This is a genomic window from Anaerostipes sp. MSJ-23, from assembly GCF_018918155.1.
Lineage (GTDB): Bacteria > Bacillota > Clostridia > Lachnospirales > Lachnospiraceae > Anaerostipes.
Genome location: NZ_JAHLPY010000002.1, coordinates 230686 through 346028 on the forward strand (window position 1 = coordinate 230686; position 115343 = coordinate 346028).

Annotated in this window: 118 protein-coding genes, 3 tRNA genes and 4 pseudogenes (2 of these 125 only partly in view); 106 read left to right on the forward strand and 19 right to left on the reverse strand. The window is 35.9% G+C overall.

All coding sequences use genetic code 11. The annotated features are described in order from the left end of the window. The 4 genes from KQI71_RS02985 to purB form a co-directional block, all read left to right on the forward strand. Positions 1 to 473, forward strand: partial view of a glycoside hydrolase family 3 protein gene (locus KQI71_RS02985; RefSeq protein ID WP_216433942.1) — the 3' end only. It extends 733 nt beyond the left edge of the window; only the last 473 of its 1206 coding nucleotides appear in the window; its start codon lies off the left edge, out of view; it ends in the stop codon at positions 471 to 473. A 130-nt stretch (positions 474 to 603) separates the two neighbouring features. Next, entirely contained in the window at positions 604 to 1311 is a 708-nt protein-coding gene (purC, locus tag KQI71_RS02990; RefSeq protein ID WP_216433944.1) for a phosphoribosylaminoimidazolesuccinocarboxamide synthase, read from the forward strand. 24 nt (positions 1312 to 1335) lie between these two features. Next, positions 1336 to 2763, forward strand: coding sequence for an amidophosphoribosyltransferase (gene purF, locus KQI71_RS02995; RefSeq protein WP_216433946.1), 1428 nt, complete (start codon positions 1336 to 1338; stop codon positions 2761 to 2763). 11 nt (positions 2764 to 2774) lie between these two features. After that, entirely contained in the window at positions 2775 to 4208 is a 1434-nt protein-coding gene (gene purB / locus KQI71_RS03000; RefSeq protein WP_216433948.1) for an adenylosuccinate lyase, read from the forward strand. 125 nt (positions 4209 to 4333) lie between these two features. On the opposite strand, the gene KQI71_RS03005 is transcribed toward purB, so the two are convergent. After that, positions 4334 to 5359 carry a branched-chain amino acid aminotransferase gene (locus KQI71_RS03005; RefSeq protein ID WP_216433951.1) on the reverse strand — a complete coding sequence of 342 codons (1026 nt, stop codon included), beginning with the start codon at positions 5357 to 5359 and terminating at the stop codon, positions 4334 to 4336. Between the two features lie 197 nt (positions 5360 to 5556). Between KQI71_RS03005 and KQI71_RS03010 the strand changes: the two genes are divergently transcribed. From KQI71_RS03010 to KQI71_RS03025, 4 genes are read left to right on the forward strand one after another with little or no spacing between them, the layout of a single operon-like run. Further along, positions 5557 to 6261: a zinc dependent phospholipase C family protein gene (locus KQI71_RS03010; RefSeq protein WP_216433952.1), complete on the forward strand. Its 705-nt coding sequence runs from the start codon at positions 5557 to 5559 to the stop codon at positions 6259 to 6261. A gap of 43 nt (positions 6262 to 6304) precedes the next feature. Then, positions 6305 to 7180, forward strand: coding sequence for a hypothetical protein (locus KQI71_RS03015; RefSeq protein ID WP_216433954.1), 876 nt, complete (start codon positions 6305 to 6307; stop codon positions 7178 to 7180). Between the two features lie 5 nt (positions 7181 to 7185). Beyond that, entirely contained in the window at positions 7186 to 7443 is a 258-nt protein-coding gene (locus tag KQI71_RS03020) for a transcriptional regulator (protein ID WP_216433956.1), read from the forward strand. Between the two features lies 1 nt (position 7444). After that, a complete protein-coding gene (locus KQI71_RS03025) occupies positions 7445 to 7972 on the forward strand; it encodes a hypothetical protein (protein WP_216433958.1) in 528 nt (175 codons plus the stop codon). A 64-nt stretch (positions 7973 to 8036) separates the two neighbouring features. Here KQI71_RS03025 and galE read toward each other — a convergent pair whose 3' ends face one another. Both galE and KQI71_RS03035 read right to left on the reverse strand, forming a co-directional pair. After that, entirely contained in the window at positions 8037 to 9056 is a 1020-nt protein-coding gene (galE, locus tag KQI71_RS03030; RefSeq protein WP_216433959.1) for a UDP-glucose 4-epimerase GalE, read from the reverse strand. An 88-nt stretch (positions 9057 to 9144) separates the two neighbouring features. Further along, positions 9145 to 10224, reverse strand: a complete 1080-nt coding sequence (locus KQI71_RS03035) for a LacI family DNA-binding transcriptional regulator (RefSeq protein ID WP_216433961.1) — start codon at positions 10222 to 10224, stop codon at positions 9145 to 9147. 341 nt (positions 10225 to 10565) lie between these two features. Here KQI71_RS03035 and fsa point away from each other — a divergent pair, with 341 nt between their 5' ends. From fsa to KQI71_RS03140, 21 genes are all read left to right on the forward strand, one after another. Beyond that, the gene (gene fsa, locus KQI71_RS03040; protein WP_216433963.1) at positions 10566 to 11222 is read left to right on the forward strand and encodes a fructose-6-phosphate aldolase; all 657 of its coding nucleotides are present in this window, start codon (positions 10566 to 10568) and stop codon (positions 11220 to 11222) included. An 18-nt stretch (positions 11223 to 11240) separates the two neighbouring features. Further along, positions 11241 to 12062 (forward strand): transketolase, encoded by an 822-nt coding sequence (locus KQI71_RS03045; protein ID WP_216433965.1) that lies wholly within the window; start codon positions 11241 to 11243, stop codon positions 12060 to 12062. Between the two features lies 1 nt (position 12063). Beyond that, complete coding sequence (locus KQI71_RS03050; protein ID WP_216433967.1) at positions 12064 to 13002, forward strand: transketolase family protein; 939 nt, start codon at positions 12064 to 12066, stop codon at positions 13000 to 13002. 215 nt (positions 13003 to 13217) lie between these two features. Continuing rightward, positions 13218 to 14030, forward strand: coding sequence for a DUF975 family protein (locus KQI71_RS03055; protein WP_216433969.1), 813 nt, complete (start codon positions 13218 to 13220; stop codon positions 14028 to 14030). A gap of 157 nt (positions 14031 to 14187) precedes the next feature. Beyond that, complete coding sequence (gene glmM, locus KQI71_RS03060) at positions 14188 to 15537, forward strand: phosphoglucosamine mutase (protein WP_216433971.1); 1350 nt, start codon at positions 14188 to 14190, stop codon at positions 15535 to 15537. A gap of 3 nt (positions 15538 to 15540) precedes the next feature. Beyond that, entirely contained in the window at positions 15541 to 17772 is a 2232-nt protein-coding gene (priA, locus tag KQI71_RS03065) for a replication restart helicase PriA (RefSeq protein ID WP_216433973.1), read from the forward strand. A gap of 14 nt (positions 17773 to 17786) precedes the next feature. Further along, positions 17787 to 18269: a peptide deformylase gene (gene def / locus KQI71_RS03070; protein WP_216433975.1), complete on the forward strand. Its 483-nt coding sequence runs from the start codon at positions 17787 to 17789 to the stop codon at positions 18267 to 18269. A gap of 1 nt (position 18270) precedes the next feature. Further along, positions 18271 to 19200, forward strand: coding sequence for a methionyl-tRNA formyltransferase (gene fmt / locus KQI71_RS03075; RefSeq protein WP_216433977.1), 930 nt, complete (start codon positions 18271 to 18273; stop codon positions 19198 to 19200). Positions 19201 to 19207: 7 nt separating this feature from the next. Then, complete coding sequence (gene rsmB / locus KQI71_RS03080) at positions 19208 to 20569, forward strand: 16S rRNA (cytosine(967)-C(5))-methyltransferase RsmB (protein ID WP_216433978.1); 1362 nt, start codon at positions 19208 to 19210, stop codon at positions 20567 to 20569. A gap of 1 nt (position 20570) precedes the next feature. After that, positions 20571 to 21602 carry a 23S rRNA (adenine(2503)-C(2))-methyltransferase RlmN gene (gene rlmN / locus KQI71_RS03085; RefSeq protein WP_216433981.1) on the forward strand — a complete coding sequence of 344 codons (1032 nt, stop codon included), beginning with the start codon at positions 20571 to 20573 and terminating at the stop codon, positions 21600 to 21602. A gap of 12 nt (positions 21603 to 21614) precedes the next feature. Then, positions 21615 to 22334 carry a Stp1/IreP family PP2C-type Ser/Thr phosphatase gene (locus KQI71_RS03090; protein WP_216433982.1) on the forward strand — a complete coding sequence of 240 codons (720 nt, stop codon included), beginning with the start codon at positions 21615 to 21617 and terminating at the stop codon, positions 22332 to 22334. A gap of 11 nt (positions 22335 to 22345) precedes the next feature. Then, positions 22346 to 24229, forward strand: a complete 1884-nt coding sequence (pknB, locus tag KQI71_RS03095) for a Stk1 family PASTA domain-containing Ser/Thr kinase (RefSeq protein ID WP_216433984.1) — start codon at positions 22346 to 22348, stop codon at positions 24227 to 24229. Positions 24230 to 24244: 15 nt separating this feature from the next. Then, complete coding sequence (gene rsgA / locus KQI71_RS03100) at positions 24245 to 25120, forward strand: ribosome small subunit-dependent GTPase A (protein WP_216433986.1); 876 nt, start codon at positions 24245 to 24247, stop codon at positions 25118 to 25120. Further along, a complete protein-coding gene (locus KQI71_RS03105) occupies positions 25120 to 25755 on the forward strand; it encodes a thiamine diphosphokinase (protein ID WP_253287901.1) in 636 nt (211 codons plus the stop codon). Before rsgA ends, KQI71_RS03105 begins: the two co-directional genes overlap by 1 nt. Before the next feature lie 22 nt (positions 25756 to 25777). After that, a complete protein-coding gene (locus KQI71_RS03110) occupies positions 25778 to 26284 on the forward strand; it encodes a gamma carbonic anhydrase family protein (protein WP_216433990.1) in 507 nt (168 codons plus the stop codon). A 26-nt stretch (positions 26285 to 26310) separates the two neighbouring features. After that, positions 26311 to 26670, forward strand: a complete 360-nt coding sequence (locus KQI71_RS03115) for a hypothetical protein (protein ID WP_216433992.1) — start codon at positions 26311 to 26313, stop codon at positions 26668 to 26670. Between the two features lie 56 nt (positions 26671 to 26726). Next, positions 26727 to 27020 (forward strand): Asp-tRNA(Asn)/Glu-tRNA(Gln) amidotransferase subunit GatC, encoded by a 294-nt coding sequence (gene gatC / locus KQI71_RS03120; protein WP_216433994.1) that lies wholly within the window; start codon positions 26727 to 26729, stop codon positions 27018 to 27020. Between the two features lie 9 nt (positions 27021 to 27029). Then, entirely contained in the window at positions 27030 to 28508 is a 1479-nt protein-coding gene (gatA, locus tag KQI71_RS03125) for an Asp-tRNA(Asn)/Glu-tRNA(Gln) amidotransferase subunit GatA (protein WP_216433995.1), read from the forward strand. Then, positions 28501 to 29940, forward strand: a complete 1440-nt coding sequence (gene gatB / locus KQI71_RS03130; RefSeq protein ID WP_216433997.1) for an Asp-tRNA(Asn)/Glu-tRNA(Gln) amidotransferase subunit GatB — start codon at positions 28501 to 28503, stop codon at positions 29938 to 29940. Before gatA ends, gatB begins: the two co-directional genes overlap by 8 nt. A gap of 119 nt (positions 29941 to 30059) precedes the next feature. Continuing rightward, positions 30060 to 30857: an HAD family hydrolase gene (locus tag KQI71_RS03135; protein WP_216433999.1), complete on the forward strand. Its 798-nt coding sequence runs from the start codon at positions 30060 to 30062 to the stop codon at positions 30855 to 30857. Position 30858: 1 nt separating this feature from the next. Then, complete coding sequence (locus KQI71_RS03140; protein ID WP_216434001.1) at positions 30859 to 31557, forward strand: HAD family hydrolase; 699 nt, start codon at positions 30859 to 30861, stop codon at positions 31555 to 31557. A gap of 48 nt (positions 31558 to 31605) precedes the next feature. On the opposite strand, the gene KQI71_RS03145 is transcribed toward KQI71_RS03140, so the two are convergent. Further along, complete coding sequence (locus tag KQI71_RS03145; RefSeq protein ID WP_216434003.1) at positions 31606 to 32532, reverse strand: TIGR01212 family radical SAM protein; 927 nt, start codon at positions 32530 to 32532, stop codon at positions 31606 to 31608. Positions 32533 to 32759: 227 nt separating this feature from the next. Between KQI71_RS03145 and KQI71_RS12950 the strand changes: the two are divergent. From KQI71_RS12950 to KQI71_RS03155, 3 genes and pseudogenes are all read left to right on the forward strand, one after another. After that, a pseudogene (locus KQI71_RS12950) lies at positions 32760 to 32939 on the forward strand (galactitol-1-phosphate 5-dehydrogenase); the annotation flags it as partial. 2 nt (positions 32940 to 32941) lie between these two features. Further along, the gene (gene pfkB / locus KQI71_RS03150; RefSeq protein WP_216434005.1) at positions 32942 to 33874 is read left to right on the forward strand and encodes a 1-phosphofructokinase; all 933 of its coding nucleotides are present in this window, start codon (positions 32942 to 32944) and stop codon (positions 33872 to 33874) included. Between the two features lie 11 nt (positions 33875 to 33885). Next, on the forward strand, positions 33886 to 34770 hold the full coding sequence (locus tag KQI71_RS03155; protein ID WP_216434007.1) for an aldose 1-epimerase family protein: 885 nt from the start codon (positions 33886 to 33888) through the stop codon (positions 34768 to 34770). Positions 34771 to 34940: 170 nt separating this feature from the next. Here KQI71_RS03155 and KQI71_RS03160 read toward each other — a convergent pair whose 3' ends face one another. After that, positions 34941 to 35828, reverse strand: a complete 888-nt coding sequence (locus KQI71_RS03160) for an aldose 1-epimerase family protein (protein WP_216434009.1) — start codon at positions 35826 to 35828, stop codon at positions 34941 to 34943. 184 nt (positions 35829 to 36012) lie between these two features. On the opposite strand from KQI71_RS03160, the gene KQI71_RS03165 reads away from it, so the two are divergent. From KQI71_RS03165 to KQI71_RS03210, 10 genes are all read left to right on the forward strand, one after another. Then, positions 36013 to 37608: a peptide chain release factor 3 gene (locus KQI71_RS03165; protein WP_216434011.1), complete on the forward strand. Its 1596-nt coding sequence runs from the start codon at positions 36013 to 36015 to the stop codon at positions 37606 to 37608. Positions 37609 to 37672: 64 nt separating this feature from the next. Next, the gene (locus tag KQI71_RS03170; protein ID WP_216434013.1) at positions 37673 to 38383 is read left to right on the forward strand and encodes a CpsB/CapC family capsule biosynthesis tyrosine phosphatase; all 711 of its coding nucleotides are present in this window, start codon (positions 37673 to 37675) and stop codon (positions 38381 to 38383) included. A 22-nt stretch (positions 38384 to 38405) separates the two neighbouring features. Beyond that, the gene (locus KQI71_RS03175) at positions 38406 to 39122 is read left to right on the forward strand and encodes a YveK family protein (protein WP_216434014.1); all 717 of its coding nucleotides are present in this window, start codon (positions 38406 to 38408) and stop codon (positions 39120 to 39122) included. A gap of 7 nt (positions 39123 to 39129) precedes the next feature. Beyond that, complete coding sequence (locus KQI71_RS03180) at positions 39130 to 39828, forward strand: CpsD/CapB family tyrosine-protein kinase (RefSeq protein ID WP_216434016.1); 699 nt, start codon at positions 39130 to 39132, stop codon at positions 39826 to 39828. Positions 39829 to 40078: 250 nt separating this feature from the next. Continuing rightward, positions 40079 to 40573 (forward strand): translation initiation factor IF-3, encoded by a 495-nt coding sequence (infC, locus tag KQI71_RS03185; RefSeq protein ID WP_216434018.1) that lies wholly within the window; start codon positions 40079 to 40081, stop codon positions 40571 to 40573. A 59-nt stretch (positions 40574 to 40632) separates the two neighbouring features. Next, the gene (gene rpmI / locus KQI71_RS03190; RefSeq protein ID WP_008393260.1) at positions 40633 to 40830 is read left to right on the forward strand and encodes a 50S ribosomal protein L35; all 198 of its coding nucleotides are present in this window, start codon (positions 40633 to 40635) and stop codon (positions 40828 to 40830) included. Between the two features lie 29 nt (positions 40831 to 40859). Beyond that, positions 40860 to 41216 (forward strand): 50S ribosomal protein L20, encoded by a 357-nt coding sequence (rplT, locus tag KQI71_RS03195; protein WP_216434020.1) that lies wholly within the window; start codon positions 40860 to 40862, stop codon positions 41214 to 41216. Positions 41217 to 41316: 100 nt separating this feature from the next. Further along, on the forward strand, positions 41317 to 42159 hold the full coding sequence (locus KQI71_RS03200) for a purine-nucleoside phosphorylase (RefSeq protein ID WP_216434022.1): 843 nt from the start codon (positions 41317 to 41319) through the stop codon (positions 42157 to 42159). A 7-nt stretch (positions 42160 to 42166) separates the two neighbouring features. Then, positions 42167 to 43444, forward strand: coding sequence for an amidohydrolase (locus KQI71_RS03205; RefSeq protein WP_216434023.1), 1278 nt, complete (start codon positions 42167 to 42169; stop codon positions 43442 to 43444). 158 nt (positions 43445 to 43602) lie between these two features. After that, complete coding sequence (locus KQI71_RS03210; RefSeq protein ID WP_216434026.1) at positions 43603 to 44763, forward strand: C40 family peptidase; 1161 nt, start codon at positions 43603 to 43605, stop codon at positions 44761 to 44763. Between the two features lie 128 nt (positions 44764 to 44891). Here the strand turns inward: KQI71_RS03210 and KQI71_RS03215 are convergent, their stop codons facing one another. Beyond that, entirely contained in the window at positions 44892 to 45035 is a 144-nt protein-coding gene (locus KQI71_RS03215; protein WP_216434027.1) for a hypothetical protein, read from the reverse strand. 161 nt (positions 45036 to 45196) lie between these two features. Between KQI71_RS03215 and KQI71_RS03220 the strand changes: the two genes are divergently transcribed. Continuing rightward, positions 45197 to 45553, forward strand: coding sequence for a helix-turn-helix domain-containing protein (locus KQI71_RS03220; protein ID WP_216434029.1), 357 nt, complete (start codon positions 45197 to 45199; stop codon positions 45551 to 45553). A gap of 50 nt (positions 45554 to 45603) precedes the next feature. On the opposite strand, the gene KQI71_RS03225 is transcribed toward KQI71_RS03220, so the two are convergent. Continuing rightward, positions 45604 to 45687 (reverse strand) — tRNA-Leu (locus KQI71_RS03225). A gap of 5 nt (positions 45688 to 45692) precedes the next feature. Next, positions 45693 to 45777: transfer RNA gene (locus tag KQI71_RS03230), tRNA-Leu, on the reverse strand. Between the two features lie 152 nt (positions 45778 to 45929). Here KQI71_RS03230 and KQI71_RS03235 point away from each other — a divergent pair. Together KQI71_RS03235 and KQI71_RS03240 are read left to right on the forward strand one after the other, a co-directional pair. Beyond that, on the forward strand, positions 45930 to 46832 hold the full coding sequence (locus KQI71_RS03235; protein WP_216434031.1) for a deoxyribonuclease IV: 903 nt from the start codon (positions 45930 to 45932) through the stop codon (positions 46830 to 46832). Then, positions 46829 to 47503 (forward strand): MBL fold metallo-hydrolase, encoded by a 675-nt coding sequence (locus tag KQI71_RS03240; RefSeq protein ID WP_216434033.1) that lies wholly within the window; start codon positions 46829 to 46831, stop codon positions 47501 to 47503. The genes KQI71_RS03235 and KQI71_RS03240 overlap by 4 nt, the downstream gene beginning before the upstream one ends. Here the strand turns inward: KQI71_RS03240 and KQI71_RS03245 are convergent. Beyond that, positions 47490 to 47972, reverse strand: coding sequence for a DNA-deoxyinosine glycosylase (locus KQI71_RS03245; protein ID WP_216434034.1), 483 nt, complete (start codon positions 47970 to 47972; stop codon positions 47490 to 47492). The two genes, KQI71_RS03240 and KQI71_RS03245, sit on opposite strands and share 14 nt — an antisense overlap. Before the next feature lie 90 nt (positions 47973 to 48062). Between KQI71_RS03245 and KQI71_RS03250 the strand changes: the two genes are divergently transcribed. From KQI71_RS03250 to recO, 6 genes are all read left to right on the forward strand, one after another. Next, positions 48063 to 48905, forward strand: a complete 843-nt coding sequence (locus KQI71_RS03250) for a sigma-E processing peptidase SpoIIGA (RefSeq protein ID WP_216434036.1) — start codon at positions 48063 to 48065, stop codon at positions 48903 to 48905. Then, positions 48892 to 49620, forward strand: a complete 729-nt coding sequence (gene sigE / locus KQI71_RS03255; RefSeq protein ID WP_216434038.1) for an RNA polymerase sporulation sigma factor SigE — start codon at positions 48892 to 48894, stop codon at positions 49618 to 49620. The genes KQI71_RS03250 and sigE overlap by 14 nt, the downstream gene beginning before the upstream one ends. A 97-nt stretch (positions 49621 to 49717) precedes the next feature. Further along, positions 49718 to 51082, forward strand: a complete 1365-nt coding sequence (locus tag KQI71_RS03260; protein ID WP_216434039.1) for a GH25 family lysozyme — start codon at positions 49718 to 49720, stop codon at positions 51080 to 51082. Between the two features lie 170 nt (positions 51083 to 51252). Then, a complete protein-coding gene (locus tag KQI71_RS03265) occupies positions 51253 to 54153 on the forward strand; it encodes an insulinase family protein (protein WP_216434042.1) in 2901 nt (966 codons plus the stop codon). 15 nt (positions 54154 to 54168) lie between these two features. Continuing rightward, positions 54169 to 55074, forward strand: coding sequence for a GTPase Era (gene era / locus KQI71_RS03270; protein WP_216434044.1), 906 nt, complete (start codon positions 54169 to 54171; stop codon positions 55072 to 55074). 2 nt (positions 55075 to 55076) lie between these two features. Continuing rightward, positions 55077 to 55802 carry a DNA repair protein RecO gene (gene recO / locus KQI71_RS03275; RefSeq protein WP_216434046.1) on the forward strand — a complete coding sequence of 242 codons (726 nt, stop codon included), beginning with the start codon at positions 55077 to 55079 and terminating at the stop codon, positions 55800 to 55802. Positions 55803 to 55881: 79 nt separating this feature from the next. Here the strand turns inward: recO and KQI71_RS03280 are convergent, their stop codons facing one another. Next, positions 55882 to 56214, reverse strand: coding sequence for a helix-turn-helix domain-containing protein (locus KQI71_RS03280; RefSeq protein ID WP_216434048.1), 333 nt, complete (start codon positions 56212 to 56214; stop codon positions 55882 to 55884). A gap of 195 nt (positions 56215 to 56409) precedes the next feature. Here KQI71_RS03280 and KQI71_RS03285 point away from each other — a divergent pair, with 195 nt between their 5' ends. The 15 genes from KQI71_RS03285 (at position 56410) to KQI71_RS03350 (ending at position 70956) form a co-directional block, all read left to right on the forward strand. Further along, the gene (locus tag KQI71_RS03285; protein ID WP_216434050.1) at positions 56410 to 57798 is read left to right on the forward strand and encodes a glycine--tRNA ligase; all 1389 of its coding nucleotides are present in this window, start codon (positions 56410 to 56412) and stop codon (positions 57796 to 57798) included. Positions 57799 to 57860: 62 nt separating this feature from the next. Then, positions 57861 to 58754 (forward strand): Ppx/GppA phosphatase family protein, encoded by an 894-nt coding sequence (locus tag KQI71_RS03290; RefSeq protein ID WP_216434052.1) that lies wholly within the window; start codon positions 57861 to 57863, stop codon positions 58752 to 58754. A 1-nt stretch (position 58755) separates the two neighbouring features. Further along, positions 58756 to 60879: a polyphosphate kinase 1 gene (gene ppk1, locus KQI71_RS03295; protein ID WP_216434054.1), complete on the forward strand. Its 2124-nt coding sequence runs from the start codon at positions 58756 to 58758 to the stop codon at positions 60877 to 60879. 87 nt (positions 60880 to 60966) lie between these two features. Beyond that, positions 60967 to 61413 (forward strand): hypothetical protein, encoded by a 447-nt coding sequence (locus tag KQI71_RS03300; RefSeq protein ID WP_216434056.1) that lies wholly within the window; start codon positions 60967 to 60969, stop codon positions 61411 to 61413. Between the two features lie 269 nt (positions 61414 to 61682). Then, complete coding sequence (locus KQI71_RS12370; protein WP_253287903.1) at positions 61683 to 61820, forward strand: hypothetical protein; 138 nt, start codon at positions 61683 to 61685, stop codon at positions 61818 to 61820. 81 nt (positions 61821 to 61901) lie between these two features. Beyond that, a complete protein-coding gene (locus tag KQI71_RS12375; protein WP_253287904.1) occupies positions 61902 to 62210 on the forward strand; it encodes a 4-vinyl reductase in 309 nt (102 codons plus the stop codon). 11 nt (positions 62211 to 62221) lie between these two features. Continuing rightward, positions 62222 to 62971 (forward strand): sensor domain-containing diguanylate cyclase, encoded by a 750-nt coding sequence (locus KQI71_RS03310; RefSeq protein WP_216434058.1) that lies wholly within the window; start codon positions 62222 to 62224, stop codon positions 62969 to 62971. 392 nt (positions 62972 to 63363) lie between these two features. Beyond that, positions 63364 to 64623: a dihydroorotase gene (locus tag KQI71_RS03315; protein ID WP_216434193.1), complete on the forward strand. Its 1260-nt coding sequence runs from the start codon at positions 63364 to 63366 to the stop codon at positions 64621 to 64623. 237 nt (positions 64624 to 64860) lie between these two features. Then, positions 64861 to 65745, forward strand: a complete 885-nt coding sequence (locus tag KQI71_RS03320; protein WP_216434060.1) for a substrate-binding domain-containing protein — start codon at positions 64861 to 64863, stop codon at positions 65743 to 65745. 28 nt (positions 65746 to 65773) lie between these two features. Next, a complete protein-coding gene (pstC, locus tag KQI71_RS03325) occupies positions 65774 to 66622 on the forward strand; it encodes a phosphate ABC transporter permease subunit PstC (RefSeq protein WP_216434062.1) in 849 nt (282 codons plus the stop codon). 1 nt (position 66623) lies between these two features. Beyond that, a complete protein-coding gene (gene pstA, locus KQI71_RS03330) occupies positions 66624 to 67526 on the forward strand; it encodes a phosphate ABC transporter permease PstA (protein ID WP_216434064.1) in 903 nt (300 codons plus the stop codon). Between the two features lie 8 nt (positions 67527 to 67534). After that, positions 67535 to 68287, forward strand: a complete 753-nt coding sequence (pstB, locus tag KQI71_RS03335) for a phosphate ABC transporter ATP-binding protein PstB (protein WP_216434066.1) — start codon at positions 67535 to 67537, stop codon at positions 68285 to 68287. Positions 68288 to 68291: 4 nt separating this feature from the next. Further along, on the forward strand, positions 68292 to 68945 hold the full coding sequence (gene phoU / locus KQI71_RS03340) for a phosphate signaling complex protein PhoU (protein ID WP_216434068.1): 654 nt from the start codon (positions 68292 to 68294) through the stop codon (positions 68943 to 68945). Continuing rightward, positions 68942 to 69616: a winged helix-turn-helix domain-containing protein gene (locus tag KQI71_RS03345; protein WP_216434070.1), complete on the forward strand. Its 675-nt coding sequence runs from the start codon at positions 68942 to 68944 to the stop codon at positions 69614 to 69616. Before phoU ends, KQI71_RS03345 begins: the two co-directional genes overlap by 4 nt. Next, positions 69613 to 70956: a sensor histidine kinase gene (locus tag KQI71_RS03350; protein ID WP_216434072.1), complete on the forward strand. Its 1344-nt coding sequence runs from the start codon at positions 69613 to 69615 to the stop codon at positions 70954 to 70956. Before KQI71_RS03345 ends, KQI71_RS03350 begins: the two co-directional genes overlap by 4 nt. A gap of 54 nt (positions 70957 to 71010) precedes the next feature. Here the strand turns inward: KQI71_RS03350 and KQI71_RS03355 are convergent, their stop codons facing one another. Then, positions 71011 to 72447 carry an N-acetylglucosaminidase gene (locus KQI71_RS03355; RefSeq protein WP_216434074.1) on the reverse strand — a complete coding sequence of 479 codons (1437 nt, stop codon included), beginning with the start codon at positions 72445 to 72447 and terminating at the stop codon, positions 71011 to 71013. 237 nt (positions 72448 to 72684) lie between these two features. Here KQI71_RS03355 and KQI71_RS03360 point away from each other — a divergent pair, with 237 nt between their 5' ends. The 5 genes from KQI71_RS03360 to KQI71_RS03380 all read left to right on the forward strand — a co-directional run bounded on the left by KQI71_RS03360 (position 72685) and on the right by KQI71_RS03380 (position 76966). After that, a complete protein-coding gene (locus KQI71_RS03360; protein WP_216434077.1) occupies positions 72685 to 73488 on the forward strand; it encodes an amino acid ABC transporter substrate-binding protein in 804 nt (267 codons plus the stop codon). Positions 73489 to 73597: 109 nt separating this feature from the next. After that, positions 73598 to 74254, forward strand: coding sequence for an amino acid ABC transporter permease (locus KQI71_RS03365; RefSeq protein ID WP_216434079.1), 657 nt, complete (start codon positions 73598 to 73600; stop codon positions 74252 to 74254). Positions 74255 to 74265: 11 nt separating this feature from the next. After that, positions 74266 to 75024, forward strand: a complete 759-nt coding sequence (locus KQI71_RS03370; protein ID WP_216434081.1) for an amino acid ABC transporter ATP-binding protein — start codon at positions 74266 to 74268, stop codon at positions 75022 to 75024. A 39-nt stretch (positions 75025 to 75063) separates the two neighbouring features. Further along, positions 75064 to 76434, forward strand: coding sequence for a citrate/2-methylcitrate synthase (locus tag KQI71_RS03375; protein ID WP_216434083.1), 1371 nt, complete (start codon positions 75064 to 75066; stop codon positions 76432 to 76434). A gap of 244 nt (positions 76435 to 76678) precedes the next feature. Beyond that, the gene (locus KQI71_RS03380; protein WP_216434085.1) at positions 76679 to 76966 is read left to right on the forward strand and encodes a hypothetical protein; all 288 of its coding nucleotides are present in this window, start codon (positions 76679 to 76681) and stop codon (positions 76964 to 76966) included. A 30-nt stretch (positions 76967 to 76996) separates the two neighbouring features. Here the strand turns inward: KQI71_RS03380 and KQI71_RS03385 are convergent, their stop codons facing one another. Next, positions 76997 to 77647 (reverse strand): hypothetical protein, encoded by a 651-nt coding sequence (locus KQI71_RS03385; protein WP_216434087.1) that lies wholly within the window; start codon positions 77645 to 77647, stop codon positions 76997 to 76999. A 291-nt stretch (positions 77648 to 77938) separates the two neighbouring features. Here KQI71_RS03385 and KQI71_RS03390 point away from each other — a divergent pair, with 291 nt between their 5' ends. The 10 genes and pseudogenes from KQI71_RS03390 (at position 77939) to KQI71_RS03435 (ending at position 89076) form a co-directional block, all read left to right on the forward strand. Further along, positions 77939 to 78868 (forward strand): alpha/beta hydrolase, encoded by a 930-nt coding sequence (locus KQI71_RS03390; protein ID WP_216434089.1) that lies wholly within the window; start codon positions 77939 to 77941, stop codon positions 78866 to 78868. A gap of 386 nt (positions 78869 to 79254) precedes the next feature. Continuing rightward, a pseudogene (locus KQI71_RS03395) lies at positions 79255 to 79674 on the forward strand (Hsp20/alpha crystallin family protein). 406 nt (positions 79675 to 80080) lie between these two features. Beyond that, a complete protein-coding gene (gene rbsK, locus KQI71_RS03400; protein ID WP_216434091.1) occupies positions 80081 to 80980 on the forward strand; it encodes a ribokinase in 900 nt (299 codons plus the stop codon). Between the two features lie 108 nt (positions 80981 to 81088). Beyond that, the gene (locus KQI71_RS03405; RefSeq protein ID WP_216434093.1) at positions 81089 to 82312 is read left to right on the forward strand and encodes an NRAMP family divalent metal transporter; all 1224 of its coding nucleotides are present in this window, start codon (positions 81089 to 81091) and stop codon (positions 82310 to 82312) included. Between the two features lie 33 nt (positions 82313 to 82345). Next, positions 82346 to 83074, forward strand: coding sequence for a 5-oxoprolinase subunit PxpB (gene pxpB, locus KQI71_RS03410; RefSeq protein WP_216434095.1), 729 nt, complete (start codon positions 82346 to 82348; stop codon positions 83072 to 83074). A 3-nt stretch (positions 83075 to 83077) separates the two neighbouring features. Then, a complete protein-coding gene (locus tag KQI71_RS03415; RefSeq protein ID WP_216434097.1) occupies positions 83078 to 84082 on the forward strand; it encodes a biotin-dependent carboxyltransferase family protein in 1005 nt (334 codons plus the stop codon). Between the two features lie 17 nt (positions 84083 to 84099). Then, positions 84100 to 84531 carry an acetyl-CoA carboxylase biotin carboxyl carrier protein gene (gene accB, locus KQI71_RS03420; RefSeq protein ID WP_216434099.1) on the forward strand — a complete coding sequence of 144 codons (432 nt, stop codon included), beginning with the start codon at positions 84100 to 84102 and terminating at the stop codon, positions 84529 to 84531. A 12-nt stretch (positions 84532 to 84543) separates the two neighbouring features. Further along, the gene (gene accC / locus KQI71_RS03425; protein ID WP_216434101.1) at positions 84544 to 85893 is read left to right on the forward strand and encodes an acetyl-CoA carboxylase biotin carboxylase subunit; all 1350 of its coding nucleotides are present in this window, start codon (positions 84544 to 84546) and stop codon (positions 85891 to 85893) included. 17 nt (positions 85894 to 85910) lie between these two features. Beyond that, complete coding sequence (locus tag KQI71_RS03430) at positions 85911 to 86681, forward strand: LamB/YcsF family protein (protein ID WP_216434103.1); 771 nt, start codon at positions 85911 to 85913, stop codon at positions 86679 to 86681. Between the two features lie 151 nt (positions 86682 to 86832). Next, positions 86833 to 89076 (forward strand): helix-turn-helix transcriptional regulator, encoded by a 2244-nt coding sequence (locus KQI71_RS03435; RefSeq protein ID WP_216434105.1) that lies wholly within the window; start codon positions 86833 to 86835, stop codon positions 89074 to 89076. Positions 89077 to 89238: 162 nt separating this feature from the next. Here KQI71_RS03435 and thrH read toward each other — a convergent pair whose 3' ends face one another. Continuing rightward, the gene (gene thrH / locus KQI71_RS03440) at positions 89239 to 89844 is read right to left on the reverse strand and encodes a bifunctional phosphoserine phosphatase/homoserine phosphotransferase ThrH (protein ID WP_216434107.1); all 606 of its coding nucleotides are present in this window, start codon (positions 89842 to 89844) and stop codon (positions 89239 to 89241) included. An 818-nt stretch (positions 89845 to 90662) separates the two neighbouring features. On the opposite strand from thrH, the gene KQI71_RS03445 reads away from it, so the two are divergent. The 5 genes from KQI71_RS03445 (at position 90663) to KQI71_RS03465 (ending at position 96561) form a co-directional block, all read left to right on the forward strand. Then, positions 90663 to 91121: an Hsp20/alpha crystallin family protein gene (locus KQI71_RS03445; protein ID WP_216434109.1), complete on the forward strand. Its 459-nt coding sequence runs from the start codon at positions 90663 to 90665 to the stop codon at positions 91119 to 91121. Positions 91122 to 91278: 157 nt separating this feature from the next. Beyond that, entirely contained in the window at positions 91279 to 91809 is a 531-nt protein-coding gene (locus KQI71_RS03450; RefSeq protein WP_216434112.1) for a flavodoxin family protein, read from the forward strand. Positions 91810 to 91931: 122 nt separating this feature from the next. Further along, positions 91932 to 94517, forward strand: coding sequence for an ATP-dependent chaperone ClpB (clpB, locus tag KQI71_RS03455; RefSeq protein WP_216434114.1), 2586 nt, complete (start codon positions 91932 to 91934; stop codon positions 94515 to 94517). A gap of 229 nt (positions 94518 to 94746) precedes the next feature. Then, positions 94747 to 95571 carry a MurR/RpiR family transcriptional regulator gene (locus tag KQI71_RS03460; RefSeq protein ID WP_216434116.1) on the forward strand — a complete coding sequence of 275 codons (825 nt, stop codon included), beginning with the start codon at positions 94747 to 94749 and terminating at the stop codon, positions 95569 to 95571. Between the two features lie 141 nt (positions 95572 to 95712). Next, positions 95713 to 96561, forward strand: a complete 849-nt coding sequence (locus KQI71_RS03465) for a Cof-type HAD-IIB family hydrolase (RefSeq protein ID WP_216434118.1) — start codon at positions 95713 to 95715, stop codon at positions 96559 to 96561. Between the two features lie 164 nt (positions 96562 to 96725). Here the strand turns inward: KQI71_RS03465 and KQI71_RS03470 are convergent, their stop codons facing one another. Further along, positions 96726 to 96938, reverse strand: coding sequence for a FeoA family protein (locus tag KQI71_RS03470; RefSeq protein ID WP_216434120.1), 213 nt, complete (start codon positions 96936 to 96938; stop codon positions 96726 to 96728). 105 nt (positions 96939 to 97043) lie between these two features. Further along, positions 97044 to 98603, reverse strand: coding sequence for a ClC family H(+)/Cl(-) exchange transporter (locus KQI71_RS03475; protein ID WP_216434195.1), 1560 nt, complete (start codon positions 98601 to 98603; stop codon positions 97044 to 97046). A gap of 105 nt (positions 98604 to 98708) precedes the next feature. Here KQI71_RS03475 and ung point away from each other — a divergent pair, with 105 nt between their 5' ends. From ung to KQI71_RS03490, 3 genes are read left to right on the forward strand one after another with little or no spacing between them, the layout of a single operon-like run. Then, positions 98709 to 99383 carry a uracil-DNA glycosylase gene (gene ung / locus KQI71_RS03480; protein WP_216434122.1) on the forward strand — a complete coding sequence of 225 codons (675 nt, stop codon included), beginning with the start codon at positions 98709 to 98711 and terminating at the stop codon, positions 99381 to 99383. A gap of 32 nt (positions 99384 to 99415) precedes the next feature. After that, positions 99416 to 100198, forward strand: a complete 783-nt coding sequence (locus KQI71_RS03485; RefSeq protein WP_216434124.1) for a Cof-type HAD-IIB family hydrolase — start codon at positions 99416 to 99418, stop codon at positions 100196 to 100198. A gap of 24 nt (positions 100199 to 100222) precedes the next feature. Continuing rightward, positions 100223 to 101335: a D-alanyl-D-alanine carboxypeptidase family protein gene (locus tag KQI71_RS03490; protein WP_216434126.1), complete on the forward strand. Its 1113-nt coding sequence runs from the start codon at positions 100223 to 100225 to the stop codon at positions 101333 to 101335. A 5-nt stretch (positions 101336 to 101340) separates the two neighbouring features. Here the strand turns inward: KQI71_RS03490 and KQI71_RS03495 are convergent, their stop codons facing one another. Continuing rightward, positions 101341 to 102252, reverse strand: a complete 912-nt coding sequence (locus KQI71_RS03495) for a diacylglycerol/lipid kinase family protein (protein WP_216434127.1) — start codon at positions 102250 to 102252, stop codon at positions 101341 to 101343. A 125-nt stretch (positions 102253 to 102377) separates the two neighbouring features. Continuing rightward, positions 102378 to 102451: transfer RNA gene (locus tag KQI71_RS03500), tRNA-Arg, on the reverse strand. Positions 102452 to 102638: 187 nt separating this feature from the next. Here KQI71_RS03500 and KQI71_RS03505 point away from each other — a divergent pair. The 8 genes from KQI71_RS03505 to rlmD all read left to right on the forward strand — a co-directional run bounded on the left by KQI71_RS03505 (position 102639) and on the right by rlmD (position 108851). Next, positions 102639 to 103196 carry a DJ-1 family glyoxalase III gene (locus KQI71_RS03505; RefSeq protein WP_216434129.1) on the forward strand — a complete coding sequence of 186 codons (558 nt, stop codon included), beginning with the start codon at positions 102639 to 102641 and terminating at the stop codon, positions 103194 to 103196. 3 nt (positions 103197 to 103199) lie between these two features. Continuing rightward, a complete protein-coding gene (locus tag KQI71_RS03510; protein WP_216434131.1) occupies positions 103200 to 103994 on the forward strand; it encodes a DUF1189 family protein in 795 nt (264 codons plus the stop codon). 520 nt (positions 103995 to 104514) lie between these two features. Continuing rightward, entirely contained in the window at positions 104515 to 104676 is a 162-nt protein-coding gene (locus KQI71_RS03515; RefSeq protein WP_216434133.1) for a hypothetical protein, read from the forward strand. Between the two features lie 120 nt (positions 104677 to 104796). Continuing rightward, entirely contained in the window at positions 104797 to 105099 is a 303-nt protein-coding gene (locus KQI71_RS03520; protein WP_216434134.1) for a rhodanese-like domain-containing protein, read from the forward strand. Positions 105100 to 105153: 54 nt separating this feature from the next. Continuing rightward, positions 105154 to 106299 (forward strand): THUMP domain-containing class I SAM-dependent RNA methyltransferase, encoded by a 1146-nt coding sequence (locus tag KQI71_RS03525; protein ID WP_216434136.1) that lies wholly within the window; start codon positions 105154 to 105156, stop codon positions 106297 to 106299. Further along, entirely contained in the window at positions 106296 to 106880 is a 585-nt protein-coding gene (locus KQI71_RS03530; protein ID WP_216434138.1) for an XTP/dITP diphosphatase, read from the forward strand. Before KQI71_RS03525 ends, KQI71_RS03530 begins: the two co-directional genes overlap by 4 nt. A 12-nt stretch (positions 106881 to 106892) precedes the next feature. Beyond that, positions 106893 to 107399, forward strand: a complete 507-nt coding sequence (locus KQI71_RS03535) for a metallophosphoesterase (protein WP_216434140.1) — start codon at positions 106893 to 106895, stop codon at positions 107397 to 107399. A gap of 84 nt (positions 107400 to 107483) precedes the next feature. Further along, on the forward strand, positions 107484 to 108851 hold the full coding sequence (gene rlmD, locus KQI71_RS03540) for a 23S rRNA (uracil(1939)-C(5))-methyltransferase RlmD (RefSeq protein WP_216434142.1): 1368 nt from the start codon (positions 107484 to 107486) through the stop codon (positions 108849 to 108851). A gap of 121 nt (positions 108852 to 108972) precedes the next feature. Here the strand turns inward: rlmD and KQI71_RS03545 are convergent, their stop codons facing one another. Beyond that, the gene (locus tag KQI71_RS03545; protein ID WP_216434144.1) at positions 108973 to 109887 is read right to left on the reverse strand and encodes an IS3 family transposase; all 915 of its coding nucleotides are present in this window, start codon (positions 109885 to 109887) and stop codon (positions 108973 to 108975) included. Next, complete coding sequence (locus tag KQI71_RS03550) at positions 109884 to 110168, reverse strand: transposase (protein ID WP_216434146.1); 285 nt, start codon at positions 110166 to 110168, stop codon at positions 109884 to 109886. The genes KQI71_RS03545 and KQI71_RS03550 overlap by 4 nt, the downstream gene beginning before the upstream one ends. A 93-nt stretch (positions 110169 to 110261) precedes the next feature. Here KQI71_RS03550 and KQI71_RS03555 point away from each other — a divergent pair. From KQI71_RS03555 to KQI71_RS03595, 9 genes and pseudogenes are all read left to right on the forward strand, one after another. Further along, positions 110262 to 110510, forward strand: a pseudogene (locus tag KQI71_RS03555) (arsenate reductase ArsC); the annotation flags it as partial. Positions 110511 to 110652: 142 nt separating this feature from the next. Continuing rightward, positions 110653 to 110877 carry a helix-turn-helix domain-containing protein gene (locus KQI71_RS03560; RefSeq protein ID WP_028256094.1) on the forward strand — a complete coding sequence of 75 codons (225 nt, stop codon included), beginning with the start codon at positions 110653 to 110655 and terminating at the stop codon, positions 110875 to 110877. 12 nt (positions 110878 to 110889) lie between these two features. Further along, positions 110890 to 111432: a hypothetical protein gene (locus KQI71_RS03565; RefSeq protein ID WP_253287905.1), complete on the forward strand. Its 543-nt coding sequence runs from the start codon at positions 110890 to 110892 to the stop codon at positions 111430 to 111432. 171 nt (positions 111433 to 111603) lie between these two features. Beyond that, positions 111604 to 112419: an LEM-3-like GIY-YIG domain-containing protein gene (locus KQI71_RS03570; RefSeq protein WP_216434148.1), complete on the forward strand. Its 816-nt coding sequence runs from the start codon at positions 111604 to 111606 to the stop codon at positions 112417 to 112419. A 65-nt stretch (positions 112420 to 112484) separates the two neighbouring features. Continuing rightward, positions 112485 to 112808, forward strand: a complete 324-nt coding sequence (locus KQI71_RS03575; RefSeq protein WP_004613237.1) for a hypothetical protein — start codon at positions 112485 to 112487, stop codon at positions 112806 to 112808. Between the two features lie 58 nt (positions 112809 to 112866). Next, positions 112867 to 113292, forward strand: a complete 426-nt coding sequence (locus KQI71_RS03580) for an N-acetyltransferase (protein WP_216434150.1) — start codon at positions 112867 to 112869, stop codon at positions 113290 to 113292. 189 nt (positions 113293 to 113481) lie between these two features. Further along, positions 113482 to 113808 (forward strand): annotated as a pseudogene (locus tag KQI71_RS03585) (23S rRNA (uracil-5-)-methyltransferase RumA); the annotation flags it as partial. A gap of 20 nt (positions 113809 to 113828) precedes the next feature. Continuing rightward, positions 113829 to 114518, forward strand: a complete 690-nt coding sequence (locus KQI71_RS03590; protein WP_216434152.1) for a response regulator transcription factor — start codon at positions 113829 to 113831, stop codon at positions 114516 to 114518. Continuing rightward, on the forward strand, positions 114494 to 115343 hold the 5' portion of the coding sequence (locus KQI71_RS03595; RefSeq protein WP_216434154.1) for a sensor histidine kinase. Its footprint extends 416 nt past the window's final position; only the first 850 of its 1266 coding nucleotides appear in the window; the start codon lies at positions 114494 to 114496; its stop codon lies off the right edge, out of view. Before KQI71_RS03590 ends, KQI71_RS03595 begins: the two co-directional genes overlap by 25 nt.

Consider the following 115343-nt stretch of genomic DNA (forward strand, 5'->3'; position numbering starts at 1 on the left):
ATAGAGGGAAAACGGATACAGATCAGACGATTCAACGCCTTCGAAAGAGAGATTTTAAACCTTTTAAATCTGGAATCAGTGCCGATGTGGATGCAGTCATGGTTTCTCACTTAATGTTATGTAATGTAACCGATGAAAAAGAACCCTCAACATTAAGTAATAGAGTGGTCACTGATATTTTAAGAAATGAATTGGAATATGATCATTTGATCATTACAGATGCCATGAATATGAGGGCCATTACAGATGATTATTCTTCGGCAGAAGCAACATTGAAGGCGCTAGAAGCGGGAGTGGATATGATTGTTATGCCTGAAAATCTAAAAAAATCTTATGAAGCTGTATGGAAAGCGGTAAAGAGTGGAAAAGTGAAAGAGTCGAGAATCAATGAATCGGTTGAAAGAGTAATTTATGTGAAATTAAAACGCGGGGAAATACCTCCGGATACAAAACTTTTAAAAGATAATCAGTAAAATGTGTGAAAACTGCTGGGAATATCTTTCTTGCAGTTTTCTTTTTTGTATGTTAGTATCTAAATTGAACTATTTTTAGTTTTATGTCATTTTGGTGCCCATTTTATAATGAAGAAAGAGGAGTTTGATCATGGAAAAAGGTGACTTGCTGTATGAAGGGAAGGCGAAAAAAGTATTTACAACAATAGATCCTGATTTGTTGATCGTTTCTTATAAAGATGATGTAGCTGCATTTGACGGTGAACTGAAAAAAGGAACGATCGTTGGAAAGGGTGCTGTAAATAACCGAATGACCAATTATATATTTAAAATCCTGGAACAGAATGGGATTCCAACACATTATGTACAGGAATTAAGTGATCGGGAAACGGTTGTGAAGCATGTTGAAATCATACCTTTAGAAGTTATCATAAGAAATGCATCAGCAGGAAGCTTTTCAAAGAGATTGAATATAGAGGAAGGCAGGGAACTTTTACAGCCTGCATTGGAGCTATGTTATAAAGACGACGCTCTTGGGGATCCTCTGATTAGTGATTATGATGCGATTGCTCTTGAAAAAGTGACAAGAAAAGAAATTGACCAAATTACAGAATATGCATTTCAAATTAATGAAATCTTAAAAGAGGAGCTTGCCAGAGTAGATATCAAACTTGTCGACTTTAAAATAGAATTTGGACGATATGAGGGAGGAATTATTCTTGCGGATGAAATTTCTCCGGATACATGTCGTCTTTGGGATGCCAGAACAAATAAAAAACTTGATAAAGATCGTTTCCGACATGATTTGGGAAATGTGGAAGCGGCGTATGAAGAAGTCTATGAACGATTAGGATTATAGGAATAAGGAAGGCTTTAAATTACCATGAGCAGAGAAAACTTTGATAAACTAGGAGAAGAATGCGGTGTTTTTGGAATCTATGATTTTGATGGAAATGATGTAGCTTCTACCATATATTATGGATTGTTTGCACTGCAGCACAGAGGCCAGGAAAGCTGCGGGATTGCAGTTTCTGATACAAATGGACCAAAGCGCAACGTCTGTCTGTATAAAGGAATGGGACTGTGCAATGAAGTATTCACACCAGATACGCTATCAGGATTAAAAGGAGACATCGGAGTCGGACATGTCAGATACTCCACAGCTGGAGAAAGTACACAGGAGAATGCCCAACCGCTGGTGTTAAATTATGTAAAAGGTACACTTGGACTTGCACATAATGGTAACCTGATCAATGCGCTTGAATTGAGAGAAGAACTGGAACAGACCGGTGCTATTTTCCAAACAACGATTGACTCAGAAGTCATTGCTTATCACATTGCGAGAGAGCGTGTGAATACAAAAACAGCGGAAGAAGCAGTAGCAAAAGCAATGCGTAAGATCAAGGGAGCATATTCCCTCGTCTTAATGTCACCAAGAAAACTGATCGGAGCGAGAGATCCTTATGGATTTAAACCGCTTTGTATTGGAAAGCGTGATAATGCTTATATTCTGGCCTCAGAAAGTTGTGCATTAGATACGATTGGAGCGGAATTTATCCGTGATGTAGAACCAGGAGAGATTGTAAGTATTACAAAAGACGGTATCAAGTCTAACTGTGATATGTGTTTGCCGAAAGAACAGTCTGCAAGATGTATTTTTGAATATATTTATTTTGCAAGACCCGATAGCGAAATTGATGGAGTCGGAGTTTATCATTCAAGAATTCAGGCAGGAAGATATCTTGCACAAGATTCACCGGTAGAGGCGGACCTTGTTGTTGGTGTTCCAGAATCAGGAAATGCAGCAGCACTTGGATATTCTCTTGAATCGGGAATTCCGTATGGAACGGCATTTGTAAAGAACTCTTATGTAGGACGAACTTTCATTAAACCGGGACAAAGCAGCCGCGAATCAAGTGTACAGATCAAATTGAATGTACTAAAAGAAGCAGTCAAAGGAAAAAGAGTAATTATGATCGATGATTCCATTGTTCGTGGAACGACCAGTGACCGTATTGTATCTATGCTTCGAGATGCCGGAGCAAAAGAAGTTCATGTAAGAATCAGTTCGCCACCATTTTTATGGCCATGTTATTTTGGAACTGATATCCCGGCGAGAGAACAATTGATTGCATACAATCGTTCTATCAATGAAATTTGTGAAGTGATTGGAGCAGATAGCCTTGGATATCTGAGAGAGGAAAGACTTTCTGAGATGGTACAGGGACTTCCGATTTGCAAAGGATGCTTTACAGGGAAATACCCGCTAGAACCACCAACCCGCGATATTCGTGGAAATTATGAAAAATAAGGAGAAATGATATGAATCACGATAGATACCAGAGCCCATTATCTGAACGTTACGCAAGCAAAGAAATGCAGTATATTTTTTCACCAGATAAGAAATTTAAGACGTGGAGAAAATTATGGATTGCATTAGCTGAGACAGAAAAAGAATTAGGGTTAAATATCACACAGGAACAGATCGATGAATTAAAAGCGCATGCAGAAGATATTAATTATGAAGTGGCAAAAGAACGTGAAAAATTGGTACGCCATGATGTTATGTCTCATGTATATGCTTATGGACAGCAGTGTCCAAAAGCAAAAGGAATCATCCATTTAGGAGCAACATCTTGTTATGTAGGTGATAATACAGATATTATTCTTATGACAGAGGCATTAAAACTTGTTCGTACAAAACTGTTAAATGTTATGAATGAATTGTCCAAGTTTGCAATGGAATACAAAGATCTCCCAACATTGGCATTCACACATTTTCAGCCTGCACAGCCTACAACTGTTGGAAAACGTGCATCTTTATGGCTGATGGACCTTGTATATGATTTGGAAGATTTGGATCATGTAATTGCAAATATGCGTCTGCTTGGTTCGAAGGGAACAACAGGAACACAGGCAAGTTTCCTTGAACTGTTTGAAGGAGATCATGAAACAATTAAGAAAATTGATGGAATGATTGCAAAGAAAATGGGATTTGAAAAATGTCAGCCGGTATCTGGACAGACATATTCAAGAAAAATAGATTCTCGAGTTGTTAATGTATTAAGTCAGATTGCACAGTCTGCTCATAAATTCTCAAATGATATTCGTTTATTACAGCATTTAAAAGAAATAGAAGAACCATTTGAAAAGAACCAGATTGGATCTTCTGCGATGGCTTATAAGAGAAATCCAATGAGAAGTGAAAGAATTGCATCCCTTGCAAATTATGTAATGTCAGATGCAATGAACCCAGCATTAGTAGCATCTACACAGTGGTTTGAAAGAACGCTGGATGACTCTGCCAATAAACGACTTTCGATTCCGGAAGGATTCCTTGCAATTGATGGTATTTTGGATCTTTATTTGAATGTTGTTGACGGACTTGTTGTATATCCAAAGGTTATCGAGAGTCGTCTGATGAGTGAACTACCATTTATGGCAACAGAAAATATTATGATGGATGCTGTAAAAGCTGGTGGAGATCGTCAGGAACTTCACGAAAAAATTCGTGTACATTCTATGGCAGCTGGAAAAGTTGTCAAAGAAGAAGGGAAGCCAAATGATCTGTTGAGCAGAATTGCAGCGGATCCAGCTTTTGGAATGAATATGGAACAGTTACAGGCAATTATGAAACCGGAAAACTTTGTTGGACGTGCACCGCAGCAGACAGAAGAATTTGTAAAAGAAGTAGTACAGCCAATTCTTGATGATAACAAAGAAATCCTTGGAATGACAGCAGAAATTAACGTATAAAATGAAAAATAGAATAGAAACGTGTAAAAAAAGATCTCAGAAGAATTTCTTCTGAGATCTTTTTAATTCAGATAAAAAATCCTGCCTGACTTTTGCCAGGCAGGAAAATATAAATGTTCTATCAATTATTTGATAATTTTTAACCATCCTTTTGGAGCTTCAATATGACCCATCTGGATACCTGTTAATGTATCATAAAGTTTCTGGATAACAGGACCCATCTTTTCCATACCACTTGGGAAGCAGATTTCTTTGCCGTGGTCATAGATCTTTCCTACAGGAGAGATAACAGCTGCAGTACCACAAAGTCCACATTCAGCAAAATCTTTTACTTCATCAAAGAATACTTCACGTTCTTCAACTTCAAGTCCAAGATAATCTTTTGCTACAACTAGCAGAGAACGACGTGTGATAGATGGAAGAATACTGCTTGATTTTGGAGTTACGACTTTTCCGTCTTTTGTGACAAAGATAAAGTTTGCTCCACCTGTTTCTTCTACTTTTGTTCTTGTAGCTGGATCAAGATACATATTTTCATCAAATCCCTGACGATGAGCTTCCATAATTGGCAACAGACTCATTGCATAGTTTAATCCGGCTTTGATATGTCCTGTTCCGTGAGGTGCGGCACGATCGTAATCACTAACGCGGATAGTAATAGGTTTGGCACCTTCTTTAAAGTAAGGACCAACTGGTGTTGTAAAGATACGGAACTGATATTCATTTGCAGGTTTTACACCGATAACAGCGTCACTTCCGAACATATATGGACGGATATAAAGAGTAGCACCTGATCCAAAAGGTGGTACAAATGCTTCATTTGCTTTTACAACTTTTTCGATTGCTTCTACGAATTTTTCTTCTGGGAATACTGGCATTTCCAGTCTTCTGCACGAATCTGCCATACGGCTTGCGTTAAGGTCTGGACGGAATACAACGATGTGTCCGTCTTCTGTTGTATATGCTTTCATTCCTTCAAAACATGTCTGGGCGTACTGAAGAACACCTGCACATTCTGTAATTGTAATATTAGGGTCTGTAATCAGAGCACCATCATCCCATGCTCCATCTTTATAATTTGCAACAAAACGATAGTCTGTTGGTATATAACCGAAACCGATATTGGCCCAATCGATATTTTCCTTTTCCATGATATATAACTTCCTCCTACTGTATTTTTAAAATCTTTTAACCAGATTTTTACCCGATTAGAAAACTTATTGCTAATAGTGTACACCTGAATAATTCGAGCGTCAAGATATTAGATGAATGAACCGATAAAAAAACTTGAGTATCTTTTTTTTCAATATTATACTAAGAAAAGAAAAAAAGAGGAGGATTTTTACAGATGCCAGGGTATATTTTGCATTTGACAGCCGCACAAATGTATTTGAAAAGCGGTCAGTCTAGGATGAATCAAAAGCAAAAAAATAATTTTTTAATTGGAAATTTACTGCCGGATACGACAAAGCAAAAAGAACAGTCGCATTTTCGCAATCCAAAATTTTCTGAATATATGGTAGAATATCCGGAGACGGAATGGTTCATTCAGAAATACAAGAAACGATTAAAAAATAGCTGCTATCTTGGATATCTTTTCCATTTATATATAGATCGAAAATTTTTTAAAGAATATCTTCCGCAAATTGTAGAATTTCGAAATCAGAAAGATGAAGTTACAGTAAGAAGAAAAGAAGTATCCTATGTGTATCTTAAAAGGACTGGAGAAAAGATTTTAAAGGAAGATTTTTTTTCAGAGAAGTATTACTATGGAGACTATACAAAAATGAATACATGGTTAGTGAATCATTATCAAATTCCGATGGAGTTATCGATAGATATTCCAGATCCGGGAATCGAGGAAGTTCATTATAAAGATATCGAGAACGTTTTGAGAGAATTACATTGTTATTTAAAAGTTTCAGAAGACGCAGTAAAGCAGGTAAAAGTCTTTGAAATAAAACATCTGCTTGCTTTTTTAAAAAAGGCTGTAAAAGAATTTTCTGTGCCCGTAAACATAGATTGCATAGCTATAGAAAATATTATAAAATAAAAATATTGGCGTTAATGTAGTACACAGAAAAGAGGTGGCTTCGGTGCTGGATCGAAAAAAATTTTTTGAAACTTATAAGGTGCGGGAGGCATTTGATGATTCCGGATTGTCTTGGGATACTTTAGCTGCAATTTATGATGATTATGAAGAAAGAAAACTGGATCTTGAGAAAGCAGCAGATGAATTGCAAGAAATTATCTCAAAAGAGATGAAGTTTAATGTTCATTCGATTCATAATCGATGTAAGGATCCAGAGCATTTGATTGAAAAAATCATCCGGAAAGTTGGTGTTGAAAAGCGACAGAAATATAAAAAGATCAATGAAGATAATTATTTGGAAATTGTGCGTGATCTGATTGGATTTCGAATTCTTACACTTTCAAAGGAAGAGTGGTATCGTGTACATCAATTTCTACTTGGACTTCATAAAAACGATCAATATGAGATTGCGATGGCAGAAATTCCTCGGGCTTATATCCGTTATGGAGACAGAGATATTTTTAATCATACCATTCATAAAGAATATACAAATAAAGGATATCGTTCTCAGCATTATATTTTAAAATATAAGCAGTATTACTGTGAAATTCAAGTACGTACGATCGCAGAAGAAGTATATGGAGAGTTTGATCATTTTGTTAAATATCCATATCGTGAGAATAATCATTTTCTTCATCGTTATACAAGTGTTGTGGCGGAACTGCTGAATTCTGTGGATGAAATTATTTCTACCTGTTTTCAGTTTGGAGAAGAAGGCTGGAGTGATGTGGAAAAGTATTTTAAAAAGGATAGTTACAATAATTGGAGTCGTATCGAAAAAAATGCACAAAATATTTTTGAATCGAAGATTCCAAAAGTCCAGGATGGAGAGATTGATGCAAAAGATTATATGAATCGGATGTTTTTAAGAAAGGGATAAATCTTATGGCTACAATATATAATGATGGATTTATGGAAGAGACAAGTCGTATTGATCGCCTGATTGAAGAAATTCTTTCCGGACAGCATAAGATCGATAAGTTGCCAAAATCATCGGTTGGTTTTTCAGGACCTGCTCAGGCAGAATATTTTTCAAAGGCAAGATTTAATCTGGAATCAGATGTTAATAATCTAATTGTTCATCATGGACAACGTCTGGAAGAGTTGAAATTGTTAAGGAAAATCAAAAAGGCAGGAAAATAAAATGGAACATAATTTGTTTGAAATGGAAAACTACCTGGAGCTTCTGGAGGAAATCGGAGTAGAGAAATTCCGAGAACGTTTTGAAGAATTACAAAAAACAGCAATGGAATTTATAGAAGTTGCTGGTTATTCTGATACCGCCTATTGTAATGAAAGAATTTTAATGCAGGTTATTCTGGATTATTTTATGGATGTTATGAGATTGAAGGAATTTCATAGTATTGAAAGGGTTCGAACAGAGAAACTGTTTGCCTATACGATTGCCTGGATTGTAAGAAGAAAACCAATTCAGTTTCGAGATTATTCTGATCAGGAAAAAGATATTTTTATTAATGAACGTTTTGCATCCTATCTTTTGATTAACGAATGTCTGTTGTGCGGGACGAAACACTTTATAAAAGAAGCATATGCAAAGAAATTGGTAGAATACACAGACATGTTGATGTATTATTTTAAATATCGTGAATGTAATCCGCAAATTCTGGAACTTGTCATAGAGTCATTTAAAATGGGTGGGTTAGTACATTAAAAGGATAAAATTAGAAACAACCGGAAAATTCTTCCCGGTTGTTTTTTGTTTTAAAAAAATGGAATTAATTTTCACCGTATCCGTCTGGATTCATCTGTTGCCATTTCCATGAGTCTGCGCACATTTCTTTAATACCTTTTTCAGCAACCCATCCAAGTTCTTCTTTGGCTTTTGTTGCATCACAGTAACAGGTAGCGATATCTCCAGCTCTTCTTGGCTTAATTTCATATGGGAGTTCTTTTCCGCATGCTTCTTCATAAGCATGAAGGACATCCAGAACGCTGTATCCAATACCTGTTCCAAGATTGTAAATAGAAACTCCGGATCCAGGAGCCAGTTTTTTCAGTGCTTTTACATGTCCTTTTGCAAGATCTACAACGTGGATATAATCACGGACACCAGTTCCATCTGGAGTTGGATAATCATTACCAAAGACACCAAGGCATTTCAATTTTCCAACAGCAACTTGTGCGATATAAGGAACAAGGTTATTTGGAATTCCTTTTGGATCTTCTCCGATTAGTCCGCTTTCATGTGCTCCGATTGGGTTAAAGTAACGTAGTAATACCACATTCCATTCTGGATCGGCTACATGAAGATCTGTAAGGATTTGTTCCAACATTCCTTTTGTTTGTCCATATGGATTTGTAATTTCTCCTTTTGGGCATTCTTCTGTGATTGGAACAAAAGCGGGATCACCATAAACAGTAGCCGAAGAACTAAAGATGATGTTTTTTACACCATGATTTCTCATAACATCACATAGGATTAAAGTCCCAGTAATATTATTATGATAGTATTCCAATGGTTTTTGTACAGATTCGCCAACCGCTTTTAATCCAGCAAAATTGATAACGGCATCGATAGATTCTTTAGAAAAAATATCTTCCAGAGCATCATGATCTAAAATATCTGCTTTATAAAATTTCACAGTTTTTCCTGTGATTTTTTCCACTCTTTTGATGGCTTCTTCGCTGGAATTGTAAAGATTATCAACAACGACAACATCTTTTCCTGCATTTAATAATTCAACGCAAGTATGACTTCCAATATATCCAGCTCCGCCAGCAACTAAAATTGACATAATAAACTCCCTTCTTGTCTTTTCATTATGAATAACATATTTATTGTAGCATAAATTTCCAATTTGTTTTGTTTTTTTTAAAAACTTTTTATACACGTGCTTTTCCAGTGGTTTTTCTTTTTACAATAAAAGGTTCAAATTCAAGCTTTGTTACAAAACTACGAGGTTCATTTTTTGTCTTAGAATCTCGGATCCTTACAATAATATCAACAGCCTCTCGTCCTTTTGCTTCAATGGAATGTTCTACCGTCGTAAGAGAAATTCGATTCATGCCAGCCATAGGGACGTTATCGAATCCACAGACAGAGAAGTCTGAGGGCACTTTATATTTCATCTCATAAAGTGCATCAAGAATGCCAAATGCTACCATATCATTATATCCAACAAAAGCAGTGGAATCTGTTCCTTCTATTAATATCTGTTTTGTAAGATTAAAACCAGAGGAATATTCCAGCATATTTGGAGAAAGAAGATTGTATTCTCCAGGAGAAAGAGAGCGTAAGGTTACACAATTGTCTCCAATTCCATGATCGCGATAGGCTTTTACAAGACCTTCATAGCGTTTGGATCTAGAACGCTCTACGTCACTGATTGGTGTTGAAATATAGGTGATTTTGCGATGACCTAAAGAAATCAAATGTTCTGCGACTAGATAAGCAGGTTTTACACTGCTGATATGAATGGAATCAAAAGAGATATCATCGTTTTTATCACCAATATTAACGATAGGAAGCTGTTTGGACATTTGATTTACTTCTGGCAGAAAAGAGGTTGGGTAGAGATATACAATCCCAGCTACTTCTACCTGATGCTGCAACATATCCAAATAATATTGTTCTGTTCCTGGATTTCTTAAAGTGGGTGCTACAAAAGTTACATAACCATAATCGTGAGCTCGCTCTGTAATTGAGTGGATCAATGTGGTATAGTAGTGATTGGATAAAAAAGGACACATAATCACAATGACTTTTGATAAAGACTCGGAAGGAGTACTCTTTTTTTTCTTTTTCTCATAGCCAAGATCTTTTGCAACTTGCAAAACGCGCTGTCTGGTACTGTCAGAAAAAGATACATCCGCTTTGTTATTTAAAATCATGGAAACAGCAGATTGAGAGACATTAGCATATTTTGCAATATCTTTTGTCGTAATTTTCTTTTTTTGACCCATGATTTTCTCCTAATCAAAATTTTTTTAATTAATTAATAGCAATTAATAAATAATTGAAAAAATTACTAATACTTGTTAAAATATTAGTGAATCTGCTTTTATCATAACATAAAGGGTGGGAAAAATACAGAGAAAATGGATGTTTTAAGAGGTGAAAAAATTGTCAAGAATGATCGCAATTTTTTCAAAAAAAGAAGAGTTATTAATATTTGCAAAAAATATTAATGAAATCCTTGAAACATACGCAAATACGGGCTTTTTCGGAGTTTGACAAGCAGAAAGATCCATGTTTTAATGATACCAGGGCAAAGATGAAACGCATTTTTAGGAGGAATAAGAACATGAGATTTTTTGTAGATACAGCCGATGTAGATCAGATTCGTAAAGCAAATGATATGGGAGTTATCTGTGGGGTAACAACAAACCCATCATTAATTGCAAAATCAGGAAGACAGTTTGAAGATGTTATCAAAGAAATTACTTCTATTGTTGATGGAGCAATCAGTGGAGAAGTAAAAGCTACAACAACAGATGCAGAAGGAATGATTAAAGAAGGTAGAGAAATTGCAAAGATTCATCCAAACATGGTTGTAAAAATTCCTACAACAATTGAAGGATTAAAAGCTACAAAAGTTTTATCTTCAGAAGGAATTAAAACAAACCTGACATTGATCTTTAGTGCAAATCAGGCATTACTTGCAGCAAGAGCAGGAGCAACTTATGTATCGCCATTCCTTGGAAGATTAGATGATATTTCACAGAACGGTTTAGATCTGATTGCAGACATTAAAGAAATTTTTGATATGGCTGGTGATATTGATACACAGATTATTTGTGCAAGTGTCCGTAATCCAATCCACGTACTGGAATGTGCTAAGATGGGTGCCGATATTGCAACAGTACCATATAACGTATTTGAACAGATGATGAAACACCCATTAACTGATCAGGGAATCGCTAAATTCCAGGCAGATTACAAAGCAGTATTCGGAGAATAAGAAAGGGTGGTAAACACAATGACAACCGCAGAATTAAAGAAGACAGCCAATGAAATCCGCAAAGGAATCATTAAGGCAACACATGCAGCGAAATCCGGTCACCCGGGTGGATCCTTATCTGCAGCAGATGTATTTGCTTATTTATATTTTGTTGAGATGAATGTTGATCCTAAAAATCCAAAAGATGAAAATAGAGATCGCTTTGTGTTATCAAAAGGTCATGTTGCCCCTGGATATTATTCAACTCTTGCAGAAAGAGGATATTTCCCAAAAGAGGATCTGTTAACATTAAGACATATTGGATCTTATCTTCAGGGACATCCAGACATGAAGAAGATTCCTGGCGTTGATATGTCCAGCGGATCTTTGGGTCAGGGAATTTCTGCAGCAGTTGGTATGGCCATGGCAGCAAGACTTCAAAACAAAGATTATCGCACCTATACACTTCTTGGAGATGGTGAAATTCAGGAAGGACAGGTATGGGAAGCAGCAATGTTTGCAGGATCTAGAAAATTAGATAATCTTGTTGTTATCGTTGACAATAATGGACTTCAGATTGATGGAAATATTAAAGATGTCTGCTCTCCATATCCGATCGGAGAAAAATTTGCCGCATTTAATTTCAATGTAGTAGAAATTAATGGACATGATTTTGATCAGATCGCGGACGCTTTTAAACAGGCAAAAGAATTTAAAGGAAAACCAACAGCGATCATCATGAAGACGATCAAAGGAAAAGGTGTATCCTTCATGGAAAATCAGGTTTCATGGCATGGTTCTGCACCAAATGATGAACAATGTAAACAGGCGTTGGAAGAATTAGAAAAGGTGGGCGAGTAAGATGGCAGAAGTAAAAAAGATTGCGACAAGAGAAAGCTATGGAAAAGCTTTAGTTGAATTAGGAAAAGAAAACCCTAATGTTGTAGTTTTAGATGCTGACTTAGCCGCTGCAACAAAAACAGGAATGTTTAAAAAGGAATTTCCAGAAAGACATATTGACTGCGGTATTGCCGAGTGTAATATGATGGGAATCGCTGCAGGTTTTGCAGCAGCAGGAATGATTCCATTTGCAAGTAGTTTTGCAATGTTCGCAGCAGGACGTGCTTTTGAACAGGTGAGAAACTCTATTGGATATCCACATTTAAATGTAAAAATTGGAGCAACTCATGGTGGTATTTCTGTTGGAGAAGATGGAGCAACTCATCAATGTTGTGAGGATATCGCATTAATGCGTACAATTCCTGGAATGACAGTCATTGTTCCTTCAGATGATGTAGAGGCAAGAGCTGCTGTAAAAGCAGCAGCAGCCATGGAAGGGCCTGTCTATATGAGATTTGGACGTCTGGCCGTACCTGTAATCAATGATGAAGATTACAAATTTGAAATCGGAAAAGGCTGCGTCTTAAAAGAAGGAACAGATGTTGCAATTATTGCAAATGGACTTTGTGTGGCAGAATCTCTGGAAGCAGCAAAGAAACTGGAAGCAGAGGGTATCAGTGCAAAAGTAATCAATATGGCAACAGTAAAACCACTGGATGAGGAACTGGTTCTTGCAGCAGCAAAAGAAACAGGAAAAGTCGTAACCGTGGAAGAACATTCTGTCATTGGTGGTCTTGGAAGTGCAGTATGTGATGTATTATCAGAAAAACTTCCAACTCCAGTGTTAAAAATTGGAGTAAACGATGTATTTGGACATTCAGGTCCAGCTGTTGAACTGGTGAAAGAATTCGGTTTGGACGGTGACAGTATCGCAGCAAAAGTAAAAGATTTTGTAAAATAATTCAGTGGTGATCCCCATCTGAATTAAAATACAATTTCTTTCATAGAAACCTTTAAGCAAGAGGGTCTAGTTATGTGTTATGACTAGGCCCTCTTTCCTGTTAGAAAAAACAAAAAAGGTGAGACAAATGATAAGGGAAAAGTGTATAATACATATATAACTTAAAAATCAAATGTGTATCAAATGAAAAAAAGTGAAAAGCAAGGGGGATTTTTATGTGGACAAGAGGACAATTAAAAGAGAATGGGAAAAAAGCACTTCACAGAAATTATTGGATTGTTGTTATTGCAACACTGGTTCTTGGAATAATATCTGGAAGTTATGGTGGTGTTGATCATATCACAGGAGAAATTCGGCAGGAAGTTATAGATTCTGGACAAAATTTAGATATAGATTCCATTCTGCCATCTGCGTTTGGAAAAGTTGGTAATTTTTTCTATTCTGTGTTTACCGAAGATCGATCGTTGTATATTGTCGCTATTTTTTGTGTTGTATGGGCATTGATTGTGATTCTTTTCAGTATTTTTATTGGAAATTTATTTGAAATTGGTGGGGCACGGTTTTTTGAGGAAAATAGTGATAAAAAAGCAGAACTTGGATTGATTCTTTACGGTTTTCAAAAAGGATCTTATGTTAGAAAGACCTTCACTTTATTTTTGAGAGATTTATATATTTTTTTATGGGGGTTGTTATTAATTATTCCAGGTATTATAAAGAATTATGAATATTCTATGATTCCTTATATTCTGGCTGAAAATCCCGAAATTTCAAGGCAACGCGCATTTGAGATTAGTAAAAAAATGATGGATGGTCAAAAAATGGATGCTTTTATTTTAGATCTTTCTTTTATTGGATGGGAGATGCTGGGTGCAATTACATTTGGAATTGTAAAAGTATTATATGTTCATCCATATGAGAAGGCAACATGGGTGGAATTATATAAAGTGAATCGTAAGAATATGCTTGAAACCGGGAAGGCTTCTATACAGGAGCTTCCTGGATGGAATGGAACAGATAATATTATATAGAAGAAACACAAATGCCTGCCGGCAATGAAGATATGCTGGCAGGTTTTTCTTCTCTGCTTTGTTGGAAGTAGGGGACTTTATCTTGTGAGGCTTCACAAGTATTCGTATGTATGATAAGATAACATTTAGGAAAAAATGCAAAGTAAGGAGTTATGAAATGGGTAAATATTTCGGAACAGATGGTTTTCGTGGCGAAGCAAATATAAATTTAACAGTAGAACATGCATATAAAGTAGGACGTTATCTTGGATGGTATTTCAATCAGAAAACATCAAGAGCAAAGATTGTGATTGGAAAAGATACGAGAAGAAGCAGTTACATGTTTGAAAATGCACTAGTAGCAGGATTAACAGCATCTGGTGCAGATGCTTATATGTTATATGTAACGACAACTCCAAGTGTGGCTTATGTTGTAAGAACAGAACAGTTTGATTGTGGAATTATGATTTCTGCAAGTCATAATCCATATTATGATAATGGGATTAAGTTAATCAATGCACAGGGTCATAAGATGGAAGCAGAGGTAGAGGCAAAAGTAGAAGCTTATATTGATGGAGAGATTGATGAAATTCCATTTGCGACAAAGAAAGAAATTGGACGTGCGAAAGATTATTCTGCCGGAAGAAATCATTATATTGGATATCTGATTTCTTCTGCAACACGTTCTTTTAAGGGCATGAAAGTCGGATTGGATTGTGCAAACGGAAGTTCTTTTGCTATTGCAGGAAATGTATTTCATGCGTTAGGAGCAGAAACTTATGTAATTAATAATGATCCGGATGGAACGAATATTAATACAAACTGTGGTTCCACACATATTGAAATTCTTCAGGGATATGTGAAGGAAAATCATCTGGATGTTGGTTTCGCATATGATGGTGATGCGGATCGCTGTATCGCAGTTGATGAAAATGGAAAGGTTGTAGATGGTGACCTGATTTTATATGTATGTGGACAGTATATGAAAAAACACGGGGAACTGAACAATAATACAGTTGTTACGACTGTAATGTCGAACCTTGGATTATATAAAGCATTTGATGCTGCAGGTATTTCTTATGAAAAAACAGCAGTTGGAGATAAATATGTAAATGAAAATATGGTGAAAAATGGACATGCGCTTGGTGGAGAACAGTCTGGACATATCATTTTCAGTAAGTTTGCAACAACTGGAGATGGTATCCTAACATCTTTGAAATTGATGGAAGCAATGATCGAACAAAAACAGACATTAGGACAACTGACAGAACCTGTGGAAATTCTTCCTCAAATTATGGAAAATGTTCGTGTGGCAGATAAAAAAGCTGCGCAGGAAGATGCAGATGTACAGGCAGCAGTCAAGGCAGTTGAAAAAGAACTTGGAGATGACGGACGTGTTCTTGTTCGTGAAAGTGGGACAGAACCACTGATTCGTGTCATGGTTGAAGCAAAGACACACGAGATCTGCAGAAGTGAAGTAGATAAGGTTGTGAAAGTGTTAAGAGAGAAGGGGCACGTTATTAAATAGTTTATGAAAAAATTATATGCGGATATTATCATCAATATTTCTCATGAGGCACTGGATCGCGTATTTGGGTACAAAGTGCCTCTTTCCCTGCAAGGAGATATTTGTGTCGGTCAGCAGGTGATCGTACCTTTTGGAAGAGGAAATAGACAACAGAAGGGATTTGTCATCGGTTTATCTGATACGATTGATTATGATGAGAGGAAAGTAAAAGAAATTATCCGGATTGAAAAGAAAAGCGTTACGATGGAATCAAAAATGATTGATCTTGCGTACTGGATTAGGAAAAATTATGGTTCTACGATGATACAGGCATTAAAAACTGTACTTCCAGTGCAGGAAAAAATGCAGCAGAAAGTACATCGTTTTCTTGAATTAAAAATAGATCCTGTCCATGGTCGAGCATTGCTTGATGAATATTTTGGACGTCATTATGTGGCTAAGGCAAGATTACTTGCGGTTCTTCTTGATCAGGAACACAAAAGAATTTCGTGGGAAGAAGCTTCAAAAAAATGGAAGATTTCAAAAAGTACAATTGATCGTATGGTGAAGGAAGATGTGATTCGCGTGATTACACAATATTATTATCGGAATCCAAATTCTGGAGATAACATTATCGTACCAGCGCCTGCTTTAAATAAAGAGCAGCAAGGTTTGATTGATGAATTTCGGCAAGATCTTTTAACGCAGACGTATCGGACGTATTTGCTTTACGGGATTACTGGAAGTGGAAAAACAGAAGTATATTTGTCGGCGATCGAAGAAGTAATAAAAAGAGGAAAGCAAGCAATTGTCTTGATTCCAGAGATCGCATTGACTTATCAGACCGTGCGAAGGTTTACGCAGAGATTTGGAGATCGGGTATCGATTTTAAATTCTCGATTATCTAGGGGAGAAAAATATGATCAATGGCTTCGTGCAAAGCAGGGAGATATTGATGTAATCATTGGACCGAGATCGGCACTGTTTGTACCATTTCCAAATCTTGGATTGATTGTCATTGACGAAGAACATGAAGGAAGTTATAAAAGTGAGCAGATGCCGAAATATCATGCAAGAGAAGTTGCTATTCATAAAGCACAGATGGAGGGTGCGTCGGTAATTTTAGGTTCAGCCACTCCATCAGTAGAAAGTTATCAAAAAGCATTAAATGGAACATATCACTTATGGGAGTTAACAAAAAGAGCGAAACAGGCAGTATTGCCTTCTGTTTATATTGAAGATTTGCGAGAAGAATTGAAAAATGGAAATCGTAGTATGTTTAGCCGAAGATTAAGAACTCTTATGCAAGATCGTATTCAAAAAGGTGAACAGATCATGTTATTTTTAAACAGGAGAGGTTATGCTGGATTTGTATCTTGTCGAAGTTGTGGACATGTGATGGAGTGTCCGCATTGTGATGTATCGATGACTTATCATAAAGATGGAAGTTTGAAATGTCATTATTGTGGATATGAAACACAAATGCCTCAGGTATGTCCAGAGTGCGGAAGCCCTTATATTGGAGCTTTTGGCCTTGGGACACAAAAGGTAGAGGCAGCCATTCATCGGGAATTTCCCGAAGTGAAAGCATTGCGAATGGATATGGATACAACGAGGAAGAAGGATAGTCATCGACAAATTCTCTCGGCATTTTTAAGAGGGGATGCACAAATTCTGGTAGGAACGCAAATGATTGTAAAGGGGCATGATTTTCCTAATGTAACACTTGTTGGAGTTCTTGCTGCAGATCTGTCTTTGCATGCCAATGATTATCGTGCTGGAGAGAGAACCTTTCAACTATTGACTCAGGCGGCAGGAAGAGCAGGAAGGGATAAAAAACCGGGAGAAGTCGTTATTCAGACTTATTCACCGGAACATTATAGTATTGTAACTGCCGCTGCTCAAGATTACAAAGAATTTTATCGGCAGGAAATTGGATACCGGACTTTAATGAAATATCCTCCGGTATGGCAGATGCTTGTTGTATTCTTATATGGAAAGAAAGAAGAAAAGGTAAAAAAGATATCAGAAGAGATGGCAAAGGTTGTCAAAAAGATGGGCGTAATGATGATAGGACCTGCAGAGGCAAGTTTTGCAAAAATTAATGATGAATATCGAAGAGTAATTTATATCAAAGATCCAGAGTATCAAACACTTGTAAAAGTGAAAGATCATTTGGAACAATGGATCATGAAACAGGAAATACAAAAAGAAATATTTATAAATTTTGACTTTAACCCAATGAACAGTTATTGAAAAGGAGAAAAAAGATGGCAATTCGAAAAATTCGTATAATGGGAGATGATGTTCTTAGAAAAACATCAAAAGAAGTAAAAGAAATGACACCACGTTTAAAAACACTGGTAGAGGATATGTTTGATACAATGTATGATGCTATGGGTGTTGGACTTGCAGCGCCTCAGGTTGGAATTTTAAAAAGAATCGTTGTAATTGATACTTATGAAGAAGGTGAGAAATTCGCTTTAATTAATCCAGTCATCACACACAAAGATGGAGAACAAGTTGGAGATGAGGGATGTTTAAGTCTTCCAGGGAAGGTAGCAACTGTAAAACGTCCAGATCACGTCATCTGTGAAGCCTATGATGTGAATATGGAGCCAATTACTATCGAAGGACATGGGCTTTTAGCAAGAGCAATCTGTCACGAATTAGATCACTTGGATGGTGTTTTATATCCAGATGTTGCAGAAGAACCGGTACGTAATGTGACTTATGAAGAAGAAGGAGAATAAAATGAGAGCAATTTTTATGGGAACACCAGAGTTTGCAGTTCCAACACTGCAGGCTTTGATTGATCATCATGAAGTCATTGGTGTGGTAACACAGCCGGATAAGCAAAGAGGACGCGGAAAAAAAGTTCAGTTTCCTCCAGTAAAGGAAAAGGCAGTAGAGTATAATATTCCGGTTTATCAGCCGGTAAGAGCAAAAGAGGAAGCGTTTATTGAGACATTAAGACAATTAAATCCGGATGTGATTGTTGTTGTGGCTTATGGACAAATTCTTCCAGAAAGTATTTTAAATATTCCTAAATATGGATGTATCAATGTTCATGGATCCCTTCTTCCAAAATACCGCGGGGCAGCGCCAATTCAGTGGGCGGTTCTTGACGGTGAGGAAAAAACAGGAATTACGACCATGTTTATGGAAAAAGGATTGGATACAGGAGACATGCTTGATAAAGTGGAAGTTGTTTTAGATCCAAAAGAAACGGCAGGAACACTTCATGATAAGTTAATGGAAGCTGGCGCAGATCTTCTTCTTGAGACTTTAAAGAAATTAGAAGCTGGAACTGCCGTGCGTATAAAACAGGATGATAGTAAAAGTTGTTATGCAAAAATGCTTTCTAAAGAAATGGGAAAAATTGATTTTACAAAATCAGCAAATGAAATTGAACGTCTGATTCGTGGAATGAACCCATGGCCGAGTGCGTATACATCTATGAGTGGAAAAACAATGAAAATCTGGGATGCAGATGTTGTGGAATATCAGGGAAATGAAAAACCTGGAACGATTGTAGATGTAACGAAAGATTCAATTCTTGTGGCAACTGGAGAAAATGCGTTGGCATTAAAGGAAATTCAACTTGCCGGAAAGAAAAGAATGCAAGTACAGGCATTTTTGCTTGGGCGCTCAGTAGAAAAAGGAATAGTATTAGGAGATTAAGTTTTTTATGGATCATCCAAGAGAACTGGCACTGGATGTGCTAATCAAAGTAGATAAAAAAGTAGATAAAAAAGAAGAATTATCCCATATTGCTGTTGGAAATGTACTGGAAAAATATCAACTTGCACCAAAAAGGGATCGGGCTTTCTTTACAAGACTTGTAGAGGGAACTTTAGAACGCGAAATTACGATCGATTATGTAATTGATCAATTTTCAAAGACAAAGGTAAGAAAATGTAAACCACTGATTCGTGCATTACTGCGTATGGGAGTATATCAGATTTTGTATATGGATCAGGTACCAGATTCTGCTGCATGCAATGAATCGGTAAAGCTTGCAAAAAAACGTGGATTTTCAAGGCTCTCTGGATTTGTGAATGGAGTTTTGAGAAATATTTCCAGAAAAAAAGAAGAGATTATATGGCCAAATCGAGCAAAAAATGAAATTTTTTATCTGTCTGTCAAATATTCAATTCCAGAATGGATTCTACGCTTTTTTGCAAAAACTTATAAGATGGATGTGGTTGAAAAAATGGCATCCTCTTTTATTCAAAATAAGGAAACAACTTTATGCTGTTTGAAGTCAAGAGCGAAAAAAGAAGAAATAAGAAAAGAATTAGAAGATGAACAAGTGGTTGTAAGAGATGGACAATTGATGGAAAAGGCCTTGAAGATTTCTAACTATGATTCTCTTTATCGTCTAAAACCATTTCGTGATGGGAAATGTACGGTTCAGGATGAAAGTTCTATGCTTGCAGCTTCTTTGAGCGATGTAAAAAAAGATCAGATAGTTTTGGATCTTTGCAGTGCACCTGGAGGAAAGGCAATTTACATTGCAGATGAACTCTGTGGAAGTGGAAAAGTGATTGCGAGAGATTTGACAGAATATAAAACGGACCTAATGGAAGATAATCTTGAAAGAATAAAACTTACAAATATGGAAGTGCAGATATCGGATGCAAGAATCTTAGATAAACAAATGATAGAAAAAGCAGATGTTGTTATTGCAGATCTTCCTTGCTCTGGACTTGGAATTATGGGAAGAAAAAATGATATTAAATATCATGTGACAGAAGAAAGTTTGAAAGAACTTGCATCCCTTCAGAGAGAAATTTTAAAATGTGCTGTACAATATGTAAAACCAGGTGGAATCTTACTTTATAGCACATGTACGATCAATCCACAGGAAAATGAAAAAAATTATCAGTGGATTATAGAAAACTTTGATTACTCTCCTGTGGATTTGACAAAAGAGTTGCCAAAAAATCTGACCATTGATACAGCAAAAGACGGATATATTCAGCTTCTGCCAGGAATTCATCCATGTGATGGATTCTTTGTTGGGAAATTAAGGAGGAAAAGCAGATAAAATGGATATAAAATCAATGACACTTTCGGAGCTGGAAGAGTATATGGAGTCAATTCATGAACGAAAGTTTCGGGCAAAACAGATTTATGAATGGATGCATAAGCGGCTTGCATTTTCGTTGGATGAAATGAACAATATTCCGAAAAAATTAAAAGAAAGAATTCAGCTTGATTATGATATGTATGGAGTAAAAATGCTGGATTGTTTTGTTTCAAAGATTGATGGAACAAGAAAATATTTGTTTGAACTTCACGATGGAAATGTAATTGAGAGTGTATGGATGCAGTACAAACATGGAAATTCTGTTTGTATTTCTTCCCAAGCCGGATGTCGTATGGGATGCCGTTTCTGTGCTTCCACCCTCGGTGGATTGGATAGAAATCTGGAACCATCCGAAATGTTGAGTCAGATTTATTATATACAAAAAGATACAAAAGAAAGAGTTTCTAATGTAGTTATGATGGGAACAGGAGAGCCAATGGATAACTTTGATAACGTTCTTCGTTTCCTTGAATTGATTACCTCTGAGCAAGGATTAAATATTAGTCAGAGAAATCTTACGATTTCAACTTGTGGAATTGTTCCAAAAATAGAAGAACTTGCAAAAAAACACTTACAGATTACCCTGGCTATTTCTCTTCATGCGCCAAACGATGAGAAGAGAAAAGAACTCATGCCAATTGCAAATCGTTATTCAATGGAAGAATTACTGAGTGCATGCAAATATTATTTTAAAGAGACAAACAGAAGAATGACTTTTGAATACAGCCTTGTAGCAGGGGTAAATGATCAGCCGGAAAATGCGAGAGAACTTTGTCAAAAATTACATGGTTTTCCATGTCATGTGAATCTGATACCGGTCAATCCGATCAAAGAGAGAAATTTTAGGCAGTCTTTGCCGGAATCTATCATGGAATTTAAAAAGATACTTGAAAAAAATCATATACATGTTACCATAAGGAGAGAAATGGGCGCAGATATTAATGCAGCCTGTGGACAACTAAGAAGAAAAAAATTACAGTCTGGAAAGTAAAGGAGTACAAATATGCGATCCGTAGGAGCTTCACATATTGGAAAGGTCAGAACAGAAAATCAGGATGTGATTTTCTTCAGTGATCAGCCAGTAGGCAAATTAAATAACTTGTATATTGTAGCTGATGGTATGGGAGGCCATCAAGCGGGGGGATATGCGTCTTCTTATACAGTAGAACGGTTTGTGGAATTGCTGCGAATATCAGAAAATGAAGATGTGATTGAATCCATGAGACAGGCGATTCTGACAGTAAATCAGGAATTGCTGAATAAATGCAGAGAAGACACGTCTTATGCAGGAATGGGAACAACAATTGTGGCAGCAACTGTTTGTGGAGAACAGGTTGTTGTTATGAATATTGGTGACAGCAGATTGTATTTTGGTGATAAAGAATTACGACAGATTACAGTGGATCATTCTTATGTAGAAGAACTGGTCCAGGCAGGAGCCATTGAAAGAAATCAAAGCAGGCTCCATCCAAGAAAGAATTTAATAACCAGAGCAGTAGGGGCAGTATCTGCAGAGCCGGATTTTTTTGAATTTACGGCAAATGAAGGTTATCTGCTCTTATGTAGTGATGGATTGACGAATATGATAGCAGATGATGAATTGAAAGAACTCCTTTTAGACCACAGCCAGCTGGAGAATAAAGCAAGCCAGCTTATTAATCGTGCAAACGAATATGGAGGAAAAGATAATATCTCACTGGTAATCGTGGAATTAGGGAATTGAGGTGAAAACAATTGTTAGAGATTGGCGAAGTGCTCGGCGGTCGCTATCAGATCCTAAAACATATTGGATCTGGGGGAATGGCGGACGTATATATGGCAAAAGACAGAAAATTAAATAGAAATGTTGCCATTAAAGTGTTAAAAAAAGAATATGTAGATGATGAAAAATTTTTAAAGAAATTTCAGACGGAGGCACAGGCAATTGCAAGCCTGATTCATCCGAATATTGTAAATATATATGATGTAGGTGCAGAATCCGGGGTTAATTATATTATTATGGAACTTGCGGGTGGAATTACATTAAAACAGTACATTCAAAATAAAGGGAGGCTGTCTCCAAAAGAAACGGTGGATATCTCTATTCAGATAGCATCGGCTCTTTCACATGCTCATAAACATCATATTATACACAGGGATATAAAACCACAGAACATATTAATTTCAGAAACTGGAACAATCAAAGTAACAGACTTTGGGATTGCAAAAGCAGCAAATTCTAATACTGTGACATCAACAGCGACAGCAATCGGTTCGGTACATTATATTTCACCAGAACAGGCCAAAGGGCGTTTTTGTGATGAAAAAAGTGATATTTATTCTTTAGGAATTACAATGTATGAAATGGTGACGGGACAAGTTCCATTTGATCATGAAAATGGAGTAACGATTGCATTGATGCATCTTCAAAATGAAATCGTTCCTCCAAGTCAGATTGTGGAAGGAATACCAGATAGTCTAGAAAAAATTATTTTGAAATGTGTAATGAAAAAACCAGAAGAACGATATCAAACAGCCGATGAGTTGATCGGAGATTTGAAATTGGTCTTTCAGGATACATCTGGAGATTATGTTGGAATGACACCTATGGTGGATGACTCTCCAACGATTCTTATCAATCCTCATGATATTCAGCAAAAAATGAAAGAAGAGCCACAATCAAATGTGAAGGATGACAAGGAAAATACAGTGGAAAGTAATGCTTATCTAGATCCGGATGATGAAGAGGAAGAAGAAGGCGGAATGAATTCCAAAATTGAAAAGCTTGTGATCGTGCTGGCAGCCGTTGTCGGAGCGATCATTCTAATTTCAGTCATTGTATTTGTAATCAAAAGTTCCGGATTATTCCGTTCTGGGGATGCAGCATCTAGCAGTACACCAAAGATTACAACGGAGAAACCATCGGATCAAAAAGAAGATACACATGAAGAACGTTATACAGTACCAAACTTTCTTGGTATGTCTTTAGAGAGTGCAAAGGAAGAAATTGGAGATAATTTAAAAGTAGTAACACAATATGAAAAATCAGATAAATATAGAGCGGGATTAATTGCAAGACAGAGTATTAAGAGCGATACAGAAGTTGAAAAAGGAAAAACGATCATTTTGACAGTAAGCAATGGTGCAGAAAAGAAAACAGTATCTGTACCAGGGGTAATCGGAATGAGCAGTTCCTCAGCTGCTTCTACCATTAGAAATCGTGGATTAAAAGTATCAATCAGTAAAAAATATAGCTCTAGTGTAGAGGAAGGAAAAGTTATTTCCCAGTCTCCTGATAGTGGTACACAAGTAGAAAAAGGTACGATTGTGACGATCGTAGTCAGCCGTGGAGAAAAGAAAGAAGAGGAAGATACGAAGGTTACAGTGCCAAGTTTGTCAAATTATACAGAGGCAGAGGCAAGACAACAGCTTCGAAATATGGGATTGACATTAGTTGTTCAGTCAAAAAAATATGATGATAATGTTCAGGAAGGATATGTGATCAGTCAGACCATTTCTTCTGGAACAAAGGTGAGCAAAGGTACTGCAGTTGGAGTTGTCATCAGTCTTGGAAGTAAGCCAAGTACAACAACAACCGAAGAACCAACAACAGCAGAGCCTCAGAGTGAAGAAGAATAGCAGGAGTGTTATGGAATGCAGGGAAAGATTATAAAAGGAATAGCTGGATTTTATTATGTTCAAGTAGGAGAGAAAGTCTATCAGTGTAGGGCAAAAGGAATTTTCAGAAATAAAAAAGTGAAACCTCTGGTTGGTGATAATGTAGAAATTGATATTTTGGATGAAGCGGATCAGGAAGGAAATCTTGTAAAAATTCTTCCAAGATCCAATGAACTAATTCGACCAGCCGTTTCCAACGTGGATCAGGCACTTGTCATTTTTGCAGCTAAAAATCCGAATCCGAATTATAATCTTCTTGACCGTTTTTTAATGATGATGGAAAAACAAGATGTTCCGGTTATTGTATGTTTTAATAAAGTAGATCTGGCAAAAGAAAAAGATCTTAAACTTTTGGAAAAGGTATATGAAAATTGTGGGCATCTCGTAAAATTTATTAGTGTAAAGGAAGAAGAGGGAATTGATGAGATTCGTGGATTGACCCATGGAAAAACAACAGTTCTTGCTGGACCATCTGGTGTTGGAAAATCTTCTCTGATGAATCTATTGCAGCCAGATGCTAAAATGGAAACTGGTGAAGTCAGTGAAAAGATTAAAAGAGGGCGTCATACAACGAGACATTCAGAATTAATCTGTATCGAAGAGGATACATTTGTTCTTGATACGCCAGGATTTAGCTCTCTTTTTATTCATATGTTTGAGGAAGAAGAAATTAAGGATTATTTTCAGGAATTTGCACAGTATGAGGATCAGTGCAGATTTCAGGGATGTAGTCATACACATGAACCAGACTGCGGGGTAAAGAAGGCACTGGAAGAGGGTAAAATCAGCCAGATCCGATACGATAATTATGTAAATATTTATACAGAATTAAAAGAAAAGAGAAAATGGTAATGAAAGTACTGATATTAACAGGCGGAGACTTTGACCCGGTCTTCGCCTCATCCTATATCAAGGAATGGAAGCCAGATAAAATTATTGCGGCTGATAAGGGTCTTGCGCAGGCAGAAAAATTGTCGATTCAACCGGATATAATTCTTGGAGATTTTGACAGTTGCGATAAGAAAGTTATGGATCATTTTTCGACAGAGGAAAAAATGATTTTTCCATGTGAAAAAGACGACACAGATACAGGACTTGCAATGCAGGAAGCTATAAAAATAGATGCAGATAAGATTTTAATGCTTGGAGCAACTGGTACAAGACTAGATCATGTTCTTGGAAATATTGGACAACTTGTATTTGCACATAAAAGGGGAATTCAAGCCCAGATGGTAGATTCACATAATCGAATCACTGTCTTGCCACATCAGTTTTGTATAAAAAAGGAAGAACAGTTTGGAACATATGTTTCTTTGATTCCATTCTATGAGGCAGAAGGTGTAACGCTTCGTGGATTTAAATATCTGTTAAATAATGATACGCTCGTATTTCATAAAACAAGAGCAATTAGTAATGAGTTGCAAGAGACAGAGGGAATTATAGAATACCACTCTGGATTGCTGTTAATGATTGAAAGTAAGGACTGAGTAAAGAAAACAGGAGGTTGAAATGAATTACGGACAAGTAAAAATTGCAGATTCAGCGAAAGTAGCAAAAGAGACCGTTTTACTCGGAAATATTACAATTGGAGAAGAATCTACGGTATTGTTTTTTACAGCTATGCGCTGTGAGGGTGATGAATCGATTGTTATTGGTAAAAAAAGCAATGTTCAGGAAAATTGTACGATTCATGTTGATGAAGGATACAGTGTGAAAATTGGAGATGGTGTTACGATTGGACATAATGCAGTTATTCATGGATGTCAGATTGGAGATCACACGATGATTGGAATGGGATCGATTGTGATGAATGGAGCAAAGATAGGCAAGAATTGTCTGATTGGAGCAGGAAGTCTTATCACTCAGAATGTTGAAATTCCAGATGGAAGTCTTGTGATGGGAAGCCCTGCAAAAATAAAGAGACAGTTAACAGAAAAAGAAATAGCCTATGTTGAAGCAAGTATTGGTGAATATGTGGAAGTAGGAAAAATGTTACAGGAAGATGGTGTTTTATAATCTGCAGATAAGAAAAGGGAGGGTGCATGAAATATACAAAGTGTCCCATTTGTGAAGAAAAATTAAGAAATGGAATCTGCCCGATGTGTGGTTATGATTTCACACGTCTAAAACAGCAAAATCAGATGGAGAAGGATCATTGGGATGTTCTGACGAGAGATCAAAAAACAAAAACGCCTGTTTTTGCTCATGATAAGAAAAAACATTCAGATGAAAATAAAAAGAAGAATAATGCTTATAAGCAAGAAAAGAAAAAAAACCGGAAGATAAGTAAAATTTTTATTTTCATTTTAATTGCGATTATCTATCTTTTGTCTTTTCTTTCAGAGGCTGCACCGGAAATTTTTGAGCATATAAAGCAGATGATAAATCATATTTATATTTGAAAAATCTGAAAATTATGGTAACATTAATTGCATAAGAAATGACAGGAGGAAAATAAATGGCAAATCATATTGATGATGCGACAATCGAGTATGTCGGTATTCTTGCCAAACTGGAACTATCTGGTGAGGAAAAAGAGCAGGCAAAAAAAGATATGGAAAGCATGCTGGATTATGTAGATAAATTAAATGAGTTAGATACCAGTGGAGTAGAACCAATGTCTCACGTATTTCCGGTACACAATGTATTTCGTGAGGATGTTGTAACAAATGGAGATGGAAGCGAAGATACACTGGCAAATGCGCCGGAAGAACAGGATCACGCTTTTGTTGTACCAAAGACAATTATATAGGAGGCAGCGATGAATATTTTAGGATTAACTGCCTTAGAGCTGGGCAGAAAGATAAAAGAGAAAGAAATTTCGGTTGTGGAAGCAACGAAAGCAGCACTTCATCAGATCAAGGCAGTGGATGGAGATATCCATGGTTTTGTATCATATGACGAAGAAAGCGCATTAAAACGTGCACAGGAAGTACAAAAAGGAATAGAAGAAGGAAAATATACAGGACCGCTTGCAGGTGTGCCGATGGCAATCAAAGATAATATTTGCACGAAAGGATATACAACAACCTGTAGTTCGAAAATCCTTGAAAATTTTGTACCAACATATTCCGCACAGGCTATTGAAAACTTGATGGATGCGGGTGTTGTATTTTTAGGAAAAACAAATATGGATGAGTTTGCCATGGGAAGCACAACAGAAACTTCTGCATTTGGTGTTACAAGAAATCCATGGGATACGAATAAAGTACCTGGGGGTTCTTCTGGAGGATCTGCTGCAGCTGTTGCAGCAAATGAATGTTTTATGGCACTTGGATCTGATACAGGTGGTTCAATCCGTCAGCCATCTTCTTATTGTGGTGTAACAGGAATGAAACCAACGTATGGAACGGTATCGCGTTATGGATTGATTGCTTATGGTTCCTCTCTGGATCAGATTGGGCCAATTGCAAAAGATGTTTCTGACTGTGCAGCATTGCTGGAGACAATTGCATCCTATGACGCAAAAGATTCTACTTCTGTAAAATTGGATGCTTATGATTTTACATCTGCCCTCGTTGATGATGTAAAAGGATTAAAGATTGGTATTCCAAGAGATTACTTTGGAGAAGGGTTAGATTCAGAAGTTGGTCAGGCAGTAAAAAATGCAGCAAAGGTACTAGAAGAAAAAGGTGCAATCGTAGAAGAATTTGATCTTGGATTGGTAGAATATGCAATTCCAGCATATTATGTCATTGCTTCTGCAGAAGCAAGTTCCAATCTTTCTCGTTTTGATGGAGTAAAATATGGATATCGTGCAAAAGATTATGAAGGTCTTCATGATATGTACAAAAAGACACGTTCTGAAGGATTTGGGCCGGAAGTAAAACGTCGTATTATGCTTGGGTCTTTTGTATTAAGTTCTGGATATTATGATGCTTATTATCTAAAAGCACTTCGTACAAAAGCACTTATCAAAAAAGAATTTGACAAGGCATTTGAAAAATATGATGTAATTTTAGGACCGGTAGCTCCAACAACAGCACCAAAAATTGGAGATAGTTTAAGTGATCCAATCAAGATGTATCTCGGAGATATTTATACGATTTCTGTGAACCTTGCAGGCCTTCCGGGAATGTCTCTTCCATGTGGAAAGGATAGCAACGGAATGCCAATTGGATTACAGATTATTGGTGACTGTTTCCAGGAAAAGAAAGTTATCCGTGCAGCCTATGCATTTGAACAGACAAGAACCTATGAAGCTCCAGAAATTGCAAAAGGAGGTGCAGAGCATGAGTAAACAGTATGAAACCGTCATTGGACTGGAAGTTCATGTAGAATTGGCAACAAAGACAAAGATTTTCTGTGGATGCAGCACTGCATTTGGAGGAGCTCCGAATACACATACTTGTCCGGTATGTACAGGTATGCCAGGTTCTCTCCCAGTATTAAATAAACAAGTGGTAGAATATGCAACAGCTGTTGGACTTGCGACAAATTGTACGATTACACAGAATTGTAAATTTGATCGAAAGAATTATTTCTATCCGGATAATCCACAGAACTATCAGATTTCCCAGCTATATCTGCCGATTTGTCGGAATGGAAAAGTAGAAATTGATGTAGATGGAGAAAAAAAGGACGTCCGTATTCATGAAATTCATATGGAAGAAGATGCAGGAAAACTTGTTCATGATCCATGGACAGGAGATTCTCTTGTAGATTTTAACCGTTCTGGTGTTCCGTTGATTGAAATTGTGTCAGAGCCGGATATGCGTTCTGCGGATGAGGTAATTGCCTATCTGGAAAAACTTCGATTAATTATTCAGTATCTTGGTGCGTCAGATTGCAAATTGCAGGAAGGTTCTATGAGAGCAGATGTAAACTTATCTGTTCGAGAAGTTGGAGCAGAAGAATTTGGAACACGTACAGAAATGAAAAACTTGAACTCTTTTAAGGCAATCAAACGTGCAATTGAGGGAGAAATGGAACGTCAGATTGATCTAATTGAAGCAGGAGAGAAAGTTGTACAGGAAACTCGTCGTTGGGATGATACAAAAGGTGCTTCTTATGCGATGCGTTCTAAGGAAGATGCACAGGATTATCGTTATTTCCCAGATCCAGATCTTGTACCAGTAGAGATTAGCGATGAGTGGATTGAGGAAATTAGAAGTGCACAGCCAGAATTTCGTGATGAAAAGATGAAACGTTATAAAGAAGAATATGATCTTCCAGATTATGATATTGATATTATTACAGGTTCGAAACATTTGGCAGATCTATTCGAGGCAACGATTGCACTTGGATCTGATCCTAAAGAAGTATCTAACTGGCTGATGGGAGAAACAATGCGTCTTGTCAATGAATCTGAAATGGAAATTGATGATGTCGCATTTTCACCAGAACATCTCGCAAAACTGATCGAGATGATCAAAGGAAATGAAATTAACCGTAAAGTCGGAAAAGAAGTCTTTGAAAAGATTTTTAGTGAAAATGTAGATCCTGTAGCTTATGTAGAAGAACATGGGTTAAAATCTATGAATGATGAAGGCGCTTTAAGAGCTACCATTGAAAAAATCGTAGCAGATAATCCAAAATCTGTAGAAGATTATAAAGCCGGAAAGAAAAAAGCGATTGGATTCCTTGTTGGACAGACAATGAAAGCAACACAGGGAAAAGCAAATCCTGGTATTGTTAACCAGATTTTAAATGAAATTTTAGCTAATATATAAGTTTTTGTAAGGAATCAATCTGTGAAAAAAGCTGATTTTTACAGGTTGGTTCTTTTTTTGTTGAATTTTTGTTCTTTTATCAGTACAATGAAATCAGATTATATTTATGGAGGAAATTTATGAAGCAGTATAAAGGGGTTGTCTTTTTTGATTATGATGGGACAACAGTAGATGAGGTAGATCGGATTGCCACAGCAACACCGAAAACAGTGGAATCCTTGAAGAAGCTGAAAGAGAATGGTTACCTTACGATGTTATGTTCTGGAAGAACCAAGCGTTTCCTTGAAGCGGATATTGATAAATTTGAAGGAAGTATCAATTGTAATGGAAGTTATACAGAAATTGCAGGAGAAGTGATTCGTGATATTTCGATTCCGGATGAACTTTTGTTTCGTGTAATTGATGAATATTTTCCAAGAGATACTATTATTCAGCTGGAGACCCAGGATATTACCTATTATCTGCACAGTGATGAGGAATTTTTTGCTTATCATTGTGAATTATTCAGTCTTCCACAACGGTGGTTTGCCCCATGGAAATATCGGGATAAAAATAATCATATTGCAAAATTAGTGATGAATTATAAGACACCGGATGTCTTTGAAGACTTTAAAAAAGAATTTGCCAATGAATTTGAATGCGCAAAGCATGTTCGCGAAAATTTTATTGATATTACATTAAAAGGAATAACAAAAGGAGATGCGATAAAGGAAGTTCTTGAAAAATTGGGAATTGCAAAAGAAAATAGCTATGCATTTGGAGATGCAGATAATGATGTAGAAATGATGAAAGCTGTTGGGACAGGAATTGCCATGGGACGTCACAGTGATGCAGTAGGAAAAGTAGCTAAAATGGTAACAGGAACAACAAAAGAAGAAGGAATTACAACAGCACTTGAGAAATTAAGGTTAATTTAAAATGAAAAATATTATTTTTGATGTAGATGACACATTATATGATTTGATGGAACCGTTTCAAAAAGCACATGAGGAACTTTTTGCAGATCAGACAGATGCAAATTGTGAAGAACTTTTCAAAGCTTCAAGAACTTATAGCGATGAAGCATTTTATATGGCTATAGAAGGAAAAATCCCAAACGAAGATGAGTTCGCTTATCGGATTATAAAAACTTACAAAGATGTTGGAATAGATGTAAAGCGAGAGCAGGCAAAGACATTTGAAGAACGTTATCGTTATCATCAAAATCATATTCATGTGCCAAAAGAGATTGCAGATATTCTTACGATGTGTCAATCTGATTTTGAGAAAATTGGTGTGCTGACAAATGGAAAAGTCAAAAATCAGGGAAAGAAAATACAAAAGCTTCATCTTTCTAACTGGTTTGATCAGAATACCATGTTTATTTCAGATGAAATTGGGGCGGCAAAACCAGATGTACAGGCATTCTATAAAGTTCAGGAAGCAATGCAACTGAAACCAGAGGAAACATGGTTTATCGGAGATACTTTTGAAGTTGATGTAGTTGGAGCAAAAAATGCCGGATGGCATGTGATTTGGTTTAATCATCGAAAACGGCCAATGCCAGAGGGAAATATTGTACCGGATATAGAAGTACAAACAGCAAAAGAACTGAAAAAGGCATTGCAGGAAATATAAAATAAAAACAGAATTCTAAGACAACAGAATTCTGTTTTTTATTTTTTATTATAAGTTAAAGTATAAATCCCCTTGATGGAGATTTTTTATTTTCATTTGATGGGCAATTTCATTTAGAACTTTTCTTTTGTTCAAGCTCCACATTGGAGCGATTAGTAGATCTTTTGGACCGTCTCCAGTCAGACGATGAATGACGATATCTTTTCTTAGGGTTTCTATACATTGCAAAAGTAGTTCTACATAAGAATCTAAAGTAAAAACAGGAAATGGATGTGCTTCATAATAGTCGGCAAGATCCGTATGTTTTAAAATATGAAGCATAGAAAATTTGACGCCATGGATGGGAAGCATATTTAAGTAACGGACTGAATCAAGCATCATATCTTCTGTTTCACCGGGAAGTCCTAAAATCAAATGAATTACAGTAAAAACCCCAATTTCATGGAGATTAGAAACAGCTTTTTCAAAACAGGATAGAGAATATCCGCGTCGGATAAATTTGGCAGTTGTTTCATGGATTGTTTGAAGCCCAAGTTCTACAAAGACAGGTTTTATTTTATTTAGTCTAGATAGCAGAGAAAGAACTTGAGGAGGAAGACAGTCTGGTCTTGTTCCGATAGCTAAAGCAATGATTCTTGAGTCTAAAATTGCCTCCGTAAAAAGGTGTTCTAATTTTTCCAAAGGACCATAAGTATTTGTAAAAGCTTGAAAGTAGGCAATATATTTTCCGTGTTCTATTTTTTTAGAAACTCTGGAAATGCCTTGTGAAATTTGATCAGTTATGGATAGAGAACGGTCGCAGGCAAAATCTCCAGACCCTCCTTCACTGCAAAAAATACAGCCTCCATTTCCAATGGTTCCATCTCGATTTGGACAAGTAAATCCACCATCCAAGGATACTTTATAAACTTTTTCTCCAAAATAATTTTTTAAAAAGCTATCGAAAGAATAAAAACGTTTTCCATGCCAGTCCATTAGAAAGACCTCCTTAAAGTATTTTTGCTTCATGTATTTTAATATATCTATTGACAAAAGTACAGCGTTATCTTATACATTTTTTATATTAATTAGCATGATTATATGACTGCTTTCTGCAGTTATTGGTATCGTCTTTGGAATTGATCCAGTAAATAAGGCAGTGGGATTAGAAGCAATGGATGCGCTTCATTTTGAGGAGTGAGTAGGTAAATTTCACTGTTTTTTCTCCTTTTCCAGGAAAAGAATGGGTTCTTACAGCTCATTATTTTAAGACTGGACAGTTAAAATTTGAAGACGCGCTAATTTTTAAGAAACAACCATTAAGTAAGATTGATGAAGCATTTGAAATGTATAAAACACCAGGAACTGTAAAAGGAAAAATTTTAATTGACAGTGAGGCGTAAATATGATTACAACGGTAACTTTAAATGTATCAGTGGATAAAGCTTACTATATTAAAGGCAAAGTAGAACCAGGAACAGTTGCGAGAGTACAAAAGTGTATCAATTCTGCTGGTGGGAAGGGACTCAACGTCGCAAGAATTATTGACTTTTGCGGAGAAGATGTTTTTGCGACAGGATTTGCCGGTGGATTTAACGGAGATTATGTCAAAGCTCTATTACAAAACGATGGCATTGAAAATCAGTTTACAAGCATAAAAAATGAGACAAGAAGCTGTATTAATATTTTGGCGGAAGATGAGACTTCTACGGAATTTCTGGAACCAGGAGCACCGGTAAGCAAAGAAGAAGTCGAACAGTTTTTTAAAGATTTTGATCCGATGATTGAAAAAAGTGATGTTCTTACAATTTCAGGAAGCGTTCCAGCAGGAGTTCCAAAAGATGTTTATGCCAGAATGGTAAACAGAATCAAAGAAAAAGGAAAATGTGTGATTCTTGATACGAGTGGAGAAGCTTTAGAGGAAGGAATCAAGGCAGGTCCAACGATGATCAAGCCGAATGATGAAGAATTGGAAGCGATTCTTGGAGTTAAGATTACAGACAGACAGCAGACCGTTGATGCTGCAAAAAAAATGCGAGATCAATATGGAATTGAATATGTAGTAGTTTCTTTAGGTGGAGACGGTGCTTTGGTTGTTTCTGAGGAAGGAATTTTTCATGGAAGACCGCCAAAATTAAAAGCAGTTAATACGGTTGGCTGCGGAGATTCTATGGTAGGAGCATTTGCAGTAGCAATGAAGCGTGAAATGAAAATTGAAGAAGCACTTTCTTATGCCATTGCCGTCTCAGCAGCAAATGCAATCAATCCAGAAACTGGACATATTCGTATGGAAGATGTGAAAGAAATTCTGCCAAAGGTAACGATAGAAAGAGTTTAGAGGAATCTGATATGGAATATACATTAAAAAGTGAAGCATTGACCGTAGTTTTTGAATCTTTTGGAGGAGAACTTCATTCAATAAAAGATAAGGACGGACTAGAATATCTTTGGCAAGGAGATAAACAATACTGGAGCGGGCAGGCACCTGTACTTTTTCCAATCTGCGGAAGTCTGAGAAATGATCAGGCGGAAATCGGACATGGGAAAATAACAAAAATGCCAAGACATGGAATCGTACGAAAAAAGGAATTTCAATTTGTAGAAAAAACAGATGACAGCATTGTATTTCAAATAGAAAGCAATGAGGAACTGAAAGAACAATATCCATATAGCTTCCGCCTGAGAATTCGTTATACACTGGAAGGAAAGACAATTACGACAAAGTACATCGTGGAAAATACATCGGAAGATGAGGAAATGCCGTTCTTTATCGGAGGACACCCAGGATTTTGTTGTCCATTTTATGATGGGGAATCTTACGAAGATTATGAACTTGTATTTGAAAAAAAAGAAACATGTGATGTGCCAACGCCGATATCAGAAACCGGTCTGATTGATATGAAACACCGCACACCATTTTTGAAAGACCAGAATATCTTACAACTTCGCCATAAATTATTTGAAAAAGATATGATCATTCTTGACAAGCTGGTTTCAAGAAAAGTGACATTGCGCGGGAAAAAACATGACAAAGGACTCACTCTTTCTTTTAAAGATTTTCCATATCTGATGTTATGGTCTACGGCAAATAAAGGACCATTTATTGCCTTGGAACCTTGGATAGGATTATCTACATGTAGTGATGAAAGTGATCGTTTTGAAGAAAAGAGAAATTTACAGATGGCCAAACCAGGAGAAAACAAAGAATATCAATTTGATATCTGTGTTTTGTAACCTCTTATAAGCTATATCATACAATTATAAAGATACCTCTGATTTAAAAAATGGAATCAGAGGTATCTTTATGTAAAATATTCATAAGAATAAAATTAAAAAATAACTAGAAAACATCTATATGAAGTACTGTTATATGTCAATCGAGGTGAAAGTGTGCTGCTTCATGGTTATTTTTTAATAATCTGAATCGTAAAGCTTAGACTTTGTTCTTCTTTTGGCTGCAAAGTACGTACTCCCCTTTTATGTTCGAAAACATCGTCTTCATCGCTGCAGGTTGCAGTTCCACTCCATGGTTCGAGTGCAACAAATGGTCCATCATTAGCGCTGGACCATACACCAAGATAATCAAAATCTGGGAATGTTACGCAAATACCTTTTTCTAAAGTCTTATGTTTTAAAGAAACCTTGCGAGATTTTAATTCATCAAAAATCAGAGCATCTTTATAGAAGAGGGAATGTTTTAAAGAAATTGTTTTCTCGTTGTTAAGAACAGGAACACGATTTTCGTTATGAATCAGGCCAGATTCATCAAGCAATGCACAGTTGGCAGTTTCTGGCTGTTCAAATTCTACGATGTAGTCTTCAAAAGATTCATCTTTTGAGATTGGACAGTTAAAGGCAGGATGCCCACCAACACAATACGGCATTGGTATAGAATCGTGGTTGATCACTCTATGTGTAACTTTTACTCCATAATCGATCAGTTCATAGATCATTTGTAATTCAAAATCAAAAGGATACTGTTTTTTTGTGCTTTCATCGGCACGAAGAGAATATACAGCAGATGTATCTGTGGAAGAAAGCAACGTAAATTCGAGCTTTCTTGCGAGCCCATGACGACCAAAAGAGCAAGTTTTATTTCCAGAGATGGTTGCTTTGCCGTTACGGATGGATCCTACGATTGGAAATAAAACCGGAGCCTGTCCACCCCAGAAATTTTGGTTCCCTTGCCATAAATATTCGGTCTGATCAGTGTCTTTGATGGAAGTTAGTTCTGCTCCGAGGGACTTCAAAGCGATGGAAATTGTTTTATTTGTTAATGTAGTAATACTCATATCATTCTTTCCTCCAGATTTAAATATTTGTTAATATTATATCTTTTTTGAGAGAACGCGTCCAGTAAAATGCTATGAAAATGGCTGTTTTTCAAGGAAAATATGATTCGATAGTAGAATTTTTTACCAGGTTATGATATTATGACTAAGTGTATGCATTGAACTAGAAAAGAGGAAAGAAAGAATGGCAAACAATATAGAACAGGAAATTGCCCGAAGAAGAACTTTTGCGATCATTTCGCATCCGGATGCAGGAAAAACGACTTTGACGGAAAAGTTTTTGCTTTATGGAGGAGCAATTAATACGGCTGGATCTGTAAAAGGAAAGGCTAATGCAAAACATGCAGTTTCGGACTGGATGGAAATTGAAAAAGAAAGAGGAATTTCTGTTACTTCTTCTGTATTACAGTTTGAATATGAGGGAAAATGTATCAATATTTTGGATACACCAGGGCATGAAGATTTTTCAGAGGACACATATCGTACCCTGATGGCTGCAGATTGTGCAGTCATGGTCATTGATGCATCGAAAGGTGTAGAACCACAGACAATTAAATTATTTAAAGTTTGTGTTATGCGCCATATACCAATTTTCACATTTATCAATAAGATGGACAGAGAAGCAAAGGATACGTTTGATTTGCTGGATGATATTGAAAAAGTCCTTGGAATCGAAACATGTCCAATCAACTGGCCGATTGGGTGTGGAAAAGAATTTAAAGGTGTTTATGAGAGAGCATCTAGAAATATTCTTCGTTTTGAAGCTGTTTCAACTGGGGGATCAAAAGAAGCAAAAGAAACAATTATATCTGCCGATGATGAAAATGCAAAGGCTTTAATTGGGGAAGACTTCTATGACAATTTAATGGAAGAAATTGAATTGCTTGATGGAGCGGCAGCAGAACTCGATATGGAAAAAGTTCATCAAGGAAAACTGTCTCCAGTATTTTTTGGTTCTGCTTTGACAAACTTTGGCGTAGAACCATTTTTGGAACATTTTCTGAAAATGACCAACCAGCCGCTTCCAAGAATTTCTAAAGGAGAAGAAGTGGATCCGGTTACCAATGGATTTTCAGCGTTTGTTTTTAAGATTCAGGCAAATATGAATAAGAATCATAGAGACCGTATCGCATTTATGAGAATATGTTCTGGAAAATTTGAGGCAAACATGGAAGTGAAACATGTGCAGGATGGTAAAAAGATGCGTCTATCTCAACCTCAGCAAATCATGGCTCAGGAGCGTAAGGTTGTCAGCGAAGCATATGCTGGAGATATTATTGGTGTTTTTGATCCTGGAGTATTTTCAATTGGAGATACGGTATGCCTTCCAAAAGATGATTTTGAATATGAAGGAATTCCAACATTTGCACCGGAACATTTTGCACGAGTGATTCAGTTAGACTCCATGAAGAGAAAGCAATTTGTCAAAGGTGTGGAACAGATTGCACAAGAAGGTGCAATTCAGATCTTCCAGGAACATGAGGCAGGATTTGCAGAAATTATCGTTGGTGTTGTAGGAACACTGCAATTCGATGTCTTAAAATATCGTCTGGAAAATGAATACAACTGTGAAGTACGTCTGGAACCCCTTCCTTATCAGGCAATCCGATGGATTAAGGATCGAAATACAGATATGAATAAACTTCGCGGTGTTGCAGAGGTTAAAAAAGTAAAAGATATGAAAGGTAATCCATTGCTATTATTCAAAAATGAATGGGGAATTCAGTTTGTTTTAGATCGTAACGAGGGACTGGAACTTGAAGAATTCAGCAGAGAATAATAGAATATTTAGAAAAATATATTTACAATTGAAATTTAAAATAGTAAAATGATGGAGGCTGAATATGGGATTGATTGACATTCATACACACATAATTTATGGAGTAGATGACGGAGCAAAAGATATAGAGGAATCCATTGCACTTTTACATGAAGAGAAAAGGCAGGGAGTTGACAAGATTTTGTTGACCCCTCATTATGGGCCAAAGTTTGGTCATCCAGACAAAGAACTTTTGAAAGAACATTTCCACATGTTATGTGAAAAAGTAGAAGGATACAACCTTGGAATTCAATTATATCTTGGAAGTGAGCTTTATTATCAGCAAAATACAGTGAAGGATTTAGATAAGGGAAAAGCGTTAACACTAAATGATACAAAGTATGTACTTGTAGAATTTGGAGTACAAGATCCTTTTTCTGTTATTTTTCAGGCAGTACATGAACTTGGTTATGCAGGATACATACCGGTGATTGCTCATGTAGAACGATACGAAGCCGTTTTCAAGAAGATAAAACGTGCAGAAGAGCTTGTAGATGCAGGGGCCTATTTGCAGGTAAACGCAGAGAGTATTCCGGGTGGAATGTTTCATCCAATGGCATCCTTTGTTAAAAAGTTAATGAAGGAGGGGCTTCTTCATTTTGTAGGAAGTGACTGCCACAACCTTGAAACACGTCGTCCTGATTTGGACCAGGCAGAAAGAATTCTTTTAAAAAGGGGAGCAGAGGAAGTACTCTATGATAACCCCGCAGCTCTGCTCGAAGGGAAGTATATATGATGGATAAAGGAGAAAAGTACGAATGTATGAGTTAGAAAATGACGAAATTGAAATTGACTTGAGAGAGTTATTTTTGGCACTGAAAAAAAGAATCGTTGCAATTTTACTGACAACGGTTATATTTGGGGGAGTATCCGCATTGATTACAACATTTGCAATTACACCAAAATATTCTTCTAGTGCCCAGCTTTATGTTATGTCAAAAAGTGGAATTTCTCAGTTAACTGATCTGACACTTGGAACTCAGTTAACACAGGATTATATGGTTATCGTAAAAACAAGACCAGTTCTTGAACAGGTAATCAAAGATCTTGGGCTGAATTTGGATTATAAAGAATTAGAAAAGAAAATTACAGTTGAGAACCCAACTGATACACGAATTATGGAAATTAAGGTTACCGATTCCGATCCGAAAATGGCACAGGAAATGACACAGGAACTTGCACAAGTAACAGCAAAGACTGTTTCTGAAAAGATGGACATCAAAGCTCCAACAATCATCGAAAAAGCTTATGAAGCGGATAAACCAGATAGTCCAAGTCTTTCAAAAAATACATTGATTGGCGCAGTTCTTGGATTCGTATTGGCAGCAGCAGTTGTTATTGTTCAGTTTATAATGAACGATACAATCCGCAAAGAAGAAGATATCGAAAAATATTTGGATACAAACATGTTGACACAGCTGCCGTTAAAGAAATCAAGCAGACGTTCCAAACGTGGAAAGAAAGGAAAAAGGTAATTAGGAAATGAAGAAAATTACAATGGATTTACCTGCAATGGATGATTATCAAATGACAGAAGGATTCAGCAAGTTAAAAACAAATCTTGCATTCCTTGGGAAAGATATCAAAGTTGTCGAAATGACAAGTAGTATTGCGAATGAAGGAAAATCAACTGTTTCCATGGAACTTGCAAGAAGATTGGTAGAAAATAATAAGAAAATTCTTCTGATTGACTGTGATCTTAGAAGATCTGTCATGGCAGTAACACATCATATGCAGGGAGTTGAAAAGGGATTTAGTCATTATTTAAGTGGACAGGCTACAATGGATGAAGTGATTTATGAAGTAGATCAGGCAGGATTTTATTTTGTACCTGCAGGACCTCTTTCACCAGACCCAACAAGTCTTTTAAACTCAGAAACTTTTAAAGAGTTTATGGAAAAAGTGAGAGAAGATTTTGATTTTGTTATCGTAGATGCACCTCCAGTAGGTCTTGTTATTGATGCAGCAATTATTGGAAAATATTGTGATGGGGCAATTGTGGTTATTCAACAGGGAACTGTAAGACGAAATTTTGTTCAAGGTGTTGTAAAACAGTTAAGACGTGGTAATATCCGTGTACTTGGAGCTGTCTTGAACAAAGTTGACCATAGAGGAAGCGTTTATGGTGATCGTAGATATAGTGAATATTATAATTATGACTATAAAGAGAAAGAAGAATAAAATAGAAATTACCTGGTGTACACTTGACAGAAAAAACTTGATGTGCTAAGATAAGTGAAGTTGCGTGGAGCAACATTACAGCAAAGAAGAGTATCCACTCTCACCTTAGCACAAAAGAGTTTTTTAGAAATGTGTCTTGGGTTAACGTTTAAGAATATGATGTATCGTGATCATGCTTGAATTTACTGTGGATAGTCTTGTAACTATCCACTTTTTTATTATCATGGAGGTGTAGATTATTAGCGATTTAATGATTAACGGACAGATCAGAGATAAGGAAGTACGTCTGATCGCAAAGGATGGCGAACAGCTTGGAATTATGTCCGCAAGAGAAGCACAGAAGCTGGCTGATGAAGCTGGATTAGACCTTGTAAAAATTTCACCAAAGGCAAAACCACCAGTCTGCAAGATTATCGATTATGGAAAATATAAATATGAGCAGACAAGAAAAGAAAAGCTGGCAAAGAAGAAACAGAAAGTCATCGATATCAAGGAAGTCCGTATGTCACCAAATATTGATACCAATGACTTAAATACAAAGATTAATCATGCAAGAAAATTCCTTTCAAAAGGAGCAAGAGTTAAAGTTACTCTTCGTTTCCGAGGAAGAGAGCTGGCTCATGTAAATTCCAGCAAGGGAATTTTGGATGACTTTGCAAAAGAATTGGAAGATATCGCAACAATCGATAAGAAACCGAAGTTTGAAGGAAGAAGCATGACTATGTTTTTAGCTCCAAAAAACTAGAATGGAGCCTATATTCAAATAATGAGTAGATACAGGAAGAATTGAAGGAGGAAATCATCATGCCAAAAATGAAGACATGTAGAGCAGCTGCAAAAAGATTTAAAAAGACAGGAACAGGAAAATTAAAAAGAAATAAGGCATATAAGAGCCATATCTTAACAAAGAAATCTCCTAAGAGAAAAAGAAATTTAAGAAAAGCTGCAATGACAGATGCAACAAACGAAAAGAATATGAAGAAGATTTTACCATATCTGTAAGATGGATCGTTAAGGAGGAAATGTAAGCAATGGCAAGAATTAAAGGCGGAATGAACGCAAAGAAAAAACATAATAGAGTATTAAAACTGGCAAAAGGATATAGAGGAGCCAGATCTAAACAGTATAGAGTAGCAAAACAGTCTGTTATGAGAGCTTTAACAAGTTCTTATGCAGGAAGAAAACAGAAAAAACGTCAGTTCAGACAGTTATGGATTGCACGTATTAATGCTGCTGCAAGAATGAACGGACTTTCTTACAGCAAATTAATGCACGGATTAAAATTAGCTGAAGTTGAAATTAACAGAAAAATGTTATCTGAAATGGCTATCAGCGAACCAGAAGCTTTCACAGCTTTAGTTGAAGTTGCAAAAGAAAAACTGGCTTAATTTAAGATTGAAAATGATAACCGTCATTCACAGGAATTGATTCTGTGGATGGCGGTTTTTTTGGTTTTGTGAGATAATAAAAGAAAGGAGGGAAATGCTTATGAATATGGTATACGAAAAATTACAAAAATGTTATCAGAGTGTAAGACAAAAAACAGAGTTTCAGCCGCAGATTGCGTTAGTTCTCGGATCAGGACTTGGAGATTATGCAGATACAATTCAAATTGAGAAAGTGATTAGTTATCATGATATTGAAGGTTTTCCGGTATCAACAGTTCAAGGACATAAAGGACGGTTTGTTTTTGGATATGTCGGAAATGTTCCGGTTGTAATTATGCAAGGAAGAGTTCATTATTATGAAGGATATTCTATGCAGGATGTTGTTCTTCCCATCCGGCTGATGAAACTGCTTGGTGCAGAGGTTTTGTTTTTGACGAATGCAGCTGGGGGAATTTGTGAACAATTTCATCCGGGCGATTTCATGATGATTACAGATCAGATTTCGAGTTTTGTGCCATCTCCTTTGATTGGAAACAATATAGAAGAACTTGGACCAAGATTTCCGGATATGAGTGAAATTTATGATCGAGTACTTTGTAATCTCATAAGAGAAAGTGCCAAGGATGTTGGAATTGATTTGAAAGAGGGAACTTATATTCAGTTAACAGGGCCAGATTTTGAGTCTCCAGCGGAAATTAAGATGTGTAAAATTATTGGAGGAAGTGCGGTTGGAATGAGCACAGCCTGTGAGGCGGTTGCTGCAAATCATATGGGAATGAAGATTTGTGGTATTTCTTGTATTTCAAATTTGGCTGCAGGGATTTCCAAACAGCCATTAAGTCATAAGGATGTTCAAGAAATGGCGGATAAAGCAGCACCGGTATTTAAAAAACTAGTGACAGATATAATTTTAAGAATGGGAAACAAGCTTAAGAAAGGATGAATGTTTTATGATCCGGATTTATCACGCCAAAATTTTAACAATGGAAGAAGGAAAAGAGCCGTTTGACGGAGAAATCTGGATAGATGGCGGACATATTTTCTATGTTGGAGAAGAAGTAACAAAAAAGGCAGCTGAAAGGCAATGGGAACGTCAGATTGATGCAAAAGGTAATTTGGTTATGCCTGGATTTAAGAATGCACATACGCATTCTGCGATGACATTTTTAAGATCCCATGCGGATGATCTTCCGGTTTTATCGTGGCTGAATGACCAGGTATTTCCATACGAGGCAAAGCTTACCTCAGAAGATATTTATTATTTATCGAAACTTGCAGTTATGGAATATTTAACGAGTGGCATAACGGCAAATTTTGATATGTATTTGATGCCAGATGCGATGGCACAGGCATCTATAGATTGTGGCTTTCGAACTGTTATTTGCGGGGCAGTGAATGATTTTACACAGTCTGTGGAAGAATTAGAACAATGGTATCAAAAATGGAATCATCAATCGGAATTAATTCGGTTCCAACTTGGATTCCATGCAGAATATACAACAAAAAAAGAAATTTTGAAAGAAATTGCACAACTTGCAAAAAAATATCATGCGCCAGTATATACACATAATTCTGAAGGGGAGGCTGAAGTAAAACAGTGTATCGAGCGGACCAAGATGACACCAACTGTTTATATGGATCAATTGGGCTTGTTTCAATATGGAGGTGGATTATATCATTGCGTTCATATGACTAAACAGGATCTTTGTGTTGTTAAAAAACGTGAAATTTATGTTATAACCAATCCGGCCTCTAATTTAAAACTTGCAAGCGGAATTGCTCCAATCAATCAAATGCTTCAAGAAAAAATACCGATTGCCATTGGGACTGATGGTCCTGCAAGCAATAACTGTTTGGACATGTTTCGTGAAATGTTTCTTGTAACAGCTTTGGCGAAATATCGTGAGCATGATGCAAGTGCTGTAGATGCATGTGAGGTTCTTAAAATGGCAACTGTGCAGGGAGCAAGATCGATGGGACTCGATCAGTGTGATGTGCTACAAAAAGGGAAAGCAGCAGATTTAATCATGATTGATTTAAACCAGCCTAATATGCAGCCGATTCATAATTTAGAAAAAAACTTAGTTTATAGTGGAAGCAAGCAAAATGTGAAAATGACTATGGTAAATGGAAAAATTTTGTATGAGGATGGACAATTCTTTATTGGGTGTAAACCAGAAAACCTTTATAAAAAGGTAGGAAAGATTTGTAAAAGAATTTTTGAATAAAAACAAAAAACCTTCTAAATATTACAAAAAGCAATAAAATATTACAAAATTATTACATAAATTACGAAAAAGTATTGACACAGAGGAGTATTATGCTATAATAACACCACAATACTTAATATTTTTGTAATATTTGTGACAATTTTAGGAGGAACAACATGATTATTCAAAAAATGAAATTATCTATGGCAGTGGTGACGCTTGCAGGAAGTGTCCTTATGACAACTCCTGTTGCCGCAGCCGGATCAAATGCAAAAGAAAAGAAAACAGAGACGAAGCAATCTTTGGAAAAATATAAAAATAAAGCAGTAGCAGATATTTATTCAACAACAACCTTAAATATTCGAAAGAAAAAAAGTATAGATTCTGAGGTTGTAGGAAAATTAAAAAAGGGAAATATTGTGACTGTTCTTGAGAAAGGAGCGGAATGGTCTAAAATAGAATCTGGAAATGCCAACGGATATGTCTATAATCAATATCTTAAATTCGGAGACGATGTGGAGACATTTGCAAAAAGTAATCAGATTCAACGTGTTGCAAAAGTTTCGGTAGAAACTTTAAGGGTAAGAGAAAAACCATCAACGAAGTCTGATATTGTAACATTGTTATCGGAAGGTGAAACTTATCAAGTGAAAAATGTTTCAGATGGATGGGCAAAAGTTTCGGTCAATGGAAAGACGGGATATATTTCCGCAGATTATGCGAAAATCCGATATTCTTTTGGAAAAGCGAAGACGATGAAGGAAATTCAGGAAGCGCAGCAAAAAAAGAAGGCAAAAGAAGCTGCAAGAAAGGCAGAGCAAAGTAAAAAAGTAAAAGCAGTGAAAACGGTTGCATCATCGTCGATGACAAAGGAAGAAACAAATACATCTTCTTCATCTTCGAAAACAACGGAACGTTCATCAGCTGTTTCTGGTAGTGCATCAGCATCCTCAATTTCTGGAGCAACCATTGGACAGAAGGTAGCAAATTATGCACAGCAATTTGTTGGAAATCCATATCGTTATGGTGGAAATAGTCTAACAGGAGGAATTGATTGTTCTGGATTCACGCAGCAGGTACTTGCAAAGTTTGGTTACAGTATTAGTCGTACATCAAGTTCACAGGCGACGGAAGGTATCCGTGTATCGACCAGTAATTTAAGAGCCGGGGATTTATTGTTCTATGGTGATGGTGGAGGAATCAATCATGTTGCTATCTATATTGGAGGAGGACAGGTTGTACATGCTAGTAATTCAGCACCATATCCAAAAGGAGGAATTAAGATTTCCAGTGCATTTTATCGAATACCGGTCTGTGCAAGAAGAATCATTCAGTAATCCGTAATAATCGTTGATAATATAATGCTGATAATATAATATAATTAAAGAAAAAAGACATTACGTTTCAAAGGAAGAACGTAATGTCTTTTTTTATGCTATGGGGACTTGTCTATTTGCTGTTTTATTTATGAAAATGGCTGATAACGGTTTTTCCATTGAGTGACAAGAATTCGAGCGCGTTTTTTACGCAAAAGGAATATAAAACGTTTGATGCCCCATAAAAAAAGCGGGGTACAAAGGAGAAATATAAAATATTTTTTTCTATTCATAAAGAACCTCCTTAAAATGAAAATCAGGATTTGAATTGATTTTATTTTATCAGAAAGATGAAAAATCGTCTATAAGAATAGAATACATTCTATTAGATTGTTATTTGAAGTTTTGTTTCATACTAGAATGAATAATAAGAAACAGAATGGAGAAAATTTACATGGAAATTGATTTTAAGGCACTGGGTATCAGGATTCGAAGTATTAGAAAATCCAAAGGTATGACACAGGAATTTATGTCAGAGCAATTGGATATTTCACCGCAACATATGTCAAATATTGAAAATGCATCGAAAAATCCATCGTTGGGATTGCTGGCTAATATTGCAGAAATTTTAGATGTAACAATGGATGAATTGCTGATAGATAGCTATCCAGAGGAAAAACGAAAAATAAAAGATTTCCAATGTAAAGAATTTGAACTTCTTATGGAAGGGTGTAATGGGAAAGAAAAGAGAATTGTAGCAGATGTTTTAGCTGGTTTGATTAAAAGTATGAAAAGAAATAGAGAGTTATGATATAATTTTTTATAAAACAAAAAAACCGAAGCATCTGCTTCGGTACTTTATGCCGATGGCGAGATTCGAACTCGCACGAGCGTACACTCACTGCGACCTGAACACAGCGCGTCTGCCAATTCCGCCACATCGGCAAAGATGCAGTTGAGGGGACTTGAACCCCTACCCAGTTTACCCGGACTAGATCCTTAGTCTAGCGCGTATGCCAATTCCGCCACAACTGCTCAACAACCTTATAATACCACTCTAAGATCTTATTGTCAACAAAAAAATGAAAAAATTTAAAAAAATGGGGAAAAACCTTATTTTTATTGGAATTAAGTCGTTTTTCTCCTATAATAAGATGCAAATCATGATCAAAAAGGGGGAAATAAAAGTGTTAATAGGATCTCATGTTGGGATGAAGGGGAAAGATATGTTCCTTGGTTCCGTGAAAGAAGCACTCTCTTACGGAGCAAATACATTTATGGTTTATACAGGAGCACCTCAGAATACAAGAAGAAAGAAAATAGAAGAATTAAAGATTGAAGAAGGGCAAAAACTTATGAAAGAATCAGGAATAGATACATTTATTGTGCATGCACCTTATATTATCAATCTTGCAAATACAACAAAACCAGAAACATTTGAATTAGCGGTAGATTTCCTTAAAATAGAGATAGAAAGAACGGCGGCTATGGGAAGCAAAGTTCTTGTATTGCATCCAGGATCTCATGTAGGTGCTGGTGTAGAGGCTGGAATTCAGAGGATCATAGAAGGGTTGAACAAAGTACTAAAAGAGGATGCGCCGGTGCACATTGCATTGGAAACAATGGCAGGCAAAGGAAGTGAGATTGGAAGGAATTTTGAAGAAATTCGAAGAATTTATGATGGCGTAAAGTATCCGGAAAAACTAAGGGTTTGCTTTGACACTTGTCATGTTAGCGACAGCGGTTTGGATATTAAAACTTCTTTTGATCAGGTGATTGACGAGTTTGATCATGCCATCGGAAAAGATCAGATTGCAGTTATCCATTTAAATGATAGTAAAAACCCAATGGGTGCAAGAAAAGATCGACATGAAAATTTTGGATTTGGAGAAATTGGGTTTGAGGCATTAAAATATGTGGCGGAGTATAAAGATTTTGAGAAAGTTCCTAAAATTCTGGAAACTCCATATGTGAAAGAATCAGAAGGGAAAAAATCATATCCACCATATAAATATGAAATTGAAATGTTAAAAAGCGGTGTTTTTGATCCAGATTTGAAGGAAAAAATAGTGAAAGGATTAGGAAAATGAAAGTAATATTTATGGATCATAGCGGATTTTGTGTGGAACTTGATCATGCAGTATTGATATTTGATTATTATAAAGGGGAAATTCCAAAATTTTCACAAGAAAAAGATATTTTTGTATTTGTATCTCATGGACATAGTGATCATTATAATAAAAAAATATGGGAATTGAAAAAACAATATAAAAATATTACGTATATTCTTTCGGATGACATAAAAGAAGAAAGAGATGCTGTTTTTATGGGAGCTGATGAGAAAAAGAAGATAGGAAATCTTACCGTTGAAACTTTAAAATCCAATGACCTTGGGGTTGCATTTGTAGTGCAATCAGAAGAAAAAACAATTTATCATGCAGGAGATTTAAATTGGTGGCATTGGAATGGGGAACCCAAAGAAGATAATCGTTATTATAAAAATACATTTCTTAAGGAAATTAGAAAGCTAGAAGGACGCAAAATCGATCTTGCCTTTATGCTTCTGGATCCGAGACAGGAAGATAAATATTGCCTTGGAATGAACACTTTTCTGGAAATGGTACATCCTAAAAAAGTATTTCCAATGCATTGTTTTGGGGACTATAAAATCATCCATCAGTATCTTTCTAGCAGTGATGGAGCAGCGTGGAAAGATACTGTGGTAGAAATTACCGGTCCTGGTCAGGTTATTGAAGTATAATTTTCCATTCATTTATTAGGCGATCTAGAGAAAAAGAAGCATTTGCTGGGCTAGTGGAAGGAAGTTTGATTGCCTTAATACCAGTCTGCGCTTCACAATATTTCTGATAAAACTTATATGCGGTGCCTCCGTTTGTATAAATCTTACGGATTGGCGCCGTTTTTAGTAAATTAGAAAAGTCATTTGGTATGACATTTTGAATGCTGCTGTCACTGGAGCCTTTAATATCACATGATGCGATCACATCCCAAACGGCGATGTGATTTTTTAAAAGAAACCTCTTTTTTTCTTCGATGGAAAGAGGTGTTTTTTCTCCCCATAATGCAGCGAGTACCTTCCAAAAACGATTTCGCGGATGACCATAGAAAAATTTAAATTCTCTAGACTTTACTGATGGAAAAGAACCGAGGATTAGAAGTTTTGACTGATCATTAAAGACAGGTGCAATCTGATGAATCACATGTTCCATAAAAATTCCTCCTAAATTAAGATGTTGTTTGTCATTATAACAGATTTCTGACGGAAAATGTAGAAAAGATACAGACGCAACTGCCATTTTATGACAAAGAAATTTCTGCATTTTTTCTATAATAACAACATGTTCTTCATTATCATGTTTTTACGTCAGGCAATGGTTTTACTTGTTTTACTTTCTAGTGTCAGTGTGGCGCTGAAAAAGCGAAGGAGCAAGGTTAGAATTTTTACAGGCATTATTTTTGGAAGCTTGGCAGGATGTATTGATTTAATGTTTCCATGGAATCCAATTTTGCATGTTTTAATTTTTGTAATGTCTGTTTTTATAACAGCATGGATTGGATTTGGCGAAGGAATCAGACGAACGATTTATACAGCATTTTGTCTTTTTTTTAGTGGAATCTTGTATGGTGGTATTTGGTTTGTGCTGTACAATCTTAAGCTTATGAGAAATTGGTTTTTGGGATTCCTCTTTGTTTTGCCAGGTATGCTCTTGTTTTACAAGTATATCTGGCAGGGATTTTCCTCTAGAAAGGACTATTTGTATGATGTGACTTTTCACATTGGTGAAAGAAAAATTTGTGTACGAGGATTTTTGGATACAGGAAATTTTCTTTATGAACCGATTGGGAAAATGCCAGTTTCTGTAATAGAGTGTTCTGTTTTACAGCAGTATATTCATCAGCCGCTTTCTAAATGGCTGATAGAAGATTCAAAGATAAAAATTCGTATGATTCCATATCACAGTGTAGGAAAAGCGTATGGCATGATGACAGGAATTCTTGTTACTGATATGAAAATTACAGGAAAAGCAGGGACGGAGGAAATTGGCCAAGGAATGATTGCTATATCAGAAGAATCATTGTCAGGAAACGGGGCTTATGACCTGCTAATTCATCCGGATCTGATCAAATATGGGAGGTCATAGTGTGCTGAAATTAAATTTGACAAATGGACGAAAAACTTTTTTTGCTAGGGGAAACGAAATTCATTACATAGGAGGCGCTGAAATTTTGCCGGCACCATTGGAAGCAAAAGAAGAGCAGAAGATGATCCATATGCTTGGAACCGGACAGGAGCCGGAGGCAAGAGCGATGTTGATCGAAAGAAATTTAAGGTTGGTTGTTTATATTGCAAAAAAATTTGATAATACAGGAATTGGGGTAGAAGATCTTATTTCAATTGGTACCATTGGTCTGATTAAAGCAATCAATACATTTAATCCAGCAAAGAATATAAAACTTGCAACCTATGCTTCCAGATGTATTGAAAATGAAATTTTGATGTATCTTCGCAGGAATAATAAAACACGGATGGAAGTATCTATTGATGAGCCATTAAATGTAGACTGGGATGGAAATGAACTTCTTTTATCAGATATTCTTGGAACAGACGAGGACATTATTTATCGAGATTTGGAACATGAGGTGGATCGAAGGCTTTTAATGAAAGCCATGAGAATTCTTACAGAACGAGAAAAAAAGATTATAGAGCTTCGTTTTGGAATTAATCAGAAAAATGGAGAAGAAAAGACGCAAAAAGAAGTTGCAGATATGATGGGAATTTCTCAATCTTATATTTCGCGGCTTGAAAAAAAGATTATTAAACGATTAAAAAAAGAAATGACAAAGATGGGATGTTAAAAATCTTAAGAAAAAAGTTAAAAAATAGAAACAAAAGATATGATATACTTGTTTTGTAAGTGTGATAAGATGCGGCAAAAGAAAGAACAGGTATTATATGAGAAGAAATGAAAAATTATATTTGCTCGTAAGTTTTATGCTTGGAGTTATGATGCTTTTAATTAGTTTTAGTGTCGGATCATGTAAAGTGCGTCCGATATGGGCAGCAGAAACTTATCAGCAAACAAAAGAAAATAGTTGGCGATATGAAAACGGAACCTTAAAGCAAAATTTTGCTCGTATGGCAAAAAGTGCAGGAAAAGTAAAGAAACCAGCAAATGCGACAGCTTCTGGTATCGATGTTAGTTACCATCAAGGAAGGATTGACTGGGAACAGGTGAAAGCATATAGTGACAGTGCAGCAGATCCAAAAGTTGATTTTGTTATTTTGCGTTGTGGATATGGGACGAATAAAGAAGCCAATGACGATAAGCAATGGGAATATAACGTCAGTGAATGTGAACGGCTTGGAATTCCATATGGAGTTTATCTTTACAGTTGTGCAACCACAACAGAAGCTGCAAAGAGCGAGGCAGAACATGTTCTTCGTCTGATTCAGGGAAGGAATCTTACCTATCCTATTTACTATGACATGGAAGACAAGGAACAGAAGAAGTTATCTGTTGATCAATTAGCGCAGATTGCAGATACATTTTTCAGTACGTTAGAAGCCAATGGTTATACAAACGTCGGCGTGTATGCAAACAAAGACTGGTTTCAAAACAAGTTGAAACATTCGATGTTTGACCGTTTTCCTCGATGGATTGCACAGTATACATCTCAATGTGATTATGATAAGAATTATCATATGTGGCAGTATTCAAACAGTGGATCAATTCCTGGGATTAACGGAACTGTTGATCTAAATTATAAGATTGGAGACTGGACACAAGGTGGTTATATGCCGGATGTTGTACTTAGTAAAAAAAGTATGACAATGAGTGTTGGAAAAAATGGATTCTTATCTGCGACAGATTCTATTCGCAAAACTTATAAGTTATCAACGAATTGGACTTCATCAAACGCTGAAGTTGCAACTGTAGATCAAACGGGAAAAGTGACGGCAAAGAGTGCAGGAAAAGCAACCATCACGGTAACGATCAGCAATGGAAAGAAAGCATCATGTAACGTGACAGTAAATCCTCAGACCAATAAGATTACGAAGATTGCAAAAAGTGGTTCTTATGCAGTGAAAATAAACTGGTCAAAAATTAGTAAAATAACAAAATATGAGGTCTATATGTCAGAAAAGAAGAACTCTGGCTATAGAAAAGTAAAAACAGTATCTGCAAAGACAACTTCTTATACATCAGGAAAATTGAAAAAAGGAAAGACCTATTATTTTAAAGTGCGTTCTTATCGCACGGTAAACAAAAAGAATTATTATAGTGCTTATTCAGCGATTCAATCGATCAAGCGCTAAAGGATGATACTGGTTTTTTAAACGTCGGAGGAAAAATCTGGCGTTTGAAAAATCAGTTTTTTTTATAAGAAAGCCTTTCTTTTCCATCGTTTTTGTAGTAGCATGAAATAGATTGAATATATAAAATAATTTCCTGGGTAATTCCTAAAATTGAAAAAAGGAGATTTCTTATGAACAAAAATTATACAATAATAAAAGAAGAAAAAATCGAAGAATTAGATGGAACCGGATATCTTCTAAGACATAATAAAACCGGGGCCAGAGTGGTTGTCATTTCAAATCAGGATGATAACAAAGTTTTCCAGATTGGATTTAAAACTCCGCCAAAAGATGATACCGGAGTAGCTCATATTCTGGAACATTCGGTTTTATGCGGATCCAAAGAATTTCCAATGAAAGATCCGTTTGTAGAACTTGTGAAAGGTTCTTTAAACACATTTTTAAATGCGATGACATATCCAGATAAAACGGTATATCCAGTAGCAAGCCAAAATGAAAAAGATTTTTTTAATCTTGTACATGTTTATTTGGATGCAGTTTTTTATCCTAATATTTATAAAAAACCAGAAATTATGGAACAGGAAGGATGGCATTATGATCTGGAATCAGAAGATGCTCCTGTTATTTACAATGGTGTCGTCTTCAATGAGATGAAAGGTGTTTTTTCATCTCCAGATCAACAACTTGCGCGTATTATTCAAAAATCATTGCTTCCAGATACTCCTTATGGTTTTGAGTCTGGTGGAGATCCTGTGGCAATTCCGGATCTAACCTATGAAATGTTCCTTGATTTCCATAGAACTTATTATCATCCATCAAATAGCTATATTTATTTATATGGAGATATGGATGTAGATCAGTATCTTGATTTTATTCATGAACATTATTTAAAAAATTATGAAGAAAAGAAAATAGATTCTTCTTGGAAACCGCAGGAAGCTTTTGGGCAACCAAAACATGTAGAGGAATTTTATCCAGTTGGAGAAAATGACTCAGAGGAAGGAAAGACATATTTTGCATATAATGCAGTTATTGGAAACAGTTTGGATCGTGAATTGTATCTGGCATTCCAAATTCTTGATCGTGCTTTATTTGGGGCGCCAGGAGCACCGGTGAAAAAGGCATTAATGGATGCAGGCATTGGAAAAGATATAGGAAGTTCTTATGATAATGGAATCGAACAGCCAATCTTTACTATTGAAGCGCAAGAAGCAAGAGATGATCAGGAAGCTGATTTTATTCGTATTATTGAAGAAACTTTGAAAAAGATTTCCGAAGAAGGAATTTCAAGAAGAAGTTTGACTGCAGCGTTTAATTATTATGAATTTAAATATAAAGAATCAAACTTTGGACGTTTTCCAAAAGGCTTAATTTATGGACTTCAGATGTATGATAGCTGGCTTTATGATGATGAAAAACCATTTATTCATATTAAAACCAATGAGGTTTTTGAAATTTTAAGAGAAAAGATGGATAGTGGATATTTTGAAGAATTGATAAAAAAATATCTTTTGAATAATCCTCATAAATCTATTGTGGTAATGAAACCAAAGAAAGGTTTACAAAAAGAAAAAGACGAAAAAGAAGCTAAAATTCTAAAAGCATACAAAGAATCTCTGAACAGTGAAGAAATAAAAAAATTGGCAGAGGAGACAAAGCGTCTGAAAGAAATTCAGGAAACACCTTCGACAAAAGAAGAACTTGAGAAAATTCCAGTTCTTGATATTGAAGATATTCGTAAGGAAGTAAAACCATTTTCTAATCAAGAAATAACAATGGATAATATCAAAGTGTTATGGCATAAGTATTTTACAAATAAGATTTGCTATTTGAAGCTTACTTTTGATATGAGTTATGTAGCAATGGATCTTGTCCCTTATGCAGCATTGCTTACTGAAGTGTTAACTGGTGTGGATACACAGAAGCGTACGTATCTAGAACTTGGAAATGATATTAGTATTGAGACTGGTGGAATCGCAGCAACAATGAGTATTCTTCCAAAACAAAACAATGAATTTCTTCCATTATTTACGGTCAAGACAAAATGTTTTTACCCAAACATCAAAAAGGCCTTTGATTTGATGGAGGAGATTGTATTTGAGAGTAAATTGGAAGATAAAAAACGTTTGAAAGAGATTATTGGACAAATTTATACAAACTTGAAAATTCAGCTGAAAGAGAATGGACATAAAACGGCTGCAAATCGTGCGATGTCTTATTTTTCAAAATATGCAGCTTATAAAGAAGCAATTCAGGGAATTGGTATGTATGAATCTATCAAAGAATGGTATGAAAACTTTGATGCTTGTGCTGATCGGATTATTGCAGGAATGAAAAAGGCACAGCAAGCAATTTTCCAGAAGCAAAATATGATTGTAAGTTATACAGGAAAAGAAGAAAAACCGGAAATTATGAAAGAAGAACTTACACATTTTGCATCGCGTCTTTATGAAGATCGTAAAGACAGAGAAAAAGTTGAAATTGCATGCCTGCAGAAAAATGAAGGATTTGCGACTGCAGGAGGCGTTCAGTATGCAGCATGTGCCGGAAACTTTATAACAGAAGGCTATTCTTACACAGGCGCATTAAAAGTCCTGCAAATGATCTTTTCCTATGAATATTTATGGATTCAGCTTCGAGTGAAAGGCGGAGCCTATGGATGCATGTGCAGCTTTGGAAATCAAGGAGATTCTATGTTTGTGACTTATCGTGATCCAAATTTAAAAGAATCTTATGAAGTTTATGAGAAAGCTGCAGATTATGTAAAAGATTTTGATGCAGATGAGCGTGATATGAAAAAATATATCATTGGAACAATCAGCAATATGGATATGCCAATGGGACCAGATGATATGGGGGCAAGAAGTTTTAGTGCTTATTTGATTCAAAAGACAGAAGAAGATTTACAAAAAGATAGAGATCAGGTTCTTGGATGTACAAAAGAAGATATTCGAGCACTTGCACCATTGATTGCATCTGTCGTTCAGGAAGGAAACCGATGCTGTATCGGAAATGAAGAAAAATTGGAGCAGGCAAAAGACTGTTTCAAAGAAATTCGAAATATACTATAAGAGAAAGGAAGATTTATGGCACAGAAATTTAAATCAGGATTTGTAACATTTATCGGTCGGCCAAACGTTGGAAAATCAACATTGATGAATCGTCTTATTGGTCAGAAGATTGCAATTACTTCAAGCAAACCTCAGACAACGAGAAATAGAATTCAGACGGTATATACCGATGAGCGTGGACAGATCATATTCTTAGATACCCCAGGAATCAATCGTGCAAAAAATAAACTGGGAGATTATATGCTTAAGGTTGCAGAACGTACATTAAATGAAGTTGATGTCGTCTTATGGCTTGTAGAGCCAAGCACATTTATTGGAGGAGGAGAGCGTTATATTATTGAGCAGCTGTCCACAGTAAAAACTCCAATTATCCTTGTTATTAACAAAATTGATACGGTAGAAGAAAAAGAAATTTTTGAAGCAATTAATACTTATAAAGATGTATGCAATTTTGCAGAAATTATTCCGGTATCTGCATTAAAAGGCAAAAATACCGATGATGTGATTGATACTATTTTTAAATACTTGGAAGAAGGTCCGATGTATTTTGATGAAGATACCATTACAGATCAGCCAGAACGACAGATTTGTGCAGAGTTGATTCGTGAAAAGGCCCTTCGTTGTTTAAGTCAGGAAATTCCTCATGGAATTGCTGTCGTCATTGATTCTATGAAAACAAGGCGGCATGGTCATATCATGGATATTGATGCAACCATTATCTGTGAAAGAGATTCTCATAAGGGAATTATTATTGGAAAACAGGGATCTATGTTGAAAAAAATTGGAAGCCAGGCACGTGTGGAGATGGAAAATCTTCTGGATATAAAAATTAATCTTCAGATTTGGGTAAAAGTAAAGAAAGACTGGAGAGATAGTGATCTTCTTTTGAAGAATTACGGGTATGATAAGAAAGAAGTTTAAATATGAGCCAGGAAATCAAGGTCACTGGTCTTGTTTTACAGGCCGGTAATATTGGAGAATATGATAAAAGGATTGTATTACTCACAAAAGAGCGGGGAAGAATCTCCGCTTTTGCCCGTGGGGCTAAAAAAGCAACAAGTTCTTATGCAGCTGCATGCCAGCCATTTACATTTGGGACATTTTCTCTTTATGAGGGAAAAAATTCTTTTAATGTAATGTGGGCGAAAGTGGATCATTATTTTGAAGAATTAAAGAGAGATTTGGATCTGATTTACTATGCCAGTTATTTTTGTGAGTTTGCCTCTTACTTGACAAGAGAAAATAGTGATGAATTTGAGATTCTCAAACTTCTTTATCAAAGTTTAAGGGCACTGGAAAAGAATACCATTGATCCGGCACTGATCCGTTGTGTTTATGAAGTAAAGATTATGGCGCTTTATGGACTTGGCATGGAAGTATTTCAGTGTGTTCGTTGTCAAAAAAAAGAAAACTTAACTGGATTTTCACCACAAGAAGGCGGCGTTGTATGCACTTCTTGTCAAAAGAATCTGCTTCCGGTGGGACCATCAACGCTTTACACACTTCAATATATCCTGTGCACACCGATTGAGAGGTTATATACTTTTCGTGTAAGTAATGAAGTCCTTGGAGAACTTCAAAAAATAATAAAGGCATTTCTTGAAGTGCATATTGAGCACATATTTCAATCGCTTGTATTTATTGAGTAAAAAGAAAGCTCCGAAGCTGTTGTTAAAAAGGAGCAGACAACAGCTTGGAGCTTTTATAATTTTTTTGAAATGAAAAATATTATTTACATAAAATACGCAGTACTTTTACAAATTTTTCTTTATCGTCAGTAGAGAATTTCTCTAAAAGACGAAGAATTTCTTTGTTTAACACGTTATCTTTTTCGCCGTTTTCGTCAGATTCTGGACGAAGCAGATAATCAATAGATACATTCAGGAGTTTTGCGTAGTAAGATAAAACACGAAGGTTCATCTTAACACGATCATTTTCAATGTTACTGATGAATGCAACGGTTACGTCGAGAGCATCAGCAATCTGTTCCTGTGTGTAGCCTGCCTGTTTACGCAGAGTTTTCATTCGTTTACCAACATTGGTGTAATCAATTTGATACATGGTTCATTTCCCTTTCTTCATATCTCCTAATGGTTGATATTAGCATTATAATATAAAGGAAACAAAAAAGTAATATTCAATTAGTATAATTATGATACTTTAAAATATTAGAAACTGAAATATACCTTGAAAAAATATTCATTACAAGATACAATGAAACATAATAAACAAAAAGAACGAAGAGGTAAAGCATTTATGAAATTAACAATGGAGAAAATCGTTAACTTAGCTAAGGTTCGTGGATTCGTATACAGCGGTTCCGAAATCTATGGAGGATTAGCAAATACATGGGACTATGGAAATCTGGGTGTGGAATTAAAAAACAATGTAAAACGTGCATGGTGGAAAAAATTTATTCAGGAAAGTCCATATAATGTTGGTGTAGACTGTGCGATTTTAATGAATCCACAGACATGGGTAGCTTCTGGACATCTTGGAAGTTTTTCAGATCCACTGATGGATTGTAAAGAATGTCATGAGCGTTTTCGCGCAGATAAATTGATTGAAGATTATATGCAGGATCATGGTATGGAACTGGAAGGATCTGTTGATGGATGGTCAAAAGAACAGATGGAAAATTTCATCAAAGATAATGATGTATGTTGTCCATCTTGCGGTAAGAAAAATTTCACAGAAATCCGCGAATTTAACCTGATGTTTAAGACATTTCAGGGAGTTACAGAAGATGCAAAAAGTACAGTATATCTTCGTCCGGAAACTGCACAGGGAATCTTTGTAAACTTCAAAAATGTACAAAGAACATCTAGAAAGAAAATTCCATTTGGAATCGGACAGATCGGAAAATCTTTCCGTAATGAAATTACACCTGGAAACTTTACATTCCGTACACGTGAATTTGAACAGATGGAACTGGAATTCTTCTGTGAGCCAGATACAGATCTTGAATGGTTTGAATATTGGAGAAATTATTGTGTAAATTGGCTGAAGACATTGGGAATCAAAGATGACCACATGAGAGTTCGTGATCATGAAAAAGAAGAATTATCTCATTATTCAAAAGCAACTTCTGATATTGAATTCTTATTCCCATTCGGATGGGGTGAATTATGGGGAATTGCAGACCGAACAGATTATGATTTAAAACAACATCAGAATACATCTGGTGAGGATTTGACATATTTTGATGATGAAAAGAAGGAAAGATATCTTCCTTATGTTATTGAACCATCTTTAGGAGCAGACCGTGTAACACTTGCATTCCTATGTGCTGCTTATGATGAAGAAGAGCTGGAAGGTGGGGATACAAGAACTGTCCTTCATTTCCATCCTGCGATTGCTCCTGTAAAAATTGGAGTTCTTCCATTATCAAAGAAATTAAGTGAAGGTGCTATGAAGGTTTATGAACAGCTAACAAAACAGTACAACTGTGAATTCGATGAAAGAGGAAATATCGGAAAACGTTATCGTAGACAGGATGAAATTGGTACACCATATTGTGTTACTTTTGACTTTGATTCTTTAGAAGATGGGGCAGTGACTGTTCGTGATCGTGATACTATGGAACAGGAACGTGTAAAAATCGAAGATTTGAAGGCATACTTTGAAGAAAAATTTGCTTACTAAATAACATCATAACCCCGGACATTGTTCCGGGGTATTTTTATCTAAACAAAAGGAGTGCGGATATGCAGACCGGAATTGTAGATATTGGATCAAATACGATGAGACTTGTTTTATATGATATTGGAAAGGGACGTTATAAGAAGTTAATTTCAAAGAAAAAAATGACAGGTTTAGCAGGATATGTAACAGACGGACAGCTAAGTAGCCAAGGGGTGAAAAAACTTATCAAGACATTGAATAGTTTTAAAAAAACAGCACAGGCATTTCAGATTAAGAAGATGTATTATTTTGCAACGGCATCTCTGCGTAATATTGATAATTCAAAAGAAGTACTGAAAAAAGTAAAAAAAGAAACGGGAATTTGTATTGAATTGATTTCCGGAGAAGAGGAAGGATATCTTGATTATTATGCAGTCTCACAGGAAATGCATCTGGAGAAAGGAATTCTGATTGATGTCGGAGGAGGAAGTAGTGAACTGGTAGGATTTCGCAATGGAAAAGTGCTTGGCAATAAATCACTTCCAATCGGATCTCTTAGTCTTTATCGTCAATATGTGCATGGAATTTTGCCAACATTGGAAGAACGCAAGGAGATGCAGAAAGTCATCGATGAACAGCTTCAAAATTATGGAGAAATTCAACAGAGAAAGACGATGATTGGAATCGGAGGATCCGTTCGAGCAGCACATATGTTGATACAGGATCTCATTGGGACAAATAAAAGAGAAAACAAATTTTTCAGGGAAGATTTGATAGAGCTTCTTCATATGATGGAAGAGAGTGAAAAAGAATTTATAAGACAGATGCTAAAAAGAAAACCAGATCGTCTCCACACCATTGTTCCAGGAATTTTAATTGTTGGAAAGTTAATGGATTTTTGTGGAAGCGAAGAAATTTTTGTCAGTGATGTCGGAATCCGCGAAGGATTTTTAAAGAAAAGAGTGATGGAGGAATAATATGGCAAAACATTATGATTATTCTTATACACAGGATAGGGAGTTGTCTTGGCTGAAATTTAATGAAAGGGTTCTTGCGGAAGCAGGAAAATCAACCGTTCCGATTTTTGAACGATTAAAATTTCTTGAAATTTTTACGAATAATCTGGATGAATTTTTTATGGTTAGGGTTGGAAGTATTCATGAAATGAGTCTGATTCATGATAATCATCATGATATTCGGTCAAATCTGACACCGGATGAACAACTCATCCAGATATCAGAACATGTGAGACCTATGTATCGTATGAAAGATCGGATTTTTGAAAATGTTTCAACGCAATTAAAAAAGATAGGAATTGAGCAGTGTACTTTTGCAGATCTCACAAAAGATGAAAAGAAATATTTAAAGAACTATTTTGAAGTAATGATTTTACCGGTACTTTCTCCAATTGTCATTGGAAAACAACATCCTTTTCCGCATATTCAAAATAAAATTTTACATGTTGGCTTGCTTTTAAAGAAAAAGGAAAAAGAAGCTTTTGGATTGATTGCTGTGCCAAAAGATTTAGACCGTATGATCTTTATGAAAGATAATCATAGCCTTCGTTTTATTTTGCTGGAAGATGTGATTGCAGAATTTTGCGATATACTTTTTGAAAATTATACGATCGAGGCAAAAACAATCCTTTGTGTAACAAGAAGTGCAGATATTAATCCGGACGATGAAATTTATGAAAATACAAGTGATTATCGGGAACATATGCGTCAGATTATAAGGATGCGTAGTCGACTCAAACCAATTCGATTGGAATTTTACAAAAAAGGGAATGCATGGATTGAAAAATATTTAATGGAGAAATTAGATATTTCAAAAAATGATGTTTTTAAAAGCAGTACACCGCTGGATTTAAAATATGTTTATTCGCTGGTTGATAAGGTTCCGGATTCACAAAGAAAAAAAGGATGTGATCGTCCATTCCGGCCTGCCCTGAACCGTGATCTGATTCCTGGACAGTCTATCACAAAACAGATTTTACAGAGAGATAAACTTCTGTTTTTCCCATTTGAATCCATTGATCCTTTTGTACAGCTTTTGAGGGAAAGCGCGCATGATAAAGAAACGATTTCTATAAAGATTACGATTTATCGTTTGGCAAAACAGGCAAAAATTGTAAAATATCTTTGTGAAGCAGCTGAAAATGGAAAAGAAGTTGTTGTCTTAATGGAACTTCGTGCGAGATTTGATGAAGAAAATAATATTAATTATTCAGAAATTTTGGAACAGGCTGGATGTAAAGTGATGTATGGAATAGAAGACTATAAAGTACATTCAAAGGTTTGTCTAATTACAAAGAAAAATAATAAAGGAATTTATTATATTACACAAATCGGAACAGGAAATTATAATGAGAGTACATCAAAAATCTATACAGATTTAAGTCTTATGACAGCATCCAAAGAAATTGGGCAGGATGCTACACGATTCTTCAACAATGTGGCTGTTTTTAATTTGGAGGGAACTTATCAACACCTTCTCGTTTCGCCATCAACTTTAAAAGAAGGAATCTTAAAACATATTTATAGAGAACGAATGAAAGCAGAAAGCTTTCAACCTTGTGGTATTTTTATGAAGATGAATTCTCTGACAGATCGACAGATCATTGATGCTCTTTCGGAGGCATCTTGTGCGGGAGTTCCCATTTTCCTGCTAGTCCGTGGTATTTGCTGTATTCGCCCAGGAATTTCTGGAAAGACAGAAAATATTCAGGTAGAGAGTATTGTTGGAAGATTCCTAGAACATTCTAGGATCTATGCTTTTGGTGTAGATGAAGAGATGGAAATTTTTATTTCTTCAGCTGATATGATGACAAGAAATACAAAACGTCGTGTGGAGGTTGCATGTCCAGTTTATGATCCAGTATTAAAGCAGCGTTTGAAAAAAATAATGAAGGTGTTACGCGCAGATAATATTCAGTCCATGAAATTGCTTTCGGATGGAACTTATGTTTCTAAATGGAAAGAAGGAGAGACACCGATTAATTCGCAGATTTATTTTCTGAATGCGGCTAGGAGAAACCAGAAAAAGAAATCGGAAGAAAAAAGAAATGTTTTTCAATACATTCGTAAATATTTAAAAAAATAATTTAAGAAAAATGTAAGGAAAATGATAGTGATTTTTTTCTCTCATCGGTTATACTAATACCATTGAAGCAAAATGGAGGATATGGTCATGAGAAAAGTGGTATTTAATAAAAAATTTTTGGTAGCTGTAGGATTATGTTTATCAGTAGCAGGAGGATTTGCATTAAAACAACGAATTAGTACAAAGGCATCCGATCACAGTTTTCAGGTAAATGGAATGAATGTAACGATTCAGAAATGTGAAGGAACTTCTCAGGAAATTATGGAGGAGGATGTGGACGAGACGATCTCAAATGAAGTGATGTCTATGGAAGAGAAGGGATATAAATACGAGATTGGAGATACCATTGAGACAAAATATACAGATTTTACACCGATGATGAAAGAAGTCAATGATGAGATGGCATATAATGCATTTGGTGGTATCACATCAAAAAGTGGTAAAAATTATATTGTTATTGTAAAATCTCAGCAGAAGTTAACACAAAATGATTTGGAAACTGTCGCAGAAACTGTGAAAGACCAAGTAAAATAACACAAAATAAGAAGTATGTGTTTGGTTCTTTTTGAACTTTGGGTGTAATGTAGAAAAAGTAGATATGAAAATATCTGCTTTTTCTTTTTTTGAATAGATTTAACAGATATGATTATAATAAATAAGTAAGATTAAGATAAGAAAAACGTTACAAGACAAAATGGAATTAATTGAAGACATAAAACAAAAATGTTATACTAAAATCATGCAAAAACAGAGGGGTAAATATAAAAGGAAGTCAGGGATAAGACATAATAGATAACATTTTTTTGGCAGATAAGAAGCCGATTCAATTTGAGGAATATTTACAATATAATGAGGAAAGCAGAGAGAATCTAGGAGAAGAACTTCCAGTATTAGTTTATCGTTTATTGGAATATTCTATTAAAGAAGAATTAATACAGTAATTTGGAAAAGAGGTACAGGTAGATCTATTCCGAAAAGCAGGACGTAGAGCGGGAGAATATTTTGCGAAAAAAATGTTAAATATGGATCAGCCATTAGATCAGTTCGTTAGTGAACTACAGGCAAAGCTTCAGGAATTAAAGATTGGCGTGCTTCGAATTGAAGAGATTGATGAAGAGAATGGAAAAATCGTGCTAACAGTAGCGGAAGATGCAGATTGCTCAGGATTACCAGTATTAGGGGAAACTGTATGCAACTATGATGAAGGATTTATCTCTGGAATTCTATCTTGCTATTCAGGAAAAAATTATACAGCAGTTGAAATTGATTGTTGGGCAACGGGAGACAGAGTATGTAGATTTAATGCAGAAATAGAGGAAAATGATCAATAGAGGTTCAATGTATGGTAGACAAAAATAGTGAATTACTGTTTGAATACCTCAGAAGTATTTTATATGATCCGAAGATAAAACAATTGGATATCGAAAGTCTGGATGAACCATTTCAGAAACTAGGACTAGGATTACAGTTTCTGGAGAAGGAAATTACAGAAATGAAAGAATATTCCGCGGCAATATCTAAAGGGAATCTTTTAGTAAAAGTCCCAGAAAAAGATAATCTGTTATGTGAAAATCTCAAAAATATTCATGCGAACCTGAAACATTTGACCTGGCAGGCAAAGCAAGTTGCAAAAGGAGACTATTCCCAGACCGTATCTTATTTAGGGGAATTTTCTGATGCATTTAACACAATGACAAAACAGCTGGAAGAAAGAGAAACCCGTTTAAAACAGGAAGCAGAAAAAGAAAAAGCTTATGCAAAGATGTTGAATCGTTATAATCAGGAACTGGAAGTAGAAGCAAATCAAGATGAACTGACGCAGATCGGAAACAGACATTTCTTTATAGATAAGATGGAAAAATTGCTGAAAACAGATGAAGATCTAATTATATGCTACTGTGATCTGGATCATTTGAAATATATCAATGACAAATATGGACATGCTGAAGGAGACTGGTATATTAGATATTTTGTAAAGATAGTGAAAAAACATATTCGTGAGCATGATATTTTTACGCGTATTGGAGGGGATGAGTTCTGTATTGTACTATGTGCATGCCCAGTGACAACGGCAATGGACAAAATAGAATAAATACAGACAATATTTCATGCAGATATAACAAAAGGATATCCGAAAAGTTTTAGCTGAGGTATTATTGAAGTTCCCAAGGAACGCAGAAATATTGAGGTAATGGATATCATCAAGCAAGCAGATGCGATGATGTATGAACAGAAAAAAACACATAAAAAGACGTATCAGTTAGAATTAAAATGATTATAAAAAGGGATTGTAAAATAAGTTCCTAATCAAAGAACGCCAGTTCCGGCGAATGCCGGTTCTAGCGTTCTTCTCTTTAGGGAAGTTTTTAACAGTCCTCTTGTTTTAATTTGCTATCTATAAAGTTCAAAAAGAACCTTCTTTTTCAGAAAATTTGCATGCTTCTTTTTTTGTTGATATAATCTAAAAAACAAGGAGGTGCAATGATGATTTTAATTAAACAAGCAAGAGTGATGGATCCGGAAAGCGGATTTGATCAAGTGACGGATATTGTGTTAGATGGAAATAAGATAAAAAGTATTGGAAAGGTGCAAAAGGATGATTGCTTTGATCGGATCATTGATGGAAGTGGGTTAATCGCAGCACCTGGTTTAATCGATGTACATGTACATTTCAGAGATCCTGGTTTTACTTATAAGGAAGATTTAACAACTGGTGCAGCTGCAGCCGCAGCCGGTGGATTTACAACCGTTGTATGTATGGCAAATACAAAACCAGTTGTAGATACTGTTGAAATTTATAAAGAAATTGAAGGCAGATGTAAAAAACTTCCGATCAAAGTATTACAGGCAGCAGCAGTCTCTAAGGGATTTGAAGGGAAACAGTTAACGGATATGGATGCTCTATATCAGGCTGGAGTTCGTGGTTTTACGGATGATGGAATTCCATTGATGGATGCAGATCTTGTGAAAAAGGCAATGGAAAAAGCAAGAGAACTAAATGTTCCAATTAGTCTTCATGAGGAGGATCCAGCTTATATTAAACAGCCAGGTGTAAATCAAGGAAAGGTATCACAACAATTAAACTATGGCGGAGCTTCTTATCTCGCAGAAGCGGTAATGGTAAAAAGGGATTGTCAATTAGCACTTGAAACAGGAGCAACCATCGATATTCAGCATATCAGTTCCGGACAAGCGGTAGATTATGTGAAAGAAGCTAAAGAAAAAGGAGCACATGTTGTTGCAGAAGCTTCTCCACACCATTTTACATTAACAGAAGAGGCAGTTTTAAAATATGGAACATTGGCAAGAATGAATCCTCCACTTCGAACGGAAGAAGATCGACAGAGAATTATTAAAGGACTTCAAGAAGGAACAATTGAAATTATTGCAACAGATCATGCACCTCATTCAAAAGAAGAAAAAGAAAAGCCGCTTTCTGAGGCACCGAGCGGAATTACTGGACTTGAGACATCTTTAGGACTTGGTGTGACAGAACTTGTAGGTAATGGATATTTAACGATGATGCAGCTTTTAGAAAAGATGACAGTGAATCCCGCAAAATTATATCATCTTCCACAGGGAAGATTGCAGGAAGGAAAACCAGCAGATCTTGTTTTGTTTGATCCAGAAGAGGAATGGAAAGTAAAACAATATAAGTCCAAGGCAAGTAATTCTCCATTTACTGGATGGAAATTAAAAGGGAAAGTCAAATATACGATTTGTGATGGAAGAATCGTTAATTAGTAGAAGAAAAAGCATATATATAATAGAAGAAACAGCGTAAAAAGTTAGGTGTAAATTACTATAAAAACGCTGTTTTTTCTTTTTTTGTAATTGGGAAAAAATGTTATAAATTTTACATTAGAGTAAAAAAGCACTTTACATTTAACGAAAACTTTACATAATTATCCTTTTGGATTTTACATGCTAACGGTAAGATAAATCTTGTAAATGAAACGAACCAAAAGGAGAGAACAAGAAATGAGAAAGAAGATTTTAACTTTAATGTTAGCTACAGTCGCAGCATCTAGTTTACTGACAGGATGTGGCGGAGGAAGCAGTAAAAATAGTAGTTCATCATCTGATGATAAAATCACAGCAGTATCCAGAGAAGATGGTTCTGGTACAAGAGGGGCCTTTATTGAACTGTTTGGAGTAGAAGAAAAAGATAAAGACGGAAATAAAGTAGATAAGACAACGACAGCAGCACAGATTACAAACTCTACATCTGTTATGATGACAACCATTGCAGAGAATAAAGCAGCAATTGGATACATATCTTTAGGATCTTTAAATGACACTGTAAAAGCAGTTAAAATTGATGGCGCAGAACCAAGCGTAAAAACAGTAGAAAATGGTTCTTATAAGATTGTACGTCCATTTAATATCGTAACAAAAGATAAATTAACAAAACAGGCTCAGGATTTTGAAAACTTTATTATGAGTGCAGAAGGACAGAAAGTAGTAGAAGACAATGGATATATTAAAATAGATAAAAAAGCTCCTGCTTTCAAATCAAATGGAGCAAAAGGTAAAGTTGTCGTTGGTGGTTCTTCTTCTGTAACACCAGTTATGGAAAAAATCAAAGAAGCTTATGCAAAAGTGAACAAAAATGTCAATGTAGAAGTACAGCAGAGTGATTCTACAACAGGTGTTACAAATGCAACAGAAGGTACTTGCGATATTGGAATGGCTTCTCGTGATCTTGCAGATAGTGAAGCAAAGAAAGGTGTAAAAGCTACAGTTATTGCAAAAGATGGTATCGCAGTTATCGTAAATAAAGACAATAAAGTAAGCGATCTGACAAGTGATCAGGTAAAATCTATTTACACTGGTGAAACTACAAAATGGTCAGATCTTAAATAAGAAGAATAGTGTGGGGAATGAGTAAACGATGAAGAAATCTTTGGAAAAAATTATGGATGTTATATTTTTGCTTGCAGCATGTGTATCGATCCTGGCAGTTATCCTGATTTGTGCTTTCTTATTCGGAAACGGAATTCCTACCATTGGGAAGATTGGATTTGCGAAATTTGTCGCTGGTCAGACCTGGATGCCAAAGAGTGGAATCTTTGGCATTTTCCCAATGATTGTGGGAAGTTTATATGTCACAGCAGGAGCCATTATCGTAGGTGTTCCAATTGGAATTCTGGCAGCAATTTATATGGCAAAGTTTTGTAATGATAAAGTTTATAAAGTATTAAAACCAGCAGTAGAACTTCTGGCAGGAATTCCATCTGTTGTATATGGATTCTTTGGAATGGTCGTATTAGTACCGATGTTTCGAGATATGTTTGGAAATGGTAATAGTGTATTCACTGCATCTATTTTGCTTGGAATTATGATCCTGCCAACAATTATTGGAGTATCAGAAAGTGCAATTCGTGCAGTGCCGGATAGTTATTATGAAGGATCTTTAGGACTTGGTGCAAGCCATGAACGAAGTGTATTTTTCGCAGTACTTCCAGCAGCAAAATCAGGAATTCTTGCGGGTGTTGTTCTTGGTATTGGACGTGCAATCGGAGAGACAATGGCGGTTGTTATGGTAGCAGGTAACCAGGCAGTTGTTCCAGATAGTCTTTTCTCTGGAGTACGTACACTGACATCTAACATTGTATTGGAAATGGGTTATGCAACTGACCTTCACAGAGAAGCATTGATTGCAACGGCTGTTGTATTGTTTGTGTTTATTCTGTTGATCAACCTTTGTTTTGCAGCACTAAAACATAAGGAGGAGTATTAATATGGAGGCAGTAAAAGATATGGAATCAGTGGAAAATATTCAGGGGATCAATAAGATTACCTGGAAACAAAGGATGAAATCTTATAAGAGAACGCCATTATCCTTTATTTTATGGCTTCTTGTAAATGTAGCGATTATATTAACGGTAGCAGTTCTTTTCTTTTTAATTGGATATATTTTAGTACATGGTGTCCCATATTTAAATAAAGGATTATTTGCATTGGAATATACAAGTGAAAATGTTTCCTTGTTCCCGGCAGTTATTAATACTTTAATGATGACAGGATTATCTTTATTATTTGCAGTGCCACTTGGAATTTTCGCAGCAATCTATCTTGTGGAATACGCAAAAAGAGGAAACAAGTTAGTTGAAGTTGTTCGTTTGACAGCAGAAACTTTGTCTGGAATTCCTTCCATCGTATATGGACTGTTTGGTATGTTATTTTTCGTAAATACATTAAAACTGGGATTGTCCATTCTTTCAGGAGCAGCTACGATGGCAATTATGATTCTTCCTTTAATTATGAGAACAACGGAAGAAGCATTAAAATCAGTACCGGATTCTTTCCGTGAAGGAAGTTTTGGACTTGGAGCAGGAAAATTAAGAACTGTTTTCCGCATTGTACTTCCGTCAGCAGTACCTGGAATTCTTTCCGGTGTTATTCTTGGAATTGGACGTATTGTAGGAGAAACTGCAGCATTGATGTATACAGCTGGAACGGTAGCACAAATTCCAAAAAATATTATGGGATCTGGACGCACACTGGCACTTCATATGTATGTTCTTTCTAATGAAGGATTTCATATTGATCAGGCATATGCAACAGCCGTTGTATTGCTGATCATTGTCTTAATCATCAATGCAGTTTCATCATTTATTGCAAAACGAATTACGAAAGGGTAAATAGAGGCATGGAAACAAAAATCAAAGTCGAAAATCTTGACTTATATTATGGAAAATTTAAAGCATTAAAAAATATTAATCTGGATTTGCCAGAAAAACAGATTACAGCTTTTATCGGACCTTCTGGATGTGGAAAATCTACATTACTGAAATCTCTCAATCGTATGAACGATCTTGTAGAAGGATGTAAGATTACTGGAAAAGTTACTCTAGATGGAGAAGATATTTATGGGGATATGGATGTTAATGTACTTCGTAAAAGAGTTGGTATGGTATTTCAGAAGCCAAATCCATTTCCAATGAGTGTTTATGATAACATTGCATATGGACCAAGAACTCATGGAATTCGCAGCAAAGCAAAATTGGATGAGATTGTAGAAAAATCATTGAAAAATGCAGCAATCTGGGATGAATTAAAAGATCGTCTAAAGAAGAGTGCCCTTGGATTATCGGGAGGTCAGCAGCAGCGTCTTTGTATTGCTAGGGCGCTTGCCGTAGAACCAGAAGTTTTACTGATGGATGAGCCAACATCTGCACTAGATCCAATTTCTACTTCCAAAATTGAAGATCTTGCGGTAGAATTAAAATCGAAGTATACAATCATTATGGTAACTCATAACATGCAGCAGGCAGTCAGAATTTCTGACAAAACAGCATTCTTCTTATTAGGAGAGATGGTAGAGTGTGGAAAATCTGATGAGATCTTCTCAATGCCTCAGGACAAACGAACAGAAGATTATATTACAGGAAGGTTTGGTTGATATTATGAGAAATCGATTTGAAAAACAGCTTTTACGTTTGAATCAGGAAATGATTGAAATGGGATCGCTCTGTGAGGAAATGATTACAGCAGCATCCAAAATCGTTGCAACAAGGGATAAAGAACTGATGGCTGATATTCAGGGGATGGAAGAAGAAATCAATCAGAAAGAAAGAGATATTGAACGTATCTGTCTAAAACTTCTTATGCAGCAACAGCCAGTGGCAACAGATTTAAGAGTAATTTCTGCAGCTCTTAAGATGGTATCCGATATGGAAAGAATCGGGGATCAGGCCTGTGATATTACAGGAATTATCAAAAAAGATGCAGCTGTACTTAATCTGAAGGAAAATACCCATCTTGATAAGATGGAAAAAGCTACCATTGATATGGTCAGCAGAAGTATAAGATCATTTATCAAACAGAATCTTGGATTGGCCCGTGAGGTTATTGACCAAGATGATCTGGTAGATGAACTGTTCAAACAGGTGAAGAAAGAGTCGATTGCTCTTATTCATGAAGATCCTGAGAAAGGAGAAGAATACGTTGCTATCGTCTTGATTGCAAAATACTTTGAACGTATTGGAGATCATGCGAGCAATATTGCCGAATGGGTTGAGTTTGCCATTACCGGTGAATATAAAGGAGGAAGCTTGTGATTTTTGTTGTAGAAGATGATCCGAATATCAGAGAACTTGTAACTTATACGTTACAAAGTACCGGATTTGAGGCTCGTGGTTTTGAGGATGGAACAGAATTTTTAAATGCTATGAAAGATGGAGATATGCCAGATTTGGTATTGCTGGATATTATGCTCCCAGGAGAAGATGGGATTTCTATTTTGGGAAAACTGCGGGCAAAATCAGCAACAAAAGAACTTCCGATTATTATGATGACGGCCAGAGGAACGGAGTATGACAAGGTACTTGGTTTAGACAGCGGAGCCGACGACTATATTACAAAACCATTTGGAATGATGGAACTTGTATCCAGAGTCAAAGCGGTTCTGCGCCGTTCAAAGAAGGATTCGAAAGATGAATTGGTCGTAGGAGATTTGCATATTTATCCAAATAAACACAAGGTAAAAGCAAATGGAGAAAAAGTAACATTAACCAATAAGGAATTTAAGCTGCTTTGTTTACTTGTAGAGAGTAAAGGCAATGTATTAAACAGAGATCAGCTTCTTACGAATATATGGGGATATGATTTTGATGGGGAGACAAGGACCGTCGATGTCCATATCCGTTCCCTTCGTCAGAAGCTTGGGGAGTGCGGTAGTCTTATTGAAACAGTTCGTGGAATTGGATATCGCATTGGAGGCAATGAATGAAACGTAAGATTTTCAGCAATATGGTCTATATCGCCTTTGTTGCTGTGATGATGACGACTATTTTGTTGTCTTTCATTATGTATTACCGTTATATGGACCAAATTAAAACAGGGATCAAAGATGAAGCAGCATATATGGCAACTTCTTTAAATCTTCATGACAAACAAGATTTAGATGCTTATAAAAACCTGACTGTTAGCAGAATTACATGGGTTGATTCAAATGGAAAAGTCATTTATGATAGCTCAGGTCAGGAAAATGAAATGACTAATCATAGAAATCGAAAAGAAGTCAAAGAAGCCATGAAAAGCGGAAGTGGAGAAGATACGAGAGTATCAAAAACGCTGAATAAACAGACATATTATTATGCGATAAAACTTCGTGATGGAACTGTTCTTCGGCTAAGCAGAGAAACGCAGACGATTGTGAGACAGATCGAAAGTATCCTTCCGATTTTGTTTTTGATGATGGGCGTGGTTTTGATTCTGGCAGTTATACTCTCTGGAATTTTAACCGGCCGTATTGTGGAACCAATTAATAAGATAGATTTAGTTCATCCTAAGAGAAACGAGACATATAGTGAGTTGAAGCCTTTGTTAAACAGAATCGAACAGCAGAATGTAGATATTGAAAAACAAATTGAAGAGATCAAAGAAGCAGAGAATATGAGAAAAGAATTTTCTGCCAATGTTTCTCATGAATTGAAAACGCCATTGACGACGATTTCAGGTTATGCAGAGCTGATGAAAGACGGACTTGTAAAACCGGAAGATATGAAGCGGTTTTCTGGAACTATTTATGCAGAAGCAAGACGTTTAATTGCAATGATTGAGGATATTATTAAATTATCTCGCCTTGATGAAAATCAGGTAGAGCTTGAAAAGAAAGATATAGATTTGTATGATCTTGTCTTTCAGATTAAAGCAGATCTTAGAAAAAAGGCGGAAGAAGATAATATTTCAGTTCATATAAGAGGGGTTCACACCATGGTTTATGGTGTATATCGGATTTTATATGAAATGTTTTTTAACATGTGTGAAAATGCAATCAAATACAATAAAAAAGATGGAGAAGTTGTTGTGACAATCGCCTCTATGAATGATTGCCCGATTGTTGTTGTGGAAGATACTGGGATTGGTATTCCAAAAGAAGATCTTGATCGGATTTTTGAACGCTTTTATCGCGTAGATAAAAGTCATTCTAATCAGAAAGAAGGTTCAGGTCTTGGCTTATCAATCGTAAAACATGGAGCAAAATACCATAATGCAAAGATGGAAGTTGAGAGTGAATTAGGAAAAGGAACAAAAATTACGATTGAATTCCCAAAGCAAGATATATAAAAACTGCTGTCATACGAGTTATTTTGTATGGCAGCAGTTTTTTAATTTTCAAAATTATTGATAAACAGGTTTATTGTAAGTCATCGAAACGCCATTTGCGTAAACATTTTTGTACTTATTCATCAAACTTCCGATACCTTTTGCATAAGCAGGATCTGTTGCATATTGATGCCAGATGTTGGATACATTTTGATTATAACGGAAACGATACAATGTATTTTGCTGATATGTGCTATTATGTACATACCATTTAGAAATATATTTTGCAGCTCCGGCAATAGCTTTGTCAACGCTTGTCCAGCCTTCATTGTACGCATAAGTAAATCCGCAAAGTTGAGGGGCAGCATCAACTGCTTTGATTCCATACAGGTTATAACATGTCTTTTTTTGTTCGGAAGCAGATAATGTTTTTATTTCCAGATAACCGCTGGCTGTTTTTACATAACTTTTAGAAGAACTTCTTTTCGAAGCAGGTAAAAAGCGGAATCCTGTAATTTCTCCAGAAGAATCTTTAACTACAGAAGCTCCGGTAACAATTTTTCCATTTAAACTTCTGGAATCATATTTTTTTACATTTACATCAGCAAGAGAGGATGATTTAATTCCTTTTGCAAGTGTGCTTGTTCCGTAACCGGATTCATGAACTGTCTGGCACAGAAAATATAATGGGTCAATATTATATGTTTTTGCAGCGGTGATAAAAGCATCGCTTTTTCCTTTAAATACGCTTGTGGATCGTCCGGAAATCATATTTTCCAGAGTATTTTTGTAATTTGCAGCATTCACATCGCGGTAAGTGTCCAGAGTAAGGAACGCAAAATTTCCTGTTTGATCTGAAGATGGATTTATATAGGAATCATAAGTAGAACTGGAAATTGTTTTTCCAGCATAACTGTTATAAACTTCCTTTTGTTTTTTTATATAGGCAGCTCTTGTCATATTCATACGATATGTAGTAACCTTGGAAGGATTGCTGATTGGAGATGCAGAAGTTGGTTTTGCATAGCAAATCATTTTTTTGCTGCTATCATATTGATAGGAAATACCAAGATATTGTGCAGTAAATTTTGCTGGAATGACAATATAGCTTTTATTTGCAGTTTTATATTTTACAGTGCGAGGTGCAGCAGTAAGGGTTCGTTTGGTTCCGTTTGTATAGGCGTAAGTTTTACCAGTATAGAAGGTAATTTTCTTTTTACCATAAGTGAGATCTAGCTGTCCAGTTTTGCTATTGTAGTTTCGTTTTACTTTTGGACCATTTTTAACAATGCTTATATAATAAGGAAGCATGTTTGTATGATTTATCTGGATACCAGGAGTTTTCCCAAGAGAAATGTTTTTTCCTTTGTAATTAAAAGCAAGCTGGCTTTCAGAATAGTTATAGTCTTTCCCATCATAAGAAATGGAAAGAGATGCTGCTGATACGGTTGTTGTCATAAGAAGAGTCATAAAAAGAACAGAGGTTCCTGCCTTTAGTACTCGAATTTTCATAATAAAAGATCCTTTCTAATGTTTTTGTAATAATTATGAAATAAAAATGTCATAAATGCAACAAATTAGATTCTAACACAATATAACATAAAAGGCAATTTTTTCTGTAAACTTTTACAAAAATAGCAATAGAACAGATAGTTAAAAAATTTGACAAGGAAAAGAAAGTTTGCTATCATAAAAAGCAGCATTTTAGTACGCTAATGTGTTGAAAGAATTGCAATGGAGGAATGAAAAATGAAAAAGATTATCGTTGGGCTATTAACGGTTGCTCTGGCAGCTTCATTACTTGTCGGATGTGGCAGTAAAAAGTCTTCAAGCAAGAAAGATGATTCCCTCACAAAGGTGAAAGATAAGAAAGAATTAATTCTTGGATTGGATGCTTCTTTCCCACCAATGGGATTTACAGATAAAAATCAGAAAATTGTCGGTTTTGATATCGATCTTGCAAAAGAAGTAACAAAGAGAATGGGTATCAAGCTGAAATTACAGCCAATCAATTGGGATTCCAAAGAACAGGAACTTGACACAGGAAATATTGACTGTATTTGGAATGGGTTAACTTATAACAAAGATCGTGCAAAACAAATGCTTTGTTCGGAACCATATATGGAAAACCATCAGGTGCTTGTTGTTCCTGCAAACAGCAAAATTAAAAGTTTAGCAGATGTAAAAAAACAAAGCCTTGGAGTTCAGAAAGGGTCAACAGCAGCAGATGCGGTTGATCAAGCAAAACAGCTGAAAGATGCCAATGTCACATTAATGAGTGATAATGTTCAAATCTTAAATGACCTTGGCAATGGATTACAGGCGGCAGTTATGGACGAGGTTGTAGCAAAATATTATACAGCCAAAGATACAGGAAAATATAAAGTACTGTCATCAGATCTTGCAACAGAAAACTATGTAATCGGTTTTAGAAAAGATGACAAAGCTCTTTGCAATGAAGTTGTAAAACAATTAAAGGCTATGGCTAAAGATGGAACACTTGCAAAAATCAGTAAAAAATGGTTCCAGGAAGATATTACAACGATTAAATAACAAAGGCGATAAAAGAAGGGGCTTTTATTCGGAAAGCCCCTTCTTCGTTTCTATAAAATCATAAGATTTTATGAAAAAATAAAAAGAAATTTAGGAGATAAGTTACATTATGGATCAAGTACAAAATTTTCCACAGATCGTACTTTTACTGGCAGAAAACGGATTAAAACAGACCTTAACCCTTTTCTTCCTGACCTTGATTTTTGGGTTGATTTTAGGTATGATCATTGCCAAGGGAAGAATGTCTCGATTCTGGATCATTCAGATGCCGGTTCGTTTCTTCCTGTTGATTATGAGGGGAACGCCTCTAATCTTACAGTTATATGGTTTTTATTTTGGGCTTTATTATCTATCAGGGTTAAGTCTAGACCGTATGACAGCAGCTGTCATCAGCTTTACGTTGAATTATGCAGCGTATTTTGCAGAAATTTATCGAAGTGGTATTCAGGCGGTACCAAAAGGACAGTATGAAGCAGCAAAAGTTCTGGGATTTAGTAGAACTCAGACATTTTTTAAGATTATTCTTCCTCAGGTTATTAAGATTATCACACCATCTCTTGGAAGTGAATGTATGACACTTGTAAAAGATACATCCCTTGCACATGTTATTGGAGTTATGGAAATCTATGTTGTTGCTACCAATCAGATGGCAAGAAGCCGTGGAATGATTTATCTTGTTGTTGCAGGTATCTTTTATCTGATTATGAATGCAATTGTATCTAAAGTATTTGCAGTTATTGAGAAACGTATGGATTATTATCGTTAGGAGGAAAGGAAATGAGTATATTATCGGTATCAAACTTACAGAAAAAGTTTGGAAATCTCACGGTATTGAAAGATATTTCCTTCCAAATTAATGATGGGGAAATTATTTCAATTATTGGTTCTTCTGGTTCTGGAAAATCAACATTGCTTCGTTGTATGAATCAGCTAGAGACAATCACGGCAGGAGAGATTGAAATTAACGGAAAGACGCTTGTAAAGACGGAGGGAAATGTTCCTGTCTATGCTTCAAAAGATATACAGAAACAGATTTTAATGGAAACAGGATTTGTATTCCAGAACTTTAATCTGTTTCCTCACTACAGTGTATTAAGAAATGTAATGGAAGCACCTGTCTGCGTGGCAGGAGTGCCAAAGGAAGAAGCAAAGAAAAAAGCAATGGATCTTTTGCGAAAGCTTGGGCTGGAGGCAAAAGCAGATGCTTATCCATGTGAATTATCGGGAGGGCAATCTCAGAGAGTATCTATTGCACGAGCGTTGGCATTGGAGCCAAAGATTTTATTTTTTGATGAGCCGACATCGGCTTTGGATCCTGAATTAACAGGAGAAGTATTAAAGGTTATCAAGTCATTGACAGATTTGCATATGACAATGGTTATTGTTACTCATGAGATGGCTTTTGCAAAAGAAATATCGGATCGAATTATTTTTATGGACAAAGGAGTTATCATTGAGGATGATACGCCGGATGCGGTATTCCGTTCAACAAATGAACGAACCAAAGAATTTCTTGGAAAATATCGTGATATTTAACGGCGAATAAATGCAGATGAGGAATAGAAAGGAGTCAGTATGATTAAGGATATGCCAAATAAGTTTTCCGAAGTAACACCGGAAATCAAAGAGTTAGCAAAGAAATGCGATCATAAGATTGATGAAGAATTGTTTTCAAAGTATGATGTAAAACGAGGACTTCGAAAGAGAAATGGAGAGGGAGTTCTCGCTGGACTTACCGATATTTCTATGATTCAGTCTTACACAATGATTGACCGTGAAATTGTTCCATGCGAAGGAAAACTTTATTATCGAGGAATTGATATTGAGGATATTGTACAGGGATTTATTTCAGAAGATCGTTTTGGATTTGAAGAAACGACTTATTTGTTATTGTTTGGAAATCTTCCAACAAAAGAACAACTTACAGAATTTAAAGGAATGCTTGCCGAATACCGTCAACTTCCAACAAACTTTGTGCGAGATATCATTATGAAAGCTCCAAGCCGTGATATGATGAATACATTGGCACGAAGCGTACTGACCTTGTTCTCATATGATGATCATGCGAGTGATATTTCGCTCCCAAATGTATTAAGACAGTCGATTCAGTTGATTGCTTTATTCCCAGTTTTATCCGTATATAGTTATCAGGCATATAATCATTATCAGCTGGGACGCAGTTTGTTTATTCACCCACCAAAAGAAGAACTTTCTACAGCAGAGAATATTCTTCATTTATTAAGACCAGACAGTCAATATACAAAACTGGAAGCAAAACTGCTTGATATGGCACTTGTTCTTCACGCAGAGCATGGAGGAGGAAATAACTCAACTTTTACGACTCATGTAGTATCATCTTCAGGAACAGATACATATTCAGCAATTGCTGCAGCGCTTTGTTCTTTGAAGGGACCAAAACATGGTGGTGCAAACATCAAGGTTGTACAAATGTTTGCAGATCTTAAAGAACATGTGAAAAACTGGGAAAGTGAAGATGAGATTCGTGAATATCTGTTGAAATTATTACATAAAGAAGCTTTTGACAAAGCAGGATTGATTTATGGAATGGGACATGCAGTATATTCTATTTCTGATCCACGTTCTAAAATCCTTTCAAGATTTGTAAAACAGCTTTCTGAAGAAAAAGGAAGAGAAGATGAGTATCATCTTTATGCAACGGTAGAGCGTCTCGCAAAGGAAGTAATTGCACAGGAGCGCAAGATTTATAAGGGTGTCAGTGCCAATATTGACTTCTATAGCGGATTTATTTATAGCATGTTAGGACTTCCACATGAATTATATACACCATTATTTGCAATTGCACGTATTGCAGGATGGTCAGCTCACCGTATGGAAGAGCTTGTTAACGGAAATCGTATTATTCGTCCGGCATACAAAGCGGTGTCAAAGATGAAAGCCTACGTACCAATGAATGAACGAGAATAAAAATAAAAAGAGTTGTTTTTTGATCTGCTTTCTGTCTATTCGACAGGGAGCAGATCATTTTATGGCTCTTTTTTTGAATAAAAAACTGATTTTTTAGAATAAACCGAGGACAAACTGAATATATTATGATATAGATTTAACAAAAGTTTCTCTAAAACTTTGTTGAAGACAGAAACATGCAATGCTAAGATGAAATCAGCAAAGAATCGTAGCGCATAAATGAATCAGAAAAGGAGCGTTGTGTATGAATCAGATTTACTCAAAAAAGGGATTTATTGTATTTCGTGTGGGAGATGGCTTTATTGTACATAATACAAACAAGGAATTTAAAGAAGGACATACGCATATTATGAATTACAATACGGCAAAACATGTGATTGATCTCGTAAGCCACAAAAGCATCCCTCATCATTTGAGTTGTTATCTGCTTACAAGCCTTGTCCGCCTGTCGGATGATGAAGAATATAAAGAAAAAGTAAATCTGCTCATATCAAATAAAAGAAAAAAACAAGTGTATGTAAACCGTGCATAAGCGCTGTTTCGTACACTTGTTTTTCTTTCATTATTTATTTTGTGAAGCAGAAACTTCTTGATAAGAAGAAAGATCAGATGGTAATGTGACTTTTACACGTTTTCCTGGATTTTTATAAACAGTGTCCATGGAAATTGAGATCTTTCCAGGTTGTCCATTCTTACTTTCCATAACCAGCTTTAGTGTTTCTCTGACTGGAAGATCGTTTTCATTTAAAATTTTTGTTCCCGAAAAAGAAGTAATCTTGACGGTATTCGAAGGATTTTGATTTGAAGTATTTCCAGTCAGTGAGCCGAGCTGAGACATAAAGATCCCAATGTACTCTTCTCTTCCTTTTTTTGTAAGGTCATAAGAGAGAATCTGTCGACCATCTTTTTGCGAGAGTTTGAGATTTGTATAATTGTTGATGGAAAGTTGTGTCTGTCCAGTCGTATTTTTTAATTGTTCTTTTAACTGTTTGAGATTCATTTTTATTTTCTGCTTTTGTTTATTATCTGTATTAAGATAGTAATACCCATCTGTATAATGGGCATTCATCTGGATTAGTTGATTAAAAACAGATATTTTCGAATCCATTTCCATTTTCATAGATTTTTTGGAAGCATTTGAAATTTTTGATTGAAAAGCCATAATAAAATTCATGTTTTCGGAAGAGTCTTTGGATGTTACTTTATATTTCATATTTCCTTCCATATCACAATCGCTTGTTTTTGAGGATTTTGCAATACTGGAGGAAAGCACCTCTCGAGCAGTACGTTTTTTACTACATGCGCTTAAAGGGAATATAAGCAGTAGAAGAAATCCCAAAGATATCCTTTGTATTTTCTTTTTTTTCATAAATATCCGTTTCCTTTCGATTATTGTTTTATGTATTATAGTATAGGCTATTTTCTATAGGCAGTAAACAAAAATATGCCTTGAATTTCTGTGGAAAGTCTGTAACAATGGTACTAATGACAGGAGGCGTTCATAATGAAAAAAACGTTTTATTTTACATCACAGGCAGACTCATTAAAAATTCATGTTCTGCTTATGGAACCAGAAGAAGAGCCCAAGGGAGTTGTACAGATTTGTCATGGAATGGCAGAACATAAAGAACGGTATGAAGGTTTTATGAAGATGTTATGCGATCATGGATATGTTGCGATCATTCATGATCATAGGGGACATGGAAAAAGTATTCAAAAAGAAGGGGACCTTGGATATTTTTATGATGATACGGGAAATGCAATTTTAGAGGATGTTCATCAATTAACAAAGTGGGCAAAAAAGAGATATCCAGGTATTCCTTATCATTTGTTTGGCCACAGCATGGGATCGCTCGTTGTGCGGTGCTATCTGAAAAAATATGATCAGGAGATAGATTCTCTGATTGTTTGTGGAAGTCCGAGCGATCATCCATTAGTTCCGCTAATTACAAAGTTAGCAAAACAGGCATGCAGGAGTGGAGAAAAAAATCCTGGAAAATTATTTGAAAAAATGGCATTTGGTACTTATCAAAAAATTCTTACACAGGAAGAATCTCCCAATGCATGGATTAGTTATAATAAAGAAAACGTAAGAAAATATGATGAAAATCCATTGGATGGATTTACTTTTAGCAACAATGGATTTTTAAATTTGTCTTTGTTGATGAAAAATACTTATTCATCCAAAGGATGGCAGGTAAAGCATCCATCTCTTCCAATTTTATTTATTGCAGGCGCAGATGATCCGTGCATTGGATCAAAAAAACAATATGCGAATGCTATGAAGAAGCTAAGAAAATGTGGATATAATCATGTACGAGGAGTACTCTTCCGAAACCGCCGACATGAAATCTTAAATGAAGATGGCGTGCAAAAAGTCTATGATGTGATTCTTCCATTTTTAGAGATAGCAGAAAAGCGTAAAAATCAATAAAATGTTTACGAAGATAAAAAACTATTATAATAAAGCGTGTGATCGATTGTGGAATATCCACAGAGATTGCACGCTTTGTTATTTTTAAATATGTTTTTTTGAGTCAATTATAATTTATGAATTATCTTTGTGATTGCAGAAGGAATTTCAATTGCAACAGCAATTTGGCTACTAAAACAAATTATAAAAAAGAAAATAGAAGAATAAGATAAAAAAATTAGCACTCAACACTTGATAGTGCTAATAATAGGTGTTATAGTACATATAGAACGAAGGAGGAGGATCGAAAGAGGGATTCCTAATCTGGAGTTTTGGTAAACAACACTTGAGAATCCAATCATTCAGGAGTGCTTCTATAAAAAGTCTTTTGAAAGGAGATATGACTTATGTTAATGCCTAGTGTTTTTGGAGAAAATGTATAGGATAGCTTTTTTGAGGATCCATTTAAAGGATATGATTATAGTGGAGCAGAATTGATGAAAACAGATGTGAAAGATACCGATCATGGATATGAAGTTACAATGAATCTGCCTGGTGTAAAAAAAGAAGATGTTAAGGCAGAATTAAAAGATAGATATCTAACGGTTAGTGCGACAGCAAATTCGAAAAATGATGAGAAAGATAAAGAAGGAAAATATATTCGAAAAGAGCGTTATAGCGGTTCTTGTAGCAGAACTTTTTATGTAGGAGAAAGTGTAAAGCAAGAAGATATTAAAGCAAAATTTGAAAATGGTACATTGAAGTTTCTCGTACCAAAAGAGGAAGTAAAGCCGAAAGAAGAAAAAAAATATATTTCAATTAAGTAAGCTTTTTTATAAAAACCATCCACTTTTTTAAAATATTATATATGAAAGATATAAGTATTTTAGAAAGGCAAGGAATCCTCTACCGCTAAGTGAAACGAAGGCAGGGGAAGAAATTGTGAAAGCAACTTAACAGCAACGGTGGGCGGGGAGAAATTGATATTCCTCGCTGATACGAGGCCGAGCATAGTCGGTATGAGTCTGGCATGTCAGGCTCCGTAAAATTACCGACTGTGAATTGAAACAATGGAAGGTTAACAGATGGCTTTGGTCATCTGATGATCAAAACTCTTATCTCTTTATAAACATATATTTATAGTAAAACGGAAAACCGGCAGAGCAGTTTTTATTGCTTATGCCGGTTTTTCTGTTTTATAATATGAAGATAAGATGAGTAAAGGAGAAATTTATGTCAAAACAAAAAAAGATTGCGGTGATTGGAAGTATCAATGAGGATATGTCTGTAATTGCGGAGCGAATCCCGACAAAAGGAGAGACTGTGTATGGTGATCGTGTAACATATCATCCTGGAGGGAAGGGAGCAAATCAGGCAGTAGCAATGGTAAGACTTGGAGCACAGGTAGAAATGTTTGGCTGTGTTGGAAACGATGCTAGTGGAGAAAGAATGCTGAAAAATTTAAAAAAGAATGGAATTGTTACGGATCATATCAAAGTATTAGATGATGTCCATACAGGGCTGGCAGTCATTACAATTGGTGATCATGATAATACGATTGTTATCGTTTCAGGTGCTAACGAAAGAGTTGATAAAAACTATGTAGATGAAATCAAAGAAATACTGAAGAATTATGATATGGTTGTGCTCCAGCACGAAATTCCATTAGATACTGTGCATTATGTTGTAGAATTTTGCAGTGAACATAAGATTCCGGTAACATTAAATCCAGCTCCAGCAGCAAAGATACCGATGGAAATTGTAGAAAAAGTAACCTATTTAACACCGAATGAACATGAAGCCAAATTGATTTTTGGAGATAAATTTTCGACAGAAGAGTTATTGAGAAAATACCCTGAAAAATTGTTCATTACACAGGGAGAAAAAGGGGTTTGTACTTGTCTGAAAACAGGAGAAGTTCTGACAGTTCCGGCAAGAAAGTCAAGCGTTGTTGATACAACAGGTGCTGGAGATACATTGAATGGAGCTTTTGCAGTAAGAATTGCATATGGAGATTGTATGAAAAAGGCATTAAAATATGCAAATACAGCAGCAGGATTATCTGTAGAAAAACTTGGAGCACAAGAAGGAATGCCAATTGCTGCTGATGTGGAGAATGAAATAAAAGAATAAAATGGAGAATCGACATTATTTTTCTATAAATGAGAAAGTATTTGCAAATTTTCTGAAAGTTCGGTATAATTGGACTATTATAACAAAATAGAAAGGAAAAATAATGTTATGAAAAAAAACAATAATAAAAAGAGTGCAAGCGTTTTAATTGGCGCAGCATTTCTTATGGCAACATCAGCCATTGGACCTGGTTTTCTGACACAGACGGGTAAATTTACAGATAGTCTGAAAGGAAGTTTTGGTTTTGTTATTTTAGTTTCTGTCATTTTAGCTGCGATTGTTCAGTTGAATGTATGGAGAGTTCTTTGTGTATCGGGAATGAGAGGTCAAGATGTTGCAAATAAAGTACTACCAGGCCTTGGATATGTCATTGCATTCCTTGTTGTTGCAGGTGGTCTTGTATTTAATATTGGAAATGTTGGTGGAGGAGCTCTTGGATTTAATACATTGCTTGGAATTCCTACTATGTGGGGCTATTTTATTGCAGGAGCGATTGCCGTTATCGTTTTTTTGTTTAAAAATGCGTTAAATGCAATGGATAATTTGACAAAGATTCTTGGTGGCCTTATGATTGTTGTTATTTTTATTGTCATCTTGATTGTGCAGCCTCCAGTTGGACTTGCTGCAAAAGAAACAGTTGTGCCAAGCGCATCTATGAAAGATATTTTTCCAGCAATTCTTACGCTTCTTGGTGGAACCGTTGGTGGATATATTACATTTGCGGGAGCACATCGTTTAATCGATTCTGGAATTACCAAAAAAGAAAATTTAAGTGAAATTACAAAAAGTTCAGTTATGGGAATTGGAATCGCAACAATTGTGCGTATTTTTATGTTTTTAGCAGTTCTTGGAGTCGTTGTTGAGACAGCAACTTCACCAGCTCATGCGTTAGATCCATCCAATCCGGCTGCAGATGCATTTCTTCAGGGAGCAGGACAGATTGGATATCGTTTCTTTGGACTTGTATTGTTGTGTGCAGCGATCACATCAATTGTAGGATGTGCATATACTTCTGTATCTTTCCTGAAAACATTTAGTAAAACGATTGAAAAAAATGAAAAATGGTTTATTGTCGGATTTATTGTGATTAGTACGGTAGGTATGGCATTGGCAGGACAGCCGGCTGTATTGCTTGTTCTTGCGGGAGCATTAAATGGATTAATTCTTCCGATCACACTTGGAGTATGTTTAATTGCTTCTAAAAAACCTTCCATTATGGGAGAAGATTATCATCATCCAACAATTCTTCTGATTCTTGGAATTATCGTTGTTATTGTTTCAGCATATCTTGGAATTACATCACTTGGGAGTCTTACAGCACTCTTCTCATAACGTGCGTGCATAACGGAAAGGAGTCATTGACAAATGGAAGAAATAAAGATTTACACAGCTGGCGATTCTTCTTTACTAATTGAATTCGGTAAAGAAATCTCTGCAGAAATCAATGCTAAGATTACCGCTTTTGTTCATTTATTAAAAGTACAACATATTGAAGGCGTAACAGATATGATTCCAGCATTTACTAGTCTTTTAATTAATTATGATCCAAGAGTCGTAACTTATGCGGCTTTAAAAAAACGCCTAGAAAAACTTTTAAAATTAGATGTGAACGAGGAAACCTCATCTTCAAAGATTTTTGAAATTCCAGTATGTTATGGTGGCGAGTATGGACCAGATCTTGACCATATAGCAAAACATGCAGGATTGACAGCAGAGGAAGTAATAAGAATTCATTCTTCGAAAGACTATCTTATTTATATGCTTGGATTTTTACCTGGATTTTCTTATCTTGGAGGATTGGATGAACGCATTCATACACCTCGTCTTGCAAATCCAAGAATTAAGATTCCAGCAGGAAGTGTTGGAATTGGAGGTTCTCAAACTGGAATTTATCCATTGGATTCGCCGGGAGGATGGCAGTTACTTGGTATGACACCGGTAAAAACATATGATCCGCAAAGAAAAGTTCCAATTTTGTTTGAAGCAGGAGATTATATTCGTTTTATTCCTGTATCAGAGGAAGAGTACTTAAAAATAAAAGAACAGGTGGAAAATGGAACTTATGAATGTGTAACTCATCCAAAGGAGGTGTAATCAATGGGAATTCGTATTTTAAAGGCAGGTATGCTTACAACAGTCCAGGACCTTGGAAGAACCGGTTATCAAAGCCAGGGATTTAGTGTATCTGGAGTCATGGATGTGAGGTCTTTTAAGATTGCAAATCTTCTTCTGGATAATCCGGAAAATGAGGCAGTGCTTGAGTTTACCTTGATGGGACCTACCCTTGAGTTTACCTCAGAAACAATTATTGCGATTACTGGTGGAGATTTCAAACCTCAGGTAAATGGAAAACCGATTAAAATGTACACAGCAGTTTATATGCATCGTGGAGATATCCTGACATTTGGAGGAGCCCGCACAGGAACAAGAGGATATATTGCATTTTCAAGCTATTTGGATATTCCGGTTGTGATGGGAAGTCGTTCAACAAATATTAAATGTGGTATTGGCGGATTTAAAGGTAGAAAATTGATAGACGAAGATTACATTGGATTTCGTGCAAAGAGAAGATATTTGCCATACTATTTATCAAGGAGTCTTGATTTAGATGAATTTGATCAGGATCAGGTAACTTTAAGAGTTGTGATGGGGCCACAGGATCAATATTTTACAGCAGCAGGAAGAAAGACTTTTTTAAATTCAGAATATACAGTCACTAGTGAGTTCGATCGTATGGGATGCAGATTGGAAGGTCCGTTTATTGCTTACAAAACAACATCAGATATTATTTCGGATGGAATTGCTTTTGGTTCTGTTCAGGTTCCAAGCCATGGCAAACCAATTATTTTATTATCAGACCGTCAGACTACCGGTGGATATGCAAAGATTGCAACGGTTATTTCAGTAGATATTCCAAAACTTGTACAGAGAAAGACGGATCAAAAGATAAGATTCCAGGCAGTAACTGTAGAAGAAGCACAAAAACTTCTTCTAGATGAAGTAAAAGAAATGAATCATTTCCGTAAGGAAATTTATCAGCCTTGTAAAGAAGTGCTGGATTGTCGTTTAGTGGCAAAGAGAATCAGCAAATTGTTTGAGTAGAAAAGGAGCAAGTACTTATGGATTTAGAAAAAATTGAAAAATTGGTAAAAATTATTGAAAATTCTTCGATGTTAGAATTTAGCCTTCAGGAAGGCAATAAAAAAATTAAAATGAGCAGACGTGGAACTGCAGGAGCTGTAGGAGAACCAGTAGCTGTTGTTACACAACAGCCAGCGCAGACAGAACAGACAGAAACGGAAGATGAAACCTATATTACTTCTCCAATTGTTGGTACTTTTTATTCTGCACCATCACCAGATGCAAAAGCATTTGTAAAAGTTGGTGATAGAGTGAAAGCAGGACAGACCGTATGTATTCTTGAAGCAATGAAACTGATGAACGAAATTGAAAGTGACTTTGACTGTGAAATTGAGGCAGTTCTTGTAAGTAATGAGCAGAAGATCGAATATGGTCAGCCGCTATTTAAGGTAAAAAAACTGGATGACTAAGGAGGCGCTTTTATGTTTCGAAGTATATTAATTGCCAATCGTGGTGAGATTGCCGTACGAATTATCCGTGCCTGCCGCAATATGGGAATCAAAAGTGTAGCTGTTTACTCAAAAGAGGACAAGGATAGTCTTCATGTACAACTTGCAGATCGTCGAGTATGTATTGGAGAAGGACCAGCAAGGAACAGCTATTTGAATATGGAACGAATTATTTCTGCAGCAAAAAATACAGATGCAGATGCAATTCATCCAGGATTTGGATTTTTATCAGAAAATGCTGAGTTTGTTCGTCTTTGTGAAGAAAATGGTATTGCATTTATTGGACCTAGTGCAGAAGTTATTGATAGTATGGGAAATAAATCTCATGCAAGAAAAACAATGATGGAAGCAGGGGTTCCGGTTGTTCCTGGGACAAAAGATCCAGTTTATGATACGGAAACTGGAGAAAAATTGGCTGATAAAATTGGTTATCCGGTAATGATCAAGGCATCTTCCGGAGGCGGTGGAAAAGGAATGCGTGTGTCAAGATCAAAAGATGATTTTGAATTTAATTTTAATATGGCACAGAGAGAATCAGCAAATGCCTTTGGTGATGATACAATGTATATTGAAAAATTTGTTGAAAATCCAAGGCATGTAGAAATTCAGGTGATGGCAGATAACTTTGGAAATGTTGTAGCACTTGGAGAACGTGATTGTTCGGTGCAAAGAAATCATCAGAAATTAATTGAGGAATCTCCTTCTCCAGCAATTACTGATGAAATTAGACAGTCTATGAATCATGATGCGATTCTTGCAGCAAAAGCTGTTCACTACACAAATGCCGGAACCGTGGAGTTCATTTTAGATCCAAAAGGAACTTATTATTTTATGGAAATGAATACCCGTATTCAAGTAGAACATGGGGTTACAGAAATGGTAACGGGAACGGATTTGATCATTGAACAGATCCGTGTTGCTATGGGGCTTCCATTGAGTTTTACACAGGAGGATGTTCATCCGTGTGGGCATGCAATTGAATGTCGTATCAATGCAGAAATACCGGAAAAGAACTTTATGCCAAGTCCTGGAGTTGTCAAACATCTTCATCTTCCGGCGGGAAATGGTGTGCGTGTCGATACCGCACTTTATACAGGTTATCGGATACCATCAGAATATGATTCAATGATTGCAAAAGTCATTGTTCATGCACCAGATCGAGATGCAGCATTACAAAAAATGAGATCTGCATTGGATGAAATGGTGATTCTTGGCGTGGAAACAAATCTTGACTTCCAGTATCAGTTAATGCAGAATCCAGAATTTTGTGAAGGAAAAGCAGATACAGGGTTTATTGAAAGACTTCTTCGGTTGGATGAATAAGAAAGGCAGGCATGAATATGTATCAAATAGATTTAAATAGTGATCTTGGAGAAAGTTTTGGACGTTATACGATTGGAATGGATGATAAGATTATTCCTTTGATTTCCTCTGCGAACATCGCATGTGGATTTCATGCATCTGATCCGGTTGTCATGACACAAGCGATTGAACAAACAAAAAAAGCAGGAATTAAGATCGGAGCTCATCCGGGACTGCCAGATCTGATGGGATTTGGTAGAAGAAATATGGCAATTTCTCCAGAAGAAGCAAAAGCTTATACATTATATCAAATCAGTGCTCTAGGAGGTATGTGCAAGGCACATGGAATCAAACTTCAACATGTAAAACCACATGGAGCACTGTATAATATGGCTGCGAAAGATTATGAGCTTTCAAAAGCCATTTGTGAAGCTATCTATTCTTATGATTCAGAGCTGATTGTTATGGGGCTTTCCGGAAGTGAGACAATCCGTGCGGCAAAAGACTGCGGATTAAAAACAGCCAGTGAGGTATTTGCAGATCGTGCATATGAAGAAGATGGAACTCTTGTAAACAGACGTAAACAAGGAGCTATGATTGAAGATGAAGAAGAGGCGATTGCTCGTGTTATTCGTATGGTAAAAGAAGGCAAGGTAACATCTATTACAGGGAAAGATATTGAAATTCAAGCCGATTCTGTATGTGTCCATGGAGATGGACAAAAAGCGTTGCTTTTTGTAGAAAAAATTAGAAAAGCATTGGCAGAAAATGAAATTGAAATTTGTCCGTTAGAACAAAAAATTAAATAAAAAAAGAAAAGGCGTTGCATTTTTGTAACGTCTTTTTTTATACCATAAAGAAATTTGTTTTTTAAGACTATCCTTTCGGATAGTTCCAAAAATAGACAAGCTTTGATAGGATAGTCTTAAGAGGATTTAGAATCTTGAGGGGGAGGGCATTATGCAAAAGACAGTAAAAAATATGAAAGAAAATTACATATGCTCACAAAAAGCAATTCGGAAATTAAGATCAGCTTGTAAATTTCGTACTCCATTATATCTTTATGGAGTTACAGGAATTGGGAAAACTTCTTTAGTTTTGAATAATCTTCGGATGAAACATTGCAGTTATTATAGTGCTGCGCAAGTAGATGCCGAAGAAATTATGATAAAGGAGCAGACTTCTATCTATACAGTAATTATTGATGATCTTCATTGTGTTTCAAGTGTTGAACAGAGGGAAGCTTATTGTAAAAAAATTGGAAAGCTGTTAGAAAGAGAAAATATCTGGCTGATATTAATTGCAAGATGCCCATTTCCAAGATGGTTGCTGGAGTTTCGTACAAAATACATTTTTATAGAAATTCCAGAAGAAGATTTTCTTCTTTCTAGAGAGGAGCAGACGTTATACCTGGAACAATTTGATTTGCATATTTCGGAGGAAATTCAGCAAGAAGTATGGGGGTTAGCTAGAGGAAATCCAATGCCTTTATTATTTTTGGTCATGGAGAAAGGAGATTTGGAACGGGGCAAGAAACGACAATGGGATTTTCTAGAAACGCATGTATATGATCAGTGGAATATAGAACTACAGGAATTTTTTATGGATGTTTCGATTGTGGAGACATTTACAGTAAAGCTTGCTGCAATGCTCACAGGCAGAAGCGATGTTGAAAAATTAATTGCAGAAGCTGAGGTGACTGGAAATTTCTTTGAGATCAGCGGCATAGAAGGAATTTGGAAATGCCGTTGGGCTATGAGACAGTCTATGCAGCAGCGACTTCATAGGAGAAGAACAACAGAACAAATTCAAAGGCTATATTATACGGCTGGTTTATATTATGAATTGGAAAATCAAATACCACAGGCACTTTCTATGTATGAAAAATATAATGATATGGAAAGTATTTCAAGGTTATTAATTTCTAATGCAAGAAAGAATCCGTCCAGTGGTCATTATTATGAATTGCGTAGATATTATTTGCAATTACCGGATGATATTGTGGAAAATAGTCCTGTGCTTATGGCGGGAATCAGTCTTTTGCAGTCTATGTTCATGAATGTAGAAGAGAGTGAACGATGGTTTCATGCGTTGGAAAGATATGTGCAAAAACATACTGGAGGTCTAAGAAAAGAGGCGAGGAGCAGGATCCTTTACTTGAAAATTGCACTTCCACATACAGGTACTATCCATATGATTGATATCCTGAAAAATGCAGATTTATTATTGCGCAGCAGACAGACTTTTCTTCCAGAATTTTCTGTAACAAGTAATTTACCTTCCATGATGAATGGCGGAAAGGATTTTTGTGAATGGAGCAAAAAGGATAAAGAGCTAGCCATGAGTATTGGAAAAATAGTGGAATTTGTTCTTGGGAAATATGGAAAAGGTCTTGTGAATCTTGCTTTGGCAGAAAGTTATCTAGAAAAAGGTGAGGATTCCTTTGAAATTTTTTCTTATGCAGAAAAAATCCTTTTGAGTTTACGAAAACGTGCAAAAAAGGAAGCACCAAATCTTCTTGCTAATTTAGACACGTTTGTTTGCAGAGTGCATTTGTATCAGGGACGTGATGTTTCAAAATGGATGGAACAATCTCCTAATGAAAATCAGGAATTTTGTACTATGGAACGCTTTCAATATCTTACAAAAGTAAGGATTTACATTCAGATGCGGAAATATGAAGCAGCCTATTGTCTCCTTCAGCAAATTTTATATTATGCGAAAATGATGGAACGTACTTATATTTATATGGAAGCAACCCTTCTATTAGCAATTACACAGTATTGTATGAAACAAGAAGAGTGGAAAGATAACCTTCAAAAGTGTATTAGTCAGGCGGAAGGATATCATTTTGTTCGACTGTTTACGAGAGAAGGGCCAGTCGTTTTGCCGATGATAGAAAATGAAAAGTTTATCTGGAAAAATAAAGACTATAAAAGACAGGTGCTTTTAGAATGCAATCAAATGAAAAAAGCTTACCCATTGTATTTAAAGTGTGTCCAAGAGAATCAGGTTGTTTTGAGTAAAAATGCAGTAAAAATTTTAAAACTCCAGGCAGAAGGAATGTCTGCCAATGCCATAGCAGAGCATCTTAAGATTGCAGAGGCAACGGTAAAATATCATAACAGGGAAACATATCGAAAACTTGGAGTAAAAAATAAAACAGCTGCAATTGTGGAAGCGAGAAAAAGAAGGTTAATTTAAAGAAAAAAGTTTGAGAAATTTCTAACAATAAGAAAATCCGCTGGCTATTGAAACGGAAAAAGAGAAAATTCTTAAAAATCTTTAAAAAGGACTGTCGCTGTAAATAGATCAGATGGTGTATCATCACTAAAACGTCAGTCCTTTTGTAATCTTCTTAAAATATTATGCTTCTATGGCTTCCTTAATCGCATCATAAAGCTCATCATAAGTTTCAAATGCCGGAATATCTGGGTATTCAGCCTTGATAGTATCCGTGCTCTTAAATAAGAATCCTGCTTTGCTTGCCTGGATCATGCCAAGATCATTATGGCTGTCTCCGCTGGCAATAGTATCATATCCGATAGATTGCAGTGCTTTTACTGTAGTATATTTAGATTTTTCACAACGCATTTTGAAATCTGTGATTTCTCCATTATCTGCAACTACAAGGGAATTGCAGAAAATCGTTGGATATCCAAGTTTTTTCATAAGTGGGCCTGCAAACTGAGAGAAAGTATCACTGATAATAATTACCTGAGTTAGTTCTCTAAGTTTGTCCAAAAATTCTTTTGCACCTGGAATAGGGTCAATTTTGGAAATCGTTTCTTGAATTTCCTTCAGACCAAGACCATGTTCTTTCAAAATATTAAGACGATATTTCATTAATTTGTCATAATCTGGTTCATCTCTGGTTGTCTTTCGAAGTTCCGGGATACCAGTCTCTTCTGCAAATGCAATCCAAATTTCAGGGACTAATACACCTTCCAGGTCTAAACATACAATTTCCATATTTCCTCCATTCTGATGCAGTAATTTCTTTAAGAAATTGCTGCTTCTTGCTGTGTATATTTTTCAAGTACTTATTATAACGGAAAAATACAAAAAGTTCTACAAAAAATATTAATATTTTTTGTAGGATTATAAGCGAGAATCTTCAACAATTTCATTATTGATATGAAAGCATTTGGCAATTATGTATTATTGAACCTATGGTTCCATTTTCTTTGACTTATCATGTATTGATTATTGCCTATGTTTTCTAATATTTTCACTTATTATCATGTAATCCAATATAAATACAAATATTTGTAAAAATGAATACTCCAATAATATATATATCAACGAACTTTTTAAATATGAAGAAATAGATTAGAGCACCTAATATCCAAATACTGTCTACGATAACAAATGTTCGAATCATTTTATGATCCAGATTTTTTTTCATAAATAAAATCCTTTCGTTTTTTGTAGAGGGAAACCAACTGCCTTTAGGCGGTGGAAGGAATTCTTACATATTTTAACATTTGAAGACACGATATGCAACATGAAGAATTGTTTAGCGCTTATCCGGATAAGTGGATCAAAGAGGTTTATAATTGCTGCATAGAATCACCAAAGAAGTGAGATTCTTAGGATTTTTATAAAAAATTTAAAAAATTAGCACTCACCTATTGACAGTGCTAATAATAGGTGTTATAGTACATATAGAACGAAGGAGGAGGGATCGAGAGAGAACCGAAACTGGAAGTTCCAAAGAAAACAACACTTAAGAATCGAACCATTCAAGAGTGCCAAAATATATGAATTTTTGAAAGGGGATATGATTTATGTTAATGCCTAGTATTTTTAATGATAATTTATTTGATGACTTTTTTGGATTCCCATTTTATGATGATAAAGATGAAAAGAAGATTGAAAAGAAACTTTATGGACATCATGCAAGTAATCTGATGAAGACAGATATTAAAGAATTGAAAGATGGTTATGAAGTAGAAATCGATCTTCCTGGATTTAAGAAAGATGAAGTAAAAGCAGAACTTCATGATGGATATTTAACAGTCAGTGCAGCAAAAGGTCTTGATCAGGATGAGAAAGAAAAAGATACTGGTAAATATATTCGTCGAGAACGTTATGCAGGAGCAATGCAAAGAAGCTATTATGTAGGAAAAGATGTTACAGAAGAAGATATCAAAGGTGAATTCAAACATGGTATTTTGAAACTATTTGTTCCAAAGAAAGAAGCACCAAAAGCAGAAGAAAAGAAATATATTTCAATCGAAGGCTGATGATATTGTTTTTTGAAATAAAAGAGATTGGAAGCCGGCACGAAAAGTTGGAAAGCTTTTTATGCCGGCTTTCCTCTACCTATAAATTTTCTTTGTGATATGATATTGTGTATTATATATAGAAGAAACACAAAAAATAAATGGAGGAATCATTATTATGAAGATAACAGTTTTAAATGGAAGTCCAAGAAAGAATGGAAATACACAAATAATGGTGGAGGCATTGAAAGAGGGAGCAGAGAAAAATCAACAGGAAGTAACCATTTTAAATGTCGCAAATAAAAACATAAAAGGATGTCTTGGCTGTAAATATTGTTATTCCCATGGCGGAACGTGTGTACAAAAAGATGATATGGTGCATATCCTTGATGAATTAAAGAATACAGATATGGTAGTTTTTGCGTCTCCGATTTACTGGTTTGATATTACAGCACAGTTAAAGACGGTGATAGATCGTTTATATGCATGTGGAAGTACTGGTTTCCATTTTCATAAAACAGCATTATTATTAGATGCTGGTGCTGATCACGTTTTTGATGCGGCAATAACCCAGTATAAAGCAATGACTTCTTATTTAAAATGGGAAGATATGGGAATTATAAAGGTTCCAAATATGCTAGAAAAAGGGAGTATGAAAGTCTGTCCACAGCTTGAAGAAGTAAGAAAGTTTGGAGAAAGTTTAAAATAAAAGAAAAGAATTAGCACTCACATATTGACAGTGCTAATAATAAGTGTTATATTACGAATAGAACAAGAGATAAGAGGTTATCTTAAGAGAGATAAGATTTAATCCGTAAAGGAGGAAGAGCTATGAACATTAATAAATTTACACAAAAGTCCATTGAAGCAGTGAACAAATGTGAAAAGATTGCTTATGATTATGGACATCAGGAAATAGATCAGGAACATTTTTTATACAGTTTATTAACAGTAGATGACAGTTTGATTGCCAGCCTTCTGGAAAAGATGGGAATTCAGAAAGATATCTTTTTGAATCAGGTAAAAGAGTTGCTTGAAAAGAAACCGAAAGTTTCTGGCGGACAGGTATATATGAGTAATGATTTAAACCAGGTTTTGCTTCATGGCGAAGATGAAATGAAGGCTATGAGGGACGAATATGTTTCTGTAGAGCACTTATTCCTGGCAATGATCAAACATCCAAATAAAGCCATTAAAGAATTATTCCGTGCTTATGGAATTACGAGAGATCGTTTTCTTGAAGTGCTTTCAAAAATCCGTGGAGGACAGAAGGTAACAAGTGACAATCCAGAAGAGACGTATGACAGTCTTGGAAAATATGGATATGATCTTGTAAAACGTGCAAGAGAACAGAAACTGGATCCTGTTATTGGGCGTGACAGTGAGATTCGAAATGTTATTCGAATTCTTTCCAGAAAGACAAAAAACAATCCGGTTTTAATTGGTGAACCTGGTGTTGGTAAAACAGCAGTTGTAGAAGGATTGGCACAGAGAATTGTCCGTGGCGATGTACCGGATCAGTTAAAAGATAAAACCATTTTCTCACTGGATATGGGATCTTTGGTAGCAGGTGCTAAATACCGTGGTGAATTTGAGGAACGTTTAAAAGCGGTTCTTGAAGAAGTGAAAAAGAGCGATGGACAAATCATTTTGTTCATTGATGAATTGCATACAATCGTTGGTGCAGGTAAAACAGATGGTGCAATGGATGCCGGCAATATGTTAAAACCAATGCTTGCCAGAGGTGAGTTACATTGTATTGGTGCGACAACACTAGATGAATACCGTCAGTATATTGAAAAAGATCAGGCATTGGAACGTCGTTTCCAGCCAGTTATGGTAGATCAGCCAACGGTAGAAGATACAATCTCTATTTTAAGAGGTATCAAAGACCGTTATGAAGTTTACCATGGAGTTAAGATTACAGATGGATCTTTAGTTGCAGCAGCAACATTGTCAAATCGTTATATTACCGACCGTTTCCTTCCAGATAAGGCCATTGACCTTGTCGATGAAGCCTGTGCGATGATTAAGACAGAAATGAACTCTCTGCCAGCAGAGTTGGATGAAGTCCAAAGAAAGATTATGCAGTTAGAAATCGAAGAAGCAGCGCTGAAAAAAGAAGATGACCGATTAAGCAAAGAACGTCTGGAAGAATTACAGAAAGAGCTTGCTGAGATGCGTGAAGACTTTAAGGCAAGAAAGGCAAGATGGGAAAATGAAAAGGCTTCTGTAGAGAAAGTTTCCAAATTAAGAGAAGAAATTGAATCTGTAAATAGTGAAATTCAGATTGCACAGAGAAATTATGATCTTAATAAGGCAGCAGAACTTCAATATGGACGTTTGCCGCAGTTAAAGAAACAACTGGAAGAGGAAGAAGAACGTGTATCAAAAGAAGATCGTTCGATGGTAAGAGAATCTGTTACAGAAGATGAGATTGCCAAGATTATTTCACGCTGGACAGGTATTCCAGTTGCAAAACTGACAGAAAGTGAAAGAAATAAGACATTACACTTAGATAAAATTCTTCACGAGAGAGTTGTTGGACAGGATGAAGCAGTTGAATTGGTTACAGAATCCATCATTCGTTCCAAAGCAGGAATTAAAGATCCAAGTAAACCAATCGGTTCCTTCCTATTCCTTGGACCTACAGGTGTTGGTAAAACAGAACTTGCCAAAGCATTGGCAGAAAGTCTGTTTGATAATGAACAAAACATCGTTCGTATTGACATGAGTGAATATATGGAGAAACATTCCGTGGCAAGATTGATTGGAGCGCCTCCGGGATATGTAGGATATGAAGAAGGAGGACAGTTGACAGAAGCAGTTAGAAGAAAACCATATTCTGTTGTATTGTTTGACGAGATTGAAAAAGCACATCCAGATGTCTTTAACATTCTGTTACAGGTACTTGATGATGGACGTATTACAGATTCCAAAGGTAAGACGGTAGACTTTAAGAATACAATTTTGATTATGACATCGAATATTGGATCTTCTTACTTACTGGAAGGTATCGATGAGAATGGTAATATTAAACCAGAAGCACAAAATATGGTTATGAATGACTTAAAGAATCATTTCCGTCCAGAATTTTTAAATCGTTTGGATGAGACAATTATGTTTAAGCCACTGACAAAAGCGAATATTACAAATATCATCGATTTATTAGTGAAAGATTTGAACCGTCGTCTTTCTGACAAGGAATTAACGGTTGAGTTGACACCAAAAGCAAAAGACTATATTGCTGATCATGGTTATGAACCAATGTATGGTGCAAGACCACTGAAGAGATATCTGCAAAAGAGTGTTGAAACTTTAGCAGCAAGATTGATCTTAAGCGATGGTGTTGATGCAGAAGATACAATTTTAATTGATGTAGAAAATGGAGAATTGACAGCAAAAGTAAAAAAATAAAATAAAGAATGAGTTATCCCCATCCACGAAAAATATTTGCGCGTAGCAGTGCTAAATTTGCAGGGATCATTTATGATCCCTGCGGATGAAGTACAAACGGGTTTATATAATCGTGGAGGGGATATTTTTATTTTATAAACTTAAAATATAGGATTTTAAGTTTGTAACGATTGAAGCATTCTTTTATAATATCTTGTAAAAGGAATATGGTAAGTTGGAGGAAATTACTATGATTTTTGATGAGATTGCGGAAACTTCAAATTTAAATGAGAATGAGCGGCAGCTTCTTCAATATATGATAAATCATATAGAAGAGTTGCCGCATTTGTCTTCTCGTGAGCTTGGACGCAGAATGTTTACAAGCAGTACAGCGGTGCTTCGTTGTATTAAAAAGATGGGTTTTGCAAATTATAATGATTTTAAATTAAATATAAATTCTTATTTGAGAAACTATACAATGAAAGAAGTGAAGGTCTCTGAAAACGATGAATTGTTAGAACTTATGAATAAAATGACAAGTTTAAATGAACAAATTATTCAAAAAACAAAAGAACAAATCTCAGTAAATATTTTGCAGAAAGTGATAGAACAGTTAGACAAGACGACCTTTGTTGATATTATTGCAAATAATGAAAATGCACAAATTGCAGAGTATGCAAGTAGTAATTTATGTAAAATTGGGAAAATGGCGACGGTTTATGAGAATGATAATAAACAAATATCTCTTGGAATGAATGTTCCAAGAGACCATGTAGTAATTGCTGTGTCAAAATACGGAGAAAATATCAATATGTTACGTGCGATGAGGATATTAAAAAAGCGACATATTTCTGTTATTGCAATTACAGGACAAGGAAATGAAACAATGAAAGCAGTAAGTGATGAGATGATCTATGGCGTTTTAGATGAATCTGTCAATAGTTTTACCAATCTTATTTTTACGACTTCGGTAAAATATATTTTCGATCTGGTTTATGCAGTTTTATTTTCGAAGCATTATGATTCCACAATCAAACATGAGGAAATTTTGTTGAAATTATTTGAGAGAAGATAAGCTTTTGTTGCATTGAAACAAAAAATTGTTTATAAAAAGTACGGATATTGTAGCAATGATTCTGTGTTATGAAAATGGATTGAAGAGAATGGAAAAACATTGTATTTTAAGAATATAAGACAGGAAAGTGAGAGGTGCAATATGATAAAATTAGTTGTTTCTGACATGGATGGAACGCTTTTAAACAAAAGTAACCGTGTGACAAAAGAAAGTGTAAATGCAATTCAAAAAATGCAAGAGCAGGGAAAAAAGTTTGTGATTATTACCGGCAGAGATCCCGAGGAAATGAAAAAATTTTGGAAAGAAACAGGAATTGTCTGTGATGTTTTATGTGCAAATGGAGCTTGTGTTTTATCATCTGATGGAAGTGTAAAATATAAGCATATGTTATCTTATGAACAGGTAGAAAAAATCAGCAATGTATTTGAACAATATGATTTAGTGCCAACGTTTTATTCAGATAAAGGTGCTATTTCATTGTTGTTGCCACACGAATATTTCATACATCTAAAAGAGGTGATGGTACCGGCATTTCAGCTATTAGTTCCAAATGCAATCTTTACCGATGAGGATTTGATGGATATTGTGAAGCAAACGATATTTACAAAAAAAGATCATTTAAAAGAGTATGAGATTTTTAAGGTTATCACAAAATCTGTAGATTTAGAAAGACTTTACAAAGCAAAAGAAGAAGTTAAAAAATTGAGTGGGATTTCATCTGTTTCAACTTCAAAGGCTTATATTGAAGCAAATGAGATAAAGGCACAAAAAGGGATAGCGTTAAAGGAATATGCAAAAGAGCATGGAATATCCTTGGAGGAAGTAATTGCTATCGGAGACAATGAAAATGATAGTTCTATGTTATCTATACCGGAGATTCAAAGTGTAGCGATGGGAAACGCGATTGAAGAAATTAAGAATGTTTGTAAATATGAAACAAAAACAAATGATGAAGATGGAGTTGCATACGTTATTCATCATCTAATCTGATGTAAGTAATTGAACAATTAAGTTGGATAACTTGTGATGGAATCATCATGCTTTTAAAAGAGAAGTTTAAAATGAAAAACGAAGATTTAATCAAAAATCATGCTAATTTAGAATAAAAAAATACCCGTACTGAAACTTATTAAGGTTTCAAGACGGGTGTTTTTTTATACCTGGATTCGTCCGGCAATTGCATTTTCCATGGCATAGCGTTTATCTCCTACACCAACAATCATGTAATCGCCACTTCTATTGACAACCTGTACGGTACTTCCTTCTTTTATCTTCAGTTCATGGAGCTTTTCAACAACTTCAGGCAGACCTAACGCCCACTTGACAGTGCAAATTGTTCCCAGTGTTGCTTTTGTTAATGGTTGCATAAAATCCCTCCTTTGAACGTAGTATTTACATCTTTCTTCTATTTTATAAGGAGAGAGTAAGGTTAGTCAATCGCAACATTTAAAAACTGATTTTCTTAACAGAAATCAGATATCGGCCTGGATTTCTCCACAGATTAATTGAATACTTTCGGTTACCATACCGAGATAATTTTCATCAATTAGGGCAATGATCGTATCGCCTGCATGAATTAAGGTGCTTCCTTTTGCAATTAATTCTTCTTCTCCACGATTTAAAGTGACGATCAGACAGTGATCAGGCCATGGTACATCTTTTACTTTTTTTCCATCAGCAATGGAAGCAGCACCTACGGCAAAACCACGTAAAAGTTTATGATCGGCTTCCTTGGTTTCTTCGAAACCATTTTTCGCAAGGATTCTTCCAAGAAGGCTTGCGTAAATCGGTTCACTTTTTAACAGATGAGCAACCAGATAACTGATAATACATACAACAGCCAGTGATAAAAAATGTTCAAAGGTTCCTGTCATTTCTGCAATCAAAAGGATTCCGGTGATCGGAGCGCGAACGATTGCAGTAAAAAATCCAGCCATGGAAATAGTAATAAAGTTGACTAAATAAAAAGATTCTATTCCTGTCATACCGATGACTACGGTTCCATAAATAGCTCCGATATAAGCTCCGAGAATCAGCATTGGGAAAAAGATTCCGCCTGGAGCACCAGATCCAAAACAAAAGGCAGAGAAAAAGAATTTACTAATCAACAGCAATAACATGGTAGACATTAATAATGTATGCCCAGTGATAAGTGAAATCATAGCATGTCCGCCAGCCAGGATGGAAGGTAGTGTATAACATACGATTCCAGAAACAATAAATGGAAGAATAATACGGTATTTTGGCGGAATTTTTTTCATGGCGCCAAAAAGATCTTGTCCTTTTAACATGATGAAGTTATAAAATGCACCGCATAATCCAAGTAAAATTCCAAGGATGACAAGTAGCCAGTAATGATTCAGCGGCAATGCTGCTTTTAAATGAAAATCAAAAACAGGGGAAAGCCCAAATACATTTTTAGAAATAAAATCGGAAACAACGCTTCCAGAAATAATACAGACAAGCATAGAGCTGTTAAAGTTTTTCTGAAGTTCTTCTAGAGAAAACATAACGCCGGCAAGCGGAGCATTAAAAGCAGCTGCAAGTCCGGCTCCTGCACCACATGTCATCATATATCGTTCTTTTGTTGGAGAGGTTTTTGTAATTTTGGCGAGTCCTTTGGCAGCCATTGCACCAAGTTGAACAGATGGACCTTCACGTCCAAGAGAAAGTCCCCCAAGAATACATAAAGTTCCTCCAATAATCTTTGAGATAAGAACACGATACCAATTCTGATTTAAATATCCTTTCATTTCTCCTTGTACTTGAGGAATTCCGCTTCCAGAAGCCATGCCCTCGAAGGACATAAAACAGCCAACAATCCAACCCATCAAAATAAGCACACAAAACCATCCAGCAATCCATAAAGGTTTTCCTTTTGTAAAATGAATGATTGCGAACAATAGTTTCTCAGCATTATTTAAAAGTAGGCGATAGATCACGGATATACAACCGGCAAAAATTCCCACAAGAAGTCCATCTAGGACAAGAGAAACAGAAAATCCATGAGGATTTTCCAGTAAATTTCGCATTTGTTTCAAAATATGTTCCTCCTTCTTCTTTTGTAAATGCATATAATTTATTTTACTACAAAACTATGGTATAATGGGAAAAGATTTTTTGAAGGGGGTCGAACGATGTCGGCAATTACAAATGATTGGGCAGTTTATTTAAAAGAAGAATTTAAAAAACCGTATTATTATAAGCTTTATAAAACTGTGATGAATGAATATCAGACCAAACTGATTTATCCACCTGCAGATGATATTTTTAATGCATTTCATTTTACTCCGGTAAAAGATGTAAAGGTTGTGATTCTTGGACAGGATCCTTATCATGGAGATGGGCAGGCGCATGGATTGTCTTTTTCTGTGAAACCTGGGGTGGAAGCACCGCCGTCTCTTGTAAATATTTACAAGGAATTAAATGAAGATCTTGGATGTTATATTCCAAATAATGGATATTTGAAAAAATGGGCAGATCAGGGTGTTATGATGTTAAATACGGTCCTGACTGTTCAGGCACATCGCGCAAATTCACATCGAGGAATTGGATGGGAACAATTTACAGATGCGGCAATCCGGGTTTTAAATGAACAGGATCGTCCCATTGTTTTTATGCTTTGGGGACGTCCGGCACAAAATAAGAAGGTGTTATTAAATAACCCAAAACATCTGATCTTAGAAGCACCGCATCCAAGTCCGTTATCTGCTTATCGTGGATTTTTTGGATGCAGACATTTCAGTAAAGCAAATCACTTTTTGGAAGAAAATGGATTAACGCCAATTGACTGGCAAATTGAAAATATATAAGAAGGAAATGGATAAATAGGAGTAAAAAAAGGATGAGTAAAATAGCTTTTTTTGATATTGATGGGACGCTTTTTTGGCCGGGAATTGGGATTCCTGATTCTGCAAAAAGGGCGGTAGATCAATTGATAAAAAACGGTCATAAAGCAGTAATTTGTACTGGGAGGAGCCGTGGAATGGTTCCAGAATCTTATTTTCATATGGGATTTCATGGAGTGATTTGTGGTGCCGGAACTTATGTAGAATATGAAGGAAATGTATTGCACCATGACCAGATGACAAACGATGAGATAAAAAAAGTTATAGAATGGGGAAGAAAAGAAAAAGTCGGCATTATCCTAGAAGGGGATGAAAATGGCTATTATGATTCGAAAAATTGCGATGAGACGTATAAAACAATGAGGAAAAAAACAGAACATAATTGTGAGACAATTTTACAACCATTGGAAGAGGCTGTGCATATTCCCAAATGGACATACCATTATTTAAAACCAGAAAAAAAGTATGAAATTGAAGAAATTCTTGGAAATCGTTATACAGGAATTTATCATGAACCAGAGGATGCAGTAGAGTTTATGCCAGCTGGGATTAACAAAGCAACAGGAATTGCTTGTATTTTGGAAAACTGCGGAATTGGCCGGGAGGATGCTTATGCCTTTGGTGATAGTGTCAATGATATGGAAATGATTCGTTATGTAAAATATGGAGTTGCTATGGGGAATGCAGTTCCAGAGTTGTTAAAAGAAGCGCCATATAAGACGGCAAGAGCTGATGAAGATGGAATAGCATTGGCTTTAAAAAAATTTGAATTAATTTAAATAATCAGGGGAAGGATAAACAAAATGAGAAAAATACTCAAAAAAATGGCGCTATCAGCGTCTATTTGTGCAATTGCGGCAACTGGAACTATTCCGGTTTTGGCAGCAGAGGGAGTTGCAACACAGACGATAACACAAAAGAAACAACCATCGATCAAAGGAAAAGCAGGAATTATCATGGATGCAAAATCTGGAAAGATTTTGTATGCAAAAAAAATTGATGATCGTCATTATCCGGCAAGTATTACAAAGATTCTTACAACATTGGTAGCAATTGAAAACAATAAAGATCTTTATGGAGAGGTTACATTTTCAAGCCATGCAGTGAATAGTTTGGAGCATGGAAGTACTCATATTGGAATTAAAGCTGGAGAGAAGATGCCGCTCATTGATGTCCTTCATGGAATTATGCTGGAATCTGCAAATGAAGCTTGTAATGGGGCAGCAGAATACACTGCAGGCTCAGAAGAAAAATTTGTTGATTTAATGAATAAAAAAGCACAGGAACTAGGATGTACCAATTCACATTTTGTGACAACTAATGGACTTCATAATGACCAACATTATGTAACAGCAAGAGATATGGCAAAAATTTCACAGGCAGCTTTAAAAAATTCCACATTTCGTTTGATTACAGAAAAAGCAAATTATTATATTCCAAAGACAAACAAAGATAAAAAAGGAAGATCATTGTGGAACCATCATAAAATGATTAAACGGACAAGGTATATTTATGATGGGGTAGAAGGTGGAAAAACTGGATATACGACAAAAGCAGGTGGTACACTTGTCACGTTTGCAAAACGTGGGGATCAGGAACTGATTTGTGTAGATTTATGTGCCCATGGAGTAGAATTATATGAAGATACAATCAAAATGTTTGATTACGCGTTTCAAAATTATTATACGATTGTTCCATTTCGAGGAATTGAGCGGACGTTGAAAGATGATAAGTATGGGATTCTTTCGGTTGGAAATAGAGTATCTCCTTATACATTGCCATTAAAACATTTGGAAGATATAACAATTATGCTTGAAAAAGATGAACAGCCATCCAATCTGTCTTATCGCTGCAATGGAAAATATTTCTATGTAAGTTACAACAAAAAACAGATTGGAAAAGCAACATTTCATTAAAAAATTTAAGAACGTGATATGATCAAATTTAGGGCTTCCGGAACAATAGAAATATTCACTGGAAGTCCTTCTTCTAAAATTTCACCATCATAATCAATGGCAATTTGAGCAGTTTTTTCCGTAGGAAGAACAGAAAGTTCCTTTGTCTGGAAATATTCAATGGCTGGATGTTTTGGATGATCTCCCTGGATCCATTTAATAAAAAGATCCGGAGCTTCTAAGAAAAGATCCATTTTTTTCAAAATCATAACATCCAGGTATCCATCGGATACGGAAGCTAATGGTGCTGCATCAGCAAAACCACCGACACTTTTTGAATTTGTTACAAGAAAGACCATAATATCCAGTGTATCTTCAAATTCCTTACTCTTAAAAGATAGAGTCATATTTTGAGATAGCTGTTTTGGAAATTCTTTGACACCTTCAAGATAATATGCCATTTTTCCAAGGACAGCCTTCTTATCTTTTGGTACTTTATAAGCAATATCTGTAAGCATTCCTGCAGCCAGAACGTTAATAAAGTATTCATTGTTGACTTTTCCGACATCTACTTTTTTGGTCTGAAATTCTTTGATCATTTTACAAAAATCTTCTGCATTTTGTGGAAGTTTCATGTAAGTAGCAAAGTCATTGACAGTTCCTGCGGAAATAATAGCAAGAGGGATATTACTTTTGCTTAAAATGAGTCCATTGGTTACTTCATTTAAAGTTCCGTCACCACCAACGGAAACTACATAGTCATATTCGCCTGGTTTTAAGGCCGCAGCTCTGTTTTTTGCATCATCTTTTTTCTTTGTATAGAACACATCAATTTGTGGTGTTATCTGATCTAGAATCATGGTAGACATGATTTCTTTTAAGGTAGATTCAATATTCTGTTTTCCGGAAGATGGATTAATAATAAATAAACCTTTCATAAATGCCTCCTAAATAAAAGTTTTTACCTTATTTTAACACACATAAAAAATAAGGACAACTTGATGGATTTCTACATATTATAAAAGCATCAGATTTATGATACCATCTGATGCTTTTTTTTTAGCGTTCCCGAGGTGATTCGAACACCCGACCTACCGCTTAGGAGGCGGTCGCTCTATCCAGCTGAGCTACGGAAACATAATTTATTTATACCTCTGATTATTTTATCGGTTCTTTCGGTAAAAGTCAATCATAATTGATGAAAAATCAAGAAAAATAACAGGACTCAAGGTTGACTTTTTTTTGTTTTTTCTTTAAAGTTATTATAATAAGGATTAGAAAATGTATACACAACAGATAGATGAAACAAAAGAAAGGCGAGATCATGAGTAAAGTATTTGTATTTCTGGCAGATGGGTTTGAAGAAATTGAAGGGCTTACTGTTGTAGACTTATTACGTAGAGCAGGATTTGATACAGTTACAGTATCCATTGGAAGTTCTCAAAAGATTATAGGAGCACATAATATAGAAGTAGAAGCAGATATTATGTTCCATGAGGTTTTGGAACCAGAAGGAGTCATGTACGTTCTTCCAGGAGGAATGCCTGGAACCCTTCATTTAAAAGATCATGAAGGACTTGGAAAACTTCTGAAGAAAGCATATGAAAATAATAAATATATTGCGGCTATTTGTGCAGCGCCGACAGTCCTTGAAAAATATGGAATGTTAAAGGGAAGAAAAGCAACTTCTTATCCTTCTGTAAAAGAAGAACTGAAATCAGTTGCAGAATATAAGACAGATTCTGTGGTTGTTGACGGAAAGATCATTACAAGCCGTGGACTTGGAACAGCAATCGAGTTTGCTGGGAAAATGGTAGAGCTTCTGAAAGGAACAGAAGAAAAAGACGAATTATTAAAAAGTATTGTGTACGGAGAAGCATAAAATATGGAAAGAACAAAGAAATTAAGTCTCTGGGAACAGCTTAAGATTGCCTGTCTGAAGCCAAAAGAATATGTAAAACTTCTGGAAGTTGGAAAAGGTAAGGTGATTTGCTTTTTCCTGATCATTACGTTTGTTCTGACTTTCTTAGGATATGGTGTTGATATGCTTGGATTCAATGCAAGTGTAGGCGGATTGAAAAACTTTTTCCTAAACCGTCTCCCAGCATTTGAGTTAAGAGATGGACAGCTTCAGGTAGAGACACCTCTTGATTTTTATATTGGAACGGTTCATATCGTTGCAGATACATCAAAAGATACGGTAAGTAAAAAAGACCTGAAAAAAAATGATGTACAGGAAATCTTTTTTGTGAAAAAAGAGGCAGCAGTAAAAAATAATGTAGGACAAACAGTTCTTTATAAAGTACCATTTTCACTTGAAAAAGGTATTGTTTTAAATAATGCAGGATTGGTAAAAATGATACCACTATTTCATATGATGGCCTTGATTGTCTTTTTTGCAGAATGGGTTGCTGTTAGTGTTGTATATTTGGTTTTCTGTGGTTTTATTAGTATCTTTTTATTTGTAAATATGAAAATACAGGATCCTTCCATTCGTCTTGGAAAAATTTTTAAATTATCTATTTATGCGAGAGTTATTTTTGAACTGATCGAGACAATTGGAAAAACTGCAGGATACAGTTTCTTTTCCGGTTTGATCTGGCTTTTAATTTCTTATCTTGGAAGTTATCAGCTGCTTGGAATGGCTTTTCAGAAACCAAAAGAGAAAAAAGAATCATAGCAAAAGAAAAAACCACGGATATTTTCCGTGGTTTTTCCTAATGTCATATGTAGTATAGAGTATTTAAATATTTTCATGTCAAACAACTTATAGGTCCCATTCTAGTCAAAAATCTAGTCAAAATTCAAGTCGATATCAAGTCACATTCCAGTCGCGTTCTAGTCAAATGATTGTCCAAAATTCGTCAAAGATTAGCCTTTTGTATGTCAAAAACTAGACATCAGCCATATTTTATATACTGCCCGTAATTAGGCTTTACGAGCATATAAAGACTTTCCTGAGGGTAAATGATACAGGAATGTTTTTATTCAATCAAAAAATTTGATTGAATAAAAAAAGACGATCCAATCCCTTTGATTGGAACGCCTTTGTCCTTGATTGGTTTTTATTATACACGACGAGATGGATTTGTCAATGAAAAGTTATTTTGTTTCTTTTTTTATGCAATTTTTTTTAAAATGAATATTTTGTTTGCAGATGGAACAAAATAAGAGAGTCATTGAAAGAAAGGAGAATTATCATGGCAAAAAATTATTCAAATGCAAACAATAAAAATCAATCTTCAAACTGTTCAACAAACACAGGAAGTAATAGTTCCCAGAACAGTTCCAAAAACAAGAGCCAGAATAAGACTCAGAATAAATCACAGAATAAAAGCCAGAATGTAGATAACGAATACTAAAACAAACGGGAAGAAGCTCTCAAAAGAAAAGCTCTTTTGAGAGCTTTTTCTTTACATAAGAAAGAAACGATTTCCATCTCCGGGGCATAATCTATAAATAAAGAAAAAGGATGAAAGATTATGGAATTCCTCAATATATCTTTAAAAGAAGCTCTGATTCTTGCAGGAGATCAAATGAATTATCAATTGATTGATGTAAGAGAGCCTTATCGTTATAAAGAAGAACATCTTTCTGGAGCACTAAATCGCCCTTATGGTATTTTAAAACCAGAAGATCAGTTGTGGGAAAAAACTTTAATTGTATATTGTGATTTTGGTGGTCAGAGCATGATGGCAGCAAGGCATCTGGAAAAAGAAGGCTATCAAGTGTATAATGTTGTTGGCGGCGTTTATTATTATTTATTGGATAAGAAAGATAGTTGACGAAAAAAATGGAAACAGGTAGAATAGGGAAAGAATAAAACAAAGGAGAATTGTGTGGATCGTATAGAACTCATTGCTCCATGCCATTTTGGGCTGGAAGCAGTATTAAAAAGGGAAATTAAAGATTTAGGGTATGATATCGTTCAAGTAGAGGACGGAAGAGTTACATTTGCAACAGATTTGGCAGGAATTGCTCGTGCCAATTTATTTTTAAGAACAGCAGAAAGAATTTTGCTGAAAATAGGTTCTTTCCAGGCAAAAACATTTGATGAACTATTTGAAGGAACAAAAAAACTTCCATGGGAAGAATATATTCCAGAGGATGGAAAGTTTTGGGTAAAAAAAGCTTCAACAGCAAAGAGTAAATTATTTAGCGCACCGGATATTCAATCGATTGTAAAGAAAGCTATGGTGGAACGTCTGAAAGGAAAGTATCAGGTATCCTGGTTTTCAGAAAATGGAGATGATTATCCGGTTCGTGTATTTATTTTGAAAGATCAGGTTACCATTAGCCTGGATACATCAGGAACCCCTCTTCACAAGAGAGGATATCGAAAACTCGTTAGTGAAGCACCAATCAGAGAAACATTAGCGGCAGCACTTCTGATGTTAACACCATGGCATCGTGATCGTATTCTTGTAGATCCGTTCTGTGGTAGTGGAACCTTCCTGATTGAGGCAGCTATGATGGGAATGAATATGGCACCAGGATTAAATCGTTCTTTTGAAGCGGAAAATTGGGCATTTCTTCCGAAAAAAGCATGGTATGAAGCTGTTGATGAGGCGGAAGATTTGATGATCAGAGATGTGGAAATGGATCTTCAAGGATATGATAAAGACCCTCAGATGCTTAAAATTGCAAGGGAGAATGCAAGAGATGCAGAAGTAGATCATCTCATTCATTTTCAGCAGAGAGAAGTAAAAGATTTAAGTCATAGCAAACCATATGGATTTATCATAGCAAATCCGCCGTATGGAGAACGACTGGAAGATAAGGAGACACTTCCGATCATTTATAGCCAAATGAAAGAGGCTTTTGACAAATTAGATACATGGTCTAAATATGTTATTACATCCTATGAAGATACAGAAAAATATTTAGGAAAACCAACCAAAAAGCGAAAAGTATATAACGGAATGATTCGTGGGGAATTTTATCAGTATTTAGGACCAAAGCCACCAAGGAGGAAAGTAAGATGAAGCCAAGATTGATTTTTGCCACAGGTAATGAAGGAAAAATGAGAGAAATCCGACAAATTCTTGCAGACAGCGGATATGAAATCTTATCTATGAAAGAAGCAGGCGTTGATCTTGATATTGTAGAAGATGGAACAACGTTCGAAGAAAATGCGCTGATTAAGGCAAAAGCAGTTATGGAAGCAACCGGGGAACTGACACTTGCTGATGATTCTGGACTGGAAATTGATGCATTTGGAGGAGAACCTGGGGTGTATTCTTCCAGATATCTTGGAGAAGATACTCCTTATACAGAGAAAAACCAGGTGATTCTTGATCGAATGAAAGATGTTCCAGAAGAAAAACGTGGTGCAAGATTTGTATGTGTGATTGCAGCAGTATTTCCTGATGGACAAACACGTACGACTCGTGGTACTATGGAAGGGATTATAGGTTATGAATCGAATGGCGAAAATGGATTTGGATATGATCCAATTTTCTATTTGCCTGAACTTAAAAAATACAGCGCCCAGCTAAGCAGTGATGAAAAAAATCAGTTAAGTCACCGCGGCCAGGCATTGAGAAAAATGAAGGAAGTTCTTTAAGGAGAGTGTGATATGAGAATATTGGTAATCAGCGATTCTCATGGACGTAATGATGATGTCAAAGGTGTTCTTGAACAGGTTGGAGATATCGATATGCTGATTCATTGCGGAGATGTAGAACGCGGAGACTCGTATATAAGAGAAATCGCAGGCTGCCCTGTTGTCATGGTTGCAGGTAACAATGACTATTATCTGGATCTTCCAAGTGAAGAAGAAGTACAGATCGGAGACTATAAAGTCCTGGTAACACATGGACATGGATATTATGTAAACTCCGGAGTCGATTACCTAAGAGAACATGCATTGGAATATGGTTATGATGTTGTTATGTATGGGCATACACATGTTCCATATATTGAAATTGGAGAAGATGTAACGATTTTAAATCCAGGAAGCATTTCTTATCCAAGACAGCCAGGTAGAAAGCCGACATTTCTTATCATGGAAATTGATGAGGAAGGCCAGGCGCACTATGCACATGGATATTATCGTGAACAGTTTAATGAATTAATGCTTTAGTCAAAGAAAAAAGATGGAAATACTTGACTGTGTTTCCGTCTTTTTTTCCGCAAGTAAAACTTATAAATTTAGAAAGGAAAGAAGATGAAGAAAAAGGATATCATCGAAGGAAAGATCATAAAAACAGAATTCCCGAACAAAGGGACTTTTTTATATGAAGATCAAAAGGTCAATGTAAAAGGAGTTATCGAAGGTCAGAAAATCAGAGGACAAGTAACGAAAAAAAGAAAAAGTGGTTGTGTTGTCCGTTTAATGGAAGTGTTAGAGAAATCTCCGTTCGAAGATGCAACACCGGTCTGTCCACATTTTGGTATTTGCGGTGGATGTTTTTATCAGACAGTATCCTATAAAAACCAGTTGAAAATCAAAGAAGGGCATGTTCGTGATCTTTTAAAAGATTACGTAAGTGATGATGTTTGGGAAGGAATCAAAGGAAGTCCCAAAGTATGGGAATACAGAAATAAAATGGAGTTTTCTTTTGGAGATGAAATCAAAGACGGTCCATTAGCCCTTGGAATGCATAAAAAAAATACATTCCATGACATTGTAAACATTACAAATTGTAAGATTGTGGATAATGATTATAATACGATTGTGAAATGTGTATTAGAAAAAGCGCAGGAAACAAATCTGCCATTTTATCATAAGATGCGTCACGAAGGATATTGGAGACATCTTGTCGTGCGCCGTGCGGAGTGTTCAGGGGATCTTTTGATTAATATCGTTACAACATCTCAGGCAGAGGCAGATCTTAAAGCCATAACAGATGCATTATTAACATTATCCCTAAATGGACAAATCGTTGGAATCTTACATACAACCAACGATAGTCTTGCAGATGTTGTACAGGCAGACTCTATGGAAACACTTTATGGGCAAGATTATTTTTATGAAGAAATCCTTGGATTGAAATTTAAAATTTCTCCATTTTCTTTTTTCCAGACAAACTCACTTGGAGCAGAAGTTCTTTATGAAACTGCCAGAGATTTTGTTGGAGAGACAAAAGACAAAGTTATTTTTGATTTATATAGTGGAACGGGAACAATCGCGCAAATGCTGGCACCGGTTGCACAAAAGGTAGTTGGAGTTGAAATTGTGGAAGAAGCGGTTGAAGCAGCAAAGGTCAATGCAAAACTGAATGGTCTTGATAACTGTGAATTCATAGCAGGAGATGTTCTGCAGGTAGTAGATGACTTGGAAGATAAACCGGACTTTATCGTCCTTGATCCGCCAAGAGATGGAATTCATCCAAAAGCGATTCAGAAGATTATTCATTTTGGGGTAGAACAGATGGTATATATCAGTTGTAAACCGACAAGCCTTGCAAGAGACCTTGAAGTATTTACAAGAGTCGGATATAAGGTTGTAAGAGGAGCATGCGTTGATATGTTCCCAGGAACAAGCCATGTGGAGACGGTAGTTTTGATGTCAAAGGTGAACCCAGACAAGTAAATAGAGTGTAGCAGTTAAAGGACTTTCTAAGTGGCTATCGTTAAAAGGTGTATGAAGTCTTGCGGAAAGTGGTCCTATGTCAAGATTTAGTACAAGTTAAAATGAGAAATTTCTCCCCGTTTTAACTTGCCAGAAGCTCTGCCTTAGTGTGTGTTCTTTCATATACTCGTTCGAATTCGTCTGGTGACATAAAGTCGCAATGGCTGTGAATTCGTTTCGTGTTGTAAAAAGCTTCCAGATATTCGAAAATCAGACGGTATGCCTGCTTGTAATCGCGGATTTTAAAGCGATTGAGCCATTCACGTTTGATAATAGAATGAAAGGATTCAATGCATGCATTATCCCATGGAAATGCTTTCTTCGAATAACTGCGCTGCATGTTTTCGGTTGCTTTTATATATTCCTTTGCAACATACGGACTGCCACGATCTGAGTGAATGATGAATGGTTTGCCAATATCTCGGCGGGCTTTGGCTTTATTTATAGTATCAATTACACAGGATACTTCCAGTGTTTCTGAAAGCGTCCAGGCTATGATTTTTCTGGAAAATAAATCCATAATACTGGTCAGATAGAAAAATCCATCTATTGTCCAGATATAGGTGATATCCGAACACCAGACGGCATTTGGACGGTCAGGGTTAAACTGTTCATCAAGGATATTTTGTAATTCTGTGCTGAAATCAGAATCTTTTGTGGTGATTGTCCATGGCTTGCTCCACTTAGCACGGATTCCCATTTGGCGCATATATGTACCAACGGTTCTTTTAGAAATGACCTCACCGGTTTTACGCAGTTCTACAGCGATTTTCGGAGCACCGTAGTTCTTCCTGGAATCATCATAAATATCCTGTATTTTTTCTTTTACAACTTCACGACGTCTTTCTGTATCAGAAGGTACGTGGTGGAGCCATGCAAGATATCCTGAGCGAGAGACACCTAAAAATTTCAACATTCCGGAGACGGAAACCCGGCGTCCAGCCTTCTTGGCAGTTTCCGCCTTCTCAGATACTTCGAGATCAATGGCTTCCGTCATTTTCCCAGAATGTTGATTGCTTTTTTTAATACATCAAGTGCATCTTTTGCATCACGTAATTCACGTTTGAGACGGGCAATTTCCTTCTGCTCATCGGATGCGTAATTACCAGAACCGCGAACAGGAATATCACCCGATTCGCGAAAGTCTTTCAGCCACTTTGTTAATGTGCTGTATCCGATGCCAAGATTTTCTGCACATCCACGTACACCGAGATCTTTATGATCCTCATAGTACTGGATTGCATCAAGTTTAAATTGTTTGTCATGTTGCTTTGCCATATGAGATCCTCCTTCAGCATGTCTCTATTGTATCATGCTTATGTGTATTTGGAATTTCTCATTTTGGTTTGTACTATTTATATTCTAGCACCAGTTTGTATAATGAAAAAACTCTATGGAATTGATATGGAAACAAATGGTCAATACAGCAAGTTAATTACAGATATCCCAGACGTAGACATCGCAATTTCAATGGGATGTAATGTTGGATGTCCTTTTATCGGCAGACCTTTTGATGATAACTGGGGACTAGATGACCCTACAGGAAAAGATGATGTGGATTTTATTAAAGTGATCCGTGAAATTGAAGAAAGAATTATTAAATTGAAGAATAGTTTATAATCATTAGCACCTTGCAGCAATGCAGGGTGTTTTTTTCGTTCATAGAAAATTTACAAAGTGTAACTGTGTCAGGATTGAAAATATCAACCATTTGGTTTATAATGTAACAAATTGAGGTGCGTTTTAGACATGGAGGATAACGATGAAGACATCCGATATGATTAAAGAATTATGTAATAAAAAGAATATAAGCGTTTCAGAACTTGCCAGACGGATAGGTCAGACTCCACAGAACTTTGGTAAGAAACTGAAACGAGATACAGTTACTCTTGAGGAGTTGAAACAGATAGCTGATGTGATGGAGGTTACTTTTGAACAGTCATTTGTCTTTCCGAATGGAGAACAGATAAAAACAAGTAACGAATAGGCGGTGAGTAGCATGGATACTGTGGATTTGATTATTAAATCATCAACAGAATTTTATAATGATTTGAAGGTTGATGAGAATGGTCGATATCGTTCTTGGGAACACTGCTATTCACATTTCATAAAAGCAAGAGAATCCAAAGAAGTTGATTATGATTATCTGAGTTTACAACTAGCTTTCTATTTAGCAAGTTGGGGAATGTATCGTGGCTCATCATTTTTGCTACAAAAGGATTATAAAGTACATATTCCAGTAGTAAAAGAACTGCTAAATGAAAAATATGATGTTTTAGCTGGAATTGACTGTATCGGTTTCAAAAACGATAGCAACCAAAAGTTACTGCAGGATATAAATTCGTTTTTGGAGCAGTATTACGATAAAATCAGGCACAAAGTAAAAGAACAAGAACTGAAAAATCAGTTATCTTTTACGCTCATCACGAAAATACTTATAGGAACACTTGGCTGTGTTCCAGCATATGATAGATATTTTATTGCAGGAATAAAGAATCAGAAGGTTGCCACTGGAAATTACAACATTAGGTCTATAATGTAGCTTGTCAACTTTTATGAGAAAAACGCTGACCGACTCGAACCTGTCAGAGAAAAGATGGAAGTTGAAGGTATGCAATACCCACAAATGAAAATGATAGATATGGGATTTTGGCAGGTCGGCTTTGATTTGGATACGAACAAAGGAATAAAGAATGCACACTAGGAGAAATGCATGGATAGATTTTCAGAGAAGAGCCTTCTTTCACTTGGAGATTATTATGTGTATGGACTCATAGATCCACGCAGTAAGCAAATTTTCTATATTGGAAAAGGCACTAAAAACAGAGTATTTGAACATGAAAAAGAGAGCCTGGGCAATCCTGATAGCGAGAAGTTGAAACTGAAGACTATTGCAGATATTAAGAATGCCGGATTTGAGGTTGAGAAAATAATCATCAATTCAAACTTAACCGAAGAAGAGGCATTTGCTGCAGAGGCTTCACTGATTAATGCTTTCAACTATGTTGGTAATGCGGGACTTACAAACATTGTTGCCGGACATCTTTCTGCAGAGGCTTTATCGGTTGATGAGTATGAAAGAATAAACGGTGCCGCCCCACTTGAAGAAAAAGACATCAGGCATAAAATCCTTGTCATCAAAATAAATAGACTCTACCAAAGAGGTATGGATGAGAAGGTATTATATGATGCTGTTCGTGGTGTTTGGAGAGTATCAAAGGAAAAGGTTAGAACAGTTGAGTATGTTTTTGGTGTTTACAATTCTTTGATTGTTGCCGTGTATAAGCCGTCAGAGTGGTTTGTATGTAAAGAGGCGAAGGACAGACTTCCAAGACAGGATATTGTTCTTACACCAAAAACTGAAAATAGATTATTTTTTGTGGATGAAAGATATGAGCAGGGATTTCCGTTGGATGAGAATGAATCGTTCTACATTGGAAAGTCGATAGCCGGATTGAAGTTGAATCAGTCGGCACAGAATCCGATTACATATCTGTATCCACTGGAGAAAGATAAAATTCATATTTAATGAAATTGACAAATCGGAATTTATCAGAAAATGAGGAATAGTTGAGATGGAGGCGCTATAATAACATGAAGATTGAAGGGAACCAGAAAGAACTGGATGCAATGGTAGAATTTCATAAGGGAAACCGTGTCGAGGGGCTGAGACTGCAAGAAGAATTTGCAGCGGAATTTCGTAAGGAGTATAAAGACAAAGATCACTGTCCTTGCCTGAAAGCCTGTCGTTATCACGGAAACTGTAAGGAATGTGTAGCAATCCACAGAGCGCATCAGGAACATGTTCCTAATTGTATGCGACCATTGATTAATAAAAAATTGAAATTGATGTCAGAATTAACAGAGCATACCTTGGCAAATGAAATAGAAGCTCCACATGAGATTTTAAGAAAATAGGCAAGTCAAATTCAAGTTTGTTAAATTGGAAAATTCAAGTTTATGGAGAGTCACCGTTATGATTAGAGAATTTCAAAGGGGTGATATAAATAAAGTTGCAGATATATGGTTGGATACAAATATAAAGGCACATAATTTTATCCCCGCCGAATACTGGAAAAGCAATTTCAAATCAGTAAAAGAAACGTTGTTACTAGCAGAGGTTTATGTGTATGAGTATGATACAGAAATACAGGGTTTTATAGGGTTAAATGATGAATATGTTGAGGGCATTTTTGTTTCTGGTGAAATGCAATCGCAGGGTATAGGTAAAATTCTGCTGAATTATGCAAAGGATAAAAGGAATAAGTTGCACTTGAACGTATACCAAAAGAACACACGGGCAATATCTTTTTATAAGAGAGAAGGATTTGAGATTCAGCATAGTGGCTTAGATGAGGCTACCGGAGAAAAAGATTATGTAATGACATGGCAACACAAATAGAAATTCAAGTTTGTAGGGGTGACATGAAAAATGAAGTTTAAGGAACAGAGCTTTACCCTGTTTGCCTATACAAATTATAGGATAATTCAAGGTTCTTACAGGCTCGAACCACTAGATTTTAAGGGAAAAGGTGCGTTCCACCATTCCCTTGTACAATAGGGGTTGAGTATGTTTTTCGTTGAACAACCGAGCCATGTGGAGACGGTTGTTCTTTTGTCCCAATTGAAACAAAAGCCGGATGATTACATTAATGTCACGATTGAACTTGATGATATGGATATAACATCTGCAGAGACTAAGGCTACATATGATGAGATAAAGAAGTATGTGGCTGAACATAATGCCAGAATGAAGGTTTCCAATCTGTATATCTCACAGGTAAAGAGAAAATGCGGAATTGAGGTTGGAAAGAATTATAATTTACCTAAAAATGAAGATAGCAGGCAACCGCAGTGTCCAGAAGATAAAGAGAGTGCAATTGTGGAGGCATTGAAGCATTTTAAGATGAATAGTTAATAAAGAGAGGTGCAGATGATATGCCAGGTATACTCGTGGTTGAAGATGATGAAAATTTAAATCGTGGAATTACATTCTCACTGAAAAAATCCGGATATGAGGTTTTTTCAGCAGAATCAATGAAAAAAGCGAAAAGAATTGCAAGTGATCATAATGTGGATGTTACCATTTGTGATGTGAATCTTCCGGATGGGAATGGACTGGAATTTGTAAGGTGGATGAGATGCAATTATAATACATACATTATTTGTCTTACAGCACTAGATCAGGAGATGGATCAGGTCATGGGATATGAAGCAGGGGCAGATGATTATATTACAAAGCCGTTTAGTCTTTCGGTACTTCTTTTGAAAATAGAAGCACATTTCCGCCGCAGACAGGAGAAAACGGAAGCCGGAAAGATGATTTCGGGAGATATCGTATTTATCGCAGGAGAAATGAAAGTTCTGATAAAGAGTCGTGAAATCAGTCTGACAAAAACGGAGTTGAAAATGCTGACTTTTTTTCTTCAGAATCCGAAACAGATTCTTTCAAAAACACAAATATTGGAAAATGTGTTTGATCTGGAAGGGGATTTTGTGGATGAAAATACAATCGCTGTCAATATCAGAAGACTCCGTGAGAAAATCGAAGACAATCCGGCTGCACCGGTCTATATAAAGAATATCAGAGGTCTTGGGTATATATGGAATCAGGAGGTAAGGCAGTGACAAAGAGATATCGCAAGAAGATTACAGTAGTGCTCTCCTTGGTATTACCTGTCATATTATTGTTTGCAATATTAAATTGCTTTACCACGTATGTGTTTTATGAAGATTATAAATATAAAATGAATCTTATGACAGAGATTGCTGCAAAGGAAGAATTTTCCGGGCTGGATGCTGTTTCGGAATTGCTTAAGGATAAGGATATTGAAACTAACGAACAGGGAAGGCGATTATTGGAGCAATATGGATACTGGGGGAATAAAGGGAATGCATTTTATTCGCAATTCCGGCATCAGGTTATGGTGACCGGTGCTGTAAGCACTGTGATATGCGTGCTTCTTTTGACTTTTTTACTTTATTGGAAGAAAAAAGAAGATGCGTGTCATCAGAAAATTTTAGACCAGTTGGAAGAAATTCTGATCAGATTCCGTGAAAATAAATTTGATGATTTACTGAAAACGGAAAATCATGCAGAACTGGAAAAATTGAATGACCAGCTTGAAGCAATCGGACATCATATTCAGTTGATAAAGGAAAAAGCAAGGGCAGAAAAGGAGAACACGAAAGAAATGGTTTCTGATATTTCTCACCAATTAAAGACACCGGTTGCAGCTTTGGATACATGTTTTAGTGTGCTGATGCAGAATGACTTAAGTGCCACAGAACAGGAGGAGTTTCGTATCCGTTGTCGGAGTGCTCTGGATGGACTGGAGACATTATTGCAGTCGCTTCTTGAAATATCCAAGATGGAAACTGGACTGATTCAGATTAATAAGAAAAAACTTCCGCTTATGGATACTGTCATATCTGCTGTGAACCGCACTTATC

Excerpts from the sequence above, each read along its gene's own strand:
- purC (WP_216433944.1), top strand. The coding sequence starts at position 604 with ATGGAAAAAGGTGACTTGCTGTATGAAGGGAAGGCGAAAAAAGTATTT.
- purF (WP_216433946.1), top strand. The coding sequence starts at position 1,336 with ATGAGCAGAGAAAACTTTGATAAACTAGGAGAAGAATGCGGTGTTTTT.
- purB (WP_216433948.1), top strand. The coding sequence starts at position 2,775 with ATGAATCACGATAGATACCAGAGCCCATTATCTGAACGTTACGCAAGC.
- KQI71_RS03005 (WP_216433951.1), bottom strand. The coding sequence starts at position 5,359 with ATGGAAAAGGAAAATATCGATTGGGCCAATATCGGTTTCGGTTATATA.
- KQI71_RS03010 (WP_216433952.1), top strand. The coding sequence starts at position 5,557 with ATGCCAGGGTATATTTTGCATTTGACAGCCGCACAAATGTATTTGAAA.
- KQI71_RS03020 (WP_216433956.1), top strand. The coding sequence starts at position 7,186 with ATGGCTACAATATATAATGATGGATTTATGGAAGAGACAAGTCGTATT.
- KQI71_RS03025 (WP_216433958.1), top strand. The coding sequence starts at position 7,445 with ATGGAACATAATTTGTTTGAAATGGAAAACTACCTGGAGCTTCTGGAG.
- galE (WP_216433959.1), bottom strand. The coding sequence starts at position 9,056 with ATGTCAATTTTAGTTGCTGGCGGAGCTGGATATATTGGAAGTCATACT.
- KQI71_RS03035 (WP_216433961.1), bottom strand. The coding sequence starts at position 10,224 with ATGGGTCAAAAAAAGAAAATTACGACAAAAGATATTGCAAAATATGCT.
- fsa (WP_216433963.1), top strand. The coding sequence starts at position 10,566 with ATGAGATTTTTTGTAGATACAGCCGATGTAGATCAGATTCGTAAAGCA.
- KQI71_RS03045 (WP_216433965.1), top strand. The coding sequence starts at position 11,241 with ATGACAACCGCAGAATTAAAGAAGACAGCCAATGAAATCCGCAAAGGA.
- KQI71_RS03050 (WP_216433967.1), top strand. The coding sequence starts at position 12,064 with ATGGCAGAAGTAAAAAAGATTGCGACAAGAGAAAGCTATGGAAAAGCT.
- KQI71_RS03055 (WP_216433969.1), top strand. The coding sequence starts at position 13,218 with ATGTGGACAAGAGGACAATTAAAAGAGAATGGGAAAAAAGCACTTCAC.
- glmM (WP_216433971.1), top strand. The coding sequence starts at position 14,188 with ATGGGTAAATATTTCGGAACAGATGGTTTTCGTGGCGAAGCAAATATA.
- priA (WP_216433973.1), top strand. The coding sequence starts at position 15,541 with ATGAAAAAATTATATGCGGATATTATCATCAATATTTCTCATGAGGCA.
- def (WP_216433975.1), top strand. The coding sequence starts at position 17,787 with ATGGCAATTCGAAAAATTCGTATAATGGGAGATGATGTTCTTAGAAAA.
- fmt (WP_216433977.1), top strand. The coding sequence starts at position 18,271 with ATGAGAGCAATTTTTATGGGAACACCAGAGTTTGCAGTTCCAACACTG.
- rsmB (WP_216433978.1), top strand. The coding sequence starts at position 19,208 with ATGGATCATCCAAGAGAACTGGCACTGGATGTGCTAATCAAAGTAGAT.
- rlmN (WP_216433981.1), top strand. The coding sequence starts at position 20,571 with ATGGATATAAAATCAATGACACTTTCGGAGCTGGAAGAGTATATGGAG.
- KQI71_RS03090 (WP_216433982.1), top strand. The coding sequence starts at position 21,615 with ATGCGATCCGTAGGAGCTTCACATATTGGAAAGGTCAGAACAGAAAAT.
- rsgA (WP_216433986.1), top strand. The coding sequence starts at position 24,245 with ATGCAGGGAAAGATTATAAAAGGAATAGCTGGATTTTATTATGTTCAA.
- KQI71_RS03105 (WP_253287901.1), top strand. The coding sequence starts at position 25,120 with ATGAAAGTACTGATATTAACAGGCGGAGACTTTGACCCGGTCTTCGCC.
- KQI71_RS03110 (WP_216433990.1), top strand. The coding sequence starts at position 25,778 with ATGAATTACGGACAAGTAAAAATTGCAGATTCAGCGAAAGTAGCAAAA.
- KQI71_RS03115 (WP_216433992.1), top strand. The coding sequence starts at position 26,311 with ATGAAATATACAAAGTGTCCCATTTGTGAAGAAAAATTAAGAAATGGA.
- gatC (WP_216433994.1), top strand. The coding sequence starts at position 26,727 with ATGGCAAATCATATTGATGATGCGACAATCGAGTATGTCGGTATTCTT.
- gatA (WP_216433995.1), top strand. The coding sequence starts at position 27,030 with ATGAATATTTTAGGATTAACTGCCTTAGAGCTGGGCAGAAAGATAAAA.
- gatB (WP_216433997.1), top strand. The coding sequence starts at position 28,501 with ATGAGTAAACAGTATGAAACCGTCATTGGACTGGAAGTTCATGTAGAA.
- KQI71_RS03135 (WP_216433999.1), top strand. The coding sequence starts at position 30,060 with ATGAAGCAGTATAAAGGGGTTGTCTTTTTTGATTATGATGGGACAACA.
- KQI71_RS03140 (WP_216434001.1), top strand. The coding sequence starts at position 30,859 with ATGAAAAATATTATTTTTGATGTAGATGACACATTATATGATTTGATG.
- KQI71_RS03145 (WP_216434003.1), bottom strand. The coding sequence starts at position 32,532 with ATGGACTGGCATGGAAAACGTTTTTATTCTTTCGATAGCTTTTTAAAA.
- pfkB (WP_216434005.1), top strand. The coding sequence starts at position 32,942 with ATGATTACAACGGTAACTTTAAATGTATCAGTGGATAAAGCTTACTAT.
- KQI71_RS03155 (WP_216434007.1), top strand. The coding sequence starts at position 33,886 with ATGGAATATACATTAAAAAGTGAAGCATTGACCGTAGTTTTTGAATCT.
- KQI71_RS03160 (WP_216434009.1), bottom strand. The coding sequence starts at position 35,828 with ATGAGTATTACTACATTAACAAATAAAACAATTTCCATCGCTTTGAAG.
- KQI71_RS03165 (WP_216434011.1), top strand. The coding sequence starts at position 36,013 with ATGGCAAACAATATAGAACAGGAAATTGCCCGAAGAAGAACTTTTGCG.
- KQI71_RS03170 (WP_216434013.1), top strand. The coding sequence starts at position 37,673 with ATGGGATTGATTGACATTCATACACACATAATTTATGGAGTAGATGAC.
- KQI71_RS03175 (WP_216434014.1), top strand. The coding sequence starts at position 38,406 with ATGTATGAGTTAGAAAATGACGAAATTGAAATTGACTTGAGAGAGTTA.
- KQI71_RS03180 (WP_216434016.1), top strand. The coding sequence starts at position 39,130 with ATGAAGAAAATTACAATGGATTTACCTGCAATGGATGATTATCAAATG.
- infC (WP_216434018.1), top strand. The coding sequence starts at position 40,079 with ATGATTAACGGACAGATCAGAGATAAGGAAGTACGTCTGATCGCAAAG.
- rpmI (WP_008393260.1), top strand. The coding sequence starts at position 40,633 with ATGCCAAAAATGAAGACATGTAGAGCAGCTGCAAAAAGATTTAAAAAG.
- rplT (WP_216434020.1), top strand. The coding sequence starts at position 40,860 with ATGGCAAGAATTAAAGGCGGAATGAACGCAAAGAAAAAACATAATAGA.
- KQI71_RS03200 (WP_216434022.1), top strand. The coding sequence starts at position 41,317 with ATGAATATGGTATACGAAAAATTACAAAAATGTTATCAGAGTGTAAGA.
- KQI71_RS03205 (WP_216434023.1), top strand. The coding sequence starts at position 42,167 with ATGATCCGGATTTATCACGCCAAAATTTTAACAATGGAAGAAGGAAAA.
- KQI71_RS03210 (WP_216434026.1), top strand. The coding sequence starts at position 43,603 with ATGATTATTCAAAAAATGAAATTATCTATGGCAGTGGTGACGCTTGCA.
- KQI71_RS03215 (WP_216434027.1), bottom strand. The coding sequence starts at position 45,035 with ATGAATAGAAAAAAATATTTTATATTTCTCCTTTGTACCCCGCTTTTT.
- KQI71_RS03220 (WP_216434029.1), top strand. The coding sequence starts at position 45,197 with ATGGAAATTGATTTTAAGGCACTGGGTATCAGGATTCGAAGTATTAGA.
- KQI71_RS03240 (WP_216434033.1), top strand. The coding sequence starts at position 46,829 with ATGAAAGTAATATTTATGGATCATAGCGGATTTTGTGTGGAACTTGAT.
- KQI71_RS03245 (WP_216434034.1), bottom strand. The coding sequence starts at position 47,972 with ATGGAACATGTGATTCATCAGATTGCACCTGTCTTTAATGATCAGTCA.
- KQI71_RS03250 (WP_216434036.1), top strand. The coding sequence starts at position 48,063 with ATGACAAAGAAATTTCTGCATTTTTTCTATAATAACAACATGTTCTTC.
- sigE (WP_216434038.1), top strand. The coding sequence starts at position 48,892 with ATGGGAGGTCATAGTGTGCTGAAATTAAATTTGACAAATGGACGAAAA.
- KQI71_RS03260 (WP_216434039.1), top strand. The coding sequence starts at position 49,718 with ATGAGAAGAAATGAAAAATTATATTTGCTCGTAAGTTTTATGCTTGGA.
- KQI71_RS03265 (WP_216434042.1), top strand. The coding sequence starts at position 51,253 with ATGAACAAAAATTATACAATAATAAAAGAAGAAAAAATCGAAGAATTA.
- era (WP_216434044.1), top strand. The coding sequence starts at position 54,169 with ATGGCACAGAAATTTAAATCAGGATTTGTAACATTTATCGGTCGGCCA.
- recO (WP_216434046.1), top strand. The coding sequence starts at position 55,077 with ATGAGCCAGGAAATCAAGGTCACTGGTCTTGTTTTACAGGCCGGTAAT.
- KQI71_RS03280 (WP_216434048.1), bottom strand. The coding sequence starts at position 56,214 with ATGTATCAAATTGATTACACCAATGTTGGTAAACGAATGAAAACTCTG.
- KQI71_RS03285 (WP_216434050.1), top strand. The coding sequence starts at position 56,410 with ATGAAATTAACAATGGAGAAAATCGTTAACTTAGCTAAGGTTCGTGGA.
- KQI71_RS03290 (WP_216434052.1), top strand. The coding sequence starts at position 57,861 with ATGCAGACCGGAATTGTAGATATTGGATCAAATACGATGAGACTTGTT.
- ppk1 (WP_216434054.1), top strand. The coding sequence starts at position 58,756 with ATGGCAAAACATTATGATTATTCTTATACACAGGATAGGGAGTTGTCT.
- KQI71_RS03300 (WP_216434056.1), top strand. The coding sequence starts at position 60,967 with ATGAGAAAAGTGGTATTTAATAAAAAATTTTTGGTAGCTGTAGGATTA.
- KQI71_RS12375 (WP_253287904.1), top strand. The coding sequence starts at position 61,902 with ATGGATCAGCCATTAGATCAGTTCGTTAGTGAACTACAGGCAAAGCTT.
- KQI71_RS03310 (WP_216434058.1), top strand. The coding sequence starts at position 62,222 with ATGGTAGACAAAAATAGTGAATTACTGTTTGAATACCTCAGAAGTATT.
- KQI71_RS03315 (WP_216434193.1), top strand. The coding sequence starts at position 63,364 with ATGATTTTAATTAAACAAGCAAGAGTGATGGATCCGGAAAGCGGATTT.
- KQI71_RS03320 (WP_216434060.1), top strand. The coding sequence starts at position 64,861 with ATGAGAAAGAAGATTTTAACTTTAATGTTAGCTACAGTCGCAGCATCT.
- pstC (WP_216434062.1), top strand. The coding sequence starts at position 65,774 with ATGAAGAAATCTTTGGAAAAAATTATGGATGTTATATTTTTGCTTGCA.
- pstA (WP_216434064.1), top strand. The coding sequence starts at position 66,624 with ATGGAGGCAGTAAAAGATATGGAATCAGTGGAAAATATTCAGGGGATC.
- pstB (WP_216434066.1), top strand. The coding sequence starts at position 67,535 with ATGGAAACAAAAATCAAAGTCGAAAATCTTGACTTATATTATGGAAAA.
- phoU (WP_216434068.1), top strand. The coding sequence starts at position 68,292 with ATGAGAAATCGATTTGAAAAACAGCTTTTACGTTTGAATCAGGAAATG.
- KQI71_RS03350 (WP_216434072.1), top strand. The coding sequence starts at position 69,613 with ATGAAACGTAAGATTTTCAGCAATATGGTCTATATCGCCTTTGTTGCT.
- KQI71_RS03355 (WP_216434074.1), bottom strand. The coding sequence starts at position 72,447 with ATGAAAATTCGAGTACTAAAGGCAGGAACCTCTGTTCTTTTTATGACT.
- KQI71_RS03360 (WP_216434077.1), top strand. The coding sequence starts at position 72,685 with ATGAAAAAGATTATCGTTGGGCTATTAACGGTTGCTCTGGCAGCTTCA.
- KQI71_RS03365 (WP_216434079.1), top strand. The coding sequence starts at position 73,598 with ATGGATCAAGTACAAAATTTTCCACAGATCGTACTTTTACTGGCAGAA.
- KQI71_RS03370 (WP_216434081.1), top strand. The coding sequence starts at position 74,266 with ATGAGTATATTATCGGTATCAAACTTACAGAAAAAGTTTGGAAATCTC.
- KQI71_RS03375 (WP_216434083.1), top strand. The coding sequence starts at position 75,064 with ATGATTAAGGATATGCCAAATAAGTTTTCCGAAGTAACACCGGAAATC.
- KQI71_RS03380 (WP_216434085.1), top strand. The coding sequence starts at position 76,679 with ATGAATCAGATTTACTCAAAAAAGGGATTTATTGTATTTCGTGTGGGA.
- KQI71_RS03385 (WP_216434087.1), bottom strand. The coding sequence starts at position 77,647 with ATGAAATATAAAGTAACATCCAAAGACTCTTCCGAAAACATGAATTTT.
- KQI71_RS03390 (WP_216434089.1), top strand. The coding sequence starts at position 77,939 with ATGAAAAAAACGTTTTATTTTACATCACAGGCAGACTCATTAAAAATT.
- rbsK (WP_216434091.1), top strand. The coding sequence starts at position 80,081 with ATGTCAAAACAAAAAAAGATTGCGGTGATTGGAAGTATCAATGAGGAT.
- KQI71_RS03405 (WP_216434093.1), top strand. The coding sequence starts at position 81,089 with ATGAAAAAAAACAATAATAAAAAGAGTGCAAGCGTTTTAATTGGCGCA.
- pxpB (WP_216434095.1), top strand. The coding sequence starts at position 82,346 with ATGGAAGAAATAAAGATTTACACAGCTGGCGATTCTTCTTTACTAATT.
- KQI71_RS03415 (WP_216434097.1), top strand. The coding sequence starts at position 83,078 with ATGGGAATTCGTATTTTAAAGGCAGGTATGCTTACAACAGTCCAGGAC.
- accB (WP_216434099.1), top strand. The coding sequence starts at position 84,100 with ATGGATTTAGAAAAAATTGAAAAATTGGTAAAAATTATTGAAAATTCT.
- accC (WP_216434101.1), top strand. The coding sequence starts at position 84,544 with ATGTTTCGAAGTATATTAATTGCCAATCGTGGTGAGATTGCCGTACGA.
- KQI71_RS03430 (WP_216434103.1), top strand. The coding sequence starts at position 85,911 with ATGTATCAAATAGATTTAAATAGTGATCTTGGAGAAAGTTTTGGACGT.
- KQI71_RS03435 (WP_216434105.1), top strand. The coding sequence starts at position 86,833 with ATGCAAAAGACAGTAAAAAATATGAAAGAAAATTACATATGCTCACAA.
- thrH (WP_216434107.1), bottom strand. The coding sequence starts at position 89,844 with ATGGAAATTGTATGTTTAGACCTGGAAGGTGTATTAGTCCCTGAAATT.
- KQI71_RS03445 (WP_216434109.1), top strand. The coding sequence starts at position 90,663 with ATGTTAATGCCTAGTATTTTTAATGATAATTTATTTGATGACTTTTTT.
- KQI71_RS03450 (WP_216434112.1), top strand. The coding sequence starts at position 91,279 with ATGAAGATAACAGTTTTAAATGGAAGTCCAAGAAAGAATGGAAATACA.
- clpB (WP_216434114.1), top strand. The coding sequence starts at position 91,932 with ATGAACATTAATAAATTTACACAAAAGTCCATTGAAGCAGTGAACAAA.
- KQI71_RS03460 (WP_216434116.1), top strand. The coding sequence starts at position 94,747 with ATGATTTTTGATGAGATTGCGGAAACTTCAAATTTAAATGAGAATGAG.
- KQI71_RS03465 (WP_216434118.1), top strand. The coding sequence starts at position 95,713 with ATGATAAAATTAGTTGTTTCTGACATGGATGGAACGCTTTTAAACAAA.
- KQI71_RS03470 (WP_216434120.1), bottom strand. The coding sequence starts at position 96,938 with ATGCAACCATTAACAAAAGCAACACTGGGAACAATTTGCACTGTCAAG.
- KQI71_RS03475 (WP_216434195.1), bottom strand. The coding sequence starts at position 98,603 with ATGCGAAATTTACTGGAAAATCCTCATGGATTTTCTGTTTCTCTTGTC.
- ung (WP_216434122.1), top strand. The coding sequence starts at position 98,709 with ATGTCGGCAATTACAAATGATTGGGCAGTTTATTTAAAAGAAGAATTT.
- KQI71_RS03485 (WP_216434124.1), top strand. The coding sequence starts at position 99,416 with ATGAGTAAAATAGCTTTTTTTGATATTGATGGGACGCTTTTTTGGCCG.
- KQI71_RS03490 (WP_216434126.1), top strand. The coding sequence starts at position 100,223 with ATGAGAAAAATACTCAAAAAAATGGCGCTATCAGCGTCTATTTGTGCA.
- KQI71_RS03495 (WP_216434127.1), bottom strand. The coding sequence starts at position 102,252 with ATGAAAGGTTTATTTATTATTAATCCATCTTCCGGAAAACAGAATATT.
- KQI71_RS03505 (WP_216434129.1), top strand. The coding sequence starts at position 102,639 with ATGAGTAAAGTATTTGTATTTCTGGCAGATGGGTTTGAAGAAATTGAA.
- KQI71_RS03510 (WP_216434131.1), top strand. The coding sequence starts at position 103,200 with ATGGAAAGAACAAAGAAATTAAGTCTCTGGGAACAGCTTAAGATTGCC.
- KQI71_RS03515 (WP_216434133.1), top strand. The coding sequence starts at position 104,515 with ATGGCAAAAAATTATTCAAATGCAAACAATAAAAATCAATCTTCAAAC.
- KQI71_RS03520 (WP_216434134.1), top strand. The coding sequence starts at position 104,797 with ATGGAATTCCTCAATATATCTTTAAAAGAAGCTCTGATTCTTGCAGGA.
- KQI71_RS03530 (WP_216434138.1), top strand. The coding sequence starts at position 106,296 with ATGAAGCCAAGATTGATTTTTGCCACAGGTAATGAAGGAAAAATGAGA.
- KQI71_RS03535 (WP_216434140.1), top strand. The coding sequence starts at position 106,893 with ATGAGAATATTGGTAATCAGCGATTCTCATGGACGTAATGATGATGTC.
- rlmD (WP_216434142.1), top strand. The coding sequence starts at position 107,484 with ATGAAGAAAAAGGATATCATCGAAGGAAAGATCATAAAAACAGAATTC.
- KQI71_RS03545 (WP_216434144.1), bottom strand. The coding sequence starts at position 109,887 with ATGACGGAAGCCATTGATCTCGAAGTATCTGAGAAGGCGGAAACTGCC.
- KQI71_RS03550 (WP_216434146.1), bottom strand. The coding sequence starts at position 110,168 with ATGGCAAAGCAACATGACAAACAATTTAAACTTGATGCAATCCAGTAC.
- KQI71_RS03560 (WP_028256094.1), top strand. The coding sequence starts at position 110,653 with ATGAAGACATCCGATATGATTAAAGAATTATGTAATAAAAAGAATATA.
- KQI71_RS03565 (WP_253287905.1), top strand. The coding sequence starts at position 110,890 with ATGGATACTGTGGATTTGATTATTAAATCATCAACAGAATTTTATAAT.
- KQI71_RS03570 (WP_216434148.1), top strand. The coding sequence starts at position 111,604 with ATGGATAGATTTTCAGAGAAGAGCCTTCTTTCACTTGGAGATTATTAT.
- KQI71_RS03575 (WP_004613237.1), top strand. The coding sequence starts at position 112,485 with ATGAAGATTGAAGGGAACCAGAAAGAACTGGATGCAATGGTAGAATTT.
- KQI71_RS03580 (WP_216434150.1), top strand. The coding sequence starts at position 112,867 with ATGATTAGAGAATTTCAAAGGGGTGATATAAATAAAGTTGCAGATATA.
- KQI71_RS03590 (WP_216434152.1), top strand. The coding sequence starts at position 113,829 with ATGCCAGGTATACTCGTGGTTGAAGATGATGAAAATTTAAATCGTGGA.